The following is a 115,343-nucleotide window of genomic DNA, read 5'->3' on the forward strand; positions in this document are numbered from 1 at the left end:
GCACCATTAACTGTGCCATCGACCAGCCCCTCTCTGACCATCAAATTGGCAAAAACGAGTGGGTCTAGAACCAACTCTAGAGCGTCATCGTAAGTCATACCTTTCGCTTTTCTTAGCGTATACAACCGCTCAGCGAGCACTTCTTTGAGTGATGACGCCTGTGGGGAAACAATATGAATGCCTACAAGATCAATGTGATGTAATTCTGCAGCAGCGATGATCGCTGGTTCATCCCCTACTAGGGTGATGTGAGCGAGCTGTTTGTCTATCGCCATTCTTGCGGCTGCTAGTACTCGCGGGTCCTCAGCTTCACTCAAAACCACTCGCTTACGATCTAAGTGAGCCTTATCAATAATCCGTTCAATCGCCTTCATCTTAAATTCCATTTATTGAGATTAATTGTTCCATAATTTATATTTATATTATTAGAATAATAAAAAAGGTCAAATTTTATTCAGATAATTGAAGAATAATGATTTGGTATGTACACTCTTAGGCATAGACATATCGCAAGGATGGATCATTATATGCAAACAGAAACACCACCAGTTCAAGGGGATACACCGACTCTCCGACTTTTTGCACTATTAGAGGTGATAGCGCAAAAAGACGAGTTTATTTCTCTTCAAGGATTAGTCGAAGAAACTGGACTACCAAAACCGACCCTGCACCGAATGCTTCAGCAGTTAGAAGCAGCAGGCATCATTCAAAGAGACGGCGATGAGAAGCACTACAGCTCAGGTATTCGACTCAGAAAGCTTGCCGAAAACCTACTGTTGAATAGCACCATGCACAGCGCTCGACGCACTATCCTTGAAAACCTGAGAGCAGAAGTCGGCGAAAGCTGTAACCTAACGGCGCTATCAAGTGGCGAGATCATCTATCTTGATCGTGCAGAAACTGAAGCCCCCCTTCGTTTTCACCTACACCCAGGCTCTCGCGTCCCAGTGCATTGTTCAGCAAGCGGGAAATTGTTTTTAGCTCACATGTCTAAGTCACAGCGTCGAAGACTGATTGAAAACGTGCCATTAACTCAATACACCTTAAATACCATTACCGACTATTCGACATTAGAGAAAGACATCGAAGAAGCGAAAATCCAAGGTTTTGCAATTGATGACGAAGAGTTTTTGCCGGGCTTAGTCTGTATCGCCGTGCTGATTCCGTCATCTACGGGTCAATCAAACCTCGGCCTCGCAATACAAGCACCTGTCATTCGATTAAGACCAGATGAAGCGATTAAATTCTTACCAGCGCTTCAAAAAGCGGCAAAAGCGCTCGCAAAAATAGAATCTGATAATTGGGGTTAGTTTTGATAATTTCAGCTTAACAGTAGGATCTGGCTTTAAGTACATATTGAAGCCTGTTGCCCCGTTGTCACTGTATTCGGCTAAACGGTATTCGGCCAAACGATGTTTGGTCGAAATCATTTTAACGCCCGCATTTATCATAAACAGCAACATACTTAAGTAATCACGACAAAGGAAACACGATGCTAAACATTAACAACAAGCACTTACTCTCTTTTATGGTGACAGAACCAACAAACGCTGTTTCGGTAACAAACCCGGCAACTGGGGAACTCGTAGGGCACGCACCTATTTTATCTGAGTCTGAATTAACAAGTGCTATCGAACGCGCTCACATAGCACAAAAAGAGTGGGCTCAAGTACCGGCTAAATCTCGCGCCGCATTACTTCATCGCTGGCATCAACTGATCCTTGAAAACAAAGATGATCTTGCTCGGCTAATGACGATTGAACAAGGCAAACCGTTAGCCGAAGCAAAGGGCGAGATCGTTTATGGTGCGAGTTTTATAGAATGGTTCGCTGAAGAAGCGAAGCGAACCTATGGCGATTCAATCCCGAGTACAGTCGCGGGTAAACGCTTAGTTACGATCAAGCAACCTATTGGAGTGGCTTGTGCCATTACCCCATGGAACTTTCCCACGGCGATGATCACGCGTAAAGCCGCACCTGCCTTAGCCGCGGGTTGTAGCTTTGTCGTGAAGCCGTCAGATGAGACACCACTGTCTGCGTTTGCTGTGGTTGAATTGGCTTACCAAGCGGGCATTCCGAAAGATCTACTTCAAGTCGTACTCGGTGAAAGCCCAGAGCAAGTGGGTGGTCTTTTCACCTCACACCCACTGATTAAAAAAATCTCTTTTACTGGTTCTACCCGAGTCGGCAGTATCTTGATGGCTCAAGCGGCGAAAGGAATCAAGCGTACCTCAATGGAACTGGGTGGCAACGCACCGTTTATCGTGTTTGACGATGCGGATATCGACGCTGCAGTTCAAGGCGCAATGGCTTCAAAATTCCGTAATGCAGGGCAAACCTGTGTCTGTGCAAACCGTTTCTATGTTCACAGCAAAGTATACGATGAGTTCGTGGCTAAGTTCGACCAAGCAGTACAGCTGCTTAAAATTGGAAACGGTTTAGACGAAGGCGTAACGGTTGGCCCTGTTATCAATGAAGGTGCTAAGCAAAACATCCAAGGATTGATAAACCGAGCTATTGAACAAGGTGCTAAACCTGTGACGCCACTTCAACAACTTGATGGACTCTTCCTTCAGCCCGTTGTTCTTAAAGATGTAAAACACAGCATGGACATCGTTCAACAAGAGATTTTTGGCCCAGTCGCACCCGTGATGCAATTCGATACCGACGAAGAGCTCATCGAGATGGCCAACGATACAATTTACGGTTTAGCATCATACTTCTATAGCCAGAATATCCACCGTGTATGGAAAATCGCAGAAGCGCTTGAGTACGGAATGGTCGGCATCAATGATGGATTGATCTCTACCGAAGTCGCCCCTTTCGGTGGTGTTAAGCAATCAGGTATTGGCCGTGAAGGTGCCAAAGAAGGCATCGATGAGTACATGGACATTAAATATCTGTGTTTTGGTAGTAACTAGGTTTTGGCAGTAACGAAGCTATAGCCATAACGAAGCCTTATCGACAATGAAGATTTAGCGACAAAGAACATTTAATGGTTACAACGTTTTAGTGGTAAAGAAGCTTTGGTGATAACAACGTTTTAATGATAATGAAACTATGACATTAGCGATTCCTAACTCTTAAATATCAAAAGCTTTAAAGCACCTACCCCTTCAAAAAAACTCAAAAAAAAGCCGCGCTATAAAGCGCGGCACCTTGGGCTCGGTTTAAAAGGGTCTTTCTTTTCTTAGTGGTTTTATTATTTAGTGACGTTGTTATGTAATATCGTTTACTTTTTTATTTAGCTACTCAGCTATTCCAGTGTTGAACTATTTAGCAGTTTTGGTTATGTAAGTGCTTTCAACTTCAAACGCATCGCATGCAGCACTGGCTCGGTGTAACCACTTGGTTGAGCACAACCTTCGAATACCAACTGACACGCGGCTGAAAAGGCAATGCTGTTTTCAAAGTCAGGTGCCATATTACGGTAGCTCGGGTCACCAGCGTTTTGCTCATCAACCACTGCGGCCATGCGCTTCATGGTTTTCATTACTTGGGTTTCATTACAAATCTCATGGCGTAACCAGTTCGCAATATGTTGGCTTGAAATACGCAATGTCGCGCGGTCTTCCATCAAGCCTACATCATTGATATCCGGCACCTTAGAACACCCGACACCTTGGTCAATCCAACGAACTACGTAGCCAAGAATACCTTGTGTATTGTTGTCCAATTCGTTTTGGATGTCTTGAGCGGTCAGCTTTTGCTTGCCTAATAGCGGAATAGTCAGAATATCGTCGACGTTCGCTCTCACTCGCTCACGAAGCTCTTTCTGACGACTTGGTACACTCACCTTGTGATAGTGCAGAGCATGCAAAGTCGCCGCAGTTGGAGAAGGAACCCAAGCAGTATTTGCGCCTGCTTGCGGATGACCAATTTTCGCATCCATCATCTTCGCCATATTGTCTGGTTCTGGCCACATGCCTTTACCAATCTGGGCTTTACCTTGCAGGCCACAAGCTAAGCCAAGATCGACGTTCTGATCTTCGTATGCACCAATCCAAGTCATGGTTTTCAGCTGTGTTTTAGGCGCAAACGGGCCAGCTTCCATACTGGTATGAATTTCATCACCGGTTCGGTCTAAGAAACCGGTATTGATAAATACAACACGGTCTTTAGCGGCGCGAATACATTCTTTAAGGTTGACTGAGGTACGACGCTCCTCGTCCATGATACCGACTTTGATCGTGAATCGATCTAAGCCTAATGCATCTTCAATGCGGCCAAATAATTCATTAGTAAACGCCACTTCTTCAGGGCCATGCATCTTAGGTTTTACTATATTGATGCTGTTCGCTGTCGAGTTTTGGTAAGCGCTGTTGCCTTTTAAATCATGCATTGCGATTAGCGAAGTGACCATGCCATCCATAATGCCTTCAGGTACTTCATTACCTTGATCATCAATAATGGCTGGGTTGGTCATTAAGTGGCCCACGTTGCGTATAAACAACATACTGCGACCTTTAAGCGAAATCTCACCACCGGTGACACTGGTGTATTGGCGGTCTGGGTTCAAGCTACGAACGATGGTTTTACCATTTTTCTGTAACGACTCTTGCAAGTCGCCTTTCATCAAACCGAGCCAGTTACTGTAGGCCAGAGCTTTATCTTCACCATCGACTGCGGCAACAGAGTCTTCGCAATCCATAATGGTGGTGAGTGCCGCTTCCACTAACACATCTTTAATGCCAGCAACATCAACGCTGCCAATTGGTGCGCTCGGGTCAATTTGAATTTCAATATGTAGGTTGTTGTGCTTGATCAGAATACTTGAAGGCGCACTCGCATCACCTTGGTAGCCAATAAACTGGCTATGATCAATTAGAGTGACTTCTTCGCCGTTATCTAGTGTCGCCGTCAGCGTGTTACCAATGCTCACGTTGCTGATACTGTATTTGGTCACGTCTTTATGAGAAACACCATTTAACGGCGCAGCATCATCAAGGAACTCGCGGGCATAAGTGACTACTTTGGCGCCGCGAACTGGGTTAAAGCTTCCGCCTTTCTCAGCACCATCACTTTCGCTGATGACATCCGTTCCGTAGAGCGCATCATATAAGCTACCCCAACGTGCGTTTGCTGCATTAAGTGCAAAGCGTGCGTTCATAATAGGTACAACAAGCTGTGGACCCGCTTGTGTTGCAATTTCAGGCTCAACGCTTGCAGTGGTGACTTGAAAGTCATCGCCTTCAGGGACTAAGTAGCCAATCTGTTGTAGGAACTGTTTGTACTCTGCCACATCCAATGTTTGTCCTGCACGCTCTTGGTGCCAAACATCAATTTGGTGTTGAAGGTCTTCACGCTTAATAAGCAATGCGCGATTCTTTGGAGCCAAGTCTGCAAGGATATCTGCAAAAGATTGCCAAAAGTCTTCTGCGATAATGCCCGTTCCAGGAATGACCTGCTCATTAATTAATTGGTAGAGGGTGCTATCAATGCTCAAGCTTCCCTGTTGAATACGACTGCTCATAAAATCTCTCTCAAACTAACTGATGACTACTCAATAATTCTACGTAACTGGATTAAATTTACGTTCCTAGCTCAAATTTACGTTACTAGCTTAAACTTACTTAACAGGCATGAATTTAGCTAATTTATGCCGTTTATACTGGATATTCATATAAAAAATACCCTACAAACTGTGTTATTCCGTCACACCACTCTCTATTTCATTGGCAACACTTTTAATCAATCGACGCATCCACTGATGGTCTGGATTGGTTTGTAACAATGGGCTCCATGCCATCTTCACCTCAAAAGGTTCAATAGCGAAAGGTGCCGGTTTGATTAACAACCTAGGATTGTTGCGCTGTAACTGTGCCGCTTTGGTTGGAATGGTAAGGAGCAGATTTTTCTGTTGAGCGAAGAGAATCGCCGACAAATAATGTCGAGTAAACACCGTAATATTTCGGGTTTTACCGATACGCATTAGTGCTTCATCAATCCAACCCAGCTTTTGTGCTTCGCTTGGGTTGATCCCAACACCTGTGCCCATCCCTGTCTTACTCACCCAAATATGTTGCGCCTTTAAATAAGACAAAATATCAAAGTTATCAGCAATCGGGTTATCACAGCTAAATAAGCAGGAGAACCCGTCGTGCCAAAGGCTCATCTGGTGAAACGACTGTGGAATATCATCAAATCGGTTGATGATAATATCAACAGTGCCTTGTTCCACATCCTTATAGCTCACATCACTTGGCGTCATGATATCCAATCGAATTTTCGGAGCTATTTCGCTCAGTTTTTTAAGCAATGGCTGAATAATGGTCGATTCTGCATAGTCACTCGCCATGATACGAAACACGCGTTCGCTGTCTTCCGCATTAAACTCAGTTGTGGGTTGTAGCGTCTTCTCTACATTCGCCAATATATTACGGATCAGTGGTTGCAACTTATGTGCGCGCTCGGTTGGTACCATCCCTTCACTTGTTCTCACCAACAATGGGTCTTCAAACAGATCCCTTAATCGACGTAGGCCATTACTCATGGCGGGTTGAGTAATTCCTAGCTGATTTGCCGCACGTGTTACGTTTCTTTCACGTAGCAACATGTCTAAATACACAAGTAAATTAAGGTCTATACGAGCAATATTCATATAAAAAATACCGAATATAATAACTATAAATTAACAAAATTATCACATACATGGTTATTCTTTGTCCATGGTTAGATTTAGTCCAAATCAAATGACCTCGCCAAATTGGCCAACATGTCCACGAGAAACTAAGGAATAGTTATGTCGCAAATTACACAAGATATCGAAATGATTGAAGTTGCAAAAAGCGCTGCTGGTGCTCCATGGGATGCAATCAACCCTGAATCTGCAGCTCGTATGCGAGCTCAAAACAAATTCAAAACAGGTCTGGATATTGCGCAATACACGGCAGACATCATGCGTGCAGACATGGCGGCCTACGACGAAGACAGCTCTCAGTACACGCAGTCTTTAGGTTGTTGGCATGGTTTTATCGGCCAACAAAAGCTGATTTCTATTAAAAAGCACTTCGATGGCAAAACCGATCGTCGTTACCTATACCTTTCGGGTTGGATGGTTGCTGCACTTCGTTCAGATTTCGGTCCACTACCAGACCAATCAATGCATGAGAAGACATCGGTAGCAGGCTTAGTAGAAGAGCTATACACCTTCCTACGCCAAGCTGATGCTCGTGAACTGGGTGGTTTATTCCGTCAGCTAGATGCTGCTCGTGAAGCTGGCGACGTTAACCTGCAAGACCGTCTCCAAGATAAAATCGACAATCATGTGACTCACGTAGTGCCAATCATCGCTGATATCGATGCAGGTTTCGGTAACGCAGAAGCGACCTACCTAATGGCTAAGCAAATGATTGAAGCAGGGGCATGTTGTCTACAAATTGAAAACCAAGTAGCCGATGAAAAGCAATGTGGCCACCAAGACGGTAAAGTAACGGTTCCGCACGCTGACTTCCACGCGAAACTTCGCGCACTTCGTTACGCTTTCCTTGAACTAGGCATCGACAACGGCGTTATTGTCGCTCGTACCGATTCACAAGGTGCTGGCCTAACAAAAGAAATTGCAGTAGTGAAAGAGCCAGGCGACCAAGGCGATATCTACAACTCATACCTAGATGTTGAAGAGATCGATGTTGCAGATATGGCTGAAGGTGATGTTTGCTTTAACCGCGACGGCAAGCTAGTTCGTCCTAAGCGTCTACCATCTGGCTTGTACCAATTCCGTGAAGGTACTGGTGAAGACCGCTGCGTATTTGACTGTATCGAAGCTATCAACGCAGGCGCTGACTTACTTTGGATTGAGACTGAGAAGCCACACATTGGTCAAATCAAAGAGATGATGGACGGCGTACGTGAAATTCACCCTAACGCGAAACTGGTATACAACAACTCTCCATCATTCAACTGGACGCTAAACTTCCGTCAACAAGCATACGATACAATGGCAGCAGAAGGTAAAGACGTATCAGCTTACGACCGTGCAAGCCTAATGAGCGCGGAGTATGACGAAACTGAACTTTCTGCAAGTGCAGACGAGAAGATTCGTACGTTCCAAGCCGATGCGTCTCGTGAAGCAGGTATCTTCCACCACTTGATTACTTTGCCTACGTACCACACAGCGGCACTGTCTACCGACAACCTTGCAAAAGAGTATTTCGGAGACCAAGGCATGCTGGGCTACGTTGCGAATGTTCAACGTAAAGAGATCCGCCAAGGCATCGCATGTGTTAAACACCAAAACATGTCGGGTTCAGACATGGGTGATGACCACAAAGAGTACTTTGCTGGTGAAAACGCACTAAAAGCAGCGGGTGAAGCGAATACATCAAATCAATTTGATTAATCGCTAACAGCTTTCCCCCAATAAAATCTCCCCCTCCTCATTCCCTGTTAGGTTTTCGGAGGGAGGAGGTTTTGAGATGAAGCTTGTACTGCCAGCTTCATCTCAAAGCCTCAGATTTGTGTTCCATACCACTGTTACGCTAGAAAATTCTGTTTAAGCTAACTATATTCATATTTTTTGATATTCCTGTTTATTGATATTCCTATTTGTTGAGAGTGCCTATGACTTCAATACCGACACACCTACAAGATGCAAAAACGTTGCTATCAGAAAATGGCTTCGCTACTGGTGATACTTGGTATCACGGCACGTCTTCAGCTTTACTTGCGTCTATTCAAGGTCAAGGGCTAAAGCGCTCTGGAGACAAAGCGCTCAACGAAGCGGCTTCAAAAACTATGGCGACCATTGGCAACAACTACACAGAATCCGTTGAACCCGTCTTCTTAACTCAGAGTAAAGAACTGGCGTATTACTGGGCTCAGCAAACCATTCGCGAGCGCAGCACTCGTTTTGAGGGTGAAGAGCACCCTATCGTGTTAGCAGTCAGTCTCTCTGAAAAACAACAAGCAAAAGTAAAACCGGACGTAGGCGCAATGAGCCTGTTGATGATGAGTGTTGGCGAGCAATTCATGGTTCATTTAGCTCAAGTCTATCAAGAGAACAACATCTCAGGTCCAGATATTGAACTGCGAACGGCTGACCGTATGGACTACTTGAATAAACTTGGAATGGCGTACATTGATGAAGACATCAGCCGTGCTTGTGTTCAAGAGTTATTGGAACCCGAACTGACCAGCTAATAGCGTTCAATTAACCGACCTTAATTAGAATTAAAAATGGCTCCCAATACGGAACCATTTCTACTTTCTGTATACAGACATAAGTTACCTAAAAATATAGGTATTGAAAATATCCATACTATAGACACAGACGGCCTTGCTGCGCAGCTTGCATCATTTCGATATCACCTTGTAGCGAACGATAAACGACGGTATTCCACACCTCACCATTATCCATTTCAAACTCGATAGCATAGTTCAAACCGGCGACGACCTGAGTTCGAACACTCAAGATTTGTTTGAGCTCAGCAGCGGTATTCATTTGACCAAGAACCGCGTTTAAAGCTTGCTCAGCTTGAGGTGTGATATCACTTTTCGACCAACCGCCAGTAAGGTTCTGAGTACTACAGATAGGATTCGCTTTCTCTTGTGATTGAGTCATCACTTCGCCCTTCTGACTGCATCCAGCTAAAACTACGACACCTACCAAAGTAACCAATAATGCTTTTCTCATAAATCCTCACTAAATAATTCATTCAGCCATTAACGAGTGTTCACTCTCAATGGTGTTTCATATGCCTTCAAGATTAAACCTCAAATGTCATCACTTCATCAGGAATCATGGTGTCGCTAATCCATAAACACAGAACAGTGTCAGAAAAAACAAAGCCGGACATTCATGCCCAGCTTTTATCCACCGGATATTGTGACCCTTTATAGGAGTAACGTTTTAGATGGTGCTATTTGTTAATGCCATTTTATCTAGTGCTATGTTGGTTAATGAAAGTACACCAACATCTCGACATCATCCCCTTGTTGTTCTGCACTCAGTAAGAAGTGTAAATAGCCTTCTTCTGTTACAGGGATTTGCAGATACTCATTACTGCCTGCGTAGTTAGACGCATACTCGTGCTGCCCTGCGGTTGGCCAATATGTACTGCTAGCAAACAGATCGACATTACCAGTATCTGGTTGAGCGGTGTTTTTGTCCGTTAACCACACTCGCACCTCTTGCACACCTTCTGGAACATACACCGCAGCATAGCGACGTTGATGGACAGTCAGGATTTGAGCTTTACCAGATTCAAAGATCACTGGCGTTAAATCATCTTGTTCTTGGATTGGTGGTGTTGGCGTTTTTGTCTCTACGGATGCCACCAGCGTCACATCACTAAAATCGGTGCGACCCGTGATGCTCATGTAGTAACGACCCGGTTTGATATAACCCGATGAACCAGGTTCGAACGCCACAACTTCATTGCTGCCGTTGCCGTATTGGCTAAACTCGAAGTCGTAATAATGCGCCTCTTTACCGTAACTCATATAGAGGTCAGCATCACCTTGGCTTTGGCCCAGAGCATTACCTTCAATCGAAACCTCAAAATGCGTGGTGTTCTCTGGTACATCAATGTAGAAAAGCTGTTCGCTATAAGCCGTGCCGGTTAACAGCACATCTTGGTTTGAGACAAGCACAGTGACTTGATCTGTCGGCTCTGTGGGATCAGTCGGCTCTCCTGGGTTAGGATCCGGGTTTGGTATTTCAGGCTCGGTTGAAACTGATTCTAACCAACGTTCAAACTCACCATTGTATTGCTGACCCAACACTTTTACCTGTTGCGCCCATTCGGAAAACTGACCAGTACGAGACAGTGCCAACAAGCTCTGCACTTCTTGAGGATGTTCTTCCATCATAAAGCGCACCGCCAAGTAGCCCCAGCGATAGATACGATTAGAATCATGGGAGTAAGTGGTTGCAAGCACATCCGATAAGCTCATCTTCCCGCTGTTAATCAAGCTTACCGCAGCATCGTAGCCTTGCTTGTAATGCATGTACTCGGCAAAACCTTCTAGCCACCACACGACGTAGCCATGCGCCAAATTGTCGTTAAACGAACCATATTGGTTAAAGCGGGCATCGAGATAGTGTGTGTATTCATGTTCTAAATTGAGAATAGCCAGGTCATCACCATTATCGTAACGATAAGCTACAAAACGCGCTACGTTGCCTACCTCTGATGGGTTTCCTTCTAAGTACTGACCACCGTTGTCTGTGGTGTTACCAAATAAGAAAGCGGAGTAATCCACATAGCTGCCTTTGCTCCCGAACACCGCGACTTCTACTCGGTCGTTGTTATCGTCTGCGACGGGTTGTTGACCGGTATTTGCCACATGATGAAAATCCGCCTCTTTCGTTGCCAACACATCACATGCTTCCATAGCTTGTGACTGGCTTAAATCTTGAGAACGAATAATCGCAGGCCCTTGGCATTCATGACGATTAGGAAGAACACGCATGGCTAGATCACGTTTGGCTTGCTCAATATTCAAGCCATTTAGACCTTCCGGTGCGAAATAGCTCATCATTTCTACTGCCGCTAACCAAAGTTTGTCGTGCTCACTGCCAAGCGGGTTTTGTACCATCACTTGCTGCATAACTCGCAACGCTTTGTCTTTAGTTTCTTTGTTTGGGCTTGCAAGTAAGCGACCTGTTTCACGGACTGCGTTATAAACAAGAAAGCCGGCATCAGTATCCAGTGCCCATGAGTTATCACGAGCGAACGCTGCAAGTGTATCGATATGCTGAGTATGACTCGCCATATAATCGTAAAAATCATCTCTAGCCGCGTGACCAGCCATTGCTCGAAACAGATTGTTTAACCCGTCGACCCATTGTGAGTCTTGCGCAGTTTCTCGGTTAAAGTGGCGAAGTGCCGCAAGTTGCGCATCCATAGTCAGCGGCAGCTGCTTAACATTATCTACCATAAGAGTCAGACTTTTCATTGCACCAGTTTGCTGTCGGCCTTGGTCTAAAGCATTAGGGTTAGCGAGGAACAAGTTGGTCGACAGTGCAAAACGTTGGCTCAGCACATCAGAAAAATCTTCCGCTTGCGCGTTATAGCGAACGTAATAAGCGGCGCGAACAAACTCGCCAAGGTTTTCGAGTTTACGAGCTTGTTCTTCTTCACCTCGATAACTGGCAATTTCTAGGTTCAGCGTGGCTTGAATACGGCTTAAGCTCGCTTCACTGTAAATGTTGTTTAATGCATTTTCAGATGCAGAGAACCAAGAACCATAGCAACTGTAGTCCGCCGTAGAGACAGAAAGAGCGAGATCAGAGGCCAACTGAAGATCAGAAACATCACATTGATTTTCGGCAAAAGAGAAACTGGAAACACTGGCAAGCACACAAGCGATCGCCAAACGATGACGTGGGAATAAACGGGTATGAGACATACAACACTCATTAGTTAATTATATATTTTGGGTCGCCGTTATATTCCTTACGATTAACAAGGTGAATTCAGTTGCTTATGATTTATGAGGTTGGTTCAAAAAATAGACATTTTGCGTTATTTTATAAATTCAAAGGTTTATGCTCGACAAGAACTCATAAGCTCAAAACACTATCGAATAATACAAACTACTGATAATAAGGTAGTTTATTTAATCATTAATTGATTTAGATATGGCAAGGCTATGTTGTTAAGGATGACCGCAAGTAGTAAACTTGCGACCGATTATGCAACTTATCTCTCAAGTCATAGACTCAAGTAACGTTACGGCAGACTCGCTCCAAGTAACATGACTCAAAAAAATACTAAAAAATTTGTGTCCTGTAGACAGTGCAAATCGAATAAAAATAATTATATAAACCTAGGCTAGGTTCGGTTAATCAAATGAAAATAACGTCGTCTTTAGGCTCACTGTTGGCTAGCAGTCTGTCTATCGAAAAAAAACAGCGAGCGCTGATAGAGCTCGTTATCAGTACTTATCAGCCACAAGAACGCACTGCTCTTTTCCAAACCATTACAAAATATCGCACAAGCCAGTTGGAATTGCTTTTCCCTGAGCATCAAAATAACAGCTTCTCAGTGCTATTTGAATTGATGGACTATCGCGATCTCATCCAACGCTATCCAAACACTTTATCGACAGAGATGACGTTGCTGGAAATGGCAGCCGGCGATTGTTACACACATTGGTTAGACTTTTGGTGTGAATGTGAAATTGCCGCAATAAAAGCGAAATCACCATTCGATGCGAGTGTATCCTCTCATATAGAACTCCCTATCAAAGACAGCGCTTACTACGGTGCCATCATTGAACAGATAGAGAATGATCAGCTTATGGTGCAAACACCCTGTCACCCTCAAGCTATGCCAATCAGTGATGCCATCGCGTTAAGTAATCTTGAGGTTTTTATCAAGGGAGAGAAATGGTTTGAGATGCTACCTTTACTCCACCTTTCACAAACGGGTAAGCACTTTATTTTACTCAAACACCCGACCGATGAAGCTTTCCCAACCCTAGTTTCTTCTGCGTTGATTCAAGATTGGTCTAAGAATGAAACTTGGTTAAGTTACGCGCCACCGTTCAGCAATGAACAGTGGCAATACTGTTTACCCGATCATGGTTACGATGATTTGGCTGGGTTACAGATATTCACACCGTCTACACTGTCAAAATGTCATTCTCTCCTAGAATTTGATAATAAGTTTCAGTTACAATTGTCTGACAAAAGTGCCATATGTGAAGTGCTCCGCCTGACAGTAAGCGGTAATACTCAACAAAGACTCTATTTCCTCTATCTCGCCCAAAAAGAACTAATGAGTGTATTGCACCAAGTAGGGTACAAAATCGGCTTCACCATTATCGAGCAGCCTTTCATGCTCCAGTTTTATCAAGCTATCGATCCCAAAGCGTATTTCCATTCCGGATATTGCGAGTTGAATGATGACGGTACAACCATTTATCGTGGATTGTGGAATTTCGAAGTGATGGTCAAAGTATTTAATAACACCGATTTTCGTCGCTACAAACGCGCAGTGCGTGAGAGTAGAAAGCTAGGCTCAGTAAAAAAAGTAAGCTCGATAGAAAAACTAAGTTCGGTAAAAAGAGATGAACATGTTTGATTTCGGCCTAGAGGCGATCATCTATGCCAAAGCGATAACGCTTCTTATGACGGCAGCAATCGTAGTGATGTGGTTACTCTACTATTGCTATCGTCTGAAGCAAAAAAATGAAGCCATCGCGGGCACGCACCATGTGCCTTACATTGCTTACTCGGTTTGCATTGTTGCGTGGATCAGCAGCAACGCGTATTTCCATACCGACTTATTACCTGAGCTTGGCGCTTCGGCCGCGGTGTTGGCGGCAAAATTTGCCAATCTCGCCTCTTTCTTTGCGTTTGCATTTGCCTACTACTTCTCGTGTCAGCTCGCAGCCGAGCAACGCAATGGTAAAGTACACATATGGCAACAGGCTATTTTTGTCGGATCATCAGTCTATGCCCTCTTTATTAATTTAAGTCCGGGGTTAACCGTTGAACACGTCGACATTGTCGGCCCAAGCCAATTCGTTATTGAGTTTGGTCCTCATACGCCATATTTCTTTATCGGGCTGGTGAGCTTTGTTGTCCTGACCTTAACCAACCTTGTGGCCATGCGAGCTAATAGCAGCAAATTAATACTCGCCAAAACCAGTTACATGATTGCGGGCATCTTAGTTTTCATGCTTTCTACCGCAACCATTCACCTTGGCATGACATACTTCATGCATGATTTCTCACTAACCTGGTTACCACCAGCGTTGTCTATTAGTGAGATGCTGTTCGTTGGTTATGCTCTGCTGACCTCTCGCTTCTACAGTGTTAAATACCTAGCTTATATGAGCCTTAACGCGCTATTGGTGTGTGCAATTTTAGTGATACCTTTCGGCGCAATATTCATCCCATTGACCGACAACAACCAATGGCTAATCGCAATACCTATCTGTGCGCTTATCGGCATCACTTGGCATGTACTCTACAAACGCGTGAGCCATTACGCCTCTTTATTGGTTTACAGAAACAAGAAAACGCCTGTACAGCAAATCCTTGCTTTAGAAGAAGACTTCAAACTATCGATTGATGACGCGATGCGTCGCTTGGGCAACCTACTGCAAATTCCAGAGGACAAATTGCGCCTCGTTAACAGCAACTACAACGAGACCTTCTACGAAGACTACCTTTCAACAAATAAGTCCGTTTTGTTATTCGATGAACTTTCTGAAGAGTTAGATTACGCAGAGCCCACGAAAAGCTCGATCAGGGCGCTTTATGACAAGATGAGCTCGAATAACACTGCCTTAGTTATGCCTTTGTTTGGTCAAGGGCAGTCTGTCTCGCACTTATTGATATCATCACACAAGAGCAACGACCAGATGTTTTCTAATGAAGAGATCTTGGCACTGCAAACCCTGTTAACTCGTGTGCAAAGTACCATCGAAGCTGATCGACGCATTCGTCAAAGCCGTGCACTAGCGAACTCAATTGCTCATGAGATGCGTAACCCGCTCGCTCAAGTACAATTGCATTTTGAAGTACTAAAGCAGCACATTGATAACCAAGCACCAGCAAAACAGATACTGCTTGATATTGAGAACGGCCAAGCTGCCATTCAACGTGGGCGACAATTGATTGACATCATCTTGCGTGAGGTCAGTGACAGCTCACCGGAGCATGGGCCGGTTGCGATGACCTCCATTCACAAAGCTGTGGATCAAGCAGTAAGCCAATACGGTTTTGAAAACGAGAAGATTATTGAACGAATTCGTTTACCACAACATGCTGATTTTGTCGCAAAACTCAATGAGACCTTATTCAATTTTGTCATTTTCAACCTGATACGTAATGCGATCTATTACTTTGATTCTTATCCAGAGAGCCAAATTGAGATCAGCACTAAAACCGGCTCTTACGAGAACATTCTCATCTTCCGAGACACAGGTCCGGGCATTGACGAAACCATTGCTCATAAGATTTTCGATGACTTTTTCTCGTATCAAAAAAGTGGTGGTAGCGGCTTAGGATTAGGTTATTGCCAACGCGTAATGCGCTCATTTGGCGGTCGAGTTGAGTGCCACTCTAAACTGGATGAATTTACTGAATTCCACCTGTATTTCCCAGTGGTACCTAATGCACCCAAAGCAGACGCGCTTCGTACGCCTGATTTCAATGATTGGAAACAAAGCCAATCAACGACTGAAGATAAAACCAAAGCGGATATACAGGCAGGTTTACAAACGAATCAACATGCTCCAAGTAGCGTTCAAGAACAATTAGACCATCTCGCACCGACCGTGCTTATCGTCGATGACAAAGAGGTACAGCGCACGCTTGTTCAGATGTACCTGAGCCGACTTGGCGTAAATAGTTTACAAGCAAAAAATGGTGAAAATGCCGTTGAGCTTTTTAGAAGCAATCAAGTCGATTTGATCTTAATGGACGTGCAAATGCCTGTAATGAATGGCTTTGATGCAAGCCAGATCATCAAAGCGCGCTCACCTCAAACGCCAATCATTGCACTGTCTGGGGAATCCGGGCAACACGAACTGGACATGATCAGCAGGTTAATGGATGGTCGCCTAGAGAAGCCAACCTCTTTGAATGCACTGCAACATGTACTCGATAACTGGTTGAAGAAAGACATGAGATCGAACGTTTCTAAAGAAACACAAAGTGAAGACTAGATGCAATAAAGCCGCTGATCCTATGAGAACAACGACTCGATAAGTAAACCAGCAATTGGACAACCCAGTGATTAATCAAAAATCCCCGCAAGAGCCTTTCTTGAGGGGATTTTAAAATTCAAAGGGCTCAGTATCAATAATTGACTAAAGCTCTTTAATCTCGATTTGGCGCAATGCTTCCATGTACTCTAGAGTCTCGTTTACATCGATGGGTTCGTATAAGCGCAGTACTCCCGCCCAACCTTCAGAAACTTCAAAGTCATATTCAGCACCAGTATCACAATTGAACGTGACCGAAACGGTACCATCACCGTTGTCACGCATGGACTCGCCAGACGCATAGAATTGCTCAGAATCAATCCAACCGTTTGCGCCATAAGTGGTCAAAGAGTAATAACCGCCACGACCTTCAAAGTCTAGGTTCGGTTTTGGAATCGTCCACTCTTGGCAGGTAGTTTTACCTTGGCCGGGAACACGCTCCAAATATTGCGCTGTATCTGCCGGTAGCCCTGCATAGCCAAACGCCGTCACATATTTAAAATGGTGATCTTCCACGTCATCTAACGTGGCGCCAAACCCTTTCAAGCCCTCAATCGGTGCGCCATGTTTCATCACGTTGTTGATCAGTTTTAAACGATAATCTTCAACGTCGCTTGGGTTGTAACCTTTGCCTTGATAAGGCGTGGCTGAGTTCGCTTTTATAGAGAGTAGACTCTGGCGACGCTTAGTATCTTCAATGGATTCTGCAATGCGTGTTCTCGCTAATACATGGACATGAGTACCGTTCGTCAGATCATCAGCGGTTAGAGTTAGCGTTTCGCCACGGCGAACCACTTTATGCAGAAGATGATTTTCGTCCATGATATGAATGATCTGGAAATAATCGTTTTCTTCTTTTGGTACATGGAACGTTGCACCTTCTGATACGTCAACCACCATCGTCGAGTAAACGACATCACGATTTGAGCGAATCACCGTTTGTGCGTCTTTGGATACTGGGTCTGCGTGCAGCCAATGGTTTACGCCCACTTTGTTTTGTAATCCAAGGAAGTTCCAATCAGACTCGGCTTCAGGGTAGTTATCCCAGTTAACACCACCAACGGCAGCATGGTCATAGATAGATGAACGGTTGTTGTCCTCTGCCGTGACACCAAATGCGGTTAATGCTAGTAGCGTCGCTAACGTCGTTTTATTCATGATGGTTTCTCGTGTTTGTTTCGATGGACTCAGTATTTACACACGCCGTGATATACTCCAATTGATTATATGAAAATAAGATATACACTTTGGGTATATCTAATCATCTTTGTTCTGGATCCCACAATGATAATAAGTAACCGCTTTAAGCGCTTAGACCTCAACTTACTTAAAGTATTGAAGGTGTTGATCGAGGTGAAAAACACTCGAAAGGCGTCAGAACTCCTGTTCACGAGCCAACCCTCAATCAGTCGTTCATTACAAAAGCTACGCGACTACTTTGACGATGAGTTATTTATTCGCTCACAACATGGTTTAGAGCCGACCGCTAAATTAAGTGAAATTAAACAAACCTTGATGCCAGTGTTACTACAATTAGAACAAGTGCTTGAACCAGAATCTGAGTTTAATGTCGCTCAATTTGATGGCACCGTGAACATTGCTATCAATGGATTCATTGCCAATAGCATCTCGGCGAAGCTGATTAATATTCTGTTAGCACAAGCCCCGAAGGTGAAAGTGAACATCGTCGATTGGGGAGTAAATACATCGGACTTGATGACCTCTGGTGAAATCGACTTAGGAATCAATTACTACCCATTAGAATTATCTAAGCAGGTATACCAAAAACGAATAGCGAGTGATGACTTTGTCTTGATCTGCCGATCTGGGCATCCGCTTGCTGACTCATTATTACCACAAGATCAGGAAGAGCCGCTTCAATTAGCAAGCTTAGTCGTGAGTGATTGGAACGAGAATATTGCACTTGCCCCTAACGTGCTAGCGGACGTTGGAATCAATACTGAAGTGAAAATACGATCGACCTATCTACACAGTTTATTGTCAATCGTAAAACAGAGTGATGTGTTGTTCCCTTGCTCTAAATTACTAGCGAACTCACTATCTGATGAGTTTTCATTTGTGAAATTCCCTCACATACCCAATATGCCGAACAGTGATATTGGCATGACCATTGGACGTAAGCACCGTAACCAATCCAAAATACGCTGGCTTGAATCGTGTATTGAAGAAGTGTTCACAAGATAACGGTGTGCTTGTTATCACCAATAAAGACAAACCAGACTAGCTATTACGAGTGATTAGCATCCACCATCGCAGTTTCGAGCAAATCCAGTAGCCATTTGTATTTTGAGGAATGTTGGTTTTTCTTGTGAAGATAGGCGAATACCTCCATTTCCTCAGCCCCCTCCTCTAATCCTTCAATCACGATTGAGCGTAATACTCCCTTATGTTGTTCAATCACTGGAGGCATACAAGGGGCAATAATGTTGGAGTGCTTGATCGTTTCGATGAGTCCAACAATTGACGTGGTTCGAAGCGCCATATTGATCGACTTGCCTTGGCTTAAAACTTCTTCTTCCAATCGCGAGTGCTTGTTTTGGTCGAAGTAAGCGAGGTCAACATGAGCGAATGGAAAGGACAACAAATCATCAATTGTAGCGATAGATGCCTTGAAAGGGTGATCAGCCCTTACCGCCAATACAAACTTTAAGGTCACGAGAGGCACGGCAATGATCTCGGCAGGCAAACTCTCCGCTTCAAAATGAATAACAAAATCAACTTCGTCACTTCGAAGTCTTTCTAACGAGTTTTGGGAACTAGTATGGCTTATCAGCCTAGAAAGCGGACTTTCCATTGAGAGTTGATGGAAGAGGGCTGGTGTTAACCAAGGCAAAATATGAGGGTTCGCCTCTATCTTAAAATCTTCGTTTAGATCGGCAGGAGCAAACTGTTTGCCCTCCTCTATCGCCGTGACTAATCCGTCCAGTAGTGGAAAAACACGTCGATACAAATCATCGGAATAAGGCGTCGGTAGAAACTGCTTATAAGACAAAACAAACAGCTCTTCACCTAACGACTCCTTGAGCTTTTTTATGCTTTGGCTTACCGCGGGTGTCGAAACAAACAGTTTTTCGCCGGCTTTGCGCAAGCTCTTTTCCTGATACACCACCACAAAAACTTTCAGTAAGTTCAAATCGACATTGTTCAGTTTCATAACACAACCATACAGCACAGATTAACGAGTGGTTAAGTTTATATGAATTAACTTAACAATGTCCACTTTGTATAGTTATCCCACATTCACGAATTACACGGACGTAGTGAGATAAATTTATGAGGCAACTATGTTATTACACCGTTCAATCCTTTCTCTTACTTCTTTCCTTTTCGCTGGTTTAGCTATCGCGGAAGAAACCGAAATTCAAGATATGTCCGACCCTCTGGCGGTGTATACACAAGGTGGCTTTGGTTACACAGATAAAGGCCTAAACCTAAAAATAGGCCAAACCTACGATACTGGTAGCGACACAACCATGGGCATGAATGTGTTCGAAATAAAAGGCATCGCCGGTGAAGCCGTTGGTTGGAACAACCGAGGCGCAGACGACAGTATTGATTCGATTCGTTTTAGAAATTTCGGTGTGGATTTAACCAATGGCCGAGGTACACAAGTCGATATGTCTTGGGATTTCGATAGTAATCAAGGTAGTGCATCTTACAGCTTTATTCAGGCGCTACCACAGATGGGCATGTTTAACTTCTATCCGCTTGCTGGTCTCGGTATCGCTGCAGGTGAAGAGTTAGTTGAAGGGACTGGAGGCGACCTCGATGCCGCGCAGCTCAGCGATCGCTACAACATGCACGGTACTTTCTACGTAGCGGGTATGTACGCCAAGATGCAACTTACCGACAAAATTTGGCTGAACTATAACCCTATGTATTTAGGCACAATGTCTGGTTCTTCAACGTTCAAAGATCATGGCTTTGAAGGCAGTGATTCTGTACTCGCGCATGAGTTTGCAGCAAGTTACCAAATTAACCCAAGAGCCAACGTTCGTTATTTCGCAAACTGGACAGAAAACACCAGTATCGAAGACGGTGATCACCGTATCGAATTTAACTATCAGTTTTAAGCAGTAATTTTCTGTGCGGATAAGCTCTTGCAGTCTTAACCCATGATTTCTGTTTGACGAGCTATTTCAGTTTTAACGAACAATTTCAGCTTTAACGAGCAATTCCAGTTTTAACGAACAATTTTGAGTTTTTGAGGACACATTATGAATATGATATCTAAAGCCTTTGTCGGAAGTTTCACTTGCCCATTACGATCTGCTGCCATGCTCGTTTCTGTAACGGCTTTATTTTCAGCAGCGGCGATAGCCGGAAACGATGATGCAACAGAAACGATCCAGACGCGTGCAGGTGACTTTACTTTCGAAACCGATTTTCTTCACGGCATTCCAACACAAGCAAGCTCAGAGAAGCTATTTGAATTAATGGATTATCAACGCGCGTCACAAGCGTACATTTGGTCGGTACCTTTAGTCTCGAACTACGCGTGGAAAAAAGCGTATGCAGATATGGGTGCAGAAGATGGCCAAATCACCTACGTTGAGTCTCATGAATCCAAGCTGGGCGGCTTAACTTACAATACCTCTACGCCTTATGCGATTACCTGGTTTAACGTAGAGAAAGAACCAGTAGTGATTGAGATCCCGACGGATGAGTTGCGTGGCGCAGTACACACCATGTGGCAAATTGGCATTTCTCAGATGACAGAACCGGGTGTCTATGTTGTAAAAGCGAAAGGTTCTGAAACGCCGAGCAACCTTCCAAAGGGTGCGAAGGTATTTGAGTCTGACACAAACAATGTTTTCTTCGGTGTTCGCTTAATGGCTAAGTCAGAACAACAACGTATGAAAGATTTAGAAGCGCTAAAAATCACAGACCTCAGTGGCAAACTACTTAGCAATAAAGGTGTGAACTTCCCTGAACGTGGCGAAGATGCCAAACACCCGCGTGGTATGGCATTTTGGGAAACGCTAAATAAAGCAATCCAATCTGAGCCAGTAGCAGAGCGCGATCGTATGATGCACGACATGCTGCGCCCATTAGGCATTGAGAAAGGTAAAGCGTTTACGCCATCAGCTCAACAACGTGAGATTTTAGAGCAAGCTGTCGTCATGGGTGAAGCTATGGTTAAGAACATCGACTTCAACAAAACGGAACGCTTGCCACACGCAGCTTACGGTAATGAAGGAAACTCGTGGGAAATAGCAACCGCTTCGACTCCGAACCAAGATCGTGACTACGGTATGGATCTCGATGGACGTGCGGCTTGGTTTTATGAAGCGGTGACCAACGATATTGCGATGCACGGTTTTGAAAACGGCGGTTGGGGTCAGATCTATCTAGACAATTACCGTGACGATAATGGCAACGGACTTAATGGCAGCAATCACTACACTTTGACACTGGCTGGGGATGTAAATTTTGCCGATTTGTTCTGGACAATTACCGTCTACAACGTCGAAAACCGTGCCATCATCGACAATCAGATTGAGCGTGCCGATGTCGGTTCAAACATAGAAGGAACGGTTAAAGATACTCAAGGTAACTACACGTTCCACTTCTCACCAACAAAGCCAAATGGTGTAAATGAAGCGAACTGGGTTCAAACTCGAGAAGATGAAAACTGGTTTGTTTACTTCCGCGCTTATTCACCAAGCAAAGCGTTTGTAGAGCAGCAGTCTGAAACCTTACTGCCTAACTTTAAGCGTGTGGACTGATCATCTAGAACGAATCACAGATCATCTATCTATGCGTCTAAAAACTAACAGGTTCATAGAGCAAAAGAAAAGAGGAGCCTCAGTGCTCCTCTTTTTCTTTTCTATCTTCATCTAATAACTAGGTAAGACCTTGATAGATTTAATCTAAAACCGAACGAACATAATCAGCAATGTCTTGGTTTTGGCAATTATCAAAGAAACATTGCTGGAAACGCTCGCTGCCAACCGCTGTCTTCACTAACTCTTGATCGATCGCTCTTAGCGAGTCAATAAAGTTATCTTTCACTACCGCCGCTTTCACCTCATTTAAAAGCACAGCATTACGCTGTTGCGGCTCTGCTCGCTCTAGTGGGTAACCTTGACCACGCTCGCCAGTGAAAGCTTTTTCAAAAATGTAACGAACGTTGAGTTCACCTGCCCAACCAAAGCCTTTTGCAAACGCAAGCGCGATAGCATTGCCGTTATTGATTTGATTAAACAAGAACGCATCTGATGGCTCTAAACAGTAGCCACAAACCACACCCGGATGTAGGTTCAGTGACATTAAAGCACCTTGACCAGTTCCACACCCAGTCACAATGAAATCAACAGCTTTTGAGTTGATAAGAATACTCGCCATGATGCCTAAGTGGATATACGTTAAATGATGATCGTTCTCGTCTGTCATACCTAAATTGAACACATCATGGCCAAGGCCACCAGCTACTGACTCTAGTTCAGCAGAAACCATTGCATTCTTACCTGCTTGGCTGTTTTCCATCATTAGTGCGATTTTCATTTACGTTCTCCTACTATATTGCTGCAAATTCAATAATTTCTAACCATCTAATAATACAAGAATAGTTAGCGTGCTAACCAACCACCATCGACAGCAATAGTGTAGCCGTTGATGTAATCCGATGCTGACGATGCTAAGAACACACATGGGCCAGCCACATCTTTCGGTGTACCCCAGCGTTCGGCAGGAATACGTTCAAGAATCGCTTGATTGCGGTCTGCATCTTCGCGCAATGCTTGAGTATTGTTCGTTTCCATATAACCAGGGGCAATCGCATTTACATTGATATTGTCGCGAGCCCATTCGTTCGCCATCGCTCGGGTAATACCCATCACTGCACTCTTAGATGCAGTGTAAGAAGGCACACGAATACCACCTTGGAACGAGAGCATCGATGCAATATTAATGATTTTACCGCCAGTACCTTGCGCCTTAAACTGCTTCGCAACAGACTGAGACATAAAGAAAACAGTCTTGGTATTGATGTTCATTACGTCATCCCAGTTTCGCTCTGAGAACTCAATGGCGTCTTCACGGCGGATGATGCCAGCATTGTTCACAAGGATGTCGATCTGACCAAACTCAGTCAAAGCTTTCTCTATAATGCCTGGAATGCACTCTTGCTTTAGAAGGTCGGCACGTACATCTAAAAACGTGTGACCTGCGGCATTCATTACCTCAATCGTCTCTTTAGGCTCAGTACGATTAACACCAACAACCTTACAACCAGCTTCAGCTAAACCCATTGCAATACCTTGTCCAAGGCCAGTATTACAACCAGTCACTATCGCTACTTTTCCTTCCAGATTGAATGACTCTAGCATCGTATTCTTTTCCTCAGTTATGTTTGGTGTTGTGGCGTCACTGCTTATATCTCCCAGCCATTTAATCATACAATAAAACATAAAGATGGGACTAACGTTAAAGAAGTCCAAACTTAGGTCAAAATCATACAAGTAGGTCAATAAGTAGTTAAGTAGTTAAGTAGTTAAGTAGTTAAGTAGGAAAATAGCGATACAAAATAGGTGTGTGATTTTAGAAGAGAAAAGTGTAGCTATTCACTGAGTCAAAGGGAGTGACAACAAACAAGCCGATTGCCCGCAGTAAAAGCGCAGCACGCCGCTTCGCTAAAACAGATATTTCAGCTATTTGGCAACAATCCCATGATTTAAAAGGCTAAACGGTATATACATAATAATGTGTTATTAAAAGTACTGAATTATCATGACGCTCAAAGAAATCCTGAAAATCCCCAACGTCCGCTACTTCTTAATGTTTAGAAGCAGTTACTTTGCGCGTTTTTATTACCCTGTATTCACCCTACTCTATTTAGATTACGGCTTAACCCTTTCTCAATTCGCGATGCTTAACGTGGTTTGGGCTGCCACCATTGTGCTTGCTGAGGTGCCATCGGGCGCATTCGCCGATACCTTAGGGCGTAAGAAACTTGTGGTGCTATCTTCGATTGTGATGTTTGTTGAAATCGCCATGATCGCCGTTGTGCCGACAGGAGATCCTAATCTGGTCTTCATCGTTTTCTTGATTAACCGAATATTAAGTGGCTTAGCAATGGCACTGGCTAGCGGCGCCGACGAGGCATTGGCTTACGACACCTTAAAAGAACAAGGCAATGAAGAGTTATGGCCGCGAGTGTTACAAATCCAACTTCGTGTCGCCTCAACCGTCGGCATCTTTGTCACATTGATTGGTGCAGCGATGTACGACGTGAACTTTATGACGAACATCTTTCATTTCATCGGATTAGCCGAGCCAGAAAGCACCAAAGACCTGATGCGTATTCCCGTGTTCGCCACCCTATTTGTCGCGATGCTCGCCATTTATGCGGCTATAAACATGCAAGAAGAGAAAAAGGTCCTACCAAGCGGTCAAACCAAGTTAGCTACATCTATAGCTAGCCTTAAACTAACTGCCGACACCGGTAAGTGGGTACTCGCTACGCCTTATGTGTTTTTCATATTGCTCTACTACAGCCTCTTCGAACACACATCGCGAATGTTCTTAACCATGAACAGCCAATACTATCTGGCCATTGATATCCCCATCATTTATTTTGGTTTTATTGGCGCGGGGATCAGTTTACTCAAAATCATACTGGCAGGACAAAGCCGCCGATTAGCGGAAAGTATGGCGCCCAAAACGTTTATCGCAGTCATGGGTTTAGCCACCATGGCGACTTATTATTGGATCAGTTTGGGGTGGTCAATCTACGGGGTAATTCCTGCACTGGTGTTAATATTTATTATCATGACGATGAACATTTTCATTAGTTACCACCTAAACAAAAAGACCGAATCGCACAACCGAGCCACTGTTCTTAGCTTTAAAGGCCTGATGTTTAATCTCGGATACGGTTTGATCGGTATTTTGTACGCTTACTACTACAAGTTGGTATCTCAGGGCTACACCGAACAAGAGATAGAGCAGAACCTCGCTTTCTTGGCTTCATTGTCTTCGTTCTTCTATTACTTCACGTTGTTGTTCGTTTCGATCAGCGCGTTGTTCTATTTCAAAAACAAGAAAGAGCCTATCTTTTGAAGAAAACATCGGTCTTTGAAGAAAACGTAGACCTTTTCAAGAACGCTATGATACCGAATAGAAAGGAAAGGTGAGCCTCTGGTTATAAATAGACCATGTCGCTTCTTATCATGATATTTTTTGTTAAGATAATCATTAATTTACATAACACATGGAAGCGTCATGTCTTTTAGTTGGATAGCCTTTACTCTTCTCGCAGCCTTCAGCCAATCTTGGCGCAATGCATTTCAAAGTAAACTAGCTGGCACCATGAGTGTGGCAGGTGTGACGCTGGCTCGCTTTATTTGGGCTGGCCCAATCGCACTTATTTATCTCAGTGCACTCTATCAATGGCAGCCAGTTGCTATTCCTAACTTTTCCGGCGAGTTTGGTTTTTACATCGTTGCAGCAGCGATCATGCAGATCCTTGCGACAGGGTTAATGGTGATGCTATTTAAACTCGAAAACTATGCGATTGGAGCCGGACTTGCTAAGTGTGAAGCCCCCGTTTCGGCGGTTCTTTCTGTATTGTTCTTTGGCACCGCTTTAACGATGACCGGCTGGATAGGGGTTCTTATTGGTACGTTAGGCGTGCTAATCATGAGTAGCTCTTCTGGCTGGCGAAGCCTCTCTCCCAAGGTTTTTCTTTTAGGCATGGCTTGCAGCACCGCCTTTGCTTTAACGTCTCTTTGGGTACGTGAGGCCAGCTTGAGCATCGGCCTCCCCTTCCCTCATAGCGCCGCATGGGTACTCTTCCTAGTCATTTCCCTTCAGACCGTGATTATCTGTACGTATCTCTTTTTCAGAGAACGCGACACATTACGCCAAATATTTACCAAGTCGAAACTGGTGGTGATGACAAGCCTAGCAAGTGTGATTGGTTCCCTTGGCTGGTTTAGCGCGATGTCACTTCAAGCCGTGCCTTATGTAAAAACACTCGGGCAAGTCGAAGTGATCTTCATGGTCTTAATATCCTACTTCTGGCTGGGGCAAAGTATTGCTCGCAAAGACATTCTTGCGCTCATCTTGCTTTCTATCGCATCGGTCTTGGTGATGTGGCAGTAAGTTGGCCCACACTACCGGCTATGAGTGTAGAGCGAGCGGGAATTAGCAAGTCATCTTGCCCACATACCCAAAGCTATATGTTCAAAGCCATATAGCTAAAGCCATAACCTCAGTAATATTGTTGTGCCGCCGTATAAGTTTTACGGTGGCGTAAAATGATAAGAACCATTTTCACATAATTTCTATAGTGCACGTATCAGCTATTCGTAATCTCCGCTTACCCAATAGGATACAGTCAAATGAAAACACTCGCTCAAATCGCACTAGCAACAATCGTATTTACAACCTCACTAATGGCATTCGCTGAACCCACGACGACAAATGAAGCCCAATCAGAAGTGGCAACCATAACCGTGAAACATGAAGCAATGACGGTGACGCTAACAGATAAGCATTTTACGTCTCCAGACAAAGTTGAAAACACTACCCCTCAAAAGCTCACGCAAAATCACAAAACAAACTCAGCGCCACAACCTGCGATATAGTGGCAACATCATAACAAGCAACACTCGGCACTAATGTATAACCATCTAGAACGTTTACATCGACTTAGGTGTGAACAGCAGCGATCAAACAGGCGTACTACTATCTTTGACACTGAAAAGCATCAATCTGAAGTTAGTCAGTAACGTGCCGAAGCTGGTACGAAGGGGTCTACAAAACAAGTTCCGTACGCACTGAAGTGGTATTAGCTAGCCAGACAAACTGGCGGTGTGTAACAGCGAGTTCCATTGCCGAAAAAGTGTCAAAAAACGATAGATATTGAATTGTTGAATTGTTGAATTGTTGAATTGCCATTTTCGACTGAGCCGGTGTCCATGTATATAACCTGGCATCACTCTCAACGTAACGACAACGGCCATAAATGGTTTCGCGATGTCCTAATTACTGCGACTCCATCTTTAAACTAAACGATACCTTCTTATTTAATTAAGCAAAACTGCCTTCTCAATTAAGTAATACTTAAATGTCATTTAACCTTTACCCTATCGATTGGGTAAGGGTTAACTTTTATGCTTTCTCATACTGCTGAAATTAATGGTCAATTTCATCCGTAATAGAGAGAACATTATGAACCTTACTTTAGATTACTTATCTTTGGGTATTCTGATCCTCGTACTACTGATCCTAGTGTACGGCCTCATTATTATTCACGATATTCCTTATGAAATTGCTGTAAAACGCAATCACCCCCATCAAGATGCCATCCACGTAGCGGGTTGGATCAGCCTATTTTTCTTACACATCATGTGGCCACTACTCTGGGTTTGGGCCATGTTGAGTGAGCCATTGAGAACGACGAATACAGAACAATCAAAGCTCGATGAGTTAGAAAAACGTATCGATGCTCTGCAAGCACAAAGCGAGGATAAACAGTAATGGAAACGTTAATAATTCTAAGCTACGTTGCACTGTGTGTGATTGTATTTCGTGTATTAAAGCTGCCTAAAAACAAATGGACGATTACAACCGCAACTGTGATTGGAGCCTTCCTAGTCGGTTGGATATTCTTATACATGGCGATGTACCAGCCAGTAGCAAGAGTGGCCGGTGTGTATAGTGTGACCACCCCAATCACCTCAGAAGTTTCAGGTGAAGTCACTGACGTTTTCGTACAAGGCAATGTTGCTTTGAAGAAAGGCACCCCTTTGTACCAAATCGATCCGACCCCATTTCAAGCAAATGTAGAAAGAGCCAAAGCGGAAGTAACCGCGACTAAAGCTGCCATTAGTGAGCTACTTCTATCAAAGCAAAACATCCGCGAATCTATCAAGAAAACACAAGCTCAACTTGTTTTCAATGAAAAGGAATTGAGCCGTTTCAATGCGTTGGCAAAGAGCGATTTTGCCTCTCAAACAAAAGTAGACAAATTTACTGACTCCATAGCGGAGCTCAAAGCGGTTCAGGCACAAAACCACATTCAACTGAATGTCGCTGACTCAAAAATTGCACAGCAACTGGCCGAGAAAAAGGTTCACCTTGCCGAGCTCGATAAAGCTCAGTTCGATCTGAATAAAACATTAGTGGTCGCTCCGACAGATGGGTATGTCACACAGGTAGCGTTACGCCCAGGTATGAAAAGCCGTGTCGTTCCTTTCCAAGGAAACCTAACGTTTGTGCATGACGAATCTAAAACCATAGTCGCGGCATTCAAACAAAACCCAGCGCGCTATATCAAACCCGGCTACGAAGCAGAAGTGACCTTCAAAACCATTCCCGGCCACGCTTACCGAGCAAAAGTCGTGGATGTATTGGACATCTTCAAACAAGGTGCCGTCACACCTTCAGGTAATCTAAATGATCCTCTTCAGAGAGTCGGTGGTCGCGTATTAGTGAAAGTTGAGCTTGTTCAACCTGAGTTATTGGATGGTCAACCTATCCCAGCAGGTACCGACGCGCATGTCGCCGTGTATTCACCGAAATGGGAAATGTTCTCTATCGTGCGTAAAGTGATTCTACGTATGCAAAGCTGGCAAAACTGGGTTTTTGAAGGTTAGTCATCAACTTAAAAGCAGTCGTTTTAAAGCAATACGTTGAAAATAATCATATTGGTTATGCCAGTATGATTATAATTCAACGACGTTTGATACTCTGACGAGATAAACATTGAATTTAGGGAACGTAGTAATAGTTAAGTTACTTGGTTGAATGACGCCTGTCTGGCATTATGCGCCCAAGAAATCCGTGGTTATTAAGCGGTATAGAATGAACGAAGGTAGTCAGTGGTAGAAAACAGCCAACAATTAAGTAACCAATACGACGAAGATGGTTACTTTGTTATTAGAAATTATTTCGATGAAGCTCAGATTGCATCGCTTAGAAAAGTCGTGTTGAAATTCCATGAATCATGGAAGGCCGACAATGAAGAGTTCTATCAAGAAGAAGCGTTTAACTCGTCTCTAATTACGGGAAGCGAATACTTACCCGCAGATGATAGAACCGCACTCTTTGATTTCATTAGCTCAAAAAAAGTCATGGACGTAGTTGACGCGGTAATACCAAACAACCCGGCATTCATGAACACGCAACTGTTCTTCAACCCGGTAAATCCTCAACAGAAAGACTTTTGGCATCGTGACTGTCAATACGACTATGACATTGATGACCAGATGAGAGTGATACTAGAAACGCAAGTATTACACTTGCGCGTGCCCTTATTTGATGAACCCGGAATGGAACTCATACCCGGAACGCACAAACGCTGGGATAACGAAGAAGAGTACAATGTTCGCCAAGAGGTCAATGGCAAAGAGAGCAGTGATGACATCTCTGGCGGTAAGCAGATACCGTTAGCGGCAGGCGACTTATTGGTATTTTCAGCAGATATGATCCATCGAGGTCGATACGGATTGGATCGTTTGGCCTTAGATATTTTGATCTTTGATTCTGCGGCCGATTATGTCGACTACGTCGATGACGATTGCTTACCAACTCCATCAATGTTGAACAAGATTACCGATCCAAGATTGTTTATGAACACGCTTCACCTAAAGTTGATCCGCACCAGAAGTTTTGGACACTGAGTTAAGTGAGTACAATCACTAACGAGGTGAACAATGACAACTAAGAAAACACGAATTAAACATGCTCCTGAATTTAAAGCCGAAGCGCTTAAGTTAGCAGAGAAAGTCGGTGTCGCTGCCGCCGCACGACAGCTTTCGCTATATGAATCTCAAATTTATGGGTGGCGTAAAGCCGTCAAAAAAGATGCGAAAATCAGCGATAGAGAAAAGGAACTAGCCACTGAAAATGCCAAACTCAAACGATTATTGGCAGAGCAAGCTGAAGAGCTAGATATCGTAAAAAAGGCCGCCACCTACTTCGCGAAAAATCTAAAGTAGATTGCTATGAGTTTATGCTCGAACACCTGATGCAGTATAAGGTTGTCCGTATGGCTAAGGTGTTTGGGGTTTCTCGAAGTGGGTTTTATTATTGGATTGATAATCGGCATAAAGTCACCCAACGCAACGAACACCGAAAGCAGCTTGATAGCAAAGTTCGTGAAGTCTTTGATGATAAAAAGGAGCGTGATGGTGCAAGGCGCATTCAAAAAGAACTTGAAGAAAATGGTAATAAACACGATGTAAAAACCATCGCCGCGAGCATGAGGCGTCAGGGGTTAGTTGCGAAGGCCGCCCGTAAATTCAAATGTACGACAGACAGTAAGCATAGACTTCCTGTAGCCCCGAATTTGCTTGAGCAAGACTTTAATGCGACAGCACCAAACCAAAAATGGGCTGGAGATATCACTTATCTAGCGACAAGCGAAGGCTGGATGTATTTAGCCGTTGTTATCGACTTGTACTCACGGCAAGTAGTTGGTTGGTCAATGAGTACCAGAATGACCGCAACTCTGGTCTGTGATGCGCTATCAATGGCATTGTTCCGCAGAGGCATGCCAGAAGAAGTGATTATCCATAGTGATAGAGGTAGCCAATATTGTTCAAAAGACTACCGCGACTTAATCGCAGCTCATAATCTAAAGCAAAGTATGAGTAGGAAGGGAAATTGCTGGGACAACGCTTGTGTTGAAAGCTTTTTCCACTCAATGAAAGTAGAAGCCGTCCAATACGAGTCGATAATGACCCGAGAAGAGATGCGTCAAGCACTCTTTGAATACATCGAAGTTGATTATAATCGAACAAGAAGGCACAGTGCTCTTGGGTATCTAAGCCCAGTTAACTTTGAAAAACAATATGTCGCTTAATGCGGTGTCCAGTCTTACTGGAGCAGATCATACCCCTCTAGCGGCAAGAAACGCAATTGATTTACGCACTCACCGCCATTGGATTTTTAGAGTATTAAATTACTTTTTGTACAGGGTAATCGTAAGAAGGTTGAATAAATTCATTCTGCGCTTTAATGGTTTGCAACTCCCACTCTCCGCAGTCTTGAGTCACTTTTAATACACCAAACGCTGCATTGTGCGCATGCCCAAAAGCATCGACTGCCGATAAACCTTTTGATAGACCCGCTGAAAACAAGCCCGTGATCAAATCACCAACGCCCACCGGCTGTTTGGCAAACTCCAATTTAGGGCGCTGAGCTAAGTAAGTGCCTTCCGCTGTCGCTAACATCATCAAGAAATTTTCATCCGATAGGCTATGTAAGTGTTTCACTAACACCACTTTCGGACCTTTACTCAATGCCAATGCACACGCCTTCACCGCATCATCAAGTGATTCAATCTTCATCTCTGTAAATTGAGTCAGTTCAAATTGATTCGGAACGATCACATCGGCGATTGGCATCAAGCTGTTGACCAATTTATCGGTCACTTCGTCAGGTACAATACATCCTTTTTTAGGGTCCCCCATCACAGGGTCGCACACATACAATGCCTGTGAGTTACGCGCTTTAAGGGTATTCACCGCCGTCAAAACGGAATCACATTGAGCCGCATTTCCTTGATAGCCGGAGACTAAGGCAAAACATTGATCAAGCTGTTCGATATTATCCAAGCCTGAAATCAAATGGTCAATGTCCGAGGCGTCAAACGCTCGTCCCGTCCAACCTTGTTGATATTGTGTATGGTTAGAATATTGAACAGTATGAATTGGCCACACCTCAACGCCCATTCTTTGCATTGGAAAAACGGCAGAGCTATTACCAGCATGACCGAATACAACATGTGATTGAATTGAGATAATATTTGTCATCGAATGCTTCTCTTTAATGTTTAGTAGATTAAATAATGTCAGTTAGTAAGATGCCAACACCGATACGTTGGTTGTTGTAGTCATAATCAATCAAGCTTTCACCATAGCCTTGGAAATATTGTACGTAACAGCGTACATGGTTCAATAACGGGAAGCTAACACCCGCTTCAATACCACCGTAGCCTGTTTTGAAGTTGTAGTGACCCACGCCAGTGAATTCTAGTACGTCATATTGTACGCTGCTGTCACTTCATAGTGACCAAGGTAGTCCTCAATATCGGTGTTATCACTGTCCATGCCGCCCAGGTTGTACCAAGGTTCAACGTACATCATAAAGTTATCTTCCTCGTAACCCACACCCGCATAAATACGGTTCCAGCTTCGGCTTAGCTCATCAGTACGACCGTTTGATTCGTGTTCATAACCAACTCGAGAGAACCACAAGCCCTCCCCAGCTTCGATAGGCAATTTTGTTTCGTAAAACACTTCTGGGCGATAATTCGTATCACGAAACGGTGCTGAAATGTCAGACGAGTACGCCTGCCAAAATGATTTCAGTGTAAAACCAAAATACAGCTCATCATTTTCATTGAAGATATCGTCCGTAATCAAAGGCACTTTAAAGCTTATCTGGAATTTGATTTCTTCATCGCTCAAACCATCGGCTGCATCACCGAACACCTCAGAATTGTATGGGTTTTTATTCACCGCTTTCATATGAGTGATCGGGAGTAAGTAGTTCTGACGATAAGGCGTAATAACAAAAGGGTTATCTGCCGTTTCTTTTTCTAATTCATGTCGTGTTGTGTCTTCAGCTCGTCCAACTGTTTTTTCTTGCTCACACTGAGCTTTAATTTGTTCTAAGCTGTCTTGCTCAACATCCATATGGATTTGACGTAATACACAATTATCAAACGTTTGTTCAGAGTCGGTTCGAGTATCATCAGCCATAACCGGTGACGCAGTTAAAGAAAGAAGTAGTAGTAAAGCTTTAGACTGCGGAGAAGGTTGATTAGTACGGGTTATGTCAGTGTTCATCGTTCGCTACCTTTCATATCGTTAAGTAAGTTTCGAAATGAATAATGCGCGATACATTCAGCTAATAAATAAAGTAAATTTCATTTTCTGGTAATCTTTAAATCATTTATGATTTTCTCTCTGACATACAAAAATAAAACTTTTCAAAATATAAATAATACATTTTAAATTAACAAATTCAACAGCTTGCATAGCAGCTCACTTTAAGGCGCATAGTTTATGCAAAAAAATAAAATGCAGATAATACAAAAATGACAGTTTGGTTTATCCCGGCGTGCGACTATTTATAAAAACAAACAGCGTTATCGAACTAATGTCGATGATAAGCACCGTTACATTGCAAGCGACTCCTTATCCTATATAGAGACTGACGTACCAATCTCTATATAGATCACCACGATTAAAGTTTGCTAGTGCATAACTTATCTAGCGAAAACCAATTGTAATTGAGCTGCGTTTTATCGCTAATCTTGCTACTCACAAGCTTCTGCAACGCTTGGTTTTTCACGAGTTGCTCTTTATCACTGTCTAAAGAAGAAAGGAGCACGTCGCGCTCCACGCTATCAAGCATTTCGTTTGCTAGCACACGAAAAATGGACTTGGTGTAGATCAACCGAAATACAGTATCATCTTCGTTCTCACCTAGCACGTGAGGATAAACTGACAAGAATAGGTTGTTCAAATTCAATTGGCTAATGGCACTCTTATGCTTGTTTTTAACTTTACGCACTAGTTGTTTAACACGACGTTTAGCAATATCTACTTCCGTTCTAGAAGGTATTAATTGGTAAGAAAGCCAAAGCACAATGAGTCCAACCATATTCGCCACTAATGTATTTAAGAAATGAGCAAAATCAAAACTAGGAATACTAGTTGTGGGGACAAGATTACCCCAAGAAAACAACGAGACCATCATGATGATTTTTAACAACGATTTGCTTTGATTAAACCAATACGCCATGATGTAAACGCCTACAAACCCCACCGTATAGACAATAATTGGTGAACCTATTGGCATCACAATAAAATTCACTAAAAAGGCAAATCCTCCAGCCAAAAACTGGGCATAAATGTTTGGACTAAATGCTTTTTCTGCGCCAGGATTTGCAGCAAAGACCGATACCACCATACCAGCCATTATCATTGCCCCCATTCCATCTTGCCACTGCAATTCAATCCACATAAATGACAATAGAAAAAGTGCAAGTGCTGCTCTGAACATATTGATTAGCACCAAGTAGCCATCAGTAAAATCGCTAATTTTATCAACAAATTGTGTCTCGCTAGTTTCTACCAGGCCGTTTTGCTGCGAAAAGCTGTCAAGTTGGGCAGCAAAATGCTTAACTTGAAAGTGGAAAAGTGAGAAAAAATCGCTTTCTGTCAGTGACCACTCTTGTGCAAAATTTGCTTCAAGTATGAAGTCATTCTCTTGCAATGCCTGCCATGCCTCTTGAGTCATCCCTACGGAATTGCCCACCTTACGAAGTTCAATTCCCATAATGGCAATATTAATGCAATCATAGAAACTGGCACGACTTGAGTTCTTCGTCGCCGTACTGGTCTGACTGCCAAAGATTTCATCATCCACTGCCAGCCATTTTCGGCCAATCATCGTCAAAAAACCTCGAATCAACTTAGTGACAGAGGACGCATCCGATTGAAAAAGTGTCTTGATAAAATGAATTGTCTGCTTTTTTATAAACGTCAGCTCACGCTTATCATCCGGGTACGGGACCATGAGACTGGCCACCATCGACATCAAGATCCCAAACAAGATACCGACACATCGTAACTGTACGTGATCAAAGAGATTAGCCATATTCGGGTCCGCTGCCACTGGGAATCCAACCAGTGACAATGTCACGTCCACAATGGCAAACATATACGAAACTCGGTGGTGAAAATAAGAAGCGATGCCAAGGCTAACTACAATGCCCAAAATAATGAAGCTGTTAAAAAGCCATGCATCAATCAAAGTTACACTTGCGATGAGCAACACATAAGCGCCCCCCATAAAAGTGCCCGCAATGCGCGCCATCGCTTTTCGGATGCTTGCTCCCCGAGTACCGGTAATTTGAATAATGGCTGTGGTCATCATTGCCGTTCCAGTGGAATCCGAATCAAACAGCTGTGACAGAACCCAAGTGAACACTACGGCAACAGCAAAACGAAAACCAAAAATGGCAGAGTCAGGATCGAGCCACTGGCGTGCCCAATTGAGTAACATCATTGAATGGTAACCGAGACAGTGGTGCCCGCAATCAGCCTTTCATTTGCGACGACTTCATTTGGAATACTAATACGAACAGGTACACGCTGTGCTAAACGCACCCAAGGGACAGTGGGATCTACATTTGATACCAAGCCAGAACTATCGGCACTTTGATCGGTGATCGCACGTCCAATCCCCTCCACTTTACCTTCAAAGGTGTCCCCAGAAGAGTAAGGTGTGATGGTTACAATCGCTCCTTCTTTAATTTCTTTGATTTTGTTTTCGGTAAAATAAGCTTGAATGTAATAGGTATTGCTTTCCACCAATGCCACAAAGGTTTCGCCAGTATTAATAAAGTTACCTTGGCGTTGTTGAAGATTGGTGACATAACCATCTTGTGGCGCAATCACTTGGGTTCGGCTCAAATTTAACTCCGCTTTTACTAGGTCTATTTTCGCCTTCTTATACTCAGCTCTGTCGGCATCAACTTGCAACTTTTCTGACATTACCTGTTCAGGTGAAATCAATCGCGAAGACAGTAATTTCAAGTCACGACGATACACATTCTTAGCTTGATTGAGTTCAGCTTCTGCCTTGAGCATTGAAAATTTGGCGTCAGAGACATCATTCTGATAATCCGCATCATCAATGGTAAACAGCAAATCACCCGCATTCACAAACTGATTATCTGTAACCGCAATGCGAGTAATTTCTCCCGACACCTTTGGTGAAATTTGTGCAATCTCAACGTGTATTTTTGCGTCACGAGTCCACAATGAATCTGTGTACGCAACCCAAGAGGTATAACAAGTCACACCTGCGCCAATAACAAGAACGGTAGGTAACAACACTTTAAATACATTTATTTTATTTCACCTGTAACAATAAAAGTTGCCCGGCAGCAATAATGACCAGGCATAATTCACACAAAGACGGGTTGATTATTTTTTTCTTTCTTAGAATATCACCAAATAAATACTTAACTGCCATTAACGCAAACAAACTAACAATGACCAGTATCATAAAACCAGGTATATAAACGTTGCCAAATAATAATTGGTCTTTCATTCCAAAACCCCAAGTAACGATATTTAATATTGAGCGGAAAGTAGATCTTATTAATACCACCATGGCAAAATATTTAGTCAGCCTTGCTAACCACTCTCGATAAGTTGTAAAGAAGTTTATCGGTGAATGGACATAAAAAATCACACCAGAATCAGAATCTCATCATTTTAATCTGCCAATAAATATCAAGGTGCTGATTTATAAGTATTATATTTTTTTGATATAGCCTTTTACAAAATCATACCGCTTCTTTTTAGGAGCTATCAACATCCGATTTGAGTAGAGAAATGGCTATTGCCTTCAATGAACGATTGTTACCAACATCAGATCAGAGAACTAAACTTAGCAAGTTAAAATCTAAAGGAATTATTATCTTATCATTTTAAACTTAATTATTTTTATCTTAACTTTTAATTATTGCTATTTTATTTTCTATTGATGGTTTTATTTTCTTATTAAGCAATAATTCATCTCGTCCTAACCAAGACTGGTTTTAAAAATAAACAAGCCTGTCCTAATTACTAATTACTAATTATATAACGGAGAAGAAAATGCTAAATAACGAACACAACAATCAAATCGATGATGATGTATTTGCAGACAAATTACTCGATACCACTATTAATAATCACGTCTTTCCGAGTGATGAGTCTAATCCAGACGCCGCATATCAATTAGTTTCTGATGAATTAATCCTAGATGGAAACTCTCGTCAAAACCTAGCGACTTTTTGTCAAACTTGGGTGGATGACAATATCCATAAAATCATGGATGAGTGCATCGATAAAAACATGATTGATAAAGATGAGTACCCACAAACAGCAGAAATTGAAGACCGTTGTGTTCGCATGCTAGCTGACCTTTGGAACTCACCTGATGCAGAAAACACGATGGGTTGTTCAACAACAGGTTCAAGTGAAGCTGCAATGTTAGGCGGTATGGCAATGAAATGGCGCTGGCGCGAAAAGCGTCGCAAAGAAGGTAAATCAACAGATAGACCAAATCTGATTTGTGGCCCTGTTCAAGTGTGCTGGCACAAATTTGCAAAATACTGGGATGTTGAGCTTCGTGAAATCCCTATGGAAGGTGACCGTCTTCTGATGACACCTGAAGAAGTTCTTGCTCGTGCTGATGAAAATACCATCGGTGTGGTACCGACACTGGGCGTGACATTCACTTGTCAGTACGAACCTGTAAAAGCCATTGCGGATGCACTAGATAAGCTAGAAGCAGAAACAGGTCTTGATATTCCAATGCACGTTGATGGCGCAAGTGGCGCATTCATCGCCCCATTCTGCGACCCAGAACTTGAATGGGATTTCCGTATTCCTCGTGTGAAATCTATTAATGCATCAGGCCACAAATACGGTCTAGCTCCTCTTGGTGTGGGCTGGGTAGTGTTCCGTGAAGCAAGTGATCTACCGGAAGATCTTATTTTCCGCGTTAACTATCTTGGTGGCGACATGCCAACGTTTGCTTTGAATTTCTCTCGTCCTGGCGGCCAGATTGTAGCTCAATACTATAACTTCCTGCGCCTAGGTAAAGAAGGGTACAAACGCATCCATGATGCTTGTTACCACTCAGCTCAATACCTATCAGACGAAGTGGCGAAATTAGGCTTGTTTGACATTATTTATGATGGACGAGGTGGTATTCCGGCAATGAGCTTTAGTTTGAAAAAAGACATTGATGCGGACTTCAACTTGTTTGATTTAAGCGATGCAATTCGCGCTCGCGGTTGGCAGATTGCGGCGTATTCAATGCCGTCTAACCGTGAAGACTTGGTCATCATGCGTGTGCTTATTCGCCACGGTGTGAGTCGTGACATGGTTGATCTATTGATTAAAGACCTTAAGCGTACGATTGAAAAGTTTAACAAGTTCCCTGTTGTGAACTCTGTTGATGAAGACAGCGCAAGCTCATTCAACCACGGTTAATCCAAACGCAATTTGGGGCTATTCACTTAGCCCCAATCATCACTTAATGAAAAACAAACAAAATCACCATTAACGTCTTTGAGGTTCCAATGACATTCTTATCCAAACTGTGCCCGACAAAATTTGTCAGACACGTATTTCTAAGCTTGCTTGCCGTATTCATGCTCGCTGGCACTATTAATATTGACGCGACGCAAGCGACGCCTTCTTTTAATCTCATCAATTCGGCGCAAGCACAAGAACAGGCATCTACGCAAAAAACAGACACCACTACTGTAAAAGCGGCCGTGAAAGCACCAGTAAAAGCAGAACCAATGTGGATTGTGAAAGTATTCCGTGAGCACCAAGCGCTGGCTATTTTTTTGACTCTAGCAGTGGGTTACTGGGTAGGGTCTATCAAATTTGGTCACTTTAGCCTTGGCGCAGTAACAGGCACTTTGATTGCCGGTGTATTAATTGGTCAGCTTGATATTTCGATTTCATCGCAAGTTAAATCAATTTTCTTCACGCTCTTTTTGTTTGCTGTCGGCTATGGCGTAGGTCCACAATTTGTTCGAGGTGTCGCAAAAAATGGCGCCCCACAAGCTATCTTTGCCGTGGTTATTTCACTACTGTGCTTTGCTGTAACCTATACAGGCGCAAAGATGGCCGGTTATGACGTAGGTCTAGCTGCTGGTCTTTGGGCTGGTGCACAAACAATTTCAGCCTCTATTGGTCTTGCAACCGATGCGATCAACTCATCAGGTGCTGCCAATACTCAAGAGTTACTCGATCAAATCCCTGTGGCTTACGCAATTTGTTACCTGTTCGGTACTATCGGTACAGGCATGATTCTCGCGTACGTAGGGCCAAAACTGTTGGGTATTGACCTAGAAAAAGTCTGCAAAGATTACGAACAAGAAATGTCAGAAGGCACACCTGAAGAAGGTATTGCACGAGTTTGGCATCGCACAGAATCTCGTACTTATGAAGTTCAAGACAACATCAACAACAAAACGGTAGCTGACTTTGAAGCTCAGCACCAAGAAGAGCGTTTGTTCATAGAGAAAATTAAACGCAATGGCCAAATGATAGAGTTTGATGCAACAACTCCACTTATGGCAAAAGATGTAATTGCATTAACCGGTCACACAGACGCATTAGTTCATGCTCAGCAGTATCTGACAGAAGTCGTTGATGATGAGCTAGATAATCTGCCTCTTGAAACGGTCGATCTTGTCGTCACCAACAAAACATTTGCTAACCGCACTTTGGTTGAACTAGCAAAAGAAGATTACACTCGTGGTGTTTACCTAAACAAAATTACTCGTGGCGCGGCGGGTCAAGAAATCCCAATGCTTGCTCAAACGGATATTCATCGCGGCGATGTACTGTCAGTGACTGGTACCGCTCTTCATACCGAGCGTATGGAAAAAGCGGCAGGTCACGTTGATAGAACAACAACAGAAACAGATATGGTCTGGGTTGGTTTATTCATCGTTATCTTTGGTCTGCTTGGCGCATTGGTGGTTAATGTTGACGGCGCACCTGTTACCTTGTCGGTATCCGGTGGTGTATTGGTCGGTGGTTTAGTACTAGGCTGGTTACGCTCAGTACACCCAACGTTTGCTCGTCTACCACAACCAACACAATGGTTTATGAACTCTGTTGGTCTAAACATATTCATTGCTATTGTCGGTATTTCTGCCGGTCCTGGCTTTGTTGCGGGCCTTAAAAACGCTGGAGCAGGTCTATTTGTTATTGGTGCAGCAGCAACAGCAATCCCAATGCTATTAGCGCCATTGATTGGTAAGTACATCTTTAAATTCCACCCAGCACTGAACTTAGGTATTTGTGGTGGTGCTCGTACCAGCACAGCGTCGGTTGCAATGGTTGGAGAAAAAGCGAAAAGTAATATCCCAATGCTTGGCTACACCGTACCTTACGCTGTATCGAACACACTACTAACACTCATAGGCATGTTCATGGTGCTGTTCTACTAACATATGATTTATTGATAATTAAAGCCTCTTGCTACTCGCATGAGGCTTTTCTTCATTCATGCAACCTTCCTTAGTCTCTGAGCGGAAAACTGGGCATAAACGAGTGAGAAGCTAACTCATGACTTGATATAAAAACCTAGTTCAAGCATTCACCAAGCCAGCATGGCCCTCGAATCTCAAGTTAGAAGCCGTCCAAATTGCCCTTCAATCGTTATCCCCTCTTCTTTTACTGATCTATTTCCTCCTAATCGAAGTACAAGTTATTAATAATTCGATGTAAATCGCTAATTTTTTTTAATTGTTGTCTAGAATCTCATAGGGCTTATCGCTTCGGTAATTGCCAATAGAAACGACACCTTTTGATTCTGTTTTTGGTTTTAGGGAGATGAAATGGAAAGCCCAATTGTCACGCTCAAACATGCGAGAAAAAGCTTTGTTGATGGCAAAGAGACCCATAACGTATTGGAAGGCGTCGACTTCACATTAACGACGGGTGCAAGTGTGGCTTTGACAGGAGCGAGTGGCAGTGGCAAAAGCACCCTGCTCAACGTGATTGCTGGTTTCGAACCACTTTCAGATGGTGAGTTGTGGCTAGATGGCGATAACGCGATGGTTTGGAAGGATCCGCAATGGAGTCGCTTTCGCCATCAAAAACTCGGCGTTATCTTTCAACAGTTCAACTTACTCACCCCGCTCAACGTAAAACAAAACATCGCCTTCCCGCTGCATTTAAACCAACAAAAATGGAACGATTGGTGTGATTATTTGGTGGAAGCTTTAGGCATCAGCGAGCTACTTGATAGGCATGTTTCTGCGCTCTCTGGCGGCCAGCAGCAACGTGTCGCTATCGCACGCGCGCTAGCCCACAAACCCAAACTACTGCTTGCCGATGAACCGACAGGCAACCTCGACCAAAAAGCAGGCTTAGAAGTCATGAAGTTGCTGAGTGAAATAACAACACAAGGCAACACTGCTGTACTGTTGGTCACACACAGCCCTGAGTGTGCCAGTTTTATGCAAACACAGTTGGTTTTAGATGATGGTAGTTTGAAGACCGTTGATTTGAAAAAGGCTCTATCGCAAGCCAGTGAGCAGCCCTATGAAGCAAACTAGGTTTGCGAACACCAAGTTCACCCATATCAAACTGACTCTAAATCTGTTCGCGGCGCACTATCGTCAATCACCGTTACAAGCTGCTGCAATTTTAATCGGCATCGTACTGGCGGTGACCTTGTTTGTCGCCGTGCAAGCCATTAACCTTAATGCCAAACGCAGTTATTCAGAATCGACCGAGCAACTTAGCGCCCAAGCGAAGAACTTGATCATTCCACCAGCAGGGCAAAACTACTTACCAGAATCGCTTTACTTCGCCTTAAGACAAAATGGATTAAGTGCCGCGCTGCCTGTGATTGAAGGGCGAGTGAGAGACGAGCAAGGACGTCGTTGGTCAATACAAGGCAGTGAATTAATCGCCGCTCTCACCTCAAGAGCTCGTTACTCTGGCGTAGATGAAAAAAGCGATAACGAAAAAGACAATACTCGAGGCAATGAACCAAACATTTCCCTGTTCGATACCGCCTTACCTTTACCGCCACTCTTAGCGGGCGAGCCCATCGTGATGATGAGCCAATCGCAATACCAAAACTTGGGCGAAGTAGACACGCTCACTCTGGATGAAATCAAAACCAAAGTCGTGGTGCTACCAGACGAATGGCAACTGGGTAGCAGAATGCTGATGGACATTGGATTCGCTCAGCAACTGCTCAACAAACAAGGACAACTGAGCTACATCGCTGTGTTTAATCCCAATAACAACTCACTCGATAAATGGCAAAGCATCGTTGGCGAACAAGGGCAATGGATCACCAATAATCAAAGTACCGATCTCGGCTCGATTACTGACAGCTTTCACCTTAATTTGACTGCGATGAGTTTATTGGCGTTTTTAGTCGGCTTGTTCATCGCTTATAACGGCGTGAAATACAGCTTGTTAAAACGTAATCGGTTATTGGTGCAGATCCAGCAAGCCGGCGTTGCACCAAGCATTGTATTTTCGGCACTGTTAGTCGAGCTCATTATTTTAGTCACATCTGGCGCTTCGCTTGGTTTCATTCTCGGCATTCAACTCAGCCATTGGCTACACCCAACGGTTGCAATAACCCTTGAGCAACTCTATGGCGCAACGCTGCTTCCCGGCACTTGGCAGTGGCAATGGTTAGCTCAAGCTTTACTGCTCACCTTAGCCGCAACGCTGATTGCGTGTTGGCAGCACTTTAAACAGCGGGTCCGCCAACCCCTCTCTTCACATGGTGGTTTTTATCAAGCGCCGGAAGCCTCGAACGAAAATCAGCTATTTGTTATTGGCGTGGTACTCACTGTTTTGGCGTTGGCCGGTTTATGGCTGAGCGAACACCATCGGTTCACTATGGCCTGGCTCGGTGTTTTAGTGGTGTCGATTCCTTTGTACCTACCGAAAACCCTAAGTGCGCTAGCGAGTTGGAGCGAAAAGCGCGCCCAATCAGGTTTAATACAATATCTGTTTGCTGAACTGCGTGAGCTGATCTCCCCTCTTTCCCTTGCCATGATGGCGCTGCTTCTTGCTGTTACCGCCAATATGGGAATGAATACCTTAGTTGGCAGTTTTGAGTCCACTCTAAAGCAATGGCTTGAACAGCGATTGCATGCCGACATTTACGTTAGCCCCGCCCAAGGTGAAATTGCCAATGTTGAACATGCCTTAGCCCAGTTTGATAACGTTGAAACCGTCTACAAGCAATACTACGTTGATGATAACTTGCAAGGCTTGCCTATTTTGCTCGGCACCAAAGACAAAGACACACTTGAACAAACCATGGTGTTCCAGTCTCATGTTGATAGTTTCTGGCCACGCTTTTACCAAGGTGAATTAGTGGCGATCAGCGAGCCCACCGCGGTGAAACTCAACTTGTCACTTGGAAGCCAACTCAAACTAGACGCTATCCAAGATAATACACTGAGTGTTGGCGCGATTTTCCATGACTATGGCTCACCAAATGGGGAAGTGTTATTGGCTCCCAACTTATGGCTTGAAAACGGCTTCACAGACTTACCCACCAGTTTGGGAATCAAAGTATCTGGCGACCCACAACAGGTGTACGAACAACTACGCCAACAATTGAATTTGCATCCCAGTCAGCTTTACGATCAAGCCCAAATCAAGTCGATCGCTCTGGACATTTTCTCACAAACTTTTGCCATTACGCGGGCGCTCAATGGCGTCACTTTAATGGTGGCTGTTATTGGTTTGTTCTGTGCCTGTTTTATGTTGCTCGACGCACGCAAAGCCGCTATTGCAAGGTTGTATGCGCTTGGCGTTAGTCGGAAGAAATTAATGGTTATGGTGGTGGGGCAAATCGTTGTTCTGGTCGCTTTTACTCTGGTGGTCGCAGTGCCGCTTGGTGCCATGGTCGGCTATGTGCTGACAGATATCGTCACCCTTCGCGCGTTTGGTTGGAGCTTAAATTACGTATGGAACTGGAGTGACGCACTTAGCATTGCTGTCATCACCATTTTAGTCGCAGTGGTTGCTACCTTAATTCCGCTGTGGCGTTTGGTCAGTAAGCCGGTCGTGTCCAGCTTGCAAAGTGAGGTGTTGTGATGAACCAACTAACTAAGGCAGCAGCGCTCATTCTGTTGAGTTTATCTCTTGTCGCATGTGAAGACTCACAGCCCCAAAACATGGGCTCAATCCTCGGAACTGAAAGACAAACCGGCGGGGAAACGCAAACAGACAAAGCGCAATTCACTCCGGTGGTAAAAGGCATCGGCATCACCTTTCCTACCGACCATCAAGCACACCCTGATTTTCGCCATGAATGGTGGTATTTAACTGCCAATCTGACTGATGAAGAAGGTCACTCATTAGGTGTGCAATGGACTCAATTTCGTTTCGCAACCGCACCACAAGAAAGTGACCACAGCACTCAGAAAACCGCATGGCAAAGCCAACAAATCTACATGGCGCATAGTGCCGTCACCACCAAAGACAAACACTATGCCGACGAAAAATGGTCTCGCGGTCAAGCTGAACTAGCAGGTGTCGATTCTTCACCATTTCGAGTTTACCTTGATGATTGGCAATGGACCTCGGCTACCGATGATCTATTCCCTGCTACGTTGAATGCAGACTCTGAACAGTTTGGTTACTCGCTCAAATTAACTAACGATGCACCCTACCAAAAACAGGGCGAGCAAGGCTACAGCACCAAGAGCGGTGACGCGCAGGTAGCTTCGTATTACTACAGTCAGCCATTCATTGATGTATCAGGCGAAGTGATCATTGATGGCGTGACGCATCAGGTTTCTGGTAAAGGTTGGATCGACAGAGAGTGGAGTTCGCAGTTTTTGCTCGACTCACAACAAGGTTGGGATTGGTTTGCTCTAAGGTTAAACGATGCAACCAGTTTGGTCGTGTTCCAACTTCGAGATTCAAAAACAGGCAAAGCCAGCTATTCCCATGCGAGGCTAATGCAGCGAGAAGGTTCTGGCATCGCGATTAAACAACAAGATATCAGCTTAATCGCGACCAAGAAAACAGAGATCGATGGACGTGACTACCCAACAGAGTGGCAAATTACGATTCCGACGCAACAAATTAAACTGACTGTTTCGGCGCTTAATCCAAATGCGAAAATGCCACTATCGGTGCCCTATTGGGAAGGACCAATCGTGATTAAAGGCTCTCATTCTGGTTCTGGCTATATGGAGCTGACGGGATACTAAGCAAAAAGCATGTTCTGAACATGAGGTACTCCAAGTTCTAATATGTCAAAGATGAGTCGCTAGTAAAGATGTATTAATTGATGTTAAATAGACGACTAAGAATCAAATCAACCGTCACATCGGCTACCATAAAATGTTGTTAACCCAATTCGGATTATCGATGAAAGAGTTACAGTTGCCTTGCCACGTCACAGCTTTTTCGTGGCGCTGAACCAGCTGTCTACTGGGTCAGCGTTATACAATTGAAGCAACGTACATCGCTTGCCAACTTTAGGTTTACCTGACGTACTCGAAATATCATCAACCAGATACAAGTCGGGTATTTTTGCATTGTTGCCTTCATAGCGCACAGCCATGTAGAAAATCGAACAGGCGGTATCACCTTTCATTGCATCTCGAGGTTCAAAGCTATCGTATTCGGTTTTGTTGAGCGGCGACTTTTTTAAGGGCGAATCGACGAAATCAAAACTTTTGTTTGAACGGGTGGAGTGATTCTCTGCATCCGTTTGTGGTAAATGGTGGATACCGGTATAGCCCCATTAATCTTTACGCTAAAAACCAAAAGACTTAGGCCAAAGGTGTTCACGATTCCATGCATTTTTGTCGTTGTTCCCCGAAGAAGTAAAGTCTTTGGATTGTGAGCGGCCGCTGGAATAGAGAATAACGTTGTCTGAGTTATTCGGGTCTTCATTGGTATCTTTTCATACCAACCATACCTGTGTATACGATAATTACTTTTGCTCATGAGTCGCTATTACGCTTAGCATTTCTTTTAAAGCACTATCATTTAACCCTTCAGCTTTGAGGTGTTAGCAGTGGGTATGTAGCATCAGCAAACACAATTGGACTAAGGGCTGTAGAGACGAGGTAAAGGTTCAGATTCAAACGCATTTTCATTATTTTAAGTATCCTTGTTATTGTTTTAATGACTCATCATTGATGAGTGCCACGCTTGTTCTACTCTACAAAACAAAAATCATATGTGACATTTTTGGAAACAAGCTATGTATATCAAAGAACAGAACACTATAAATAGCTAATCTTATGACGAGCACCGCCTAATGATACGTATAAAGGCATGTCCTTTTTTTTCGATTTAATATCCAATAAAACAATATCACTAAGTAAATCACTATTGTAGCTAATGTACAAATAAGCACTTTTAAAAAACCTCACCATTTCATCCTTAAATTGCATTTTCGATATTTATTACAATATCTATAAAATATCAACTTTGACCGCACATTAATTTACCTTCATTCGCAGGCTTAACAGTAACACCGACTAAAAATCCAACGTTAAAAATACGCATGTAATTAGACATAATTAGACATAATTAGAAGGAAAAATTAGTACATGGAATGACCATTTATTGAGTATTCTGGTATAGCCTGAATAACATCCCAATGTTCTATTATCATTGAGTTTTCGACTTTGAAAATATCAACTATGACCCTATTTTTATCTCCTCCAGGAGAAAAACGCTTTACGTGTAATGCTACCAAGTTGCCATCAGATAAAACACGTACAATCTCACCCGGTGTCGTGCTTGGAACGTTATTAATGAAATCTTTTAGCGCCTTTTTACCATCAGGAAGATTAGGGTTATGTTGTATATATTTGTCACCAATATATTTATCAATGGCGTCCGAGTTTCTATTTAGTAGAACATCGCTATAAAAAGACACAACTATCGATTTGTTAAGTTCTTCGTGACTTTGGTCTGCATATAAACTAGTACTTACCACTACTAAGAACATTAAAATCATTACTTTATTCAAACTCGCTCAACTCCTCAAAAAACAGTGTATGTATCATAATGTATTGCCGCTCAATGAAACATCCGCAATAATGAGCATCATTGATTCATAAAACGTACAAAAAATATGGATAAAATAGTCGCTGCTAAAGTTTTTATTGATGTAGCCCACACAAGTAGTTTTAGTGTAACTGCTGACCGTTTAACTATGTCAAGGGCTATGGTGACTCGTAGTATAGCTGTTATGGAAGAGTGGTTTGACGCTCGTTTATTTCATCGCACAACTAGAAAAGTTGCCTTAACAAACGTGGGAGTAGAATGCTTAGAAGACCTCAAACGCTGGGTTGATGATACAGAGAAGATGATTGACCAATTTAAGCCTAACGCTGATCTGAAAGGAACTGTTTGTATCGCAACAAGCATGTCATTTGGCCACTCTCAATTAATGGCTGCAGTCAGTGAATTTATGTCATTAAACACAAAAGTTAAAATAAATGTCGAGTTACTCGACTCTCCTCAAGATTTGATCAATAACCGTATTGACTTGGCTATCCGTATAACTAAATCTCCACCCCCATATTTGTTGGGCAAGCCAATCGCTAAATGTCGCTCAATATTAGTAGCTAGCCCTCATTATTTAAACAAGAACCAACCTATTAATTCACCTGAGGACTTGCTTCACCACCAATGCTTGGGGCATAAGAACCTCGAAACTAACGCATGGTCGTTGTACAAAGACAACCTCAAAAAAGTTATCGATGTTAACTGTCGATTAGTAACCAATGAAGCTACTTCTTTAATGCAAGCTTGCATACATGGTACTGGCGTGTCTTTTCTTCCAATTTATTTAATTCAACCCTCTATCGATAATGGTCAATTAGTTCAAGTACTGCCGGATTGGGCGCTGAAAGATATGGATATTTTCGTCTTGTACCCTTCACGTAAACACTTATCACCTATAGTCAGAGCTATAATTGACTTTCTAAGTGATTATTTCAAAAGGCATGAAATTAATTAATATTACGCTTTGTATTTAGACATTGGTCCGATATTAGAACAATTCCATCTCAAAGTTGGCTTGCTTCCAATTTTCTGGCATAAGTTCGCATTCGACGAGAGTTAAGATAGGTTTCAATTTTTCTGTCCAACAGCCTTTTAGAGTCTTATCAATTCTAAATTACGGAGAATATCTCGTTGTACCTTATCTAATTAACTAATGATGAATTAATTTATTTCAACAGCGCCTTTAAACGATACTATAGCAAGTTACTTTGACATCTATTTCAACGCTTCAAGTTAATCAAAGAGCCTAAAAATATTATTGAATCCTAAGGCCACAGTTAACACTAAACATTAGTTGGGGGCCCATTTCAGTATTTTTAACTTGCGCCGAACATATCCAATGAAGAATGGAGATAAGTATTACATACTCGGATAGCTCATAAGATCAAGGCGTATCTTGTGGCTTCACCATTTTAAACTTGGCGCTAGACTAACTGCTAAAATTCGGTCACCGTTTTTATCTAAAATAATGATGAAACAGCTAAAACTAAACGTCTGTCCAACCCTTGTGCTAACTTATAGAAAACATCATAAAAATTGATTTAAATGAGTAATTATAACAAACGGTTCTTATATTGTTCTGGTGTTTGGCCGGAATATTTCTTGAACATACTAATGAACGGGCTCGCTTGGTTATAGCCTAAAGTCAGTGCGACTTCTTTAACGGATTGCCCATTTCTTAACAGATCCATAGAGTACAAGTAGCGTACTCGAAGTCGCCATTCAGTAAAGCTCATCCCCAGTTCACTTTGACAGTGGCGCGATAAGGTTCGCTCTGTCGCGTGCACTTTATCGGCCCAATCCTTCAATGAAATATCATCAGTTGGGTTCTCTTCTATCGCAGCCAGAATGGGCGCAAGATATTTGTTATCAGTTGAAGGTAAAAAATGGTGCTCAACTTGGCGCTCTGCCAATTGATCCAACAATACTTTCACTAACCTTTGGTCTTGTTCGCTATCAGCAACGTTAATATCACGCTGACGAAAGTCATCAATAATCGAAGACACGATTGGCGTGATCTTAATTAGGCTGGTTTTTTCAGGCAGATGTTGAGTTAGTTCATGCGCAATATTCAGAGAACAATAATCCAAGGGTTTACGGTTATAACTGCAATGCGTAACTCCCGCAGGTACCCAAATCGCTAGATGTGGCGGCGCTAGGAAGCGTGTACCTTCAGCTTCCATTTCTAGAATACCGCCACTGATCAACTGCACTTGCCCCCAAGGGTGGCTATGCACGCGAGTTTCGGTGTTCGATAAGAAAGCTTCGAAATTCATAAATACGTTGGATGGAGCCTTATCGATTGATAAGGATGGGTGAAGGTTTCTTAAGTGTTTTTTCAAACTTGTCTTCCTATCGCGCCTGATGTCTTTTTAAAGATATCTGTAAGTATAACGACCTGTCAAACTAGCCGCATCAACTCATTTGCGACGGAACTCACATGTATTATCTCTTACCATTTTTCACAGTCTGTATCTGGGGTGCAAATGCTATCGTCAACAAACTGGCCGCAAGCACCATTGAACCGAGCGCGATGAGTTTTTACCGTTGGTTTATTGCAATGTTGATCCTGACACCTTTCTGTATTCGGTCTGTGATTAAACAGTGGCCAATAATTAAACCTAATTTGTCTAAGCTGGCATTCCTTGGCTTTTTGGGCATGGTGTTAAACCAATCTTTAGGTTACTACGCTGGCTTAACGACAACTGCATCTAATATGGCGTTGATCACTTCATTAGTGCCATTGATCAGTGTTTTTCTGAGCGTTCCTTTGTTACGTAAGTCAATTTCTAGTTTGAGTATTGTTGGTGGCGTATTGTCGCTGTCTGGGCTAGCTCTGATGTTAGGGAAAGGCGATCCTTTATTCTTCATCCATCAAGAACTGACTCAAGGTGATGGCTACATGCTAATCGCGGCATTCGTTTATGCTTCATACTGTGTGTTACTCAAACGCTGGAAAATGCCGATAAGTAGCTGGGTGGTTATTTATATACAAGGGTTGTTTGCGGTTGCTATGTTGACACCACTTTGGTTAACCAGTGAACAACTGTTGCCATCCCAACAGGCTATTCCTTTGATTGCTTACGCTGCCCTTGCTGCTTCTATTCTGGCACCTTGGATGTGGGTGAAAGCGATTGATACCATTGGGGCGGATTCAAGTGCCATGTTCATGAACTTAATGCCCGTTATCGCAATTGTACTTGCGTCTACTTGGTTAGGTGAAGAAATTAACCAATTCCATATCATTGGAGGCGTGATGGTAATTTCAGGTGTTATTCTTGCTCAAATCAAAAGAAAGCCAAGGCTTGAGGTTCCAATTCCTCAACAAAGCTAAGCTAACCCTACTTAGCAAGCATATTGTAATATTTGTCCTCCCAGTACCTGCCCCCTAGCAGGTACTTTTGTTTTATTGCTACTTCTCATTCAAAACTTCTATGATTTTGATTTTTTGTTGACGAAACTTTTAAATATTTTTAATACCTACCATTACTCTTGCAACATGGTGTTGAATCATATTTAATGCACAGAGTACGGTTTATTGAGCGGAAGATTGACATTCACTTTGTAGGCGATCGTTTCTGTTGAAACCTTCACTGCGGGTATGCCGTCAATGAAATTAGATACTGTAATTCATAGAATTGTGAGCTATTTAAGCAACCAAAATAAATAAAAAAACAGTCTCAACGGTTTAATTTACATCAGCATGAAAAATCGATATTTAACGAATCGGCAGCAGCTATAGCTTTTTATGACAACCATCACACTTGATTAGTACGAAATACACTCAGAAGTGCCTCTAACAATAATCAGAAAGGAAATATCCACACAAAGGATCTATACTTTACATAAGAGCGATAAATGAGCTGAATAGTAAAGAAACTTTAACTACCACTTTAGAGTTAATAGAGATAGAATTACTTTAACTTAACCAAATGAACAACGGTTAGTTGGCTAAAATCAAAAAGGTACCGATATGAGTACCGAACGGCTTAGAAACACCTAGCACTATGCTAGGTGTTTTTTTTTGCTATCACCCTTTCCAGCCCATCGAACACCCTAAGTTTTCTTAAGCTTCGTGCACTCTCAAATACCTGCATTTACTTGTCTATCGCCTATTTCAAAAAATAATCTGAACCATGAGATTATCTCCTTTAATTTATGTCATCTTAAGTATATTGTTATTAGCAAGTAACAAGCATGTTATGCAGCACGATAATAATGAAGGAAGATAGATGAGCAGTAACAATAGCCGACTAGATGGTAAACGAGACGTCACTCTACGTTTTTTAGCTGAACCCGGAGATGTGAACTTTGGTGGTAAAGTTCATGGTGGGGCAGTAATGAAGTGGGTCGATTTAGCAGCCTATGCTTGTTCTGCCGGTTGGAGTGGCAAGTACTGTATAACAGCTTACGCCGGTGGTATTCGATTTGTAGCACCAATCCATGTTGGCAACCTTGTTGAAGTAAGCGCGAAGGTCATCTATACCGGTTCATCTTCTATGCACATCGCTATCGACGTTCAAGCTAGCGACCCTAAAGAACTCAACAACCGCCTAACGACTCACTGTATCGTTATTATGGTTGCTGTGGATGAAAATGGTAACCCGACTAAGGTGCCAGAATGGGTGCCAGAAACGTCAGAAGACATCGAGTTAAGAGATTCGGCTATTCGCCTAATGAACATGCGAAAGCAGATAGGCGAAGAGATGGAAGCGCACGTAAAGTACCTTAAATAAGGTCAATCATTAGCCCCACAAAACCTAGTTACGATGCCAAGCACATGCTTGGCATCTGTTTATCTAATCCCGCCTCTCCTAAACACACTCTCACAAGCAAAGTAGTGTCTACCCAATACTGCTTATCTCTATACTACTTGCCTGAATACGGCTTATATAGCGTGATACTCAGCCAAGGCTTTAAATGAACCAGCTATTGTTAGCGATTTGCTCGAACTGTAATAAAGTCGTCATTTTGCTCTGTTTAAATACCGCCAATCATAATGGATGTATTAAAATTTTCCGGAGCTACTCTTGAGCGTCACACGCCCCACTCTTAGCGAATCTACACTGAACAATTTGAAGGCTGTTGAGTATCAATGGGTTAGAACTTTGTACGTCGAAGGCTACGACAGCAATGAGATTAACCACTATATTCAAACTTGTTTTGGTGGTGACAGCACGTTTGCCGATCTCTTTCGACGCGTTGCACTCGACCAAGAAAGTATCTATGTACTGTTGCAACATCTTGGCTGTGCTCCTTCTAGTAGAGAGTTTTAATTACAAAGTCACAGGTCGATCCACAGTCGATAAAAATCACTGTAGCCAGTGTGTCTGACTTGAACCCCTCTGACTTGTTGAGTTTTGGACATCTCCTCATAACCAGAAAATAACGGCAAATAGGTATACCTTAAACGTAAACCTCTTTCTATCGCCATCAACTCACTAGATGGTGAATCGCCACTTATCGCTCGCTTGATCTTAGCTTGATGCTCATCCATTTCAAACCGGTCAAGACTAAATCGTAATCCAGTTGACACGCTTAACCATTCATAAGTTCCGTAATCAACGGGAGTCTCAATCACATCTTCAATAAGAAGAATATCCGCTAGCTCGGACACTAAGTGGGGATTGCTAATGTTATTGACGATGACAACTTCCAACTCGAGTCCTGTTGAACGGATGACATCATGTAACCATTTAGAATTACGAATTAAGTATGGAATAGTCCACTTGGGCTCAGCCAAGACAATCTTCCCTCTCAAGCTTGGGGCGTTTGCTATCATTGGCCTAGCTTTACAGGGATCAAAAGCCAAGCTTTCGACCGCATTAATGGGATCATGTAGCTGTTTTTGCTGATGGATATAATCAGCTAATTCACACCACGTCTCTCGAGATATTTTCGAACCAAATCTTTCTCGATAAGTTAAATAAAAGAGGGCGCTGATACTTTGAATTTCAACTTGGTCCGAAGGACAGTTAAAGCTGATCATATTCTGCATATCTGCATTGGCATGAGACAAAGTGATTCGCTCTAACAAAGCTCGAGTAGAAAAATAGTCTTTATGTGCTCGCAATTGAATACTGTCTTGACACCAGTGTTCAATCTTGAACGGTCCAGTTCCAATATGATAACTGTATTTGTCACCGACACTTTGTATATCTCGGCAAACAATAGATGCGTTAGACATAGCGAGCATATAAGGAAAAAACTTATTGGCATACTTGAGAGTAATAACTAAACAATTGGACGCGATTGCGTCTACGCGTTCAGCGCATTGCCATAACTGTTTTATAGGGCCATTGCCCTCAATTAAACGTCTGATGCTCCAAACCACATCTTGAACTTGCAGAAGCTCACCGTCATGTCGGTAAACACCAGGACGTAACCATAGAGTTATCGTTTTGTCTTCCATCATCCAATCGTGAGCCAAGGAAGGCATTAAATCACCATCTGGACTCTGAACCAGCAATACATCATATACACTTTTTGCTATATGCAGCTCTGCATGCCGAAACGTCTTGAGTGGATCAATAGTGTGTACCCATGGATAGGACGCTATCAATACAGCATTACTTGATTCATTGGTTTGGTTGAGGTGCTCTGTCGCTAAAGTAAGTGCTCGGACGGCTGTCGAACCGTATATGTCGACAAGACGGGATACTAGTTTAAAACTGCCTTTATTTAGTTCACTAGTCAACAATTCGGTAATTGCTTGTTGCAACGATTTTTTAATCGTAAGTTTACTAGAATTACTCCTACCGATTGCGGGGATCCATTCTATCCACTCCTGTCCGGACAGCTTTTTCATAACAATTGATACGTTACGTTTAGAAGTGCATAGTGCGACCTCTAATTCGCCTAAGCCTATTGAGTGGGATAAATGAATCTCAAAATGCTTAAGCAACTGATCTAAGTGTCTAAGGTTTACATCATTCACAACAATTCCACTTCAATTTCCGTCAGCTAAAACATAGCAAAGGGAGCTACATATTCCTAGCTCCCTAGAATCTCAATATTAGAAGTGGTAATTCATTCCAAGAGAGAAAACACTAATCTCAGCATCAACAGAGGCTGTCGCTCCAAGCGCTTTTGCCACGTCTAGTTCAGGTTTCATATAGTCCCATGTTGCCTCAATTCGAAGATTATCTGTCAACAAAAAGTCAGCCCCCAAACCATACATGCCCGTCACTGTTGTATCAGAGAATGTTGAATAACCCGTAGCACCAACGAAAGAGTTACTTACTTTAAATTCAGCATTAAAATATGCGACCCCTGCTTTCGCAAAAAGATTAAAACGGTCATTAATTGGTAAAATAACTTTAGGTTGGATCGCTGCAAATTTCATGTCGCCGACAGTAACAGATTTACCGTCTAAAGCATCATAGCCTCCAATTGAACCTTCCAAAGCAATGTAGCGGTTGAACTGATAACCGCCGTAGATTTTGCCAGCCAAACTAGAATCATCATCTAACTTTAATGACGTCTTGTTAGAACCGTATGCGGAATCAACAGAAAAGCTCGCACTATCAAAATTTGCTTGACCAACAGATGCTCCAATATATGGATTTGCGTTTGCTGCAGAACATAGCATCAGGAGAGTTGTTGTGATTGTTGTTTTTCTTAACATTGTATTTAACTGCCTATCTAAGAATAATATTTATTGTTTTTGCACATCCTTTAGCAACCAATGCAATCCCTTTCACTGGGTTTCGAAACAGAATAATATTAATTAATAGGAAACCATTAAAACACGTAATTGTTCGCCATTATTTTTCTACATATCAATACAATTAGACACAACTCTTCACATTTAAGTTGTTAACCATAAGTTATCTTGGGCTTTGGGCAAGTGTGTGTAGATCACGTATCAAAATGTAATTTAAGTATAATTATTAAATATTTACGCTATGCGTCGCATGCTAATTTGACTGAAGTGTTGTTTGGAAGTGAGATTACTATAATCAAGAAAAGAAATTAAAAACTAGGCATAAAAAAACCCAAGTAAATACTTGGGTTAGAGTTACAAAAACCACTAATCATTAATAGCGTAAGGAACCTGATTAGCGGCCAGCTATGCGTAACCTGAGGGTTATTTTTATTACTGATCGGCGGCCAAACCAAATGATGTAATAAAAATGCCAATATAGAGCGACCTAAAGGTCGCTCTTTTTCTTTCTTATAGAGTACAGCTTATCCTTTTACACCACCTGCAGTCAAACCGCCAACTAACCAACGTTGTGCAAGTAAGAATACGATAGTAATCGGAAGTGCTGATAGTACAGCCGCTGCCGCAAAGTCACCCCATAGGTAGTTCTGAGGATATAGATATTGCTGCATACCTACCGCTAACGTGTAAGAGTTCACATCAGTTAACAGGATAGATGCTACTGGCACTTCACCAACGGTTGCGATGAACGAAAGAATAAACACAACCGCTAGGATTGGCACAGACAATGGTAATAGAACCAGTCTGAATGCTTGCCAAGGCGTTGCACCATCCAGTGCTGCAGCCTCTTCCAACGAGTTATCAATCGTCTCAAAGTAACCTTTAATCGTCCAAACGTGCAGTGCTATACCGCCTAAGTACGAGAAGATTAGACCACCGTGCGTGTTCAAGCCTAAGAACGGGATGTATTGACCAAGCTTGTCGAACAGCGCGTAAATAGCGACTAGAGCCAGTACTGCTGGGAACATTTGGAAAATCATCATCGCTTTCAGGATAGTTTCTTTACCTTTGAAGCGCATACGAGCAAATGCGTAAGCCGATGTTGTAGACAATGCCACAATAAGAAGCGACGTCACACCCGCGACTTTAATTGAGTTCCATAACCACGTTAGTACTGGGAATGGAGGTGGTGTCACCGAACCGTCAGCATTCGTTACCGACATACCAAGAGCCAGTTTCCAGTGCTCCAATGATGGGTTATCGGGAATCAAACTACCTGTTGCGAAGTTACCTTCTCGGAATGAGATAGCGATGATCATCAGTAGTGGGAAGATAATCATTGCCAAGAAGCACCACAACACTGCATGCGTTGCCCACACTCGGTATTTAAGGCCTTTACCTTGTACCATAGCCATTGTCGTGCTCCTTAATCTTGAGACAGTTTAGTGAAACGAAGGTTTAGTAACGCAAGTCCACCAACCAATAGAAAAATAAGCGTTGCGATGGCACTAGCTAGACCAAAGTCTTGACCGCCGCCGCCTTCGAATGCGATTCGGTAGGTGTAGCTTACAAGCAAGTCTGTGTAACCCGCTGGCTCTGAGGTGCCAATCATGTTCGGACCACCGTTCGTCAATAGTTGAATCATTACAAAGTTATTGAAGTTAAAGGCAAACGCTGCAATCAATAGCGGTGTAAGCGGCTTAATCATCAGTGGGAATGTAATACGCTTGAAGTTATCAAGGAAGTTCGCACCATCAATCGCTGACGCTTCGTACAAATCATCAGGAATCGCTTTTAGTAGACCCATACATAGAATCATCATGTAAGGGAAACCTAGCCACGTGTTAACCATCAACACCATGGTTTTCGCAAGAATTGGGTCAGAGAACCAGTTCGGACTTAAGCCGAAGATATTCTCAAGCACCATGTTGATCTCACCAAAGCTCTGGTTGAATAGACCTTTAAAGATAAGAATCGATATGAATGCTGGTACTGCGTAAGGCAGAATCAGTAGAACACGATAGATTGAACGACCTTTTAGCTCTTCCCATTGCACGATATTTGCAAGTACAAGCCCGATAACAAGTGTGAACGCTACAGTACATACCGAGAAGATCACCGTCCAAATAAAGATGCTGATGAATGGTTCTTTAATACCATCATCTTTCCAAACACGTTCAAAATTATGTGTACCAATATTAACCACAAAGCCCGGGGAGATTGTGTTACCAGTAAACTCACCATTGGCATCAACAGGTTGATAGAAACCCTCTTCCATGTTTGGCTTGAGAACTTCACCCGTTTCATTGTTGATTAACGTTTGTTCATCGTCTTGTAGCGTGTAAAGCGGAGCAACAGAAGCAAACTTACGTAAGCCACTCATGCGGATGTCGTCACCGTTAGGCAGATGGAAATCAACCGCATTAATCGCAGCACGGTTTTGGATGATCGCTTTGATCTTCTCTTTCTCACCTTGTGCAGACTCAATTGCAGATAGGTCCATCTCTGTTGCACTCATATCTTCAAAAGAAAATACGTCTGTTGCTAACAGCTGGTCGCCATCTTTAACAACGATCTGGTGACCGTCATCAGTCTTGTACAAAGTAAATGGGTAGCTCTCACCGCTTTGGAATGAGCGATCTAAAAGAACGGTTTGAGTACGCTCTAGAGACAGTTGGTTTTTTGCGCTGTAGTTAGTGAACGCAAGCCCGACGGTATAAGCCAATGGGAAAAGAATGAACAAGATCATTCCGGCAATACCCGGATAAATATAACGGTGGGCGTAAGTTTTCTTACTGCCAAAAATGTAAAGTGCCAAAGCCGTTAAAATCACAGTAAGCAACGCAAAAGCGAGCTCACCGCGTGAATACATTAGAATTGTAGCGTAGCCGTTAATTAAGCCAACACTACCAAGCAACCCCCATTTGATGAAGACACTTTTACTGCCTAAAAGGCTTGATGGTGCTGGGATAGCATCTGTACCTTGAACTGACTGCATAGAGGAACCTGCTAGCGATATAGATAAAAAATAGAAAAGTAAGGAGAGGTTACCCTCTCCTTAAAAGGTAGTGCTTGGTTGTTACTTAGTCATACGACCTTCAGCAGCTTTTAGTGCTTGATCTACTGTTTGACGACCGTCAACTACGTTACCGATCGCTTCTTCCATGCTGTACCAGAACGTTGTGAACTGAGGGATGTTAGGCATGATTTCGCCATTCATCGCGTTGTCCATTGTTGCTGCAATACGAGTGTCGCTGTCTAGTTGACGTTGGAAAGAGTTAAGAGCAACAGCGCCTAGTGGCTTGTCGTCATTCAGGCTCTTCATACCTTCATCAGTTAGTAGGTAGTTTTCCATGAACTCAACAGCTAGGTCGCGGTTTGGAGAAGCAGAGCTGATACCACCAGCCCATACACCAACGAAAGGCTTAGACGCTTTACCGTTGAACTTAGGTAAAGTTGCTACGCCGTAATCGATGCCAGCTTTCTTGATGTTTTCCCAACCCCAAGGGCCGTTGATTGTCATTGCAACGTTACCCGCAACAAATTCAGACTCAGCAACTGAGTAATCCATGTCTGCAGAGATAACTTTATCTTGTACCATCTTCTCGATGAAACCTAGAGACTTCTGAACACCGTCAGTCGCTACGCCCGCATCTTTAATGTCGTAACCTTCTGCAGTCTGTTTGAATGCGTAACCGCCGTCAGCTGCAAGTAGAGGCCATGTGAAGTAAGCGCCGCCACGTAGAGGCCACATGATCGCTTTTTTGCCATCTTTTTTAAGTTCAGCATCAAGTGCTGGGATTTCTTCCCAAGACTTAGGAGGGTTAGGAACAAGCGCTTTGTTATAAATTAGAGAAACTGACTCAACCGCTACTGGGTAAGCGATTGTTTTACCTTCGTATGAAACAGCGTCCCATGCGAAGTCTACGATACCTTCTTTAATTTCTTTAGAAGGTTTGATATCAACAAGAAGTCCCGCTTCTGCATAGCCGCCAAAACGGTCGTGTGCGTAGAAGATCATATCTGGGCCATCGCCAGCCGCTGCAACTTGAGAGAACTTCTCTTCTAGTTTGTCAGGGAAAGCCACTGTTACTTTAACACCAGTGTCTTCTTCGAAGCGTTTACCTACTTCAGCCATGCCTTCATAAGCTTTGTCACCACCTACCCAGATAGTTAGTTGTCCTTCTTCGATAGCAGCATTTGCACCAAAAGAACCCAGAGCAACTAATGTTCCTAGAGCTACAGCGCTTAGAGCGTTTTTCATGTGAATATCCTTTTTATATTTATACGTAGGGCACATCTACCAAGACGAGCCAGTTTTCAGGGCTTATGATCTGAGAAAATAGCCCCTAACTCATCATCCTAGCCACTACGCCCTAGCTATTATGGCTTAAAATCGTGATCGCCATCCGGTCAGATTAGAGATTAAAGTCACAAAACACATACTCACCGTGATCAACATCACCGTTATGTGGTGGATTTATTTGAACTGGATCGCCAATTATTAATAACCCCATTTATATACTCCTCCCCTACTACTCCCCCTCGTTAATTTTTCGTTGGGAGGATGTACCGTTACGCTAATTCACCGAAACTGCATTCATCCAAGAGTGGATAGTAAGAACCCTTTACCAGTAAGTGTTATGTTTAACAGCATTGTTCATTTAGTTGGCTTCACTGCCCGCTGTTGTCTTTAAAAAGCACGAGTTAAATCTGTGATTGAATCACGGGGGAGGTTTAACTCGATGTGGGGGAAATAGACACCAGTTTGGCTATGACGGGTGGGCTTGGTTAAAGAATCCAAGTCTCACCCACTTTTTTTCTTACTCACTCAATATTTACCAATTCCTACAGTTACTGCTGACCCAAAAATTTCTTATAATGATAAGCAGTAATACTTAAAATTTGATCGATCGAGGACAAGCTAGATGGCGAGTGTCACGTTAAAAAACGTTTATAAATCATATGGTGATGTAGAGATTTCTAAGGATGTAACCTTAGACATCAACGAAGGTGAATTCGTAGTATTCGTTGGACCATCAGGTTGTGGTAAATCGACGCTATTACGTTGTATCGCAGGTCTAGAAGACATTACGTCTGGTGATTTGTACATCGGTGACCAACGCATGAATGACGTTGAGCCATCAAAGCGTGGCGTAGGTATGGTATTCCAATCTTACGCGCTTTACCCTCACCTTAACCTTTACGACAACATGTCTTTTGGCCTTAAGTTAGCAAAAGCAGATAAAGCTGAGGTTGATAAACGCGTTGAGCATGCCGCTGAAATCCTTCAGCTTGGTCACTTACTAGAGCGCCAACCTAAAGCACTTTCTGGTGGTCAACGTCAGCGTGTTGCTATCGGTCGTACTTTGGTTTCTCAACCAAACGTATTCCTGCTTGATGAACCTCTATCTAACCTAGATGCTGCACTGCGTGTTCAAATGCGTTCACAGATTACTAAACTACAGCGCCAACTAGGTTGTACCATGATCTACGTTACCCACGACCAAGTGGAAGCGATGACAATGGCGGATAAAATCGTAGTTCTTGATGGTGGTCATGTATCTCAAGTCGGTAAACCACTTGACCTTTATCACTATCCGAAAAACCGTTTCGTTGCTGGATTTATTGGTTCACCTAAGATGAACTTCATGTCAGTACACATTGAACAAGCGGAAGCAGAACGCGTACAAGTTAAACTTTCAAATGGCATGACTTTCTGGATTCCAGTAGACGGTACGACTGTCAATGCTGGTGACCGCATGTCTCTAGGTGTTCGTCCTGAACACCTATTGTCTGCTGAAACAGGTGATGCAACGATTGAAGCTGAAGTTATGATGGTAGAGAAGCTAGGTAACGAAACACAAGTTTACCTAAACCTCGAAAGTGCAGACGCTGACGTTATCTATCGCCAGCCAGACACGTTGACGATTGAGTCTGGTGACAAGCTGTCGATTGGTATTCCAGCACACCGTTGTCACTTGTTCCATAGCGACGGTAGAGCATGTCGTCGTATGCACAAAGAGTACGGTACAGACTAATCGGTTCGCCTTTTTAAGATATAACTTGCCCATATCCAATCCCTCTTACGTTGTAAGGGGGATTTTTTCAATTTGGTCATTTATTCTTGGATTAATCTCACTTGCGTTCGGTTTGCTCTAGATACCTTTGCTAAAGGCAATAAAAAAGGCCTAGCATCGGCTAGACCTTCATCTGTTTATTCAGAGTGTAAACCCTACCAATCTCTTTAAACACTATTGAGCGTCTAGAGCTTATTGGCGTAACTCGAACTTATTGGCTCTACAGAAACCTAGTGAATTGGTGTATCACTTGTTTTGTTGAACTGACCAAAATGCTTTTCCAACACTTCAGGTGTTAGCTTGCCTTCCGCTTCTAGTCGCTTAAATTCAGCAACAATTGCTTTTTGCTCTTCAAGTGATGGCAGTTTTACTTCAGGCTCATCGCCCATCTCTTGAGTCATCTGCTCTAGTTCTTTTTCAAAATCGCTCATGATACTTACCTAAATATTAAACCTAACGAGATTTTACTCATTTACGCCCTATGATGCTAGAGCGATTAAATGCAAAGCCCGAAACCAGATCAATTGAACGTTAACTTAATGCGTGCTGTAAGCTTAAATGCGTGCTGTAAACATAAATGCTCATGGCAAATGGTAAATGGCAAACTGAGGCTCAGTTCAGCTCGAGTACTTAGGTCAACTAAAGTACTCAAGCCTACTTCAGCGACCCATTTCAATCGAAGTAACGGTTCCTAAATCAAAAGAGCCAGATTCACGATCAAATGAATCTAGCTCTTTTATTATGGTTAGTGGCCTAATCGCAATTAAAGCTTAAACGAGCCAACCATCTTATCTAGACGTGAAGAAAGGTCTCGAAGCTCTTGGCTTGCTTCAGCAAGTTGCTCAGCAGTGCCTGTTGTCACTTCGTTGATCGCGTTGATTTCTTCGATGTTCTGGTTGATGGTGTGAACTACCGTTGATTGCTCTTCGGTTGCCGTTGCAACTTGAGTGTTACGGTCAGTAATATCAACGATACGGTCTGAAATGCCACCCAAAACGTCTACCGCTTCGTCCGATGCCGACACACCTTCAAGCGTAATCACCTTACCTGCACTCATCGCAGATACTGCATCTTTTGCATCGCTTTGCAGTTGGTTGATCATCTTCTGAATCTCCTCCGTTGAATCTGCAGTGCGGCTTGCAAGGTTACGAACCTCATCCGCAACGACCGCAAAGCCACGACCTTGCTCACCCGCACGTGCCGCTTCAATCGCAGCGTTCAGTGCCAACAAGTTAGTTTGGTCTGAAATATCACGAATTACACCCAAAATTGAGCCGATATCTTGCGTTGTAGAAGCAAGCTGCTCAACCACTTGACCCGTGTTTTCAATATCTTGAGCTAAACGGCTAATCGCGTCTTTCGCTTTATTTACCACAGAACGGCCTACTTCAGTATTACCTGAAGCCTGCGTTGCCGTTTCCGCAGCCGTAGCCGCATTTGATGCAATCTCGCTGATGGTCATGCCCATTTGGTTAATGGCAGCCACCACTTGAAGCGTTTGATCACGTTGTTCTTGGCTGTTGTCGTGAGTGATATGCGCTTTATTTGACACACTCTCCGCCGCAACTTGAAGCGCTTGGCTGGTAGAACACACTTCTTTCATCGACTCGTGAATCTTCTCAATGAATCCATTAAAGCCCTTAGAAAGCTGTGCGATTTCATCGTTGCCTTTTACTTCAATACGCTGCGCCAGATCGCCATCGCCTTCGCCAAGGTCACCAAATCGCTTAGCCAGAAGTTTAATAGGCTGAGTAATGCTGTTTGCTAGCACTACACCCATTAGGATAAAGACTAAAGCCACGATAGCCGTCATGATCAGCATCTTCTGCGCAGTCGCATCGAGCTCAGCAAACACTTCATCGGTTGGTACCACACCAATAACGAACCAGTCCATTGACGACACATACAAGCTCGCCACGAATAGCTCTTGTCCTTGGCTTTCAGTGGTAATCAGATTGAAGCCCGACTTGTTCAATAGTTGGCTTGATTGAGGGCCGTAAAGTTGTTGAAGTGAAGAATCACTACGAGAGCGCTCACGGTGAATTTGTACATCACCTTGGCTATCGGTTAAGAAGACAAAGCCGGTATTCTCAATCTTGAAGCCATTAAGCAGGCTCACCATGTCATCCATCGATTTAGATAAACCTGACATCGCTAAACCAGAAGGCTGCTGGTAGTTAGCGAACATTTTCACCTCACCGTTGGCTTCTTGGAACATGCTCACCATGGTTGGCTGGCCAGATTGAGTAAAGCCAAAGAACCAACCATCTTGTTGTTGGTTTAGCTGACGCAAGAAGCCATTTTGGTTCCAGTAATAAGCCGTTTGACGGTTTGCTACCGAAGCATCATTCAGTTGGTATTGGTTGCGAACATTGTTCAGTTGTTTAACCAACTTATTCTCTAATGCTGCATCACGATCTGTCGATTCGATAGCGTCAGAAATAAATTCATTCGAAGCAATTTGCTCCGCAGCTAACAATAACTGAGAGACTTCACGATCAATTTCACCATTGATTCGCTCTAGCATTCCGGGAAGCTCAATATCGATCAATCGATGACTTAATACATCTCTCGCTTGTTGTTGCGCCATTGCACCAACAATAACCGTGGATGCAAGAACCGCAAAAGTAATACCAAGTACAACTTTTTGCTTAATACTCAGAGAGTTAGTTTTGAACATATTTGGACCTTTAAAAAGAATCGCTCATTATTAGTAGACCTTAAACAGGACTTTGTTAGTGCGTCCCAACAAAGCGATGCACAACCTGAGTGATATATCGGCCAAAACCAATAAAACTAGAGACTTTTCTCTCAAAAAAACTGCAAATGCGATGTAACAACTCAATCATTTTCTTTTTGGATAAAAATTAACTAGCTAAATGCGATCCCATTTTTATTATTCACCCTTATTATTTAACCCTTTAAGCTTCATCTGAGTCAGGCAACATCACACCGTTGAGCTTTGTTGTAAAAAAAGCAATTGATATGGTAAAAATCATGACTTAGTCGCGTTTTTCACTAACCACTTGTAAATCATTCCATTTTTGGAAAAATAAATTACGCCGATTTACTGGAACTTTTTACTAGTAATCAGTGACCAATACTCAAAATAAGAATCAAATGGTACCCAGAGAGTCCAAAAATGCATAAAAATAACTTCGAAATCCTTCAAAACTATCTAGAGTCTCAAATCATTGGTCAGCAAGAGCTCGTTAAGCAACTGATGATCGCCTTACTGGCAGATGGTCATATTCTTGTTGAAGGGCCTCCAGGGTTAGCAAAAACCCGCGCGGTAAAGTCGCTCGCTGACTGTGTCGAAGGTGATTTTCACCGTATTCAATTCACGCCAGATCTATTGCCTGCCGACCTAACTGGTACCGATATTTTCCGTCCAGAAACGGGAGAGTTCACCTTCCAATCTGGGCCGATTTTTAACTCGCTTATTCTAGCGGATGAGATCAACCGTGCTCCGGCGAAAGTACAAGCCGCTATGTTAGAAGCGATGGCGGAAAAACAGGTAACTGCAGGTCGAAAAACCTATGCTCTACCGGACCTGTTTTTAGTAATGGCAACGCAGAACCCGATTGAGCAAGAAGGGACTTACCCGCTACCGGAAGCTCAGTTAGATCGTTTCTTGCTGCATTTAGAGGTGGCTTATCCAGACATGGAAAGTGAACTTGAGATCTTGCGTCTAAACAGAGGCGAAGCTCAAGGCAACCAACCTGTTCAACCAGAGCCTATTTCTCAACAAACGATCTTTGAAGCTCGCCAAGAAGTACTCAACATTCATATGGCAGACACCATTGAGCAGTACATTATTCGACTGGTTATGGCGACTCGCCAACCTAAGCAATACAGCGACCAGCTTGCTCAATGGTTAGACATGGGTGTCAGCCCACGTGCAACTATTGCGTTAGACCGTTGTGCCCGAGCGCACGCATGGCTAGCAGGCCGCGATTACGTAACACCGCAAGACGTTCAAGCTATGGCATTCCCTGTATTACGCCACCGTCTACTTCGCAGTTACCACGCACAAGCTGAAGGGGTTACGGCCAATCAAGTAATTACACACCTTATCTCGTTGGTTGGCAGCGCATAGGTGATACGCGGATGAATAATCAACTACCCAACCATAGTGACGGTGTCACGTTGAATCTGGACGAACTGCTGCAATACAAAGCGCAGTCTGTTCGATGGTTGCCTCCAGCCAAGAGTCTTTGGTCGCAGCTTAACGGTCAACACGAGAGCAACCGTAAAGGTCGCGGGATGAACTTCTCTGAGGTTCGTCAATATCAGGCGGGCGATGACATCCGCAGCATTGATTGGCGCGTAACGGCTCGAACAGGGAAGGCACACACCAAACTGTTTTCTGAAGAAAGAGAACAGCCTGTGATTTTGTTCTTAGATCTGTCGAGCAGTATGATTTTCGGCTCAACCTTGTTGCTTAAATCGGTTCAACTCGCGCACTTTGCCAGCCAGCTTTGTTGGTTAACCGTCGCTCAAAAAGACCGTATTGGTGCAGTGATAGATACTGGCCAAGAGATCATTGAGATTAAACCGAGTGCTAGCAACCATGCTCCACTGCGTATTTTACAAAAAGTCATAGAAATCAATAACGCAGCGCTGACCAACCAAGACAATCACAGCGACACAACCTTAGATCATGGGCTGAAGTCTCTACAACAGCTCTGTCCAAAAGGCAGTGATATTATTATCCTTAGTGACTTCGTCCGTTACCGAGAAAGTGACTACTCACTTATCAGCCAAATTCGCAGGCACAATAGAGTGCGTCTAGTTCATTTTTACGACCCTTTGGAGCAAGGTGAAACTACCTACAAAGGATCTAAACAGGTGACCGATGGCGACAAAACTCAGTGGTTCAACTTCTCTTCCAATAAAGAAAAGGAAAAGCTTAACCAAGCGTTTTCATTAAAGAAGCAGCAGTTGCAGAAACTTAGTTTATCTCTCGCGATACCATATAGCTCTCTGTCTAGTGCGCAGTCACTAATGAGCCAGATATCAGGGTCTCAGTCATGAATCAGTCCTTAGATTTAAGCCCAGTCATTGCGCCAGATGCACCGACTTGGTGGCCTTTAGCGTGGGGCTGGTGGGCGGTAATTATCGCGGGCATCGTTCTGATCGCCTTCGTGTTTTTCATTGTAAAACGCAGACAAAAGAACCAACGCGCGAAGAACGAAGCACTTGCTTGCTTTCGTAATAGTCAGCCTTCAAATACCTTGTCTCCGAGTGCAGCTCAAGACGTCGTTCGTCAGGCAGCACTAAGCTATTTCCCACGCGAAAAAGTGGCAGGCTTATCTGGTGATGATTGGTTGGCGTTCTTAGATGCGCAATTGGCGAAACCGTTGTTCGCCGCAAAACAATCGCAATGGCAACAAGCACTCTACCAAGATGCCCCCTTAATGAACGACGAACAGAAAAAGGCTCAACAGCAATTGGTTAATGACTGCGAAAACTGGCTTCGTAAAGCCCTTCCTCCAAAGCGAGGTCGTTATGACTGATCTTTTAAACAAGAGCTTACTAAATATTGAATTCGTTTGGTGGTGGATGTTTTTCCTCGCGCCACTGCCGTTTCTCGTTTACCTATTCTCACCAAAATCAGAATCAAGCAGCGCTCTAAGGCTTCCATTTTTGCCCGAGGACAGCAATACCAAAACGCCGAGCAATCGCTTACCTAAAGCCTTATCGGTCATCACCTGGCTTTTATTGGTAACGGCCATGGCACGCCCCGTTTGGTACGGTGAACCGGTTGAGTTTCAGCCGAAACACCGTGATTTGATGTTGGTTGTCGACCTTTCCTACTCAATGAGCCAAGAAGACATGCAATTCAATGGCGAATACATCGATCGCTTATCAGCAGTGAAACATGTATTGAGTGACTTTATTGAGCGACGCAAAGGTGACCGAGTTGGATTGGTACTATTTGCTGATCACGCCTACTTGCAGACCCCGCTTACGCTAGACAGAGATACGCTTTCACAACAACTCAATCAGGCTGTGCTAAAGCTGATTGGTACTCAAACTGCGATCGGTGATGGAATTGGCCTCGCTACCAAAACCTTTGTCGATAGCGATGCGCCTCAGCGGGTAATGATTCTACTCAGTGACGGCAGTAATACGGCCGGGGTATTAGACCCACTAGAAGCCGCGGATATTGCAAAGAAATACGACGCGACGATTTACACCGTAGGTGTCGGTGCGGGTGAAATGATGGTCAAAGAGTTCTTCATGACTCGTAAGGTCAATACCGCTCAAGACCTAGATGAACGTACGTTAATTGAAATCGCCAAACGCACTGGCGGTCAATACTTCCGAGCGCGAGACAGCAAAGAACTGGCAACGATTTACGACACCATCAATCAGTTAGAGCCCGTGACGAACGCCACTAAGATATGGCGACCGCAACAAGAGTGGTTCGTATGGCCACTGTCTGCGGCAATGTTCTTCGCATTTATGCTGTTAGCCATTAGGAGAAACAATGTCTAACTTTACTTTTATCTACCCTTATTGGTTCTTGGCGCTTGCCGCGCTGCCCGCTATTTGGTGGCTTAGCAAAAGACAATCCAAGCAAGGGTTATTAGCGTCACACATCGCCCACTATTTGGCTCCTGAATCGAGCAAGCCATCGAAAAACCGCAGTACTTATTTCGGTATTTGGTGGCTGGTCGGCGTTATTGCGTTAGCTGGACCAAGCTTTGAAAAAAACGAACAACCAAGCTTTGAAAAAACGCAGGCGCGAGTTGTGATAATGGATATGTCGATGTCTCTGTACGCCACAGACATTAAACCGAACCGTTTAACACAGGCACGATATAAAGCTTTGGACCTGCTTTCATTATGGAATGAAGGCCTAACAGGAATGGTGGCCTACGCTGGGGATGCTTACACCATTAGTCCGCTAACGTCAGACATCAACACCATCAAGAACTTAGTTCCTAACCTATCTCCGGATATCATGCCATTCCAAGGCGGTGATGCTACGTCAGCAGTCACACTCGCCATTGAGATGATGACTCGTGCTCATATCTACCACGGCGACTTGGTGTTGATTGCGGATGATATCGACGACCAAGAGAAGCAAGAGATCGATTCCCTACTCTCGGGGAGCAATTGGACACTGTCGATTCTAGCGGTAGGGACGAAAAGTGGTGCGCCGATATCTCTACCAAGCGGCTCGATGCTGAAAACCGACTCAGGACAAACCGTGGTCGCAAGAACCAACTTAAATAACATGCGCGAGCTTACACGCAGCTATGGTGGCACTTTTACTGAGGTTCAATTTGATAACTCAGATGTTGAGCACATTGCGAATTATCTCGACCGAATTGCTACGACATCAGAAGTCACCAAGACCAATAACTCACTCAATACCAGAGTGAACAACGGTTTCTGGCTATTGCCGTTTCTGTTACTTCCTGCACTTGGGCTATTTCGAAAAGGGGTCATTTGGTGTGGCCTAGCTGTGCTTGTCTCGTTCAGCCAACCGAATACTGCGTTTGCGAACCCTTGGAAAACCGATGACCAAGTGGGTTATCAGTTGTATCAAGATGAGGATTTTCAACAAGCCGCAGAACACTTCGAACAGCAAGAATGGAAAGGCATTGCGCAATACAAAGCCGGTGATTTCGAAGCGGCCGAACAGACGCTACAAGGTCTTTCTGGCGAAGATGCTCACTACAACCTAGCCAATGCGCAAGCAAAGCAAGGCAAGTACGACCAAGCGATTGAAGAGTATCAACGTATTCTCGAAAGCAACCCTGAACATGCTTACGCGAAGAAGAACCTAGAAATCGTCGAACAGGCCCAGAAGCAACAGCAACAGCAAGACGATTCTGAATCCAAAGACCAGAAAGACCAAAACCAGCAAGGTCAGCAAGGTCAGCAAGGTCAGAAAAATGATTCTTCGCAAAGCTCGCAGGATCAACAACAAAGCTCTGCTGATAATGGGAAGTCGCAAAGTCAAAGCGGCAGCCAAGATCAAAGTGAAAGCCAAGCTGATAACCGCTCTGATTCCAAGACGGATGAAGAAAACGACAAGCAAGCTGTGCAACAAAACAAACCGGATCAAGCAGATAAACAGCCACAGGACAAAGGTGACTCAGCATCTCAGACTACACAAGCACAAAAAGCTGCAAAGGATGACAATGATAGCAATGCTCAACAAGCCGCAACACAAGTGTCAGGTCAGCCTATATCGAGCGATCCTGATATGCGAAAACTTGAGCAAGTAGAAAGCGCTCGAGATCCGAGCCAACTGCTTAAAGCGCAAATGATTCTACAAGCACGACAAAAAAGTGCTCCTAACAACCAAAACAAAAAGTGGTAACCATGCAATTTTTAAACAAGCCATTTTTATCAATACTACTGACACTGTTAATCGGTGCTTTCTCGTCACATTCTGTATTCGCAGCAACCGCTGTTGCGAGCGTTTCGCAAAACAGTGTGACCAAAGATGAAGTCTTCCTACTTAGAGTGGCGACCGATGAAAAAGTATCGTCCGGTGCTTTAGATCTATCCCCCCTTCAGAAGGATTTCTACGTCAGCACCCCAAGATTTGGGTCGTCGATGCGAATCGTAAATGGCAGCCGTTCGGTGTCTAGCGAATGGAATATTACCCTTGCCCCACTTCGATTAGGCCGATTTGAGATACCTAGCTTTGATATTGACGGCGCAAAAACCCAACCGATCACCATCAACGTTTCGGTTAATAAATCCGCTCCAAAGCAGAGTGATATGGCCGAGTTTCAACTTAACCTGAGTAAAGACTCGCTATACCCTCAAGAGGTCGCGGAGCTTGATGTAAAACTCATCATTAAGGCTGATCCGAGAAGACTTCAAGATCCTAAAATTGCGCCACCAAGTTCAGCGCAATTGGACGTGGAACCGATTGGAGAGTCTAAGCAATTTCAAGATGTTATCAACGGACAAGAAGTCACGGTTGTTCAGCAATCTTTCCATATATCGTCACAGCAAGCAGGTCAATTTCAGCTTCAAGGGCCAAAGTTAACCGGTGCTGTTGTTTACTCAACCAACAACTCAAGCACAACGCGCCTTTTCCAACTCGACACGCCCGTTGAAACCTTAGATGTCACAGTGAACCCGGTACCAAAAGGCTATCAAGGTGAGTGGTTACCAACATCGAACTTCAAGTTGATTCAGAAGTGGTCAGATAGCCAAGGTAACGAGTTAACACGTAACCAAGGTTTAGGCATTGATAACAAACCACTTGAAATGGAAGCGGGTGATTCTTTAACTCGAACCATCACCATGACAGCCAGTAATTTAACCCAGCACCAATTGCCAAAGCTGAACATTCCCTACCCTAAATCGGTACGTGTTTATGAAGAGAAGCCTCAATTTGGCACCACCCAATCCGGTGATGCTGTCGTTGTCTATAAGCAGGTACTAATCCCTAAGGAACCAGGAAGCATCTCTCTGCCTGATGTTTCTCAAGCTTGGTTTAACACAGACTCACAATCACAAGAAACCAGTAAAGCTCTTGGTCTTGAGTTGTCGGTTCAGGCAAGTGAACGCGCTAGCTCAAGCTCGCCAGCTCCTGTTATGGAGACACCAACTCAACAAGCTAGCCCGACGATTGTTACCGTTGATAACCCAGGAATATGGCCGTACCTAACTGCGCTGTTCGTTGCCTTGTGGTTAATCAGCTCTGCAGTTGCGTTGTACTTCTGGTCACACCGCGGTACCGCAGTAAAACTAAAGCACCAAGATGAACGTCAATCCGATACAGCCGAAGCGCTGATTACCGTACTGAAAGCGAAAGATGGGGTGATGACGAGAACCTTGTTTGAGCAATGGAAAACAGAAAACTCAAACTTAAGTGGTGAGACGTTAGAAACAATCGAAGCCGAGCTCAACAAGCTCAACCAAAGCCTATATGCAGAAGCTGGGGCACCAAGTCAGTCATGGGATCCAGCTTTAGCAATCAAAGCAGTTAAGAAGCCAAAACGCATGTTGAGCAAAGCACACAAGAGCACATTAGAAAGGCTTTAATTAACTAGCGATCTAAGTAAGCAGAACGCTAGTTAAGCAGAAAATCTAAGTAAGTAAAAAAGAACGAAGCCGTGATGACCACATTGTGATCATCACGGCTTCATTCGTTTTTAAGAGCGGAGAAAATAAATACCACACTAAGTCAGTGGCGTCGCAACCTTTCTTCGCTTTAAAGCAGAGACAATTCTATTTCGCCCTGAATCTTTAGCTTGATACAAGGCCTTGTCTGCCTTTCCATACAATAGATCGAAGTCGAACTGGTGTTGATCAGAGGTGATCGACGCATAACCGACAGACGCAGTTAAATATTGGCTGGTAGTACTTTCACAATGGAGGATCTTCGCCTCTTCAATACATCGACGAATCGACTCAGCTCGCTGCTTGGTTGTCGCATGACTGGTTCCGATCATCAATAACATAAACTCCTCGCCTCCAATTCGGCAGAAAGTTTCTTTATCGCTGTATACATGATCGTTCAATATTTTACCGATCGTACGCAGAGCAGCGTCACCTTCAGTGTGGCCATAGACACTGTTGTATAAACCAAAATGATCAAGGTCGACGAGAATCAACCCAAATGTGACATCTTGTTGTGTGGCAAATACACCCTGCTCGTCACAATTCAAGTCCTCTAAAACCTGAGTCAACATACGGCGATTACCAAGGCGAGTCAGAGGATCGAGCTTAGAAATAACTTCCAACTGTTCGTTCGCCAACTCCAACTCCTTAGTTCGTTTGCTGACTTCCTGTTCAAGTGTCTCATTGAGCTTTTTAAGCTCCTCTTGTGCCATCGTTCTTTGCAATACTTCAGCAAGGCTAGAGGCAAAGATACGTATCACTTCGCGTAATTGTGACGTTAAAGGGCTTCGGGTCAGTAAGTTATCTGCCGCAATGAACGCAATCGGATCGCCCGTATTGGTGGTGAGCATGGTCATGGCCGTCCAACCGACACCCACAATATTGAAGTCGTGATAGATAGGAACTGACTCTTCAAAGGCAACTTGATTCGGACAGGCCCGAGCGGCAGCAACAATATCACGCTCCACAAGCTCAGAGCGGTAGTAAGACTCATCGACAATATCGCCTTTAATATCAGTGCCCCAAGTACCTTGCATGTAACTGCAATTTTTATCGGTGAGAAAAACAGCCAGTCGGTCGATGCCTAGGTGCTGAATAGCAAAACTTACCGCTGACTTACACACTTCGCTGACAGTATCACAACGAGATAACTCAACCATGCTTGAATGAAGCATCCGTATGTTCTGCTCTTGGCGTTTGCGAATGTAGATCTGAGAAAGAAGTGAACCAAATGACTCGAGCATCTGTTTTTGATAATTGGTAATGGGTGAACGGTGGATGTAGTTGTCCATCGCGATCCAGCCCACAGGTTTATCCCCTTCGCGCAAGATAAGCATGCCATTCCAGCCCTGCCCGACCACTTTTCCTTCTGTATAGAGGGGAGCTTGTTCAATGATAACCAAATTGGTGTGGTTGTCCGACAATGCCTCTATGTATTCTGCTTCTAACTGATGCAAGTCGTACTGAGTATGATGCTCACTGTTTGTCATCCCTGCTTCATCAGTACCATACGTCCCGCTAAAGCAGCGCTTTTTCATATCAAGTAACATGAAAATCGCACGATCAAACCCAAGCCTATCTCGAACCGCCTCGACTGAAGCTTTATACAGCGCATCTAAAGATTCAGGGTTAGAGAGGTCTAATGCTACCTGATGGACCAATTTCATGTTATCGACAAACAACTCACGTAACTTAATCTCATCGAGATATTGAGCCTCACGTGTGTCTCTGTGTTTTATCTCAGTGGCAGCATTCTTTTCTGCTCGAATACACTGCCAACGCGCGGCGGCTAGCTGAAGGACATCAAGCCCTTGGTCAAAAGTTTGATTGACCTTTTCTGCATTGCAATTTTGAACAATTAAATAAGTTCTACAGGCAGGCGCATTATCAAGCATCATGATAAATGACTCACCACCCAATACATCCATGTGTTCCCACTTACACGTATTAATTGCCATAGGAAGTACACCGTCGGCGGTGTCAAATTGTGAAACCCAAGGCCAAAAGGTTGAGGGATAGTTTGCAAGAGAGGTTAATTCACCACAGGAGAACATTGGTAAAAAGCCGCTTTTCGTCGTTGGCTCAGAAAATATTCCAACCCCTTTAGGAGTCAGTACCTCGACAAGGTAATCAAAAAGAGATTCAGCCAATAAACGGTGGTCGCGCGTAGCAGATATTTGTTTTGCAAAGGCTTTAACAGGCACAGCTTCCGTCCATTGGCTATAAAGAATAAAGCAAAAATACAGAAGCCTTGATATGCAATCAATATAACTAAAAATGAGATGTTAAGCGGGTCGCAATTTCACTTTTAACATTATCACAAGCATGAGAAGGACTACAAAAATGGGATTTCCTGCCCAAAATCTCATCGACATTGGGGCTGTTATAAAGACATAAAAAAGCCCCACGTAAAGTGGGGCAAAACTTCCATCGCTTATAGTTATAGTGATAATTCTGTCGATCGATTCGATTATCTAACCTGCGTTTCAGTTAGCGTGCTCTGGTATTTGACAGCTAAAACAAAAGGTCAAATACAGCACTTGAATAATCAATTAACCAAAGTCACCGTTTACGTAACCTTTAGTACGATCATCTTTTGGTTCGCTGAAGATAACACTCGTTTCGTTGTGTTCTACAAGCTCGCCCATAAGGAAGAAAGCAGTACGGTCTGAAATACGACGCGCTTGTTGCATTGAGTGCGTTACGATAACGATAGTAAAATCTTTCTTCAGATCTTCCATCAACTCTTCAATCTTGTGAGTCGCGATTGGATCCAAGGCTGAGGTTGGTTCATCCATCAAAATCACGTCAGGTTGCATCGCGATCGTGCGAGCAATACACAGACGTTGTTGTTGACCACCAGATAAACCAAATGCGTGAGCTTTAAGACGATCTTTCACTTCATCCCACAATGCAGCTCCACGAAGCGAACTTTCAACTACTTCATCAATATGCTTTTTATCTTTAATACCCTGAGCACGTAAGCCGTAAGCGACATTTTCGTAAATGCTCATTGGGAACGGGTTTGGCTTTTGGAAAACCATACCCACCCTGATACGCAGGTCTGCAACATCAATATTGCCGTAAATGTTGGTGCCATCCATCTCAAGAAGACCAGTAATCTTCACACCTTCAATGAGATCATTCATGCGGTTCAGACAACGCAATAACGTTGATTTACCACAACCAGATGGGCCAATCAAAGCGGTAACTTGACGCTCTGGCACTGGTAAATTGATTGATTTAAGTGCTTGATTATCGCCGTAAAAAAGGTCTAGGTCTTTAATGTTAAATTTGTTCATGTTCATAATCTCGTAATTCGTCAAAGTCTGTACTGTGTTTGTTTTAAGAGCTCATTTAGCTCAAGAAAACCCTGCTTAGTAAGTTGCAGTATTAAAACGTCTTGCGATCAACTTGGTAAATGTGTTGATCAGCAGTACAAGAACAATCAGTACTGTTGCTGTGCCGTATGCTTGATTCCATTCTTCAATGGTAAACAGTTCTGTGGTTAGCTTATATAAGTGAACAGTTAGTGTTCGGCCAGAATCCATCAATGAATCTGGGATACGAGCAACCATACCAGCGGTCAGGAATACGGGTGCTGATTCACCAATAACACGACCAATACTCAGAATAATTGAAGTGATGATGCCTGGCATTGCACTTGGAAGAATCAAACGCCAGATCGTGTAGATTTTAGATGCACCTAAACCATATGAGCCTTCACGATAAGTTTGAGATACTGCCATTAATGCTTCTTCAGTGGTACGAATAATCACAGGAAGAATCAGGATACTCAATGTCAACGCGCCAGATAGGATAGAGAAACCTAAACCTAAGATAGCTACGAAGAATGTCATACCAAACAAACCGAAGATGATCGACGGGATACCCGCTAATGACTCAGTACAAAAACGTATGATTTTAACAAGTTTACTACCCACTTTTGCGTATTCAGTCAAATAGATTGCCGTCATGATACCCAGTGGTGCGGCAACCGCTATTGAAGCAAAAACCATATAGATAGTAGAGATGATCATCGGAAAAATACCGTGCTCATCGCCAGTACGAGTGTAGTCGTCAGTAATGAATGTCCAATCAACGTGCTGTAGGCCGTTAGAAAGGATGTACCACATAATCCAGAACAAGAAGCCCACAGTTAGAGCGGCAGCAGCCCAGATGAAGCCGCTTAACACGGCATCTTTACGTGCGCGAGCTTTCTTTAACGCGACTTTATTCATCGTCTTACCTTGAGAATTCGTAGGATTAGCTTGAGGTGTTACGTTATTTTCTAAAGACATAATGTTTACCTCGCCTTCTCACGGTTCAAGTAAAGGAGAATCGCATTAAGAGACATGATGAAGACAAGAAGAACAACACCCGTCGCGTATAGTGCACTTGCGTGAATGCCACTTGCGTAAGACATTTCAATCGCAATGTTTGCGGTTAGTGTACGAGCTGAATCTAAGATACCTTCAGGCATTGCTGGTGCATTACCCATCACCATGATGATTGCCATTGTTTCACCTAGCGCACGACCAATACCAAGAATCACACCCGTCATAATGCCAGAACGAGCAGCAGGAACGAGAAGCTTGAAGATGGTAAAAACCTTTGAAGCACCCAACGCTAAAGAGCCTTCTTTATACGTTCTTGGTACCGCGCGGATTGATGTTTCAGAAACCGTGATTACCGTCGGAAGGATCATCACACCCAGTACAATGATACCAGCCAAGATCGTGTTACCCGCAGGCACTTGAAATACGTTTTGAATCAGGGGAACGATAATGACTAGGCCGAAGAAGCCGTAAACTACCGAAGGAATACCCGCTAGCAATTCAACGGCAGGGCGAATGATATCCGCTAGACGCTTTGGCGCGATTTCAGCAATAAAGATTGCCGTTAAAACACCAATTGGTACACCAACCACTACCGCACCTAATGTCGATACGACAGATGCCACAATCATGGTAGCAACACCGTAAAGTGCTGGTGGTAGCCAGTTTTGCCCTAAAACGATGCCAGATAGGCCCGCTTCGCGGAATGCAGGGATACTTTCTCTAACGATGAAGTAAGCAATAACAGCAAGAGATACAATGCCGATAATTGCGCTTGTAAGAAATAAGCCGTGAAAAATACGCTCTTTCCAATCTACACGCTTCTTTTGACGTAAGCTGCGTTTCAGTTGAGTCGCTTCGCTATTCATAAGCTGTTCACTATTCGTTGCGATGGTCATAACAAGTCTCACATATCGATAATCCTTAACACGCTACGTGAGCGTAGGATTAACTCGAAGTGGGATAGAAAAGGCTCAGCCTGAAAAGGTAGGCTGAGCAATATTATTAATTTAGGTTTAGATTAGTTAACTGCGATGTAGCCTTTGCTCTCAACAAGAGACTGAGCTTCGTCAGTTAGCATCCAATCTAGGAATTTTTGAGCTTCAGCAGAAGGCTTGCCTTCTTTGTAAAGTACTAGGAAAGGACGAGCTACTTTGTAAGAGCCGTTCTTAACGTTGTCTACAGATGCTTCAGTACCGTCAATAGAAAGCGCGTTAACTGAGCTATCTACTGTACCTAGAGAGATGTAGCCGATTGCGTAAGGGTTAGATGCAACCATTGTTTTTAGTGCGCCGTTACCATTTGCAACTTGAGCACGCTGAGAGATTGCTGATACTTTTGTACCAGAAATTTTCATTTTTAGAGACATGATGTCTTCGAATGCACCACGAGTACCTGACGCTGTATCACGAGTGATTGCTACGATTGGCTTGTCTGCACCACCAACATCTTTCCAGTTTGTTACTTCGCCTTTGTAGATAGCCGTTACTTGCTCAGCTGTTAAACCTTCAAGGCCGTTCTTCGGGTTAACGACAACTGCGATACCGTCACGAGCAACAACTTCTTCAACGAGTGTTGTTTCTTTCTCGTCGTCTTTAAGGTTACGAGAAGACATACCTAAATCTGCACTGCCATTCTTAGCCGCTTTTACACCAGCAGAAGAACCAGGGCCTTGTACTTCAATAAATACGTTTGAATTCGTTTTCATGTATGTTTCAGAGAAAACTTCCATCAGTGGAGTCACGCTGCTTGAACCAACTGCTGAAATAGTTTCTTTAGCTGAAGCTGGAGTCACTGTTAGTGCACCTAGAAGAGCGATTGCACCGATAACTGTCTTTTTCATCACAAATTTCCTTTAGTGGCGTAATTGCCGTAATGTTGTGTTTTGCTTGAACGGTGCCCACTTTAGAATCTGAATGTGACAGTTGTGTTTCACTTAATTGAAGCCTATATGACAACTACAACTTATTTTCTTGTTTTCCCCCTACCAAATAACCTTGAAGTAATAAATTAGCCTCACTCATAGGCACTGAATATTCATTCCAACCTATTTAAGCCAAACCGCTCAATATCTCGCCATCCCTTTTATTACCTAATACCACACAAGGTTCTGTGCTAAATAACCCTACCTTAAAAATGGCTAAAGACTTGTTTGTACGATAAATAATCAGAATTTATGAAATACCTATCGCATATATAAAAATAGCATCTATTACTGATTGAATTGTCATTCTCAATAGTTAGAATCACTGGCTAATAACAATAATAACAATTGCTTCTGCTCATTTACTTATTCAAAGAAGGACAATACATGCGACAACTTCTCAGTGGCTTATCTATAAAGATTCAAATCCTTATTCCAGTACTCTTTTCCGTCGTACTACTTTTGACGGGTGTCATTATCGGTGGTGACAAACTGGAAAATGCTTTTAAAGATATATCAACAGCTACAGATCAGCTAATTCTACATAAAGAAGAACTTAGCGAGATCGTCGACAACAGCTACGGCATGCGCATCAAAGCGATTTACAGCTTATTTAATGCAGACGATGTGAAAACCTTAGTTGAGACACTAAATCAAAAGCGCGACCAAAATGCGCGTCTATTAGATTCATTAAACACAGTGGCAGGGATGCAAGACGAAGTCGCAGCAATGCGTAAGGCGATGAATCACTACGTCGACTTCTCTCGCACCACCATACTTCCTCTATTAAGAGCAAAACATGGCAATACAGCGCTATCTTCTGACTTTGATAATCGCTACCAGATCGCAATTGACCAATACCGTCACGCGGGTAATGACATGGTGCAGGCAATCAATACGCTTTCTAAAAAGCTAAACCTGCTTGCCACTCAAGAAGTCGACATCAACGGCCAACAACACACCAGCACACTGGATACGGCGACCATCGCACTGTTAGTGATTCTTTCAATCGCATTAGTCATCAGCTGGACACTTGCTGGCATCATTGTTAAGCCTCTGAGCAATATTCAAGAAACGATGCGTGAAGTAGCAAAAGGTAACCTGTTAGTAAAAGCCGAAGAACATGGCGACAACGAGATATCGCGCCTTGCCCAAGACGTAAACAAATCAGTTGAGCAATTGCGTGACACGGTAAGTTCACTGTCTCGAATCAGTATTGAAGTTGCATCTGCGTCGACAGAACTAGCTGCAGTAATGACGCAATCAAGTGCTAACTCAGACCAAGAGAAGCAGGAAGTGGAGCAAGTTGCTTCTGCCGTGAACCAACTTGAGAGCACAGCAGCACACGTTAACGAGAATGCGGTACAAGCCGATTCAGCGTCTAAGCAAGCCGACGAAATGGCGACGCACAGTATGAGCTTGTTTAATGAGAGCAACCAAGCTAACGAGCAAATGGCGATTCAGCTTAGCGAAGCGGCAAACGTTGTAGGCACGCTAAAAGAGCATTCTGAACAAATTGGCAAAGTGATAGAGGTGATTCAAAGCATCTCTGAGCAAACCAACCTGCTTGCGCTTAACGCGGCAATTGAAGCAGCTCGCGCAGGTGAAAGTGGCCGTGGTTTCGCAGTTGTAGCCGATGAAGTTCGAATGCTGGCAGCCCGCACACAAGATTCAACCAAAGAGATCCAAGCGATCATCGAAGGCTTGCAGGTTCAATCGGGCAACGCTAATGAAAGCATGAGCAGCTCACTGTCTATGTTAGAGCACAACCAAACGCTCTCGGGCGAGGTAAGCGCGGCCCTTTCAGGTATTGCTAACTCAGTAACCGACATGACAGAAATAAACACTCAGGTTGCCTCTGCTGCAGAAGAGCAAAGCCAAGTGACTGCAGATATCAACCGTAATATCTCAAACATCTACAGCTTGGTAAGCCAAAACGTAACCGGTATTACCCAAGCCGCAGCAGCGAGCCACGAGCTATCTAACTTAGCCGAGCAGCAAAAGCAGCAGTTGGATTATTTTAAGGTATAGGGTTTAAGGTGTAAGCTTCAAGGTCTAAGCTTCAAGATCTAAGTTAAGACCTATATACCAGAACCTAAAAGGCCGTGGAAAACCACGGCCTTTTTATTTACGCATTAAGAACTAAATCATTCTGCAACTAATAAGACGCTAAATTTATATTGTGCGGCGTTGTACTGGTAAACCTCACCATTAATCGAATCAAACGTCATCACGCTCTGACCATCACTCGCAGGAGTTGAACTCCATATAAACGAAGCTAAGTTTCCAGCTTCAACGTTAAACGTCTCACCAAACACCTTGTGACTTATTGCTGGAGAGTGGCAAGCCACTTCTTTTAATGACACTAACTCTTTGATGTTTGGCATGCGCCACTCTTTTTCACCACCGAACTGATGCAACGCATGGCTGCCACTCTGGTCATTAATTGATTCAACCATAGCAAGCGCACTCTGCCAGTGGTACGTTTCAGCTGGCCCACTACAAGCTAATGTCTTCGTATCCCAAGTTTTGCCCAGCTGGCAACGCATCCAAGTTAATCCTGTCAGTTCATCGCTAAACGTCCCATTATCATTCGCGACATAACGCGTGCTCGGCGCCGATTTTTCCATATCTAAACTGCACTCTTGTGCCATTGCACCCGCAGAAAACAGAGCCATTAAAGTGATGGAGAGTAAATTTTTCATATCTATTGACCTTGTAGTGAAACTAAACGAACTGGAAATTGGTACGAGTCATAATTATCTGAAGAATCAACATCACCTGAATAGATCTCTATAGAACCAACAACTCCTCTATCTGAGCCTTGTGTTCCAATCTCGTTATAATAGAAGCCACCTTCAACAGCGCCATTTGTGTATTGGCTATAAGTTATGGATTGAGTCCATACCGAGCCAGTGTAAGTTGTATAGTCAATACCAAGGGTTTGATGTGGGAAGTACTTGTAAGTTAAACCATAAACTTCACCGTCCGAGTTGGTTTCTGTCTCACCGAAGTCGAGCACGTTGTAGAATTCATGGAACGTTGGTAAGCGCCAATCTGACTTGCCGCATAAGTTCATTGCATTGATATGTTCAACGTAATCTTGAGTGGTACATATCGCATCACCTTTCGTTTTACACGTCGCTAAATCAACATCTTGATCGTAAGGCGTTACTATTCCGGGTAACTCAAGCGCTAATATGCGATCTTTATGTTGAATAGAGCTTTCATCATCCGTTTTCGACTCCCAAATCAAACCACTGCGTTGATCCAAAACACAAGACCACTCCGCAGCATCATCAGCAAGCACCTGGCCATTTGAATCTAGCTTTGCGAACTGGAAACCATTGCCGGTATTGGCATTCAGCTCTGTTTTATCAAATCCGTATTCTGCATCTTGACCTGGGAATGAACTCTGTGGTTCAACGACATTTTGTGTGTCATCGATATCTGAGAAATAGCGTAAAACACCCGTATCATTCAATGCTGTCGCAGCTTTTAGCTCTCCTTCGAGGAAATTTGCAAAAGCAGTAACTTGGTCATTATCTAGTACTCCACCCACATAATCGGCCGCACTCTTATCAAATTTCGCACTCAATTGAGCCAGCATGAACGCGCGATTAGAGTGCTTAAACGCCTTAATTGTTGATACGACATTTTGTTCCAGACTCGCGAGTTCAGATGCAGATAAATCGTCTTGGATATCGCCAGAGATCGTAATGCCACTTTTCGCCAACTGCGCTTTTAATTTGTTGTTTGCCTCAGCTACCGTTAACCCGTCTGCGACATAACCCGCCAATAGTGAACTGATACCATTAATCTCATTTCCAGTATTTTTTTGAAGACCGGGAGCAGCAATATAAGCGTAAGAAGATGCAGAACCGCTCGTGCTATTAGCTGCAATCCCTGTGTCCACCTGAGCTAACAAAGGCACAGATAAAATCGACTTTTTAGTACTGGTGATACTAAATTCGCCATTCGCGTTGGCTGTAGAACTTGGTTCCCCGCTATCGCACATGTAGTTTTGATTTATGTCTGCGCAGACCTTGCTTTGTAAATCTACATTCTGTGCTGTCACTGTACCTGACACGGTATAGGTTGGTGCAGCTGATGCAGAGGTATCGGAACTGCCCGAACCACCGCAGCCAGCAAGAGCCAAAGAGATGGCCAAAATTGTCAATTGAGGTTTCATAGAGTTATCTTCTTGTTTTGTTTTTAAAGAGCCTTGCCATCAGAGACAAGTAACGCGTACCAAATGACCTGCCGAACGAGATCAAGGACATAAATAAAATTGATATGAGTGAAGCTGAACCACCAGAAGAGCTACTCGCAACGGTTGGTTCTTGAGGTGAAGTCGTCGTTTCACCACATTCGTATTTCGAAATAGTGCCGAGTCCCCAACGCTTTAGGTTCCCAGTTTCACCATTCACATAATCGGCGATTTCTAAACGCCAAGACCCGTTAATAGGCTCACCCTTAAACGAATCAAGAACCGAGTCATGCTTGAGCGTGAAGTAACCATCAAAGCCAGAAAATCGCGTCGACTTATGGTTAAGTAAATCGACCCGTGTTCCCTTCGGTGAAATCAGAGTGACCACTAAATCGCTTAAACGAGGGTGTTCGATATCTAAATACATACCAAAATTTTCGTCTGCGACCTGAGCCGTTCCATTTAGAGTGAAATTGAATGTTTTAAAGCCAACGATCGGCTGATTAGTCGAGCTAAACCGGCTATCAGGAAGGTAACTGTTTACTTCTTTGATATCAGATTCGAGTACAGGTAAGCCATATACAAGAGACAAATCGTGCTGCCAATTTTGTGATTTGAGGGCATCGTTGTATCGGTAATCGACACTCGTATTCATAGCAACAGAAGATCCACACATCTCGCCTTTCGGAAGCGTCGCCTCTATCGACAATTGATCAACCGGATCGCTAACGAACGACTTCACCAATTCTGAAATATTGATTTGGCCATCCACTTGAGCCTGTCTTAACGTCGGGTACAACTCAATCGTCAACGGCTTATTTGGATCAATATATCGATCAGCGACCTCTACCTTAAAGGGCTCGATGATCAACCCATGCACATCAAATTTTTGCTTCAATATTTCGGCATAATCTCGATTTGGATATAGCTGTTGAGCCACAAACAGTGTGCTCTCAGCTAGGTCATGCATTTTCAATCCACGACCTAGCCCGTACATAGACTCGAGTACGATTGAATCGAACTCTTTAAAAGCCACTTCTCCATACTGTTCAACCGATGCTTTCAGAGCCTGGAACAAAGGCGTTGACCAAAGCTCATCCCCTAGTTCACCAGCAACACTTTCATGAGGACGATATTCCGCTTGTCTAAAGTAACGTGCTCTTTGATTCCATAGGCTACGAGTGGTATTTCTTACCCCAAAGTAACCATCCCAGTTAAAGACAGTATCAATCTCGAACTCTTGCCCTCGCGTCTGTGCATTTTCATACTGAGTACGAAAGCTAAAACTACCCGCCCAGTAGTCTCCAAACCCTTCACCGATGGCACCTGTATGGCCGTAAGCCCAATCTTTTACGATGTGATAATGAATCCCATGGCCAAGCTCATGCAGAATCACATCACCATCTAATGCATCAGGTGAGCCACCGCCAATACCAAACAAAGCCGCTTTGGAACCATAATAATACGTCGAGTTATCTGCAGATAAACCTCTGCCATCGAACTCAAGAGGGGCATCAAACAGATCAAAGCCCAAGCTGCTGATATAGCGTAAAGACTGATCTAGATGAGCAAATACCATCAATTGTAGGAATCGCACATCTTGCCAATCCACATTTTGCAGCTCGTTCAGATCGGCAAACTTTGTAACACCTTCAGCTGCGAGAAAGTTTGAACTGTCACGGTTTATGACAGCACCTGAGTCGGAGTCAATCGAATATAAGGCCGCTGCGTCGACCTGAGATACACGAGCATTGGTAAGGTAAATTCCATCACTATGATCCAACACCTCGACATCGGCTTGCATGTAATGTGGGAGACTTGGGTATTGGCTCACATCAGTTAGCAAACTTACTGGTGGCTCAGCTCTGTCCATGGTTCTCAAATCAGGACTGAACACATTCACATGCGTCGCAAAAATTTGCCCACTGCTTAAGCTCGGCGCACGCTCTGCTTCTAATAAGCGAGGAGCTTCCAGCTCAGCAGCCGTTGTCGGATTTCCGTTGAGTAACACGGTATTTTCTAAGCTTCTGAAAACGCGTGAAACCTGCTCGTCAGAATTAGTGGATAGGACCACAGATTTCTGTTGTTGGTACTCACCTTCGATCAATAAGTCGAAGTTGTAGTGATGTCCCAACTTAGACTGCGTTTGATAGCGAAACCTCAGCGTACCGACCTCTGGGTAAGCTTGTTCTAAATACGCTTTGGCTTCCTGCTGCGTTGATACAACAGTATTACCGAGAGGGTAATCCCACTCGGCGCCACTGCTTGTTGCTGAAACCAACAACAAAGCAAGGTATAGAGGACTCTTTTTCATATGTCCTCCTTAAAACGCATACTTGGCGTTAACGGTGAAGTAACGACCAGGTTCTGTAGAGTAAACTTTATTACTATCAGCTATGCCCGCGACATCTTGGTAACGGATGTATTCTTTGTCGAAAAGGTTGATAACGTTGGCGCTGACATCCAAACCAAAGGTCCAAGAGTAACTTACACCAAGGTCAACACTCGCCCAGCCAGAAGTAGTCGCACAGTCAGTAACGATACCTAAATCATCTTCACATTGAGGCACGTTGCCCATCGCTTGTGCCCAATTAACCTGTGCATACGCTGATAATGCATTGTTGTCATAAGCAATGCCGGCATTACCTTCCCAAGGCGTTAGTGTGCGAACTTTTTCTCCATCCTCATCTTCTCCATCAACATAGCCGACTTTTGTATTCACACTCCAAAATTCGCTTAAATGGTGTGCGACAGATGCTTCAATGCCATACGTCTCGACTCCATTTACGTTTTGATACTGCTTGTAGTAGTTACCTGTATTTGGGTCCGGCACAAACGTGACCTGTTTAACGTCGATAAAATTATCGAACTTCTGATAGAAAACAGCCGCATATAGCTGTGTTTGTCCATTATCAAACTTACTGCCCAGTTCAAACGAATCACTGGTTTCAGCCTCAAGGTCCATATTTGGCACAATGACAAATGGGGTAATTGGGACAAAATCATGGTTCTGATAACCATAAATTTTGTCATAACCCGGTGCTCTAAAGCCGTGGTTGTACGAAAGGTAGGTATTTAGCGAGTCTGTTAACTGATAGCTAACCGATAAGCTAGGAGAAAACTCGTTCGAATTTTGTTCCTTCACTTCGTAGCCATTGATTGTGCTCTGTGATTCAGGTTTCAACTGGTGTAAATCAACACGGGCTCCTGCCGTCACAGTCCAATGGTCAATTTCAATCGCGTCACGAATAAAAGCGGCAAAGTTGTACGAGCGGGCTGGAGCAAAAGGGACATCCGCGTTAAGTGACACTCCGTTCCAATCTAAAACAGAAGATTGACTTGGACGCTCATGGAGGTTGGTTTCCATACTCACGCCATAAGACAAGGTATGGCTCATGTTTTGATGTTGGAATGCGCTAATAAAATCGGCGTTTACACCGAGAAGCTGATCCGTAAAACCACGAACATCAATCGTTCTACGTAACTCAGAAACGTTATTGTTGGTTCGAGACATCAAACGATTGGTGGTATCTTCATTAGTCATATCACGCCAATAGATCTTGGCATCTAATTCCTCAAACCAAGTATTGGCAGGTAGGTACTCAAACCCCGCATACGCAGAGAACGTCTCGGTAGAAGACTGTTGGTCAAAATCTTCAGTGTCCCATTTGCCGTCCTTTTGGATCTTAGAAGACCCTTCTTTACGACTTGAATTCTCTTTGTAATACTCAACATTACCTTTGAGCATTAAGGCGTCACTTGACCAGTAGTTCAGGGTGTAACCACCACCGACGCCATCGATACTTCGGTTATATAGGTCTTCATCAAAATTACGGGTTTCTTCACCTTCCCAATAAGAAAGATTGGCCAAGCTTTCGAACTTGCCTGAACGGAAAGCAAGATTTGTCGCGCCTTTGTATTTATTACTGATACCGGTATAGGTTGCAGAGACGTCACTATAGAAATCTTTGTCGTCGAGGTAGTCTCCCGGCTTTTTAGATCTCACAACCACAACACCACCAATCGCACCGGACCCATACACAGACGAGCTCGCACCTTTGATGACTTCAATACTGTCGAGGTTCGACATATCGAATGAGTTGCGCCCTATTTTGTCGTTGATGTCATTAGCCCCAAAACCATCAGCAGATTTTATCCCGTCTTTTACAATCAAAATCCGGTTACCTGTCATACCGCGAATAGTAATGTTTTGCGGTCGTCCTGCCCCCCCAGAAACACTGACTCCAGGTTCACTCTTTATTGCGTCGTAAAGTTCTGTTGCGCCTTTTTTTTCTAGGTCTTCACCCGTGATCACGGCAACTGAACCTGCTACTTCAGATAACGGTTGCTCTATTTTGTTCGCCGTTACGAGCACCTCTTCAAAGTGGTAAACCTCAGATTCGGCGTACACGACGTTGGCAGCAAGTACACTCAGTACTGCCGCTGATAGGGGGGAAAGCTTCATTTACTGCTCCGCTTTAATGTCTTTCAGGGTAAGTGATAAAAGGAATGCGTATTCAAACGCTTGTTGTGCTAAGGATTTTCGTCTGTCTGTCGAATGTCCTTGAGTAAAGTTTGTCGACAATAGATAAGGCCCACTTCCAGTCGTTAGCTCGCTTAATTTTGCGTAATACTTAGCCCCTTCCCAATAGGGAACGCGGCGATCATTGAGGCCAACTTGAATCAATATCGGTGGGTAATTTTGTTCGCTAAGATTTAGATAAGGGTCATATTGCTGCATTACCTTCAATTCATCGGCAATGTTTGGATTGCCCCACTCACCGTACTGCTGAGCTGTTAGAGGTAATGCAGAATCAGACATGCTATTAACAACATCAACAAATGGCACTTTAAGGACAGCACCATCAAACAAGTCAGGAGCTTGATTTAAAGCTGCAGCAACAAGAGTGCCACCAGCACTTCCACCCATCGCATAAATAGGGCGCTTACCAAGATTGTATGCTGTCAAATCACGAGCAACTGCGATGAAATCCAAGATGGCATTTTCTTTTTTAATCCCCTTACCGGCTTGATACCAAGACTCACCATAAAACCCGCCCCCACGAACATGTGCAATTGCATAAATAACACCTTCATCAAGTAAGCTAATAATTTGTGGCATGAAATAGGGCTTCATCGTCATGCCATAAGCCCCGTATCCATACAAAAACACTGGTGTGGTCTTAATCAATTTGTCTTTGCGATAAGCCAAAGTGACTGGAATCGTTACCCCACCAGAATTCACCATAACTTGCTCGGTTTGATACGCTGATTGTTGGTATTGAGGGTAATGGTCTTGAGAGAAGCGTTCTCGTTGTAAAGTATCAGTATTCAACCGGACCCACTTCGCAGGCTGAGTCAGAGACATGCTGCGAATGTGCAATTTGTTACTTTGGTAGTCGCCCACTTGGCTTACCCAAGCAACTTGGCCCACGTCAGCCAATAACTGGCTTGAACGATAACGATTATCTTTGTCGAGAAAGTTTAGAGACTGAAACGCACCACTTTGGCTAACAACCACAGCGCCGGATTCAAACAGATAAAAGTTACTGATTCTGGAATCGTCATTAGGTGCATAGATCGTTTGCCACTGAATTACTTGTGCAGCCTGACTGAGTGGAGCTGAGTAAAAAGCGAAATCATTACGGGTATGGTTACTATTGGCATACAAGGTTGAACCCGCAACATCAACGTAGTATTCCACTCCCGCTTTACGTGACAAAAGTGGTTTGGAAATCTCACCTGTATCAAGATTTAGTAAACGTTGCTCGCTGGCGTTTTCACTGTTTGCCTGAACCACAGCAAATTGCTTATCACTGGAAAGGTAATACGAAAGCAACCAAGCGGGATCTAGCTCTTCGATTAAGCGGATTGGCTTGGACTCGCTTAAGAAATTTAGGGTTAACGCATACGGTCTCGAAGTGTGTTGTTCAAGCTGAATTAAATACAGAGACTGACCATCTTTCGACCACGCAATCGAACTGTCTACATTTTGAGCTACTGGTGTCACTTGACGACTTTGAAGATCAACAACACTGACTTGGTAGTGCTCTGACCCAGTTACATCTTCTGCAATCGCGAGCTTTGTTTTACTTGAATTTAGGGCCCAACCTCCTAGCTGATAGTAGTCAAAACCAACAGAGCGAGTGTCAATGTTGAGCAACTCAACTGAATTTGCACTCCCAACTTGTCGAGAGAGTAATACTCTCCCATTGTTACGATTTTGGATCGCATACTCAAATCCACCGATTTCTTTCCATGGTTTATCAGCACGCGCAGGACGATGGTCTTGCCAATTTTGTTGTAAGGATTCACTCAGAGATCGAACGCGTTCTTGATAAAGCTGAGTTTGATCATTCTGTTTATTAAGATAATTGAGTACTTCGCTAGCACTACGTGAATCATCCCTTAGCCAAGAGAACTGATCCGAAGCACCAACTCCTCCCGAAAAGGCGAGAACAAAAGCTAACAACACAAACGCTTTCATAAATAAAACAAATCCATACGCTAAATTAATAAATTTCGCGCATAATGCACCCAAACGATAATGAGATCAATTATCATTTACACATATTCGTGAGATTAATCACAAGAAGAGTATCAATTAATGATGGATTACTATTGTAATCTTGGAAGGAATTTATATTTAGATAAGCTTGAAAAATTAGTCGATAGTGTTCATTTAAATCAGAAAACTGACCATTTACAGAATAAGCAAACGTTTACTAAGTTTGTGACACGACTACCTCCACTAAGGAAATTTTGAAAACTTGAATAACTTCGTTAGCACAGCAAACCTTACTGACCGTTGTCAGTGGCTCTGATTCTCTCAATCGCTTCTACCCTTCTAAGTTGCTGGGGCTGAAAATGAGCTTCTCGAAGCTGGGCAATCGTCTCTTTTTGTTCAATTTCAGAGAGTGCTGAGTCATTCAAAATGTCATTTCGTTCGACAAAGTAGACCTCTAAAGCTCCATCAAAGTCCGCCCTTTGCTGATCAAGCGCTTCGAGCCTCTGTGTCGCTTCTTCGCCAACCAGTTCGCTTCTCTTCAAGTATTTCCCTTGTTCATCGAAGCCTTGTGAGCTAGATAGCTGCGGGAGTAATACTTGATTTTGATGACTGACTTGAACGTAATCCGGCTGCTCAGATAGATAAGACTCAAGCCTTTGTTGATATTCCGACTCGTCTAACCCTTCTTGTTTCAGAAGTAACTTTTCTAAAGCGACTTCCCTCATTCTGTTGTCATGGGTAAATAGAATACTTATCTCGCTCTCACTGAAAAATTGAGATTGGAGGTCGAGCAACGCTTGATTGAGTGCGCGTAAGTCCTCAGCGGATATTGATGTGGTGTCAAATTGGACATCTAATGATGTCAGTGCCGACTTGTACTCAAGATACTTTGCGAACAATGCTTCATCGACAATAGCAGCTTGTGATTGTTCGTGGTGATTCGCCACATTGTCACGAATCTCTTCAAGGGTTAACTCGGTGTTGCCTGACACGAAATATTCCATCATGTCTTTGGCTGATGCATTATCGATTTCGGTATCTTGTTGAGAAGCAACTTTCAAGGAAGAAACCTTTGGTTCTCTATTACCGTTTGGATCTAGGTCCTCTTTTACGACAATGAAAAAGACCGCCGCTGCACTCATCAGGGCTATTGTGGTTATCGACAAAATGGCGGTCTTTTTCATTGTATTTTCCTTGTTCTCTTATTAAATGGGCAGAGCCACCTACAGGCCTGCCAGCTTCAATCGATTGGCATGTTGACGATATAGCGTCACAGGATCGGTCTCAAAAAGATGGTGGATACCCAACAAGCCATTGATCTCGTCTAGGTGATTCATTTTATAATCGTCACCAATCACTTTGCCCAAATGCGCGCTGCATGCTCCCACTAAACCATCATTAGGTTCATTGAATGCTAAGCCAAGGATTGTCATCGCCCCATCAGTAGGATCAAGAAGATTGGTAAAATTGGAAGACCCTGTCCACGAGTAGTAATAAACGCCATTACTCGCTTGCCATTCGCCATCACCACACTCAGACGTAGGAACGCCTTCAGGGTAAAACTGATTGAATGCTAGCGAACCTTCGGTGGTCAAAGCTTCAAGAGAGGCAAGCCCGTCTTGATCCAAATCTGAGCCACCAGACAGCAAGTTAATAAGCGTGGTCAATCCACCAGCCAACTTAACCGCAATACCTTCTGTCGCAGAGCCTTCATCTACGGTTCCACGCACTAAGTCAGCCACCTTTGAGCCTTTATGAACCCCGCCAATACTCGTCACGGACGCAACAAGATCAGGTCGAACCGACGCCACATAACGTGCAGTCGGCCCTCCGTGGCTATGACCAACCAAATTCACTTTGCTTGCCCCAGTCGCAGCTAACAGAGTCTCAACTTGAGCCAGTAACTGCTCTCCACGTATTTCAGAGCTGTTGGTCGCTGATACTTGCGCTACATACACACTCGCGCCATCTTTGGTTAGGGACTCAGGTACGCCATAGAAATAATCCACACCCGCTAATGTATCGAAACCAAACAGACCATGTACCAACATAATGGGGTATTTAGTTTCTGTGTACCCGCTGACTTCTAATGCCGATGCGCTTGTTCCAGCATAGACACCAAAGCTCGATAGACAGGCTATTGTCCAAATTAATATTTTTTTCAATGCTCTTTCCTTAAACAGATTAGACCTCTGATGAGTAAAGGAACCGTAGGTTATAATTTTATAAAATAAAAAATTCGAGATTGATATTTGTGATGATGGGCTTAAATTAAACAGGGGTGATTAACATTGAAATATGCATCCCAATAAACAGCTTGTTTTTAACTCTTTGATTAAAAATACATTACCTTAGTTTTTGGCACATTTTATAAAGGTCACGTTAGATCTAACAACTTACGAAAACCGCACACACTGCTAATTTACCCTCACTGCATACCTCTAAAACGGATACCAAAACCCTCAAAAAAAGTGACGAATTTCATCCTGTACTTGAGTGTTCTAACAACAGAAAACACGTTGAAAATTTGATGTTTATGCCAGTTATAACCGACGGACAGTTGAATGTATTGACGTGAATTATTGATGTTAGATATAGGTCTTACCAGTTATTCGCTATTCAGTTATTAAAAGTAACAGGCAACAAGAAACAACGTTTTTTTGGCTTACCTAAATACAATAAGAGAATGCAGTGATGAAAAATACGGCTTTAATACTCGCGTTATCCATCCCTTTTGGTGCTCATGCAGCTGAAGATTCTATACCCACTCCAGAATCCATAACGTCTGCACAGGTTCTAAAAACGCAAGGGGAACAAACTTATTCGTATGTTCGATGTTGGTATCGAACCGACGCATCACACGACTCCTCAGCCACTGATTGGCAATGGGCAAGAAAAGAGAACGGGAACTATTACACCATCAACGGATATTGGTGGTCTTCAGTCTCGTTCAAGAACATGTTTTATAGTGACGCGCCTCAATCCGAAATAAAGCAGCGTTGTGAAAAGACGCTCGACATCCAACATGACGTCGCAGATATCACCTATTTTGCAGCAGATAATCGCTTCTCTTACAATCACTCCATCTGGACCAACGATAACGCTGTGCAAGCCAATACAATTAATCGTATTGTCACTTTTGGTGATAGCCTTTCCGACACTGGCAATCTATTTAATGGCTCTCAATGGGTTTTTCCGAATGCTGATTCGTGGTTTTTGGGACACTTTTCAAATGGTTTAGTCTGGACTGAGTACTTAGCAAAAGCTAAAGATCTTCCTCTGTATAACTGGGCAGTGGGTGGAGCAGCAGGCACCAATCAATATGTCGCGCTAACTGGTGTTTATGACCAAGTCACGTCTTACTTAACCTACATGAAAGTGGCTAAAAATTATCGCCCTGAGAACTCGTTATTCACTTTGGAGTTTGGTCTGAATGATTTCATGAACTACGACCGAGAAGTCGCTGATGTAAAAGCTGATTTCAGCAGCGCTTTGATTCGATTAACAGAGTCTGGAGCGAACAATATCTTGTTGTTCACATTGCCCGATGCGACCAAAGCGCCGCAATTTAAATACTCGACCGAGCAAGAGATCATTAAAGTTCGTGGCAAGATATTGGAATTCAACCAATTCATCAAAGCCCAAGCTAAATATTATCAAGGCATGGGGAAAAACGTGGTGTTATTCGATGCAAGCGCACTCTTCGCGAGTATTACCGATAACCCTGAACAGCATGGTTTTAGAAATGCGAGTGACGCTTGCCTAAATATCAACAGAAGTTCATCAACCGACTATTTACGCAGTCATAGTTTAACCAATGACTGTGCCACATACGGCTCTGATAGTTATGTGTTCTGGGGCGTGACACACCCAACGACGGCTACTCATAAATACATCGCAGACCATATCTTGGCGTACTCATTCTCGACGTTCAATTTCTAACTAGGAAGAGCCCAGCGAGTATCATGAGTTACCTCCTGTAGGTACCGGAAGTTATGGGCTTACACAAAGTACAGACACAAAAAAACCGCCATCATTGGCGGTTTTTTTTACGTTAACTTTTATAAAGATCAGTTTTTATAAACATCAGCTTTAGTTCACGCGAGTTGCTTACTCGTCGTCCACTTTTGGTGCGACTTTCTTCTTAGGGATAAACACGCTATCACCCACTGCCACATTTTGGTGGAAGCTCTTATCGCGCTTAACAGGTTTCTTAGGCGTTTTCTTAGCTTGAGTCTTCGCTTTATTCTTCGCAGGACCGCCTTTAGTAACAACAGGTTTACGCGGCTTAATGCCCTTAAACTTGCCTTTCAAACCTTCAAGAACAGAGAAAGTAAGATCTTGCTGAAGGTAAAGCTCAACACGTTTGAAGCTATCCCAGTCTTTTGGACCTACCAAAGAGATCGCGTCACCTTTGTTACCAGCGCGGCCAGTACGACCAACACGGTGAACATACTCTTCCGTATGTTTAGGCATATCAAAGTTGATAACGTGGCTTACGTTTGGAATATCAATACCACGTGAAGCAACGTCTGTTGTTACCAAAATTTTGTAAACCGCACGCTCAAATTGGCTCATGATCGCGTTACGTTGTGTTTGGTTTAGATTACCACTCAATGCAACCGCTTTAAGCTTCTTCTCATTCAGCTTTTCCGTCAAACGGTCAGTATCGGCACGAGTTGCAGTGAAGATCATCACCTGACGATATTCAGCTTCCTCAATGACACGGTCTAAAATCGCTTCTTTGTGATCAAGGTGATCACACAGGTAGAATTTCTGAGTGATATCAAGGTGCTGCTCGTTAGAAACGCCTACAGAAATACGTTTAGGTGCGTCTAACATCTCACTTGCAATGCCGTTAACTTCCGCGTGATCTAGCGTTGCAGAGAACATTAGAGTTTGACGACGACGGTGTTTAGCTGCATTCGCAATACGACGTAGCTCAGGAGCAAAACCAAGATCAAGCATACGGTCAGCTTCATCAAGGATTAGCGTTTCAACACCATCTAAAAACAGTGAGCGGTGCTCAAGGTGATCCGCAAGACGTCCTGGAGTCGCAACAATAAAACGAGGGTATTTACGCAGAGCTTTAACTTGGTCGTTAAAGTTTTCACCACCTAAGATAAGTGTGGCTTCGTAAGACAGACCACCAAGCATGCTTCGCAGTTCGCCGTAAACTTGCTTTGCTAGCTCACGAGTAGGAGCCAAAATTACACCACGAGGATCTTTAGCAGAAAACGCTTTGGTTTTTAATGCTTTGTGTATCATTGGCAACACAAACGCCAACGTTTTTCCTGATCCCGTTTTTGATGAAGCCAATAGATCCTTACCGGCAATAGCAACAGGGATCGCTTTTGATTGGATCTCTGTCGCTTTCTTGAAGTCGTAATGTTTTAAGTTCTTCAGTAAGCGGTTGTCTAAGCCTAAATCTTTAAAGTGCAAAGGACTCTCCAGTCTTGATGGTATTGAATAAAATTAATTTAACGTGACATGATACCGCGAAAGTACTTTATAAGGATAGAGATCACAGTAAATTTATCCTCATATCTCAAGTTGCCTAGGATATTGTATGCATTGGCACCAAAGGGATAGGCCTTCCAAATAATGTAAAAATCGATTCCAACCCCACCGTCTCAAAAATGAGACAGACTGTGATGCTTAGCTAATTACCTCAAAAATTTAGCAATTTCTTTAGTTATTGTTTTTGCAGTTAAAAAATTAGTCGCTACAATCATTAATGAAGCGACTATATGATAAAGAATGTATAGCGCATCTTTTGATGATAAATAAGCAAGGAGTTCTTATGAATAAGACGTTAATCGCAGCTGCAGCCTCAGTTTTCATTTTAGCCGGTTGTTCTTCAGAGCCTGAAGAAGCTGCAGTGTCAGAAATGGATCAATTGACTAACCAAGTTGCTGAACTAAGCAGCGAAGTTGAAGCGCTTAAGAGTGATAAAGCAGCCGCAGAAATGAAAGCTCAAGAAGCATCTGCAGCCGCTATGGCAGCAAAAGAAGAAGCGGATCGTGCTAACGACCGTATCGACAACATTGCAGAGTCTTACACTAAGTAATTGAAAGATAACGCAGTTAATCGATAGATTATATAAGTCGCAAAATGCAGTAAATTGATAGCACCACCTCCGAATAGAGGTGGTGTTTTTTATTTGGGGTAAAGAAAAAGAAAAGAAAAAGAAAAGAAAGAGAAAAAAGAAAGAAGAAAAGCAATGACGCTTTCCAAAGAACCTATTGAATTAAAACTCAATCACAGGCGGTACGATCTCAACAGGCACACCATTTTGCGCAAAAATAACCGCTTTCGCCTTTGAATTCGGTAAATCAGCATCTTCAAGCCACCATTTTAACTCAACCGGAATTTGTAACGATTTTTTAGAACCGTCACTTCGTGTCAATGGTTCATGAGCTTCAACAAACACACTTCTATCTGGCTCTAAAGACACTTTAATCGGTTCATCAATGATCGTGACCTGCTCGCCACGGTTAACCTGTTCAAAAAGCCACTCAATATCTTTAGGTTCCATACGAATACAACCAGAACTGACTCGTAAACCAATCCCGAAATCTTTATTAGTTCCATGAATAAGGTAGTCACCTGCCCCATACGCAAGGCGCATAGCGTATTCGCCAAGCGGGTTTTCTGGGCCTGCAGGGACAACTCGAGGTAACTCGATGCCTTTCTCTAAATATTCTTTACGTATTGAGTTAGGAGGTGTCCAAGTCGGGTTTGGTCTTTTTTGGCTTATCTTAGTGATCATCTCTGGGGTATCGCGCCCCACTCGGCCAATACCTACTGGAAAAACATGAACTTGATTTTTATCCGGTTCAAAGTAATACAACCTTAACTCGGCAAGGTTGATAACAATTCCTTTTCTTGGGGTATCAGGCAAAATCAACCGACTAGGAATACTCAATACATAGCCTTCCGCAGGAAGGAAAGGGTCTACACCTTTATTTGCCGCCATTAAAGAAAGAAAGCCAATATCGTATTGCTTTGCAATGATGGCTAATGTTTCTCCAGCCGTCACCTCATGTTGTTGTATTCTGCCTACGATGCGGCTTTCCGCTGGGGGCAGTTCAAAGGTCGCAGCAGACACCCATGACGAAGCCATCGCCGCGATCATAGCCGCAACTAATGACGTTACCCTCACGACAGGCAAAGCTACCTTGCGTATTTGTGTTTTCATAGAATACAAAAGCGTCGAGTTAGCGCAATACGACATACAATTCCTTGGTTTGTCTTTTATTAAAGTTTAGATTATCGCTGATCAAACGTCTCTACAACGAATTGTTGTCTCGAAAATAATATGCAACAAACTATTATCTTGAGTTTTTCCTTTAAATTTCATGCAATTTATCTATACAAAATCGATTGCCTTTAAGCTTTCAACACATTTGGTTATCAATATTAATAAAACTATAATGACAGACCTATTTTGTGACTAAAGTCTCACGAAGCCTCGTTCTAACTCGCTAATATTGCCTCAACAAAACGAATTCAATTCAACAGAATCGGTAATTGATTAAATCCTGTTCCTATCATTACCGTTTAAACTTTGGAGAACGACCATGGCTACACCTCATATTAATGCTCAAGCTGGTGATTTTGCAGAAACAGTACTTATGCCAGGCGACCCGCTTCGCGCAAAATACATTGCAGAAACATTCCTTGATGACGTGAAGCAAGTTTGTGACGTTCGCAACATGTTTGGCTACACAGGCACTTACAAAGGTAAGAAAGTTTCTGTAATGGGCCACGGTATGGGTATCCCATCATGCTGCATCTACGTACATGAGCTTATCGCTGAGTACGGCGTGAAAAATGTTATTCGTGTAGGTAGCTGTGGTGCAGTACGTGACGACGTGAAACTAATGGACGTTGTTATCGGTATGGGCGCTTCTACTGACTCAAAAGTAAACCGTATTCGTTTCAACAACCACGACTTTGCTGCTATCGCTGATTTCGGTCTTCTAGAAGAAGCAGTAAGCCAAGCACGTGCACAAGAAGTTCCAGTTAAAGTTGGTAACGTATTCTCTGCTGACCTTTTCTACACTCCAGAAGCTGACCTTTTCGAAAAGATGGAAAAACTAGGCATCCTTGGTGTTGATATGGAAGCGGCTGGTATCTACGGTGTTGCTGCGGATCTGGGTGCTAAAGCACTGACAATTCTTACAGTATCTGACCACATCATCCGTGGTGAGAAACTAAGTTCAGAAGATCGTCAAAAGTCATTCAACGACATGATGAAAGTTGCTCTAGAGACTGCAATCAACATCTAATCGTTAAACACTAGCTATATTTTTCATCCTAGTTAGCTTCAACGATAAATAGTTTGAAACGTAATACCTCGCAGTCAAGCTCGCTTGGCTGCCTAAATAACCCCGAGGGGGTGATCGTGTCCAACGACAAGCTGCCAAAAGATGCAGATGGGTTACAACTCAACTTTTGTAAAACATTGGCGTGTGACAACTTTGGCTTGAGCGATGCAAAACGGTATGTTTTGCAACATGCGAATCCTAAGCGTCCAGCGATGGTTTGTCGTGAGTGTGGAGCTTTCCCCCCCTTACTTAACAATCGTGAAGTGTTAAGCGAACTTCATCGCCTAAGACAACTTCACAGCGATGGCCTTCCTGCTTGTCGTAATGATGATTGCGATAACTTTGGCCTATCGGTTCATACCCATAAACATCTTTATCATGCCTTCGGCTACAGTGGCGACAGGCAACGCTATCGATGCAAAGACTGCCAATCAACTTTCGTTGATAAATGGTCTGGATCCAATAAAAAACTTCAGTTTCAAGAAAACCTAATGGGCTTATTGTTCATGGGTTATTCTGTACGAGAAATCTGTAGAAAATTGGAGATCAACCCAAAAACTTTCTATGATCATGTTGACCATATCGCGAGCCGTTGTCGTCGTAAATTAGCGATGATAGATGCACGATGGGTTAATCATGCCAAAGACTATCAATTTGCTTCCCATTACCAGCGTTTACAGCCACAAAGTAATAACGGCGTGCTCTGGATAGCAACGGGCGAGGCTCATTCTGGTTATATCCTTTGCCAACACGTCAATTACTCTCAGAATGAAGAGCCATCAGGGAATGTTGACCACAACCCTTATGATGACGTGGCACGTTTTGTCTCAAAGGAGCACTCTTCAGAGGCTAACCTCGAACTCCCTCAGCCGTCCGATAAGCTGAAAGAACGTATTGAGCAGCAATACCAAGTGATACTGGCAAGAGGTAATGTGGAAGACCCAATGGGTAACCTCACTGCATTTAGCTACCCTTCGAAGGGTGCGCTAATTCGACCACCTTATACCTCTTATGCTCACTTCTTACATGTACTTGATATGTGTGACGAAAACAAACACGTCGCTATTTATATGCCACAAGATCCATTACTAAGATCTGCCGCCCTAAGCGTTTGTTTGCCGCGCATTCAGAGTCAAAATATTGACCTTATGTATGTCGAGGAAGATTCTGGTTGGCAAGATGATCAAAGTTTTGAAAAGATCGACATTGTTCATATGAGTTGGTGGCGCGATCGTTGGGCTATCGCAAATCAAGGCGATAATCAGAAAGGCATTTGCTACTTAACGGGTAACAATCCAGAACCAAAACAGTGGTTTAACACCGCTTCAATTCAGCAAACTAAGTTCTATCAACAGCGCTTTCAACTGTTATTTGATAGCTTTATCAATGAGCCTAGACGTAAACTTCGTCCTGGGGGCATCCTTCCATTGCTTGATATATTCAGAGCTTGGCACAATCTGTGCTACCAAGATAAGCAAGGGCTTACAGCAGCGCAACGCTTAGGTGTTGCAGAGCAGCCATTAACCCTAAAGCAACTGCTTTCATAGAAACGAAACATCCAGAGATTTATTCGGGAACTCATTGATTTTAAAGCGACAACATGAGGTAACACCCATAATTGGAAAAGATAGATGTTTCTTTGACGCTCTAAGAAAGATAATTGGTGCTTATCCTTAACCACACTCTTATAATGATTGTGTTATCAATACGCTCGATAATTATGGATCTAAGCCTTGGACAAAAATCAGTACCTTCTTGAAACAGAATTAGAACAACTCAAAACTCGCGTCGACTCTGAACCATTAGTGATCCTAGAGATTACACAACAATGCTTCGTCAGATCAGAACAAGTTTTGTTTGAAGAGGGTGCGATCCAATCGCTGATGTTAATGGCAAAATGCTGTTGGAACCTAATGGATTACCAAAAAGGTTTAAAATACATCAAGGAAGCCCACAAACGACAAAGCCGATTAGACACCGACCTTTTTCTCCCTGAAATTCTCCATTTACACGCACTCCAATTCTGGGGACAAGCCAAGTACTATTCTGCTCAGCAATTTTGGATCAATGCTTTAGAGCAATCCGCGCTAGTTGATGAAGTAGAGATCCAAATTGAATGCCTCATTGGCCTAGGCAACATTTGGCGAATGACCCACGAATACAAGCTAGCACGCTCTACCCACCAACTCGCCGTAAAAGTCGCGAATAACAGCCGTATTGGTTGGTTGGAAGGTAAAGCAAGAATATTGCTCGCTTGGGATTACTACTTACTCAATAACTATGTTGAAATGTTGTCGGTACTCGATGGTGCAGAAGAAGCATTAAAAGATCATAAAGATAATACTTGGCATGCAGAGGTGTGGGATTTCAGAGGTCTTGCCCTACTTGGCTTAGAGCGTTTAGATGATGCGGAAAAAGCAACAGCCAAGGCACACAGCCTAGCAGTAGAACACAACCTAATTTGGATGAAAGCGCACTCTTATATCAGTAGAGCTCGATTGGAACTTCTGCGAAAGAGACCCGAACAGGCCGCTGAGTTACTCAGACTAGCCGAGCGCTCTGCAAACGAATTCGATAATGGCGAGCTACTCAGTCAAATTTGTTATCAACAGTCCTTAGTTGCAGAAGAAAACCAAGATTTTAATGCCGCTTTAGTTGCCTTTAAAAAATACCGTCAATATTCTATCAGTATGCTTCGCGAGCAAACCAACCGCGTCGGTTTAGATAAAGCGCGCAGTTCAAAACGCCAGCTAGAACAGAGAGCAAGAAAACTCATTAACCGTATTCGTGGCCAGCACGAGTACGATCCCGAAAAACACCTTTCTTATGTTGTTTCTGAAACGTTTTGGTGGGAACAATTGGTGCTCTTTAAAACAGAGCTAAAACGTTCAAACCACAGCATCATTATGTTTCAACACGTTGATACCGATTACTTGGATGTCTGCACCGAAATTGCTCATACCTTATGTAATCAAAACGATTTCATTTCAAGGCTGAGTTCAGAGCGAGTCGCTCTTATGCTTTCCGAGAAAGGGGATGTCGCAGAGCAAACCTTCCAAACTCTCAGCACCATACTTGATATTTATCCGTGGCATAGAAAAGGGTTGAAAGGTTCGAAACCAACCGTCAGCCTTAATGATATTTTAACGTTCCCGTTCACTTTAGAACAACTTGAAGAAGACGATGCCGAGGTGAGAAATTGATGGAAACCTTACTAAGTAAGATCACCGATGCCGGTTTGGATCCTTCATCGGTTTCTGGTGAAGAGGCGATCATCTTTTGGAACCATATTCGACAACACGTTTCGACAACCAAAACGGAACAAGCACACTGTTATATTATTAGCTCTGAATATCGTGCTGAATTGCAACAAAATCAAACTAGCATCGAAGAATTGAGGCATGCATTAAACCTACTTCATTTGCCTGCTGACATAGAAGATATTCTTACAGTAAAAACAAGCTTAAGTGATCGCTTAGTTGAAATTGGTGATTACACCTCAGCACTGAATGAATTTGTTAGTTCGTCATCAATTGCTGTTGAACACGGCTACATCGATGAATACGTGATGGCGATTTTGGGTATGGGGAACCTGTGTGATGCCTATGGTGACCACAGTAAAGCGCTTCGCTACTACCAAAAAATCAACAGTATTGATCATGCGATAAGCAGTCGCTCACTTCGCCTCAAGTTTAAGCTTCATATGGTCGCTAGCCTTCTACTGCTTAACCGTACTACTGCGGCCAGTGATTTACTTAACGAATGTGAAGAACTTAGTATCCTTGTCAGTAATAAGTTGCTCACAGCTCAGATATTGCTTTATCAAGCAAAGGTACTTCGCGCCAAGAAAAAGTATCACGACGCACTTAGCTGCTTGTCTAGGGTTCAGTATCCAGTCAACAACACCCAAGCAAGTTGGCTTGCAACCATGACTCGCCTAGAAATGGCACATTGTTTAAGCGCTATCGGTAAGCAAGAATACGCCAGTATGATTCTTACAAGCACCGATAAACGTGTGAATAAATACTCATCACCCGTTCTTGCAAAGCGTTTTTATGACTCCTTGAGCGATGTGTGTATGAATCAAGGCCGTTTTCAAGAAGCGCTAAGCTATGAAAAGAAAGGCTACCGAATTGAAACGGATCTCATGAAGCAGATTCCGATCAGTGAACTGGGTGCGAGTCAGCTACGCCGCCTTTCTCGTTTTGAACTGCAACTAAAGCTTATCCTCTCGGAACAAGAAAACCGAGAGTTGAAAGAAACGACTGAGCAACACAAAAATGCAGTTGCTCAACTACAACAAGATGTATTCACCGATCCGCTAACAGGCTTACATAACCGTCGATGGTTAGATGTAAAATTGAAAGATCTTCTGCTTCACGAAACACCTTTTGCATTAATGGTTGTCGATATTGACCACTTTAAATCAATCAATGATGAGCTCAGTCATTTAGTTGGTGATAAAGCGATTGTTAGCGTTTCTCAAGAACTACGCTCCTACTTCAAGTTTCGAGGCGCTTCATGTGTCAGGTTTGGTGGGGAAGAGTTCTTAGTCATCCTTGAGAACACCAATCTTGCTAAGGCAGAAATGCACTCGGAAAATTATCGAGAGCGCATTTTCCAATTTGCTTGGCATGAGATATTGGGGGAACGTGGACTAACCGTTAGTATTGGTATCACAATGCATCGCGAAGGAGAAAACACTCAGCGTACTTTCTACCGAGCAGATAAAGCGTTATACAGAGCTAAAGCCAACGGCCGCAATCAAATTTGCACCGAGTAATGAAAATTAAGATCGCTTGAAATAGAAAGCACTTATAGAAATCGAACTATTGGTAGAAGAAAAGTGAGATTCCACCTAAAGCAACAAGTGTCCCTATAACACTTTGTTTTGAGACCTTTTCCCCTTTCAGGGCATAGATCACCAGAATAAATACAGGACTGGTCGCTATCAACGTTTGTGCAATCGCAGGGTTCGCATTCTTCAATGCAACTTGCTGAAGCCACAATGCTAAAAATGTTCCGACAAATATTGCCCCTAAAAGCCAAAGCTTGTCGAATTTAGTCATTTCCCATAAATCTCTTTTTATAGACGAGTAAGGCTTACTCTCAACAAAAGGGATAATGAGCATAACGGCAAACACACCTATCGTGAGGCGAATCAGCGCCCCTAACAATGGGGGAATATCACCAGCCACCAAAGCATAATGAGAAATCACCACACCTGAAGCCTGACAAACACTCGCCACAAGCCCAAACCCAATACCACTTCGTTGTGCTTTATCACTAGAAATGTCTTCACCATTGGTGGATTTAGACGGTTGAAAAACGACAAATGTCACAGCTAAAGTGGTGATGACAACACCGAGCCAGCTTTGCAACGTCAATGCGGCACCAAGAAACATTAATGCCAGTACGCCTGAAAGAGGCGGAGCCAAAGACTCAAGCAGCAACGTTTTATTCGCACCGATTCTTTTCAACGCAGCGAAATATGCGCTATCTCCAATTGCGATCCCAATGACACCTGAAATAGCGAGTATCCAAAAATGATTAGCACTCAATTGAAAGTCTGGCATTGGGATAAGAGGCATCACAAGCAACATCATGCCAGAAGCGACGACACCCTTAACAATATTAAGCTGCATAGCAGAAAATCGATGGCCGAATTGTCCATAGATCCATGTCGCACACGCCCACACAATAGCAGCGCCTATAGCCGCAAGTTCACCTATATACATCCGTGTTTATCCTCAGTGATGTGTCTGTCGTCTCGAATCGTCATCTGTATTATTTCTAGCTTTTGAATTATTTCTGCTTTGGTAAATAAAGTCACTGTTGTTTACTACTCTGGATCGCTTCACAACTGAATAATTAACACTCATTTACTAGGCGTTAACCTAACCCCAAATGAGCCTCTATTTCACCTTGCATCCAAATGCATTTTATAAAAATTAATAACCATTTTGCTCACATTAGAAGCGAACACACATTATTTTCAACTAGGTAAATCATTTTTATAACAATTACTTGGATGATAGCGTAGTATCTTTATAACTAATATCTAACATTACAAGGATCTGTTATGTTTTTAGACTACTTTGCACTCGGCCTACTTATTTTCGTTGCGCTAGTAATCTTTTACGGCATCATCGTCATTCACGATATTCCCTATGAAATAGCAAAAGAACGCAATCACCCTCATCAAGATGCTATTCATGTCTCAGGCTGGGTTAGCCTATTCACCTTACACACTATTTGGCCATTTCTGTGGATTTGGGCAACGCTATGGCGTAAAGATCGCGGTTGGGGCTTCGCTAAACTCGAAGAAGAACAACACGATATTCACCATCGAGTTGATGCTTTGATCGATCAAGTCAGTACTCTTCAAGAAGAAATCGTTAAGCTTAAGCAAACTAATGCTGAACAAGCTCATTCCGAAAAAGCTCAGAACAACGCTCAAGATCAGGAGGTTAAGTAATGGATTTACTGCTGATAATGACCTACGCGGCGCTTTGTATCACCATCTTCAAAGTATTTAATATTCCGCTAAACAAATGGACAGTGCCAACAGCTGTTCTTGGTGGCGTCGTCATCATAGGTACCTTGATCCTATTGATGAACTATAACCACCCTTTCACACAAATTGGTAACCAAGTCTACTCAACAACACCAATCGTTTCTGGTGTGAGAGGTAAAGTCATTGAAGTGCCTGTAGAGGCAAATAAACCTCTTAAACAAGGGGATATTCTTTTCAAAATTGACCCTATTCCGTTTGAAGCTGAGGTCGCAAGATTAGAGGCGAAAGTAAAAGAAGCGAGCCAAGGTGCTCTTGGGATGGAATCAGAGGTAACCGAAGCGGAGGCGGCAAAAGTCAAAGCTATCGCAGAGAGAGATAAGGCACAACGTGAATTTTCTCGTTACAAACGCGGCTATGACAGTGGAGCCTTTACTGAGCAACAATTAGACACACGCAGACAAGCTTACAAAGCATCAGAAGCCGCAGTAAAAGTTGCAGATGCCAATTTGGAACAAGCAAAAATCGCCTTGGATTCTGAAATAGGTGGTGAGAACACCGCGGTTTTGAGCTTACTAGCTGAATTACGTAAAGCTCAGTTTGACTTAGAACAAACCGTCGTTAGAGCTCCTACTGAAGGATACGTTACGCAATTAGCATTGCGTCCGGGCGTAATGGCAGTACCACTTCCTCTTGCTCCCGTTATGACTTTTGTTCACACCGAAGCTCAGTTCTATACTGCAGCATTCAGACAGAATTCATTGCAGCGTCTACAACCTGGCTACGAAGCCGAATTTCTGTTCCGCGCGCTTCCTGGTAAAATTTTCAAAGGTCGTATTGATGAAGTAATTCCAGCGATTGGTGAGAGCCAATTCCAAGCTCGAGGTACTCTACTTGGTACTGAGGCACTGCGTACCAGCGGTCGTGTGTTTGTTAAGTTAACCATCACTGATGACCTATCTGAATACCACTTGCCTATGGGTACTGCGGTTGAGGTTGCTGTTTATTCTGATAGCTTCACTCACGTATCAATTATGCGTAAAGTGCTTATTAGAATGAAGAGCTGGCAGAATTATCTATACCTAGATCACTAAGTTACTGATACCCAAACCACTACTTTGCTTCGACCAAAACCATTAAATGGCCTGTCACTGGGCCACCAATGGACTTAACACATTGTTAAGATGAATGAAAAAGCCAGACCAGTTCTGGCTTTTTTGTTGCTTGATTAACCACAAAGTTGCGCTTTTTCCGTGATATTTACATGTTCGGATGGAATTTTAGACATCTAGACACTTACCTTCCCTTATGGAAGGGTTCTACTGTATAATGCGCGCCTTATTTTTCATATTTGCCCAAAAAACGGTCTCATTGAGACGCATATTAATAATGGCGAATATTAGTTTTTTATTATGCTTTATCTTTCAGTATTCGAGGTTATCTATGAACTTTTCAGCTAAAACAGTCGTCGTTATTGCCATTGGCGCGGCGCTGTATGGCATTGGTGGTTTACCTATGTTTGGTGTCCCAGTGTTTGCTAACACGACATTGAAACCAGCAATGGCAGTCCTTGCACTGTTTTCTGTTCTATTTGGCCCTATTGTTGGCTTCTTGGTTGGTTTTATTGGCCATTGGGTTACCGATTTATTCGCAGGTTGGGGCGTATGGTTAACTTGGGTATTAGGCTCAGGTATCGTGGGCATGGTTATCGGTCTGTTCCCAATGGTAACCAAAAATCGCCTTCAACAGGGCGAACTTCCAATGAAGGATTTCGCGCTATTTGTCATACTTGCGCTTGTCGGTAATGTGGTAGGTTACGGCTGCTCCGCGTTCTTAGATACCATCTTATATGCAGAACCGTTCACCAAAGTATTTACTCAACTGTCTATTATCGCAGCCGGTAATACCGTCCTGATTGCGGTTGTTGGCTTCTTGATCCTAAAATCAGTCGCTAAACGCAACAAACAAAGCCGCAACCTGACTGAGGCATAAGCGCTAATGACTATAGCATTTTCGAACTTCTCTTTTAGATATGAGTCGCTGGATAAACCGACGCTAAAAAATATCAATCTAAGGATAGAGAAAGGAGAGAAAATCGTCATTATTGGACCCAGTGGTAGTGGGAAATCTACCCTAGGTCAGTGCCTAAATGGTCTGATTCCTCATGCGATTAAAGGTGAAGTAACGGGCTCCCTAGAGATCAACGGTAAGAACATTTCTGATCTTTCAATGCACGACTATACCGAGCAAGTTGGTACGGTATTACAAGATACCGACAGCCAATTTGTTGGTTTAAGTATCGGCGAAGATATCGCATTCGCGTTAGAAAATCAGTTGATGTCGAACCTTGATATGTACCCTTTGGTTAAGTCGACGGCAAAAATGGTCGACCTAGAAGATATGCTTGAGCGCTCTCCTCATGATCTCTCCGGTGGTCAAAAACAACGTGTATCGTTGGCAGGTATCCTAGTGGATGATGTCGACATTTTGCTGTTTGACGAACCTCTAGCAAGCCTCGACCCTAAAACAGGCAAGGCAACTATTGAGATCATCGACCAACTTCATAAAGAAACCAACAAGACTATTGTGATTATCGAGCATCGCCTTGAGGATGTTCTACATCGCGATATTGATCGTGTGATCTTAATGGAGCGTGGTGAAATCGTCGCAGACATGACTCCCGATGAAATCTTAGCGTCCGAGCTACTTGATAAACACGGTATTCGAGAACCTCTTTATCTGTCTGCGCTTAAAGCAGCAAAGGCACCTCTGACTAACGAAGATAAACTTTCAAACCTCAAAGCTTTAGATTACAAAAGATTCCGCCCTTCAGTCCAAGCTTGGTTTGCTGAACGCCCAGCCCCAACTGCAGAAAAGCAGTACCAACCTTTACTCGAAGTTCATGGTCTAACTTATTCTTACGACGGCGAGAAAAACGCACTCGAAGATGTGAGCTTCAAGATTGGTAAAGGTGAGTTTGTTTCGATCTTAGGAAAAAACGGTTCCGGTAAATCAACCATCACCAAGATCATTATGGGTGTGATTGATGCCGATTCAGGCTCTTCATATCTTAATGGTCAAGACCTATCTGAACTTTCCATCTTTGAGCGAAGCCAGAAAGTCGGCGTGGTAATGCAAAACCCAAATCATATGATCTCGCATCATATGATTTTTGATGAGATAGCATTTGGTCTTCGTAACCGCGGCGTTGCAGAAGAGCTTATCAAAGCAAAAGTCGAGAACGTTCTTGAGCTGTGTGGGTTAAGCAAGTTCCGCCACTGGCCGATTGAAGCACTGAGCTATGGTCAGAAAAAACGTGTAACGATCGCATCTATATTAGTATTGGAACCTGAGCTTCTGATCTTAGACGAGCCGACGGCTGGACAAGACTACCGTAACTACACATCGATGTTGGCGTTTATTCAAAAGCTCAACCGAGAACTGGATATCACTGTGGTCATCATTTCACACGACATGCACCTCGTTCTAGAGTACACCACACGTTCAATTGTGATTGCAGACAGTAAACTCATCGCTAATGCAGCCATGACTGAAGTATTTAGTCAGCCATCACTTCTAGAGCGTGCAAACCTTTGTACGACCAGTATTTATGAACTCGCGACTATGATGAAAATCGACGATACCAATGCGTTTATGCAATACTTCATCGATTACGAGAGAAGTTCACTATGAACGCATCAAAAGTAAAATTCGGCATCAATTACATTGACACGAAATCCCCGCTTCACGCTCTTAATGGCATCACGAAATTTGCACTTTTCTTAGCTTGGGTAACCGTAGTTCTAACCACTTTCGACCTAAGATTGATTGTTTTGCTGATTGTGACTGGCTTATATCTACTAAAGCTCACCAATGTACCTATGCGCGTGTATAAGCCTTTATTAATTGGTACGGCTAGTGTTCTGAGCTTAAACGCTTTGTTTATGTATCTACTCGCTCCACAACAAGGTACTGAGCTTATCGGTAGTGAGAACATACTGTTAACGCTACCTGGCAACTATTCGTTGAGCCAAGAGACGCTGTTTTACTTAGTCACGGTAACACTTAAGTACATGAGCATGTTCCCGATTGCGTTAATCTTTGTCTTCACTACACACCCAACTGAGTTTGCAGCTAGCCTCAACCGTATCGGTGTTCCATACAAGATTGCGTATGCGGTGAGCTTAACACTACGTTATTTACCAGAAGTTAAAAAAGACTTCATTAATATCATGCATGCTCAGCAGGCTCGCGGTGTGGAACTGTCGAAAAAGGCACCACTCATTACACGTATTAAAAATGTCGCTAAAGTTCTTGGACCATTGATTTTTTCTAGTTTGGACCGAGCAGACGAGATTTCAAATGCAATGACACTGCGAGGTTTTGGCCGACACAAAGCACGTACTTGGTATAGCTATGCGCCTTTGAAACGTGTCGACTTTGTTTGTTTAACCGTTATTACATTAGTCGTGATACTCGCAATCACAAAGAGAGCACTCGAAGATCAACTGTTCTGGTACCCTTTCTAAACTTCGCAAACTCTACACAAACATACCCAATACAAACAAAGGCCGCTTACTCAAGCGGCCTTTATTATTCACAAACAACAATTTACGTATAAAATATGGATAAATTATATTTTTTTATACGTGATTTTTTGTTTTTTAAGGTCTATTTCCAGATAGTTTGCTAATATCCTCAATCCGTAATTTATATACAGAATGTCACACTCAATAGAGATTTGTAATGGCTCGAATTACTCAAGTACAGAAACTAGAAAATCAAAAGAACTACGATGAAATCGTATTAAACCTTTTTCTGGCTGAAGGACATGAAGCATTAACTTATGCAAGGATTGCTCAAGAAATTGGCATTAGTTTAACGACGCTTCAGGGTTATTATCCATCGACTCGTGCTATCCGCTCAGTGCTTCACAAGCACATGCTATCGATTGTGATAGAGAGTCTAGACTTCGCATCGGAAGAGGTATTTGTTCAGTCTTGGCAAAATGCCTTAGATGATGAGCAGTTCCGATTCGTTATTAAATTGATGTTTTTCCATGCCTCACAGATCAAAAGTCCAGAAGCATTTAATATCAGTTCAGACGGACAGTTTCGTGAGAAGATGTTTGAAAGCTTTGGAGCCGACTCTGTTCGTATCCTTGAAACCGTAGTAGGACGTTCAATGTTCTATCTAACCAACTTTGGAACGCGGTCAAATTAGTTTTAACGCAATAAAAAGGGAGCCTAAGGCTCCCTTTTTTAGTTCTGTAATAAATTGAACAGTTTACAAACGCATTCAATTAGTCAATTAACTGGCTCACAGACTCATTCAGCTTATAGCTTAGTTGAGTTTGTAGCTTAGTTGAGCTTGTAGAAAACCGTCGATAACGGTGGTAAGCGTAGCTCAATCGATGTATCTAAGCCTTCACTTGCCACTTGTTCAACCTCAGCAACCGGCTTCACTTCAAAGCCGCTTCCCGCATAATCATCCGAGTCTGTATTCAACAGCAGTGAGTATTTACCCTGCGTTGGGACACCGAGGCGGAAATGTTCATGAGGAACAGGAGTGAAGTTAGATATCACTAAGACACGCTCACCTGATTCACTGATACGCTCATGAGCTAGAATACTCGCTTCTTCTGAATCTTGAAGACGCCATTCAAAACCTTGTGGATCAAAATCAAGATCATGCATTGCTGGTTCAGAACGATATAGGTTGTTCAGATCTCTGGTTAAGCTCTGTACTCCTTGGTGACGTTCATAATCAAGCAAGAACCATTGCAGTTGGTCGTCATGATTCCATTCTGCCGTCTGGCCAAATTCAGCGCCCATGAAGTTCAGTTTTTTACCCGGCTGTGCGTACATGTATCCCATATAAGCACGTAAGTTCGCCGTTTGCTGCCATTCATCACCAGGCATCTTGTTATGGATGGAGCCTTTACCGTAAACCACTTCGTCGTGAGACAGAGACAATACGTAGTTTTCGCTGTGAGCATAAACCAGCGGGAAGGTAATCGTATCGTGGTGATATTTACGGTTAATTGGGTCTTCTTGAATATAAGATAAACTGTCGTGCATCCAACCCATATTCCACTTAAATCCGAAGCCTAAACCGCCCATAAAGGTCGGTGCCGAAACACCAGGGAAAGCCGTAGATTCTTCGGCAATCGTCATCGCATTCGGGAAATGCTTGTAAACTTCTTCGTTCATCCACTTCAGCGTTGCGATAGCGTCATAGTTTTCGTTGCCACCGTCTGCATTCGGAATCCATTGATCATGACTGCGCGAATAATCGAGGTACAACATCGAAGCAACCGCATCCACACGGATCCCATCAATATGGAATTGTTCGAACCAGTAAAGCGCATTCGCAACCAAGAAACGACGCACATGCTCTTTGCCTAAATCGTAAATGTACGAGTTCCAATCTTGGTGCCAACCACGGCGAGGGTCAGGATCATGGAACAATGGCGTACCATCGAAGTTTGCTAAACCATGGTCATCACTAGGGAAGTGAGCAGGAACCCAATCAAGCACCACACCTAAGCCAGCTTGGTGACATTGGTCGACGAAATACTTGAAATCATCCGGTGAACCAAAACGACTTGTTGGTGCAAATAAACCAATAGGCTGGTAGCCCCAAGAACCGTAGAACGGGTGTTCTGAAACGGGCATCAACTCGACATGCGTATAACCAAGATCAGTCAGGTATGGGATTAATTCAGCAGCAAGTTCACGATAGTTTAGGAAATCACCTTCAGCGTTGCGTTTCCAAGAACCGGCGTGCAGTTCATAGAACGAAAGCGCTTCTTTACGTTTCTGCGTAACTGGGCGATTTTGCCACTTAGTGTCTTGCCACTCATAACGAGCGTGATCATAAGTAACAGAGGAAAATGAAGGGTACTGTTCAGAGTAGAAACCCCATGGGTCAGCTTTATGTGGCAAGCCTTCCCCATCAGGTCCTTTTAATTCAAATTTGTATTGAGCGCCTTCTTCCAACTCAGGAATGAATAGACCCCACATACCATAATCTAAGCGTTGCATTGGGTGGCGACGACCATCCCAAGCGTTGAAGTTCCCGACCAAGCTTGCCGCCGTTGCATGCGGAGCATAGACCAAGAAACGAGTACCTGAAACCTTCTGTCCATCACGCTCTAGCGTAATAAACTGAGCCCCCATGTGATGATACATATCTTTAGGTGTATGAAGCTCTTCATAGCTTGCGTACAGATCGTGGTACTGGTATGGGTCATTGATGACCTGTTCTACTCCAGCCCAGTCAACAGCCAGCTTATAATGAGTAAAACGTAAGTCTCTTTCTTGCTTAAGCACGAAACCACTTTCACCCTCTCGCGCTAACTCAATACGAGGTTCCTTCCCGACAATCAACTCAACTTTATCTGCCCCAGGAATCCATACTCTTAATGCACCTTGGTCAGAAGGTAAGTATGGCCCTAAAAATGCAAATGGGTCAGTGAAACAAGCCTGTGATAGTTGGGTATATATTTGTTTTTGCTTTGAAGTCGAACTTAGTTCCAAAACGTTTCTCCCTAACCAAACATCCAAAAAATATAATACAAAAATGCCCGCTATTAGTGCGGGCAATATAACGACGGTTTATTCTACCAGATGAGCATTCATTATTGAGTGACCGAGGTTGTAGTTTCGTACGGCGTAAGCAAAAAACCACGTATTTCCAAGCCACTCAACATCATTACTTACCTGCTTTTTCTCGAACGACAGTTAGCTTAGAAGCGATACGATTAACCCCTTCGTGTGCAAAAATTTCGTCCAAGTTCATTGATAGTTTACGACGCCAGTTAGGGTACTCATCAACGGTGCCAGGAATGTTAACCGGCTTGTCCATCTCCAACCAATCTTCAAGTTGTATACTCAATAATGTTGAGCCACCAGCAGCAACGTGCAGTTGAAGTGCTTCAGCTAGGTATGAATCCATTGGTACATGAGCAGCATCGCGACCAACACCTTCAGGCAAGAAGCCATGCCATGCCACAGAATCTAAGATACCTTGCTTACACTCTAGACGGTCATCAAACAACGTTTCTAATTGTTCTGCATCTGGGTATAAACCAATCTCTTGACCCATTTTTAAGTCATCACAGTGCCAGAAACCACGTAGCGTTGGCATATCATGAGTACACAGTGCCGCCATTGATTGTGATGCATAGTGCTTAGGTGAGATGAAACCACCGTCGTCTTCTGATGTTTCGAAGAAAAACACTTTGTAAGAATGCACACCAGCATCAGCCAGAATGTCGACAATCTCATCAGGTACCGTACCTAAGTCTTCACCGATAACGCTACATTGATAACGATGAGATTCAAGCGCCAGAATCGACAACATATCTTGTACTGGGTAGTAGATGTACGCGCCTTTAGTTGCGTTTTCACCTTTTGGAATCCACCACAAGCGCAATAGACCTAAAACATGGTCAATACGCAACGCACCACAATGCTTCATGTTTGCTCGAAGCAACTTGATGTAAGCGTCGTAACTTGTTTCCTGAAGTACTTCAGGGTTAAGCGGTGGTAAGCCCCAGTTTTGACCTAAAGGACCAAGAACATCAGGTGGAGCACCAATGCTCGCATCCATCACTAGGTTGCCTTCATCGGCCCATGTTTCGCTGCCCGAATCCGCAACGCCAACAGCTAGGTCACGGTACAAACCAACCGCCATGCCTTTCTCTTCTGCAAGAGACTGTGCATCGTTGATCTGGCAATCCGCTAACCATTGCAGGTACATGTATAGATGAACGTTCTCTAGGTTCTCTTTGATGTATTTCTGTGTTGCTGGGCTTTCGAATGTGCGGTACTTTTCTGGGAATACAGGCCATCCCCACATACCTGAATCTTCAGCGTGCAGCTCACCGTGCAGAGCATCAAATGCCGCTTGATGCATCAGGCTTTCACCGCCCTCTTCAACAAACGCTAAAAACGCTTGTGCACGATCGCTGTTCTTGTCTAAATGACGAGTCTTAAATTCTGCGAATAACAGAGGCAAGATGCTCATCTTAAGCTCAGACACTTCGGTGTAGTTTACCCAGTGTGCTTCACGAGCTTTTTGCAAGCGCTGTTGGAACTCCGCGCTACCTACCGTTTGTTGTGCTTCTGCACTTAATGCAAATTCAGGTACTGAGCTCACATCAATGTATAAGATGTTCAACCAACGACGTGAGGACGGGCTGTATGGGCTCGCACCTTCTGGGTTCGCAGGGAACAAAGAGTGAATTGGGTTCAAGCCTACAAAATCACCACCGCGAGACGCGATATCAGCAACAAGCTGTTTAAGGTCGCCGAAATCACCAATGCCCCAGTTGTGCTGAGTTCTTAGTGTGTAGAGTTGAACGCTTGGTCCCCAAAGCTTTTTGCCTTGCTCGATTGGTGACTGCTTAAAACACGCTTTTGGTGTAATAATCAGTGTCATCTCGTAAGGCTTTTTACGGCGCTTACGGCTTACAATCAACTTGTGGTAACCCCATGCCAAATCACTTGGCAATGCAAACACTAAAGGGCCACCCTCTGCGCGCTCATCACGAACGACTTGAGATTGAAGATAGCCTTCAAGTACCTCTCCTTGCTCGGTTTCTAAGCGCCAGCTAAACTCGCTTTCACGAGCACTTACACCTAGATTAAGCGCCACTTCTACTGGCTCACCATCACGCAAGACAAGAACTGGGTCTAGTACATCTTTTTTGTGTTTTCTTTCTGCTGATTTTAGCAGTGCATCATCGCTGCTTGTATCGTAGCCCAATGAAGCCAATAGAGACGTGATTGTCTCATCTGATACTTGTGCTTCATCGCCCCACGCACTAACGTAACTGTCGGCAATATTTGCCATTTCTGCGACTTGTTTTAATACGGTCTGTTCTTTCATCGCTCTCTCCGAAAACGTTCTAACGCTTTCAATTTTGTAGGGTTGTTATTTAATCTTTTGCTCATCAATTAGCTTATGAGCCACTCAGTTTATAAGCCGTTAATTTGTAAACTACTGGTTTGCTCACAAGTTAATGAGCCAAGGCAGAAACTGCCTTGGCTACTTTGGAGCTATTAACGGTTAACCGCTTCAAGTTTCCAAATGTTGTTCACGTAATCGCGGATTGAGCGGTCTGATGTGAACTTACCAACCAATGCTGTGTTAAGAATCGCTTTCTTAGCCCAACCTGCTTGGTCTTTGTATTGCTTGCTCATGTCTTCATGTGCTTTCACGTAAGAAGCGAAGTCAGCAAGACATAGGTATGGGTCACCACCGTCTAGCAGGCTATCAAACGTTGCACGTAGAAGACCTGGCTGACCTGGAGAGAACTCATCGCCAGTCAGTAGATCTAGAGATGCTTTCAGTAGTGGGTCTGCATTGTAGTAGTCGTAAGGGTTGTAACCTTGAGCTTGCAATGCCACAACACCATCAACGTCTAGGCCGAAGATGTAGATGTTTTCATCGCCAACTTCTTCACGAATCTCAACGTTTGCGCCATCCATCGTACCGATAGTTAGAGCGCCGTTAAGTGCCATCTTCATGTTGCCCGTACCCGATGCTTCTTTACCAGCTAATGAAATTTGCTGAGAAACGTCTGCTGCTGGAATAATAATTTCAGCCATGCTTACACGGTAGTCAGGAATGAATACCACTTTCAACTTGTTACCGATGCGAGGATCGTTGTTGATCTTCTCTGCAATCTTGTTAACCGCGAAGATGATTTCTTTTGCTAGGTGGTAACCCGGTGCTGCTTTTGCTGCGAAGAAACATACGCGTGGCTCACATTCGAAACCAGGTTCGTTAAGAATACGGTGGTACAGAGATAGAATGTGTAGCAAATCTAGGTGTTGACGCTTGTATTCGTGTAGACGCTTGATTTGAACGTCGAAGATAGCGTTAGTATCTAGCTCGATACCCATGTTCTCTTGAACCCAATCAGCAAGGCGCTGTTTGTTTTCTTTCTTAACAGCCATGAATTCTTTTTGGAATTTCGCGTCTGTTGCAAACTTAGCGATGCCTTCAAGCTGCTCAAGTTTTGCTGGCCACTCAGTACCGATCTTGCCCGTGATTAGCGTAGATAGACCTGGGTTACAGAACTTCAACCAACGACGTGGCGTGATGCCGTTCGTTACGTTAGTCAGTTTACCTGGGAAGATTTCGTTGAACTCAGGGAACAAGTCTTTCTTAACCAATTGAGAGTGAAGCGCAGCTACACCGTTTACTTTGTAAGAACCGATCACACATAGGTTTGCCATGCGAACCATGCGGTGGAAACCTTCTTGGATGATAGAAAGCTTCGCTTGCTTCTCACCGTCACCAGGCCACATCTTACGAACTTCTTGCATGAAGCGGTGGTTGATTTCAAAAATGATTTCCATATGACGAGGAAGTAGACGCTTAATTAGCGACTCAGACCAAGTTTCTAGAGCTTCTGGAAGCAGTGTGTGGTTCGTGTATGCGAACGTGTGAGCACTGATTTCCCAAGCTTGATCCCAAGTTAAACCTTTCTCATCGATCAGAATGCGCATCAATTCAGGGATAGCGATAGTTGGGTGCGTATCGTTCAGTTGAATCGTTTCTTGCTTAGGAAGGTCTTCTAGAGAGAAACCTGCTGCTTCGTGACGACGTAGAATATCGCGAACAGACGCTGCTGAGTGGAAGTACTGCTGCATTAAACGCAGAGTTTTACCTTTCTCGTGGTTGTCGTTCGGGTAAAGAACCTTAGTGATGTTACCTGCATCGATTAGCGAGTGTTGCGCTTCGAAGTAGTCACCGTTGTTGAAGCTTGCTAGTGAGAAAGGTGCAATTGCCTGACATTCCCAAAGACGCAGCGGGTACACCGTATTTGACTCGTAACCTACGATAGGTAGATCCCAAGGCATTGCTTTCACTTCCATACCTGGAACCCAAGTACGTACTTCTTTACCGTCGATGTATTCAACTTCAACATGACCGTAGAAACCAATGTGCTGTGCTAGTTCTGGACGAGCAACTTCCCAAGGGTAACCTTCAACACCACGCCACGCGTCTGGTGCTTCTTGTTGACGACCATCTTGGAAAGACTGTTTGAATAGACCGTATTCGTAGTGAAGACCGTAACCGACTGTTGGGTATTCTTGAGCGGCACAAGAATCCATGAAACAAGCTGCAAGACGACCAAGGCCACCGTTACCTAGTGATGGGTCGCGCTCTTCTTCTAGAAGGTCAGTTAGGTTTTGACCTAACTCTTCCATTGCGTGAGTGATTTGCTCGTATAGGCCCATGCTGATTAGGTTGTTACCTGTTAAGCGGCCAATCAAAAACTCTAATGAAAGGTAGTTAACGCTCTTTGCGTTCTTAATTTTTTCGTCATTTTCAGTTTCTAGCAGGTCAAATGTTGTTAATTCTGCTAA

At 43.4% G+C, this 115,343-nt stretch carries 88 protein-coding genes (2 of these 88 cut by a window edge); 45 read left to right on the top strand and 43 right to left on the bottom strand.

Features of this window, described 5'->3' with window-relative positions:
• Positions 1-374 carry the 5' portion of a phosphate acetyltransferase gene (pta, locus tag OCV36_RS22770; RefSeq protein ID WP_135457430.1) on the bottom strand. Its footprint begins 706 nt before the window's first position, so 374 of the gene's 1,080 nt are visible here — the first part of the coding sequence; it begins with the start codon at positions 372-374; the stop codon falls past the left edge of the window.
• Positions 375-527: 153 nt separating this feature from the next.
• Between pta and OCV36_RS22775 the strand changes: the two genes are divergently transcribed.
• Together OCV36_RS22775 and OCV36_RS22780 are read left to right on the top strand one after the other, a co-directional pair.
• The gene (locus OCV36_RS22775; RefSeq protein ID WP_054545780.1) at positions 528-1,310 is read left to right on the top strand and encodes an IclR family transcriptional regulator; all 783 of its coding nucleotides are present in this window, start codon (positions 528-530) and stop codon (positions 1,308-1,310) included.
• 182 nt (positions 1,311-1,492) lie between these two features.
• Positions 1,493-2,920, top strand: a complete 1,428-nt coding sequence (locus OCV36_RS22780; protein WP_135457432.1) for an NAD-dependent succinate-semialdehyde dehydrogenase — start codon at positions 1,493-1,495, stop codon at positions 2,918-2,920.
• A gap of 368 nt (positions 2,921-3,288) precedes the next feature.
• On the opposite strand, the gene OCV36_RS22785 is transcribed toward OCV36_RS22780, so the two are convergent.
• Positions 3,289-5,472, bottom strand: a complete 2,184-nt coding sequence (locus OCV36_RS22785; protein WP_135457434.1) for a malate synthase G — start codon at positions 5,470-5,472, stop codon at positions 3,289-3,291.
• 174 nt (positions 5,473-5,646) lie between these two features.
• Positions 5,647-6,600 (bottom strand): LysR family transcriptional regulator, encoded by a 954-nt coding sequence (locus OCV36_RS22790; protein ID WP_135457436.1) that lies wholly within the window; start codon positions 6,598-6,600, stop codon positions 5,647-5,649.
• Positions 6,601-6,741: 141 nt separating this feature from the next.
• On the opposite strand from OCV36_RS22790, the gene OCV36_RS22795 reads away from it, so the two are divergent.
• Positions 6,742-8,340, top strand: coding sequence for an isocitrate lyase (locus tag OCV36_RS22795; RefSeq protein WP_017074729.1), 1,599 nt, complete (start codon positions 6,742-6,744; stop codon positions 8,338-8,340).
• 221 nt (positions 8,341-8,561) lie between these two features.
• Positions 8,562-9,140, top strand: coding sequence for a hypothetical protein (locus tag OCV36_RS22800; RefSeq protein WP_135457438.1), 579 nt, complete (start codon positions 8,562-8,564; stop codon positions 9,138-9,140).
• Between the two features lie 118 nt (positions 9,141-9,258).
• On the opposite strand, the gene OCV36_RS22805 is transcribed toward OCV36_RS22800, so the two are convergent.
• The gene (locus tag OCV36_RS22805; RefSeq protein ID WP_017074727.1) at positions 9,259-9,633 is read right to left on the bottom strand and encodes a cystatin domain-containing protein; all 375 of its coding nucleotides are present in this window, start codon (positions 9,631-9,633) and stop codon (positions 9,259-9,261) included.
• A 263-nt stretch (positions 9,634-9,896) separates the two neighbouring features.
• Positions 9,897-12,353 carry a M9 family metallopeptidase gene (locus OCV36_RS22810; RefSeq protein ID WP_135457440.1) on the bottom strand — a complete coding sequence of 819 codons (2,457 nt, stop codon included), beginning with the start codon at positions 12,351-12,353 and terminating at the stop codon, positions 9,897-9,899.
• Positions 12,354-12,796: 443 nt separating this feature from the next.
• Here OCV36_RS22810 and OCV36_RS22815 point away from each other — a divergent pair, with 443 nt between their 5' ends.
• Positions 12,797-14,032 (top strand): acyl-homoserine-lactone synthase, encoded by a 1,236-nt coding sequence (locus OCV36_RS22815; protein ID WP_135457442.1) that lies wholly within the window; start codon positions 12,797-12,799, stop codon positions 14,030-14,032.
• A complete protein-coding gene (luxN, locus tag OCV36_RS22820; RefSeq protein ID WP_135457444.1) occupies positions 14,025-16,628 on the top strand; it encodes a quorum-sensing autoinducer 1 sensor kinase/phosphatase LuxN in 2,604 nt (867 codons plus the stop codon). The genes OCV36_RS22815 and luxN overlap by 8 nt, the downstream gene beginning before the upstream one ends.
• A 144-nt stretch (positions 16,629-16,772) precedes the next feature.
• On the opposite strand, the gene OCV36_RS25495 is transcribed toward luxN, so the two are convergent.
• Positions 16,773-17,063, bottom strand: coding sequence for a hypothetical protein (locus OCV36_RS25495; protein WP_315972785.1), 291 nt, complete (start codon positions 17,061-17,063; stop codon positions 16,773-16,775).
• A gap of 888 nt (positions 17,064-17,951) precedes the next feature.
• Between OCV36_RS25495 and OCV36_RS22830 the strand changes: the two genes are divergently transcribed.
• A complete protein-coding gene (locus tag OCV36_RS22830; protein WP_135457448.1) occupies positions 17,952-18,872 on the top strand; it encodes a LysR family transcriptional regulator in 921 nt (306 codons plus the stop codon).
• A 43-nt stretch (positions 18,873-18,915) separates the two neighbouring features.
• On the opposite strand, the gene OCV36_RS22835 is transcribed toward OCV36_RS22830, so the two are convergent.
• Entirely contained in the window at positions 18,916-19,842 is a 927-nt protein-coding gene (locus tag OCV36_RS22835) for a LysR family transcriptional regulator (RefSeq protein ID WP_135457450.1), read from the bottom strand.
• Positions 19,843-19,972: 130 nt separating this feature from the next.
• Between OCV36_RS22835 and OCV36_RS22840 the strand changes: the two genes are divergently transcribed.
• The gene (locus OCV36_RS22840; protein WP_054545795.1) at positions 19,973-20,761 is read left to right on the top strand and encodes a hypothetical protein; all 789 of its coding nucleotides are present in this window, start codon (positions 19,973-19,975) and stop codon (positions 20,759-20,761) included.
• A gap of 144 nt (positions 20,762-20,905) precedes the next feature.
• Positions 20,906-22,417, top strand: a complete 1,512-nt coding sequence (locus tag OCV36_RS22845) for a DUF1214 domain-containing protein (RefSeq protein ID WP_135457451.1) — start codon at positions 20,906-20,908, stop codon at positions 22,415-22,417.
• Positions 22,418-22,556: 139 nt separating this feature from the next.
• Here the strand turns inward: OCV36_RS22845 and OCV36_RS22850 are convergent, their stop codons facing one another.
• Both OCV36_RS22850 and kduD read right to left on the bottom strand, forming a co-directional pair.
• The gene (locus OCV36_RS22850) at positions 22,557-23,195 is read right to left on the bottom strand and encodes an RpiB/LacA/LacB family sugar-phosphate isomerase (RefSeq protein WP_017074718.1); all 639 of its coding nucleotides are present in this window, start codon (positions 23,193-23,195) and stop codon (positions 22,557-22,559) included.
• Between the two features lie 65 nt (positions 23,196-23,260).
• Positions 23,261-24,019 carry a 2-dehydro-3-deoxy-D-gluconate 5-dehydrogenase KduD gene (kduD, locus tag OCV36_RS22855; RefSeq protein WP_114634776.1) on the bottom strand — a complete coding sequence of 253 codons (759 nt, stop codon included), beginning with the start codon at positions 24,017-24,019 and terminating at the stop codon, positions 23,261-23,263.
• Positions 24,020-24,419: 400 nt separating this feature from the next.
• On the opposite strand from kduD, the gene OCV36_RS22860 reads away from it, so the two are divergent.
• From OCV36_RS22860 to OCV36_RS22890, 7 genes are all read left to right on the top strand, one after another.
• Entirely contained in the window at positions 24,420-25,751 is a 1,332-nt protein-coding gene (locus OCV36_RS22860) for an MFS transporter (protein WP_135457453.1), read from the top strand.
• A 162-nt stretch (positions 25,752-25,913) separates the two neighbouring features.
• Entirely contained in the window at positions 25,914-26,795 is an 882-nt protein-coding gene (locus tag OCV36_RS22865; protein ID WP_135457455.1) for a DMT family transporter, read from the top strand.
• A 239-nt stretch (positions 26,796-27,034) separates the two neighbouring features.
• Positions 27,035-27,280: a hypothetical protein gene (locus OCV36_RS22870; RefSeq protein WP_017074714.1), complete on the top strand. Its 246-nt coding sequence runs from the start codon at positions 27,035-27,037 to the stop codon at positions 27,278-27,280.
• 586 nt (positions 27,281-27,866) lie between these two features.
• Positions 27,867-28,175 (top strand): DUF3302 domain-containing protein, encoded by a 309-nt coding sequence (locus OCV36_RS22875; protein ID WP_135457457.1) that lies wholly within the window; start codon positions 27,867-27,869, stop codon positions 28,173-28,175.
• Positions 28,175-29,293: an HlyD family secretion protein gene (locus tag OCV36_RS22880; RefSeq protein WP_135457459.1), complete on the top strand. Its 1,119-nt coding sequence runs from the start codon at positions 28,175-28,177 to the stop codon at positions 29,291-29,293. The genes OCV36_RS22875 and OCV36_RS22880 overlap by 1 nt, the downstream gene beginning before the upstream one ends.
• A gap of 225 nt (positions 29,294-29,518) precedes the next feature.
• Positions 29,519-30,319: a phytanoyl-CoA dioxygenase family protein gene (locus OCV36_RS22885; protein WP_135457461.1), complete on the top strand. Its 801-nt coding sequence runs from the start codon at positions 29,519-29,521 to the stop codon at positions 30,317-30,319.
• A 33-nt stretch (positions 30,320-30,352) separates the two neighbouring features.
• A protein-coding gene (locus OCV36_RS22890) for an IS3 family transposase (protein WP_226980827.1) occupies positions 30,353-31,503 on the top strand; the annotation gives its coding sequence in 2 pieces (ribosomal slippage) (positions 30,353-30,596 and positions 30,596-31,503; 1,152 coding nt in all).
• Positions 31,504-31,597: 94 nt separating this feature from the next.
• Here OCV36_RS22890 and pdxY read toward each other — a convergent pair.
• From pdxY to OCV36_RS22915, 6 genes are all read right to left on the bottom strand, one after another.
• Positions 31,598-32,455 carry a pyridoxal kinase PdxY gene (gene pdxY, locus OCV36_RS22895; protein WP_135454448.1) on the bottom strand — a complete coding sequence of 286 codons (858 nt, stop codon included), beginning with the start codon at positions 32,453-32,455 and terminating at the stop codon, positions 31,598-31,600.
• 28 nt (positions 32,456-32,483) lie between these two features.
• Positions 32,484-32,663 (bottom strand): phospholipase A, encoded by a 180-nt coding sequence (locus tag OCV36_RS25570; protein ID WP_390903444.1) that lies wholly within the window; start codon positions 32,661-32,663, stop codon positions 32,484-32,486.
• A gap of 11 nt (positions 32,664-32,674) precedes the next feature.
• Positions 32,675-33,493: a phospholipase A gene (locus OCV36_RS22900; protein ID WP_390903445.1), complete on the bottom strand. Its 819-nt coding sequence runs from the start codon at positions 33,491-33,493 to the stop codon at positions 32,675-32,677.
• A 400-nt stretch (positions 33,494-33,893) separates the two neighbouring features.
• A complete protein-coding gene (locus tag OCV36_RS22905; RefSeq protein ID WP_135454446.1) occupies positions 33,894-35,723 on the bottom strand; it encodes an FUSC family protein in 1,830 nt (609 codons plus the stop codon).
• Positions 35,720-36,556: an efflux RND transporter periplasmic adaptor subunit gene (locus tag OCV36_RS22910; RefSeq protein WP_245300892.1), complete on the bottom strand. Its 837-nt coding sequence runs from the start codon at positions 36,554-36,556 to the stop codon at positions 35,720-35,722. Before OCV36_RS22910 ends, OCV36_RS22905 begins: the two co-directional genes overlap by 4 nt.
• 16 nt (positions 36,557-36,572) lie before the next feature.
• Positions 36,573-36,773, bottom strand: coding sequence for a DUF1656 domain-containing protein (locus OCV36_RS22915; RefSeq protein ID WP_135454441.1), 201 nt, complete (start codon positions 36,771-36,773; stop codon positions 36,573-36,575).
• Between the two features lie 551 nt (positions 36,774-37,324).
• On the opposite strand from OCV36_RS22915, the gene OCV36_RS22920 reads away from it, so the two are divergent.
• From OCV36_RS22920 to OCV36_RS22940, 5 genes are all read left to right on the top strand, one after another.
• A complete protein-coding gene (locus OCV36_RS22920) occupies positions 37,325-38,710 on the top strand; it encodes a glutamate decarboxylase (RefSeq protein ID WP_135454439.1) in 1,386 nt (461 codons plus the stop codon).
• Positions 38,711-38,799: 89 nt separating this feature from the next.
• Entirely contained in the window at positions 38,800-40,692 is a 1,893-nt protein-coding gene (aspT, locus tag OCV36_RS22925) for an aspartate-alanine antiporter (protein ID WP_017074691.1), read from the top strand.
• 390 nt (positions 40,693-41,082) lie between these two features.
• Positions 41,083-41,805 carry an ABC transporter ATP-binding protein gene (locus tag OCV36_RS22930; RefSeq protein WP_135454437.1) on the top strand — a complete coding sequence of 241 codons (723 nt, stop codon included), beginning with the start codon at positions 41,083-41,085 and terminating at the stop codon, positions 41,803-41,805.
• Entirely contained in the window at positions 41,792-44,329 is a 2,538-nt protein-coding gene (locus OCV36_RS22935; protein ID WP_135454435.1) for an ABC transporter permease, read from the top strand. Before OCV36_RS22930 ends, OCV36_RS22935 begins: the two co-directional genes overlap by 14 nt.
• Entirely contained in the window at positions 44,329-45,453 is a 1,125-nt protein-coding gene (locus OCV36_RS22940; RefSeq protein ID WP_135454433.1) for a lipocalin-like domain-containing protein, read from the top strand. The genes OCV36_RS22935 and OCV36_RS22940 overlap by 1 nt, the downstream gene beginning before the upstream one ends.
• A gap of 188 nt (positions 45,454-45,641) precedes the next feature.
• Here OCV36_RS22940 and OCV36_RS22945 read toward each other — a convergent pair whose 3' ends face one another.
• Positions 45,642-45,977 carry an endonuclease gene (locus OCV36_RS22945; RefSeq protein WP_237297485.1) on the bottom strand — a complete coding sequence of 112 codons (336 nt, stop codon included), beginning with the start codon at positions 45,975-45,977 and terminating at the stop codon, positions 45,642-45,644.
• 825 nt (positions 45,978-46,802) lie between these two features.
• On the bottom strand, positions 46,803-47,234 hold the full coding sequence (locus tag OCV36_RS22950; RefSeq protein WP_245300891.1) for a nuclear transport factor 2 family protein: 432 nt from the start codon (positions 47,232-47,234) through the stop codon (positions 46,803-46,805).
• A 105-nt stretch (positions 47,235-47,339) separates the two neighbouring features.
• Here OCV36_RS22950 and OCV36_RS22955 point away from each other — a divergent pair, with 105 nt between their 5' ends.
• Complete coding sequence (locus tag OCV36_RS22955; RefSeq protein ID WP_135454431.1) at positions 47,340-48,230, top strand: LysR family transcriptional regulator; 891 nt, start codon at positions 47,340-47,342, stop codon at positions 48,228-48,230.
• Positions 48,231-48,828: 598 nt separating this feature from the next.
• Here OCV36_RS22955 and OCV36_RS22960 read toward each other — a convergent pair.
• Positions 48,829-49,617, bottom strand: coding sequence for an AraC family transcriptional regulator (locus tag OCV36_RS22960; RefSeq protein WP_017074679.1), 789 nt, complete (start codon positions 49,615-49,617; stop codon positions 48,829-48,831).
• Positions 49,618-49,715: 98 nt separating this feature from the next.
• Here OCV36_RS22960 and OCV36_RS22965 point away from each other — a divergent pair, with 98 nt between their 5' ends.
• The 3 genes from OCV36_RS22965 to OCV36_RS22975 all read left to right on the top strand — a co-directional run bounded on the left by OCV36_RS22965 (position 49,716) and on the right by OCV36_RS22975 (position 52,551).
• A complete protein-coding gene (locus OCV36_RS22965) occupies positions 49,716-50,609 on the top strand; it encodes a DMT family transporter (RefSeq protein ID WP_135454429.1) in 894 nt (297 codons plus the stop codon).
• Between the two features lie 898 nt (positions 50,610-51,507).
• Positions 51,508-52,011: an acyl-CoA thioesterase gene (locus OCV36_RS22970; protein WP_017074677.1), complete on the top strand. Its 504-nt coding sequence runs from the start codon at positions 51,508-51,510 to the stop codon at positions 52,009-52,011.
• Between the two features lie 294 nt (positions 52,012-52,305).
• Complete coding sequence (locus OCV36_RS22975; RefSeq protein ID WP_029225012.1) at positions 52,306-52,551, top strand: hypothetical protein; 246 nt, start codon at positions 52,306-52,308, stop codon at positions 52,549-52,551.
• An 8-nt stretch (positions 52,552-52,559) separates the two neighbouring features.
• On the opposite strand, the gene OCV36_RS22980 is transcribed toward OCV36_RS22975, so the two are convergent.
• The 5 genes from OCV36_RS22980 to malE all read right to left on the bottom strand — a co-directional run bounded on the left by OCV36_RS22980 (position 52,560) and on the right by malE (position 59,205).
• On the bottom strand, positions 52,560-54,212 hold the full coding sequence (locus tag OCV36_RS22980) for an ABC transporter substrate-binding protein (RefSeq protein ID WP_135454427.1): 1,653 nt from the start codon (positions 54,210-54,212) through the stop codon (positions 52,560-52,562).
• Between the two features lie 78 nt (positions 54,213-54,290).
• Complete coding sequence (locus OCV36_RS22985; protein ID WP_135454425.1) at positions 54,291-54,902, bottom strand: outer membrane beta-barrel protein; 612 nt, start codon at positions 54,900-54,902, stop codon at positions 54,291-54,293.
• Positions 54,903-55,465: 563 nt separating this feature from the next.
• Positions 55,466-56,356, bottom strand: a complete 891-nt coding sequence (gene malG, locus OCV36_RS22990) for a maltose ABC transporter permease MalG (protein ID WP_017081399.1) — start codon at positions 56,354-56,356, stop codon at positions 55,466-55,468.
• A gap of 11 nt (positions 56,357-56,367) precedes the next feature.
• Entirely contained in the window at positions 56,368-57,939 is a 1,572-nt protein-coding gene (gene malF / locus OCV36_RS22995) for a maltose ABC transporter permease MalF (protein WP_017074675.1), read from the bottom strand.
• An 81-nt stretch (positions 57,940-58,020) separates the two neighbouring features.
• On the bottom strand, positions 58,021-59,205 hold the full coding sequence (gene malE, locus OCV36_RS23000) for a maltose/maltodextrin ABC transporter substrate-binding protein MalE (RefSeq protein ID WP_017074674.1): 1,185 nt from the start codon (positions 59,203-59,205) through the stop codon (positions 58,021-58,023).
• A gap of 664 nt (positions 59,206-59,869) precedes the next feature.
• Between malE and malK the strand changes: the two genes are divergently transcribed.
• Complete coding sequence (gene malK / locus OCV36_RS23005; RefSeq protein ID WP_135454423.1) at positions 59,870-60,982, top strand: maltose/maltodextrin ABC transporter ATP-binding protein MalK; 1,113 nt, start codon at positions 59,870-59,872, stop codon at positions 60,980-60,982.
• A 269-nt stretch (positions 60,983-61,251) separates the two neighbouring features.
• Here the strand turns inward: malK and OCV36_RS23010 are convergent, their stop codons facing one another.
• Both OCV36_RS23010 and OCV36_RS23015 read right to left on the bottom strand, forming a co-directional pair.
• Positions 61,252-61,452: a restriction endonuclease subunit S domain-containing protein gene (locus OCV36_RS23010; protein WP_017065689.1), complete on the bottom strand. Its 201-nt coding sequence runs from the start codon at positions 61,450-61,452 to the stop codon at positions 61,252-61,254.
• 332 nt (positions 61,453-61,784) lie between these two features.
• Positions 61,785-63,701, bottom strand: coding sequence for a methyl-accepting chemotaxis protein (locus tag OCV36_RS23015; RefSeq protein ID WP_135454421.1), 1,917 nt, complete (start codon positions 63,699-63,701; stop codon positions 61,785-61,787).
• Positions 63,702-64,163: 462 nt separating this feature from the next.
• Here OCV36_RS23015 and OCV36_RS23020 point away from each other — a divergent pair, with 462 nt between their 5' ends.
• Genes OCV36_RS23020 through OCV36_RS23045 form a run of 6 tightly spaced genes read left to right on the top strand, consistent with a single transcriptional unit; the run spans position 64,164 to position 71,050 of the window.
• On the top strand, positions 64,164-65,120 hold the full coding sequence (locus OCV36_RS23020; protein ID WP_135454419.1) for an AAA family ATPase: 957 nt from the start codon (positions 64,164-64,166) through the stop codon (positions 65,118-65,120).
• 11 nt (positions 65,121-65,131) lie between these two features.
• Complete coding sequence (locus tag OCV36_RS23025) at positions 65,132-66,058, top strand: DUF58 domain-containing protein (protein WP_114634743.1); 927 nt, start codon at positions 65,132-65,134, stop codon at positions 66,056-66,058.
• Positions 66,055-66,540, top strand: a complete 486-nt coding sequence (locus OCV36_RS23030) for a DUF4381 domain-containing protein (RefSeq protein WP_135454417.1) — start codon at positions 66,055-66,057, stop codon at positions 66,538-66,540. The genes OCV36_RS23025 and OCV36_RS23030 overlap by 4 nt, the downstream gene beginning before the upstream one ends.
• Positions 66,533-67,525, top strand: coding sequence for a vWA domain-containing protein (locus tag OCV36_RS23035; RefSeq protein WP_135454416.1), 993 nt, complete (start codon positions 66,533-66,535; stop codon positions 67,523-67,525). Before OCV36_RS23030 ends, OCV36_RS23035 begins: the two co-directional genes overlap by 8 nt.
• A complete protein-coding gene (locus OCV36_RS23040; RefSeq protein ID WP_135454414.1) occupies positions 67,518-69,365 on the top strand; it encodes a VWA domain-containing protein in 1,848 nt (615 codons plus the stop codon). Before OCV36_RS23035 ends, OCV36_RS23040 begins: the two co-directional genes overlap by 8 nt.
• A gap of 2 nt (positions 69,366-69,367) precedes the next feature.
• Positions 69,368-71,050 (top strand): BatD family protein, encoded by a 1,683-nt coding sequence (locus OCV36_RS23045; protein ID WP_135454412.1) that lies wholly within the window; start codon positions 69,368-69,370, stop codon positions 71,048-71,050.
• A 137-nt stretch (positions 71,051-71,187) separates the two neighbouring features.
• On the opposite strand, the gene OCV36_RS23050 is transcribed toward OCV36_RS23045, so the two are convergent.
• The 5 genes from OCV36_RS23050 to OCV36_RS23070 form a co-directional block, all read right to left on the bottom strand.
• Positions 71,188-73,332, bottom strand: a complete 2,145-nt coding sequence (locus tag OCV36_RS23050) for a sensor domain-containing diguanylate cyclase (protein ID WP_135454410.1) — start codon at positions 73,330-73,332, stop codon at positions 71,188-71,190.
• 348 nt (positions 73,333-73,680) lie between these two features.
• Positions 73,681-74,430: a phosphate ABC transporter ATP-binding protein PstB gene (gene pstB, locus OCV36_RS23055; protein WP_017074664.1), complete on the bottom strand. Its 750-nt coding sequence runs from the start codon at positions 74,428-74,430 to the stop codon at positions 73,681-73,683.
• A gap of 75 nt (positions 74,431-74,505) precedes the next feature.
• Positions 74,506-75,369: a phosphate ABC transporter permease PstA gene (pstA, locus tag OCV36_RS23060; RefSeq protein ID WP_135454473.1), complete on the bottom strand. Its 864-nt coding sequence runs from the start codon at positions 75,367-75,369 to the stop codon at positions 74,506-74,508.
• A gap of 65 nt (positions 75,370-75,434) precedes the next feature.
• Positions 75,435-76,364, bottom strand: coding sequence for a phosphate ABC transporter permease subunit PstC (pstC, locus tag OCV36_RS23065; protein ID WP_017074662.1), 930 nt, complete (start codon positions 76,362-76,364; stop codon positions 75,435-75,437).
• A 122-nt stretch (positions 76,365-76,486) separates the two neighbouring features.
• Positions 76,487-77,308, bottom strand: a complete 822-nt coding sequence (locus OCV36_RS23070) for a phosphate ABC transporter substrate-binding protein (protein WP_135454408.1) — start codon at positions 77,306-77,308, stop codon at positions 76,487-76,489.
• Between the two features lie 468 nt (positions 77,309-77,776).
• Here OCV36_RS23070 and OCV36_RS23075 point away from each other — a divergent pair, with 468 nt between their 5' ends.
• A complete protein-coding gene (locus OCV36_RS23075) occupies positions 77,777-79,420 on the top strand; it encodes a methyl-accepting chemotaxis protein (RefSeq protein WP_135454406.1) in 1,644 nt (547 codons plus the stop codon).
• Between the two features lie 116 nt (positions 79,421-79,536).
• Here the strand turns inward: OCV36_RS23075 and OCV36_RS23080 are convergent, their stop codons facing one another.
• The 7 genes from OCV36_RS23080 to OCV36_RS23110 all read right to left on the bottom strand — a co-directional run bounded on the left by OCV36_RS23080 (position 79,537) and on the right by OCV36_RS23110 (position 90,272).
• Positions 79,537-80,094, bottom strand: coding sequence for an Lcl C-terminal domain-containing protein (locus OCV36_RS23080; RefSeq protein WP_135454404.1), 558 nt, complete (start codon positions 80,092-80,094; stop codon positions 79,537-79,539).
• A 2-nt stretch (positions 80,095-80,096) separates the two neighbouring features.
• Complete coding sequence (locus OCV36_RS23085; protein ID WP_135454402.1) at positions 80,097-81,581, bottom strand: Lcl domain-containing protein; 1,485 nt, start codon at positions 81,579-81,581, stop codon at positions 80,097-80,099.
• Positions 81,582-81,585: 4 nt separating this feature from the next.
• The gene (locus OCV36_RS23090) at positions 81,586-83,913 is read right to left on the bottom strand and encodes a proprotein convertase P-domain-containing protein (RefSeq protein ID WP_135454400.1); all 2,328 of its coding nucleotides are present in this window, start codon (positions 83,911-83,913) and stop codon (positions 81,586-81,588) included.
• A 9-nt stretch (positions 83,914-83,922) separates the two neighbouring features.
• Positions 83,923-86,064: a TonB-dependent hemoglobin/transferrin/lactoferrin family receptor gene (locus tag OCV36_RS23095; protein WP_135454398.1), complete on the bottom strand. Its 2,142-nt coding sequence runs from the start codon at positions 86,062-86,064 to the stop codon at positions 83,923-83,925.
• Positions 86,065-88,086: a prolyl oligopeptidase family serine peptidase gene (locus OCV36_RS23100; protein ID WP_135454396.1), complete on the bottom strand. Its 2,022-nt coding sequence runs from the start codon at positions 88,084-88,086 to the stop codon at positions 86,065-86,067.
• Positions 88,087-88,397: 311 nt separating this feature from the next.
• Positions 88,398-89,291: a lipase secretion chaperone gene (locus OCV36_RS23105; RefSeq protein WP_135454394.1), complete on the bottom strand. Its 894-nt coding sequence runs from the start codon at positions 89,289-89,291 to the stop codon at positions 88,398-88,400.
• A gap of 39 nt (positions 89,292-89,330) precedes the next feature.
• Complete coding sequence (locus OCV36_RS23110; RefSeq protein ID WP_108121857.1) at positions 89,331-90,272, bottom strand: lipase family alpha/beta hydrolase; 942 nt, start codon at positions 90,270-90,272, stop codon at positions 89,331-89,333.
• A 529-nt stretch (positions 90,273-90,801) separates the two neighbouring features.
• Between OCV36_RS23110 and OCV36_RS23115 the strand changes: the two genes are divergently transcribed.
• The gene (locus OCV36_RS23115) at positions 90,802-92,049 is read left to right on the top strand and encodes an SGNH/GDSL hydrolase family protein (RefSeq protein ID WP_135454471.1); all 1,248 of its coding nucleotides are present in this window, start codon (positions 90,802-90,804) and stop codon (positions 92,047-92,049) included.
• Positions 92,050-92,217: 168 nt separating this feature from the next.
• Here the strand turns inward: OCV36_RS23115 and OCV36_RS23120 are convergent, their stop codons facing one another.
• Entirely contained in the window at positions 92,218-93,549 is a 1,332-nt protein-coding gene (locus OCV36_RS23120) for a DEAD/DEAH box helicase (RefSeq protein WP_017073676.1), read from the bottom strand.
• Positions 93,550-93,910: 361 nt separating this feature from the next.
• Here OCV36_RS23120 and OCV36_RS23125 point away from each other — a divergent pair, with 361 nt between their 5' ends.
• Entirely contained in the window at positions 93,911-94,177 is a 267-nt protein-coding gene (locus OCV36_RS23125; protein WP_004732066.1) for an Lpp/OprI family alanine-zipper lipoprotein, read from the top strand.
• 180 nt (positions 94,178-94,357) lie between these two features.
• Here the strand turns inward: OCV36_RS23125 and OCV36_RS23130 are convergent, their stop codons facing one another.
• Positions 94,358-95,344 carry a L,D-transpeptidase family protein gene (locus tag OCV36_RS23130; RefSeq protein WP_135454392.1) on the bottom strand — a complete coding sequence of 329 codons (987 nt, stop codon included), beginning with the start codon at positions 95,342-95,344 and terminating at the stop codon, positions 94,358-94,360.
• Positions 95,345-95,690: 346 nt separating this feature from the next.
• Here OCV36_RS23130 and deoD point away from each other — a divergent pair, with 346 nt between their 5' ends.
• The 4 genes from deoD to OCV36_RS23150 all read left to right on the top strand — a co-directional run bounded on the left by deoD (position 95,691) and on the right by OCV36_RS23150 (position 101,223).
• Entirely contained in the window at positions 95,691-96,401 is a 711-nt protein-coding gene (deoD, locus tag OCV36_RS23135) for a purine-nucleoside phosphorylase (protein ID WP_017073673.1), read from the top strand.
• A 116-nt stretch (positions 96,402-96,517) separates the two neighbouring features.
• Positions 96,518-97,987, top strand: a complete 1,470-nt coding sequence (locus tag OCV36_RS23140; RefSeq protein ID WP_029224867.1) for a lactate dehydrogenase — start codon at positions 96,518-96,520, stop codon at positions 97,985-97,987.
• 186 nt (positions 97,988-98,173) lie between these two features.
• Positions 98,174-99,643 (top strand): tetratricopeptide repeat protein, encoded by a 1,470-nt coding sequence (locus OCV36_RS23145; protein WP_135454390.1) that lies wholly within the window; start codon positions 98,174-98,176, stop codon positions 99,641-99,643.
• On the top strand, positions 99,643-101,223 hold the full coding sequence (locus tag OCV36_RS23150; protein WP_029224866.1) for a GGDEF domain-containing protein: 1,581 nt from the start codon (positions 99,643-99,645) through the stop codon (positions 101,221-101,223). The genes OCV36_RS23145 and OCV36_RS23150 overlap by 1 nt, the downstream gene beginning before the upstream one ends.
• Positions 101,224-101,269: 46 nt before the next feature.
• Here the strand turns inward: OCV36_RS23150 and OCV36_RS23155 are convergent, their stop codons facing one another.
• Positions 101,270-102,178, bottom strand: coding sequence for a DMT family transporter (locus OCV36_RS23155; RefSeq protein ID WP_135454388.1), 909 nt, complete (start codon positions 102,176-102,178; stop codon positions 101,270-101,272).
• Between the two features lie 344 nt (positions 102,179-102,522).
• On the opposite strand from OCV36_RS23155, the gene OCV36_RS23160 reads away from it, so the two are divergent.
• The 6 genes from OCV36_RS23160 (at position 102,523) to OCV36_RS23185 (ending at position 108,177) form a co-directional block, all read left to right on the top strand.
• Positions 102,523-102,918 (top strand): DUF3302 domain-containing protein, encoded by a 396-nt coding sequence (locus OCV36_RS23160; protein WP_017073668.1) that lies wholly within the window; start codon positions 102,523-102,525, stop codon positions 102,916-102,918.
• Positions 102,918-104,048, top strand: a complete 1,131-nt coding sequence (locus OCV36_RS23165) for an HlyD family secretion protein (protein WP_017073667.1) — start codon at positions 102,918-102,920, stop codon at positions 104,046-104,048. The genes OCV36_RS23160 and OCV36_RS23165 overlap by 1 nt, the downstream gene beginning before the upstream one ends.
• 349 nt (positions 104,049-104,397) lie before the next feature.
• Entirely contained in the window at positions 104,398-104,946 is a 549-nt protein-coding gene (locus OCV36_RS23170; RefSeq protein ID WP_029224865.1) for an ECF-type riboflavin transporter substrate-binding protein, read from the top strand.
• A gap of 6 nt (positions 104,947-104,952) precedes the next feature.
• Positions 104,953-106,647: an ABC transporter ATP-binding protein gene (locus OCV36_RS23175; protein ID WP_135454386.1), complete on the top strand. Its 1,695-nt coding sequence runs from the start codon at positions 104,953-104,955 to the stop codon at positions 106,645-106,647.
• The gene (locus OCV36_RS23180; RefSeq protein WP_135454384.1) at positions 106,644-107,483 is read left to right on the top strand and encodes an energy-coupling factor transporter transmembrane component T family protein; all 840 of its coding nucleotides are present in this window, start codon (positions 106,644-106,646) and stop codon (positions 107,481-107,483) included. Before OCV36_RS23175 ends, OCV36_RS23180 begins: the two co-directional genes overlap by 4 nt.
• Positions 107,484-107,700: 217 nt before the next feature.
• Entirely contained in the window at positions 107,701-108,177 is a 477-nt protein-coding gene (locus tag OCV36_RS23185; protein ID WP_017073663.1) for a hypothetical protein, read from the top strand.
• 137 nt (positions 108,178-108,314) lie between these two features.
• On the opposite strand, the gene glgB is transcribed toward OCV36_RS23185, so the two are convergent.
• From glgB to OCV36_RS23200, 3 genes are all read right to left on the bottom strand, one after another.
• Positions 108,315-110,495, bottom strand: coding sequence for a 1,4-alpha-glucan branching protein GlgB (gene glgB / locus OCV36_RS23190; RefSeq protein ID WP_135454383.1), 2,181 nt, complete (start codon positions 110,493-110,495; stop codon positions 108,315-108,317).
• A 175-nt stretch (positions 110,496-110,670) separates the two neighbouring features.
• Entirely contained in the window at positions 110,671-112,851 is a 2,181-nt protein-coding gene (gene malQ, locus OCV36_RS23195) for a 4-alpha-glucanotransferase (RefSeq protein WP_017073661.1), read from the bottom strand.
• 173 nt (positions 112,852-113,024) lie between these two features.
• On the bottom strand, positions 113,025-115,343 hold the 3' portion of the coding sequence (locus OCV36_RS23200) for a glycogen/starch/alpha-glucan phosphorylase (protein ID WP_017073660.1). 135 nt of this gene lie beyond the right edge of the window; the window shows 2,319 of its 2,454 coding nt (coding positions 136-2,454); the start codon falls outside the window, past its right edge; the stop codon is at positions 113,025-113,027.

Origin of the sequence: Vibrio echinoideorum, assembly GCF_024347455.1 — a bacterium.
GTDB lineage: Bacteria > Pseudomonadota > Gammaproteobacteria > Enterobacterales > Vibrionaceae > Vibrio > Vibrio echinoideorum.

Bases quoted from the DNA above. Each gene is read 5' to 3' on its own strand.
- OCV36_RS22775 (WP_054545780.1), top strand. From the start codon at position 528: ATGCAAACAGAAACACCACCAGTTCAAGGGGATACACCGACTCTCCGA.
- OCV36_RS22780 (WP_135457432.1), top strand. From the start codon at position 1,493: ATGCTAAACATTAACAACAAGCACTTACTCTCTTTTATGGTGACAGAA.
- OCV36_RS22785 (WP_135457434.1), bottom strand. From the start codon at position 5,472: ATGAGCAGTCGTATTCAACAGGGAAGCTTGAGCATTGATAGCACCCTC.
- OCV36_RS22790 (WP_135457436.1), bottom strand. From the start codon at position 6,600: ATGAATATTGCTCGTATAGACCTTAATTTACTTGTGTATTTAGACATG.
- OCV36_RS22795 (WP_017074729.1), top strand. From the start codon at position 6,742: ATGTCGCAAATTACACAAGATATCGAAATGATTGAAGTTGCAAAAAGC.
- OCV36_RS22800 (WP_135457438.1), top strand. From the start codon at position 8,562: ATGACTTCAATACCGACACACCTACAAGATGCAAAAACGTTGCTATCA.
- OCV36_RS22805 (WP_017074727.1), bottom strand. From the start codon at position 9,633: ATGAGAAAAGCATTATTGGTTACTTTGGTAGGTGTCGTAGTTTTAGCT.
- OCV36_RS22810 (WP_135457440.1), bottom strand. From the start codon at position 12,353: ATGTCTCATACCCGTTTATTCCCACGTCATCGTTTGGCGATCGCTTGT.
- OCV36_RS22815 (WP_135457442.1), top strand. From the start codon at position 12,797: ATGAAAATAACGTCGTCTTTAGGCTCACTGTTGGCTAGCAGTCTGTCT.
- luxN (WP_135457444.1), top strand. From the start codon at position 14,025: ATGTTTGATTTCGGCCTAGAGGCGATCATCTATGCCAAAGCGATAACG.
- OCV36_RS22830 (WP_135457448.1), top strand. From the start codon at position 17,952: ATGATAATAAGTAACCGCTTTAAGCGCTTAGACCTCAACTTACTTAAA.
- OCV36_RS22835 (WP_135457450.1), bottom strand. From the start codon at position 19,842: ATGAAACTGAACAATGTCGATTTGAACTTACTGAAAGTTTTTGTGGTG.
- OCV36_RS22840 (WP_054545795.1), top strand. From the start codon at position 19,973: ATGTTATTACACCGTTCAATCCTTTCTCTTACTTCTTTCCTTTTCGCT.
- OCV36_RS22845 (WP_135457451.1), top strand. From the start codon at position 20,906: ATGAATATGATATCTAAAGCCTTTGTCGGAAGTTTCACTTGCCCATTA.
- OCV36_RS22850 (WP_017074718.1), bottom strand. From the start codon at position 23,195: ATGAAAATCGCACTAATGATGGAAAACAGCCAAGCAGGTAAGAATGCA.
- kduD (WP_114634776.1), bottom strand. From the start codon at position 24,019: ATGCTAGAGTCATTCAATCTGGAAGGAAAAGTAGCGATAGTGACTGGT.
- OCV36_RS22860 (WP_135457453.1), top strand. From the start codon at position 24,420: ATGACGCTCAAAGAAATCCTGAAAATCCCCAACGTCCGCTACTTCTTA.
- OCV36_RS22865 (WP_135457455.1), top strand. From the start codon at position 25,914: ATGTCTTTTAGTTGGATAGCCTTTACTCTTCTCGCAGCCTTCAGCCAA.
- OCV36_RS22870 (WP_017074714.1), top strand. From the start codon at position 27,035: ATGAAAACACTCGCTCAAATCGCACTAGCAACAATCGTATTTACAACC.
- OCV36_RS22875 (WP_135457457.1), top strand. From the start codon at position 27,867: ATGAACCTTACTTTAGATTACTTATCTTTGGGTATTCTGATCCTCGTA.
- OCV36_RS22880 (WP_135457459.1), top strand. From the start codon at position 28,175: ATGGAAACGTTAATAATTCTAAGCTACGTTGCACTGTGTGTGATTGTA.
- pdxY (WP_135454448.1), bottom strand. From the start codon at position 32,455: ATGACAAATATTATCTCAATTCAATCACATGTTGTATTCGGTCATGCT.
- OCV36_RS22900 (WP_390903445.1), bottom strand. From the start codon at position 33,493: ATGAACACTGACATAACCCGTACTAATCAACCTTCTCCGCAGTCTAAA.
- OCV36_RS22905 (WP_135454446.1), bottom strand. From the start codon at position 35,723: ATGATGTTACTCAATTGGGCACGCCAGTGGCTCGATCCTGACTCTGCC.
- OCV36_RS22915 (WP_135454441.1), bottom strand. From the start codon at position 36,773: ATGAAAGACCAATTATTATTTGGCAACGTTTATATACCTGGTTTTATG.
- OCV36_RS22920 (WP_135454439.1), top strand. From the start codon at position 37,325: ATGCTAAATAACGAACACAACAATCAAATCGATGATGATGTATTTGCA.
- aspT (WP_017074691.1), top strand. From the start codon at position 38,800: ATGACATTCTTATCCAAACTGTGCCCGACAAAATTTGTCAGACACGTA.
- OCV36_RS22930 (WP_135454437.1), top strand. From the start codon at position 41,083: ATGGAAAGCCCAATTGTCACGCTCAAACATGCGAGAAAAAGCTTTGTT.
- OCV36_RS22935 (WP_135454435.1), top strand. From the start codon at position 41,792: ATGAAGCAAACTAGGTTTGCGAACACCAAGTTCACCCATATCAAACTG.
- OCV36_RS22940 (WP_135454433.1), top strand. From the start codon at position 44,329: ATGAACCAACTAACTAAGGCAGCAGCGCTCATTCTGTTGAGTTTATCT.
- OCV36_RS22955 (WP_135454431.1), top strand. From the start codon at position 47,340: ATGGATAAAATAGTCGCTGCTAAAGTTTTTATTGATGTAGCCCACACA.
- OCV36_RS22965 (WP_135454429.1), top strand. From the start codon at position 49,716: ATGTATTATCTCTTACCATTTTTCACAGTCTGTATCTGGGGTGCAAAT.
- OCV36_RS22970 (WP_017074677.1), top strand. From the start codon at position 51,508: ATGAGCAGTAACAATAGCCGACTAGATGGTAAACGAGACGTCACTCTA.
- OCV36_RS22985 (WP_135454425.1), bottom strand. From the start codon at position 54,902: ATGTTAAGAAAAACAACAATCACAACAACTCTCCTGATGCTATGTTCT.
- malG (WP_017081399.1), bottom strand. From the start codon at position 56,356: ATGGCTATGGTACAAGGTAAAGGCCTTAAATACCGAGTGTGGGCAACG.
- malF (WP_017074675.1), bottom strand. From the start codon at position 57,939: ATGCAGTCAGTTCAAGGTACAGATGCTATCCCAGCACCATCAAGCCTT.
- malE (WP_017074674.1), bottom strand. From the start codon at position 59,205: ATGAAAAACGCTCTAAGCGCTGTAGCTCTAGGAACATTAGTTGCTCTG.
- malK (WP_135454423.1), top strand. From the start codon at position 59,870: ATGGCGAGTGTCACGTTAAAAAACGTTTATAAATCATATGGTGATGTA.
- OCV36_RS23010 (WP_017065689.1), bottom strand. From the start codon at position 61,452: ATGAGCGATTTTGAAAAAGAACTAGAGCAGATGACTCAAGAGATGGGC.
- OCV36_RS23015 (WP_135454421.1), bottom strand. From the start codon at position 63,701: ATGTTCAAAACTAACTCTCTGAGTATTAAGCAAAAAGTTGTACTTGGT.
- OCV36_RS23020 (WP_135454419.1), top strand. From the start codon at position 64,164: ATGCATAAAAATAACTTCGAAATCCTTCAAAACTATCTAGAGTCTCAA.
- OCV36_RS23025 (WP_114634743.1), top strand. From the start codon at position 65,132: ATGAATAATCAACTACCCAACCATAGTGACGGTGTCACGTTGAATCTG.
- OCV36_RS23030 (WP_135454417.1), top strand. From the start codon at position 66,055: ATGAATCAGTCCTTAGATTTAAGCCCAGTCATTGCGCCAGATGCACCG.
- OCV36_RS23035 (WP_135454416.1), top strand. From the start codon at position 66,533: ATGACTGATCTTTTAAACAAGAGCTTACTAAATATTGAATTCGTTTGG.
- OCV36_RS23040 (WP_135454414.1), top strand. From the start codon at position 67,518: ATGTCTAACTTTACTTTTATCTACCCTTATTGGTTCTTGGCGCTTGCC.
- OCV36_RS23045 (WP_135454412.1), top strand. From the start codon at position 69,368: ATGCAATTTTTAAACAAGCCATTTTTATCAATACTACTGACACTGTTA.
- pstB (WP_017074664.1), bottom strand. From the start codon at position 74,430: ATGAACAAATTTAACATTAAAGACCTAGACCTTTTTTACGGCGATAAT.
- pstA (WP_135454473.1), bottom strand. From the start codon at position 75,369: ATGAATAAAGTCGCGTTAAAGAAAGCTCGCGCACGTAAAGATGCCGTG.
- pstC (WP_017074662.1), bottom strand. From the start codon at position 76,364: ATGACCATCGCAACGAATAGTGAACAGCTTATGAATAGCGAAGCGACT.
- OCV36_RS23070 (WP_135454408.1), bottom strand. From the start codon at position 77,308: ATGAAAAAGACAGTTATCGGTGCAATCGCTCTTCTAGGTGCACTAACA.
- OCV36_RS23075 (WP_135454406.1), top strand. From the start codon at position 77,777: ATGCGACAACTTCTCAGTGGCTTATCTATAAAGATTCAAATCCTTATT.
- OCV36_RS23080 (WP_135454404.1), bottom strand. From the start codon at position 80,094: ATGAAAAATTTACTCTCCATCACTTTAATGGCTCTGTTTTCTGCGGGT.
- OCV36_RS23085 (WP_135454402.1), bottom strand. From the start codon at position 81,581: ATGAAACCTCAATTGACAATTTTGGCCATCTCTTTGGCTCTTGCTGGC.
- OCV36_RS23090 (WP_135454400.1), bottom strand. From the start codon at position 83,913: ATGAAAAAGAGTCCTCTATACCTTGCTTTGTTGTTGGTTTCAGCAACA.
- OCV36_RS23095 (WP_135454398.1), bottom strand. From the start codon at position 86,064: ATGAAGCTTTCCCCCCTATCAGCGGCAGTACTGAGTGTACTTGCTGCC.
- OCV36_RS23100 (WP_135454396.1), bottom strand. From the start codon at position 88,086: ATGAAAGCGTTTGTGTTGTTAGCTTTTGTTCTCGCCTTTTCGGGAGGA.
- OCV36_RS23105 (WP_135454394.1), bottom strand. From the start codon at position 89,291: ATGAAAAAGACCGCCATTTTGTCGATAACCACAATAGCCCTGATGAGT.
- OCV36_RS23115 (WP_135454471.1), top strand. From the start codon at position 90,802: ATGAAAAATACGGCTTTAATACTCGCGTTATCCATCCCTTTTGGTGCT.
- OCV36_RS23125 (WP_004732066.1), top strand. From the start codon at position 93,911: ATGAATAAGACGTTAATCGCAGCTGCAGCCTCAGTTTTCATTTTAGCC.
- OCV36_RS23130 (WP_135454392.1), bottom strand. From the start codon at position 95,344: ATGTCGTATTGCGCTAACTCGACGCTTTTGTATTCTATGAAAACACAA.
- deoD (WP_017073673.1), top strand. From the start codon at position 95,691: ATGGCTACACCTCATATTAATGCTCAAGCTGGTGATTTTGCAGAAACA.
- OCV36_RS23150 (WP_029224866.1), top strand. From the start codon at position 99,643: ATGGAAACCTTACTAAGTAAGATCACCGATGCCGGTTTGGATCCTTCA.
- OCV36_RS23155 (WP_135454388.1), bottom strand. From the start codon at position 102,178: ATGTATATAGGTGAACTTGCGGCTATAGGCGCTGCTATTGTGTGGGCG.
- OCV36_RS23160 (WP_017073668.1), top strand. From the start codon at position 102,523: ATGTTTTTAGACTACTTTGCACTCGGCCTACTTATTTTCGTTGCGCTA.
- OCV36_RS23165 (WP_017073667.1), top strand. From the start codon at position 102,918: ATGGATTTACTGCTGATAATGACCTACGCGGCGCTTTGTATCACCATC.
- OCV36_RS23170 (WP_029224865.1), top strand. From the start codon at position 104,398: ATGAACTTTTCAGCTAAAACAGTCGTCGTTATTGCCATTGGCGCGGCG.
- OCV36_RS23175 (WP_135454386.1), top strand. From the start codon at position 104,953: ATGACTATAGCATTTTCGAACTTCTCTTTTAGATATGAGTCGCTGGAT.
- OCV36_RS23180 (WP_135454384.1), top strand. From the start codon at position 106,644: ATGAACGCATCAAAAGTAAAATTCGGCATCAATTACATTGACACGAAA.
- OCV36_RS23185 (WP_017073663.1), top strand. From the start codon at position 107,701: ATGGCTCGAATTACTCAAGTACAGAAACTAGAAAATCAAAAGAACTAC.
- malQ (WP_017073661.1), bottom strand. From the start codon at position 112,851: ATGAAAGAACAGACCGTATTAAAACAAGTCGCAGAAATGGCAAATATT.